General features: G+C 71.1%; 78 protein-coding genes, 1 tRNA gene and 1 pseudogene. 25 read left to right on the top strand and 55 right to left on the bottom strand.

The genetic code is table 11. The features are described 5' to 3' along the window. The 7 genes and pseudogenes from TsocGM_RS01120 to TsocGM_RS26415 form a co-directional block, all read right to left on the bottom strand. Window positions 1-826, bottom strand: a pseudogene (locus tag TsocGM_RS01120) (hypothetical protein); the annotation flags it as partial. Window positions 827-1,098: 272 nt separating this feature from the next. Continuing rightward, window positions 1,099-1,170 (bottom strand) — tRNA-Gln (locus tag TsocGM_RS01115). A gap of 94 nt (window positions 1,171-1,264) precedes the next feature. Next, window positions 1,265-1,960, bottom strand: coding sequence for a redox-sensing transcriptional repressor Rex (locus TsocGM_RS01110; protein ID WP_126723465.1), 696 nt, complete (start codon window positions 1,958-1,960; stop codon window positions 1,265-1,267). Between the two features lie 95 nt (window positions 1,961-2,055). Then, window positions 2,056-3,201 (bottom strand): bifunctional diaminohydroxyphosphoribosylaminopyrimidine deaminase/5-amino-6-(5-phosphoribosylamino)uracil reductase RibD, encoded by a 1,146-nt coding sequence (ribD, locus tag TsocGM_RS01105; RefSeq protein WP_233578139.1) that lies wholly within the window; start codon window positions 3,199-3,201, stop codon window positions 2,056-2,058. A gap of 165 nt (window positions 3,202-3,366) precedes the next feature. Beyond that, on the bottom strand, window positions 3,367-4,479 hold the full coding sequence (locus TsocGM_RS01100; protein ID WP_126723464.1) for a DUF3106 domain-containing protein: 1,113 nt from the start codon (window positions 4,477-4,479) through the stop codon (window positions 3,367-3,369). Between the two features lie 16 nt (window positions 4,480-4,495). Continuing rightward, window positions 4,496-4,993 carry an anti-sigma factor gene (locus tag TsocGM_RS01095; protein WP_126723463.1) on the bottom strand — a complete coding sequence of 166 codons (498 nt, stop codon included), beginning with the start codon at window positions 4,991-4,993 and terminating at the stop codon, window positions 4,496-4,498. Between the two features lie 159 nt (window positions 4,994-5,152). Further along, on the bottom strand, window positions 5,153-5,740 hold the full coding sequence (locus TsocGM_RS26415) for a hypothetical protein (RefSeq protein WP_199756669.1): 588 nt from the start codon (window positions 5,738-5,740) through the stop codon (window positions 5,153-5,155). 212 nt (window positions 5,741-5,952) lie between these two features. Here TsocGM_RS26415 and TsocGM_RS01085 point away from each other — a divergent pair, with 212 nt between their 5' ends. Beyond that, window positions 5,953-6,339 (top strand): hypothetical protein, encoded by a 387-nt coding sequence (locus tag TsocGM_RS01085; protein ID WP_126723462.1) that lies wholly within the window; start codon window positions 5,953-5,955, stop codon window positions 6,337-6,339. A 53-nt stretch (window positions 6,340-6,392) separates the two neighbouring features. On the opposite strand, the gene lpxA is transcribed toward TsocGM_RS01085, so the two are convergent. The 3 genes from lpxA to TsocGM_RS01070 form a co-directional block, all read right to left on the bottom strand. After that, window positions 6,393-7,217 carry an acyl-ACP--UDP-N-acetylglucosamine O-acyltransferase gene (lpxA, locus tag TsocGM_RS01080; RefSeq protein WP_233578137.1) on the bottom strand — a complete coding sequence of 275 codons (825 nt, stop codon included), beginning with the start codon at window positions 7,215-7,217 and terminating at the stop codon, window positions 6,393-6,395. Window positions 7,218-7,361: 144 nt separating this feature from the next. Further along, window positions 7,362-8,408: a Gfo/Idh/MocA family protein gene (locus TsocGM_RS01075; RefSeq protein WP_126723461.1), complete on the bottom strand. Its 1,047-nt coding sequence runs from the start codon at window positions 8,406-8,408 to the stop codon at window positions 7,362-7,364. Window positions 8,409-8,585: 177 nt separating this feature from the next. Continuing rightward, on the bottom strand, window positions 8,586-9,413 hold the full coding sequence (locus TsocGM_RS01070; protein ID WP_126723460.1) for a hypothetical protein: 828 nt from the start codon (window positions 9,411-9,413) through the stop codon (window positions 8,586-8,588). Between the two features lie 485 nt (window positions 9,414-9,898). Between TsocGM_RS01070 and TsocGM_RS01065 the strand changes: the two genes are divergently transcribed. Both TsocGM_RS01065 and TsocGM_RS01060 read left to right on the top strand, forming a co-directional pair. Continuing rightward, window positions 9,899-10,939: a glycoside hydrolase family 5 protein gene (locus TsocGM_RS01065; RefSeq protein ID WP_199756668.1), complete on the top strand. Its 1,041-nt coding sequence runs from the start codon at window positions 9,899-9,901 to the stop codon at window positions 10,937-10,939. Window positions 10,940-11,034: 95 nt separating this feature from the next. Continuing rightward, a complete protein-coding gene (locus TsocGM_RS01060) occupies window positions 11,035-12,342 on the top strand; it encodes a Gfo/Idh/MocA family protein (protein WP_126723459.1) in 1,308 nt (435 codons plus the stop codon). Window positions 12,343-12,746: 404 nt separating this feature from the next. On the opposite strand, the gene TsocGM_RS01055 is transcribed toward TsocGM_RS01060, so the two are convergent. Continuing rightward, window positions 12,747-15,884, bottom strand: a complete 3,138-nt coding sequence (locus TsocGM_RS01055) for a hypothetical protein (RefSeq protein WP_158633322.1) — start codon at window positions 15,882-15,884, stop codon at window positions 12,747-12,749. 602 nt (window positions 15,885-16,486) lie between these two features. On the opposite strand from TsocGM_RS01055, the gene TsocGM_RS01050 reads away from it, so the two are divergent. Next, a complete protein-coding gene (locus TsocGM_RS01050) occupies window positions 16,487-16,807 on the top strand; it encodes a hypothetical protein (RefSeq protein WP_126723457.1) in 321 nt (106 codons plus the stop codon). 68 nt (window positions 16,808-16,875) lie between these two features. Here TsocGM_RS01050 and TsocGM_RS01045 read toward each other — a convergent pair whose 3' ends face one another. Next, window positions 16,876-19,353: a peptidylprolyl isomerase gene (locus TsocGM_RS01045; RefSeq protein ID WP_126723456.1), complete on the bottom strand. Its 2,478-nt coding sequence runs from the start codon at window positions 19,351-19,353 to the stop codon at window positions 16,876-16,878. A gap of 341 nt (window positions 19,354-19,694) precedes the next feature. Here TsocGM_RS01045 and TsocGM_RS01040 point away from each other — a divergent pair, with 341 nt between their 5' ends. The 3 genes from TsocGM_RS01040 to TsocGM_RS01030 all read left to right on the top strand — a co-directional run bounded on the left by TsocGM_RS01040 (window position 19,695) and on the right by TsocGM_RS01030 (window position 22,743). Beyond that, complete coding sequence (locus TsocGM_RS01040) at window positions 19,695-20,948, top strand: FG-GAP repeat domain-containing protein (protein ID WP_233578134.1); 1,254 nt, start codon at window positions 19,695-19,697, stop codon at window positions 20,946-20,948. 244 nt (window positions 20,949-21,192) lie between these two features. Further along, a complete protein-coding gene (locus TsocGM_RS01035) occupies window positions 21,193-21,492 on the top strand; it encodes an SWIM zinc finger family protein (RefSeq protein WP_126723455.1) in 300 nt (99 codons plus the stop codon). A gap of 9 nt (window positions 21,493-21,501) precedes the next feature. Continuing rightward, window positions 21,502-22,743, top strand: a complete 1,242-nt coding sequence (locus TsocGM_RS01030) for a bifunctional transcriptional activator/DNA repair enzyme AdaA (RefSeq protein ID WP_126723454.1) — start codon at window positions 21,502-21,504, stop codon at window positions 22,741-22,743. On the opposite strand, the gene leuD is transcribed toward TsocGM_RS01030, so the two are convergent. The 19 genes from leuD to TsocGM_RS00935 form a co-directional block, all read right to left on the bottom strand. Further along, a complete protein-coding gene (gene leuD / locus TsocGM_RS01025; RefSeq protein WP_126723453.1) occupies window positions 22,698-23,369 on the bottom strand; it encodes a 3-isopropylmalate dehydratase small subunit in 672 nt (223 codons plus the stop codon). The genes TsocGM_RS01030 and leuD overlap by 46 nt on opposite strands. A gap of 5 nt (window positions 23,370-23,374) precedes the next feature. After that, window positions 23,375-24,787, bottom strand: a complete 1,413-nt coding sequence (gene leuC / locus TsocGM_RS01020; protein WP_126723452.1) for a 3-isopropylmalate dehydratase large subunit — start codon at window positions 24,785-24,787, stop codon at window positions 23,375-23,377. A 280-nt stretch (window positions 24,788-25,067) separates the two neighbouring features. Continuing rightward, window positions 25,068-26,057: a lipoyl synthase gene (gene lipA / locus TsocGM_RS01015; RefSeq protein WP_126723451.1), complete on the bottom strand. Its 990-nt coding sequence runs from the start codon at window positions 26,055-26,057 to the stop codon at window positions 25,068-25,070. Next, window positions 26,032-26,766, bottom strand: coding sequence for a lipoyl(octanoyl) transferase LipB (lipB, locus tag TsocGM_RS01010; RefSeq protein ID WP_126723450.1), 735 nt, complete (start codon window positions 26,764-26,766; stop codon window positions 26,032-26,034). The genes lipA and lipB overlap by 26 nt, the downstream gene beginning before the upstream one ends. A 586-nt stretch (window positions 26,767-27,352) precedes the next feature. After that, the gene (locus TsocGM_RS01005; protein ID WP_126723449.1) at window positions 27,353-28,207 is read right to left on the bottom strand and encodes a serine/threonine protein kinase; all 855 of its coding nucleotides are present in this window, start codon (window positions 28,205-28,207) and stop codon (window positions 27,353-27,355) included. A gap of 200 nt (window positions 28,208-28,407) precedes the next feature. Next, window positions 28,408-29,250 carry a sugar phosphate isomerase/epimerase family protein gene (locus tag TsocGM_RS01000; RefSeq protein ID WP_126723448.1) on the bottom strand — a complete coding sequence of 281 codons (843 nt, stop codon included), beginning with the start codon at window positions 29,248-29,250 and terminating at the stop codon, window positions 28,408-28,410. Continuing rightward, a complete protein-coding gene (locus tag TsocGM_RS00995; RefSeq protein WP_126723447.1) occupies window positions 29,247-30,485 on the bottom strand; it encodes a ribonuclease D in 1,239 nt (412 codons plus the stop codon). The genes TsocGM_RS01000 and TsocGM_RS00995 overlap by 4 nt, the downstream gene beginning before the upstream one ends. Window positions 30,486-30,759: 274 nt before the next feature. After that, on the bottom strand, window positions 30,760-31,794 hold the full coding sequence (locus TsocGM_RS00990) for an alpha/beta hydrolase (protein ID WP_126723446.1): 1,035 nt from the start codon (window positions 31,792-31,794) through the stop codon (window positions 30,760-30,762). A gap of 236 nt (window positions 31,795-32,030) precedes the next feature. Further along, a complete protein-coding gene (locus TsocGM_RS27495) occupies window positions 32,031-35,777 on the bottom strand; it encodes a CHAT domain-containing protein (RefSeq protein ID WP_126723445.1) in 3,747 nt (1,248 codons plus the stop codon). Next, window positions 35,774-36,547: an alpha/beta fold hydrolase gene (locus TsocGM_RS00980; RefSeq protein ID WP_126723444.1), complete on the bottom strand. Its 774-nt coding sequence runs from the start codon at window positions 36,545-36,547 to the stop codon at window positions 35,774-35,776. Before TsocGM_RS00980 ends, TsocGM_RS27495 begins: the two co-directional genes overlap by 4 nt. A gap of 100 nt (window positions 36,548-36,647) precedes the next feature. Beyond that, entirely contained in the window at window positions 36,648-38,681 is a 2,034-nt protein-coding gene (locus TsocGM_RS00975; RefSeq protein WP_126723443.1) for a sodium:solute symporter family transporter, read from the bottom strand. Window positions 38,682-38,689: 8 nt separating this feature from the next. Beyond that, a complete protein-coding gene (locus TsocGM_RS00970) occupies window positions 38,690-39,064 on the bottom strand; it encodes a hypothetical protein (protein WP_126723442.1) in 375 nt (124 codons plus the stop codon). Window positions 39,065-39,218: 154 nt separating this feature from the next. Beyond that, entirely contained in the window at window positions 39,219-41,453 is a 2,235-nt protein-coding gene (locus tag TsocGM_RS00965; RefSeq protein WP_233578129.1) for a S9 family peptidase, read from the bottom strand. A gap of 53 nt (window positions 41,454-41,506) precedes the next feature. Continuing rightward, window positions 41,507-42,508 carry an aldose 1-epimerase gene (locus tag TsocGM_RS00960; RefSeq protein ID WP_126723441.1) on the bottom strand — a complete coding sequence of 334 codons (1,002 nt, stop codon included), beginning with the start codon at window positions 42,506-42,508 and terminating at the stop codon, window positions 41,507-41,509. Between the two features lie 149 nt (window positions 42,509-42,657). Next, complete coding sequence (locus tag TsocGM_RS00955; protein WP_126723440.1) at window positions 42,658-43,140, bottom strand: hypothetical protein; 483 nt, start codon at window positions 43,138-43,140, stop codon at window positions 42,658-42,660. A gap of 44 nt (window positions 43,141-43,184) precedes the next feature. Beyond that, window positions 43,185-44,384, bottom strand: a complete 1,200-nt coding sequence (locus tag TsocGM_RS00950) for a glycosyltransferase family 4 protein (RefSeq protein ID WP_126723439.1) — start codon at window positions 44,382-44,384, stop codon at window positions 43,185-43,187. Between the two features lie 227 nt (window positions 44,385-44,611). Next, a complete protein-coding gene (locus TsocGM_RS00945) occupies window positions 44,612-45,802 on the bottom strand; it encodes a UDP-sulfoquinovose synthase (protein ID WP_126723438.1) in 1,191 nt (396 codons plus the stop codon). A gap of 534 nt (window positions 45,803-46,336) precedes the next feature. Further along, a complete protein-coding gene (locus tag TsocGM_RS00940; RefSeq protein ID WP_158633321.1) occupies window positions 46,337-47,434 on the bottom strand; it encodes a TlpA disulfide reductase family protein in 1,098 nt (365 codons plus the stop codon). Between the two features lie 212 nt (window positions 47,435-47,646). Then, window positions 47,647-48,039, bottom strand: coding sequence for a response regulator (locus TsocGM_RS00935; protein ID WP_126723436.1), 393 nt, complete (start codon window positions 48,037-48,039; stop codon window positions 47,647-47,649). Between the two features lie 255 nt (window positions 48,040-48,294). On the opposite strand from TsocGM_RS00935, the gene TsocGM_RS00930 reads away from it, so the two are divergent. Together TsocGM_RS00930 and TsocGM_RS00925 are read left to right on the top strand one after the other, a co-directional pair. Beyond that, window positions 48,295-51,684, top strand: a complete 3,390-nt coding sequence (locus tag TsocGM_RS00930; protein WP_126723435.1) for a PVC-type heme-binding CxxCH protein — start codon at window positions 48,295-48,297, stop codon at window positions 51,682-51,684. 372 nt (window positions 51,685-52,056) lie between these two features. Continuing rightward, window positions 52,057-54,900: an FG-GAP-like repeat-containing protein gene (locus TsocGM_RS00925; protein WP_126723434.1), complete on the top strand. Its 2,844-nt coding sequence runs from the start codon at window positions 52,057-52,059 to the stop codon at window positions 54,898-54,900. Window positions 54,901-55,161: 261 nt separating this feature from the next. Here TsocGM_RS00925 and TsocGM_RS00920 read toward each other — a convergent pair whose 3' ends face one another. From TsocGM_RS00920 to TsocGM_RS00910, 3 genes are all read right to left on the bottom strand, one after another. Continuing rightward, on the bottom strand, window positions 55,162-56,646 hold the full coding sequence (locus TsocGM_RS00920; protein ID WP_126723433.1) for an NADP-dependent isocitrate dehydrogenase: 1,485 nt from the start codon (window positions 56,644-56,646) through the stop codon (window positions 55,162-55,164). A 192-nt stretch (window positions 56,647-56,838) separates the two neighbouring features. Further along, the gene (locus tag TsocGM_RS00915; RefSeq protein ID WP_126723432.1) at window positions 56,839-58,206 is read right to left on the bottom strand and encodes a tetratricopeptide repeat protein; all 1,368 of its coding nucleotides are present in this window, start codon (window positions 58,204-58,206) and stop codon (window positions 56,839-56,841) included. A gap of 134 nt (window positions 58,207-58,340) precedes the next feature. After that, window positions 58,341-59,486 (bottom strand): DUF4331 family protein, encoded by a 1,146-nt coding sequence (locus TsocGM_RS00910; protein WP_158633320.1) that lies wholly within the window; start codon window positions 59,484-59,486, stop codon window positions 58,341-58,343. A 334-nt stretch (window positions 59,487-59,820) separates the two neighbouring features. Here TsocGM_RS00910 and dacB point away from each other — a divergent pair, with 334 nt between their 5' ends. Both dacB and TsocGM_RS00900 read left to right on the top strand, forming a co-directional pair. Then, a complete protein-coding gene (gene dacB, locus TsocGM_RS00905) occupies window positions 59,821-61,512 on the top strand; it encodes a D-alanyl-D-alanine carboxypeptidase/D-alanyl-D-alanine endopeptidase (RefSeq protein WP_126723430.1) in 1,692 nt (563 codons plus the stop codon). A gap of 207 nt (window positions 61,513-61,719) precedes the next feature. Beyond that, a complete protein-coding gene (locus tag TsocGM_RS00900) occupies window positions 61,720-63,105 on the top strand; it encodes a cobyrinic acid a,c-diamide synthase (RefSeq protein ID WP_126723429.1) in 1,386 nt (461 codons plus the stop codon). A 92-nt stretch (window positions 63,106-63,197) separates the two neighbouring features. Here TsocGM_RS00900 and TsocGM_RS00895 read toward each other — a convergent pair whose 3' ends face one another. The 3 genes from TsocGM_RS00895 to TsocGM_RS00885 all read right to left on the bottom strand — a co-directional run bounded on the left by TsocGM_RS00895 (window position 63,198) and on the right by TsocGM_RS00885 (window position 67,594). Continuing rightward, window positions 63,198-64,553: a hypothetical protein gene (locus tag TsocGM_RS00895; RefSeq protein ID WP_126723428.1), complete on the bottom strand. Its 1,356-nt coding sequence runs from the start codon at window positions 64,551-64,553 to the stop codon at window positions 63,198-63,200. Window positions 64,554-64,626: 73 nt separating this feature from the next. After that, window positions 64,627-65,352: an O-methyltransferase gene (locus TsocGM_RS00890; protein ID WP_126723427.1), complete on the bottom strand. Its 726-nt coding sequence runs from the start codon at window positions 65,350-65,352 to the stop codon at window positions 64,627-64,629. A 157-nt stretch (window positions 65,353-65,509) separates the two neighbouring features. Continuing rightward, a complete protein-coding gene (locus TsocGM_RS00885; protein WP_126723426.1) occupies window positions 65,510-67,594 on the bottom strand; it encodes a hypothetical protein in 2,085 nt (694 codons plus the stop codon). 274 nt (window positions 67,595-67,868) lie between these two features. Between TsocGM_RS00885 and rbsD the strand changes: the two genes are divergently transcribed. After that, on the top strand, window positions 67,869-68,267 hold the full coding sequence (gene rbsD / locus TsocGM_RS00880; protein ID WP_126723425.1) for a D-ribose pyranase: 399 nt from the start codon (window positions 67,869-67,871) through the stop codon (window positions 68,265-68,267). A gap of 54 nt (window positions 68,268-68,321) precedes the next feature. Here the strand turns inward: rbsD and TsocGM_RS00875 are convergent, their stop codons facing one another. The 8 genes from TsocGM_RS00875 to TsocGM_RS00840 form a co-directional block, all read right to left on the bottom strand. Beyond that, window positions 68,322-69,566: a Gfo/Idh/MocA family protein gene (locus TsocGM_RS00875; protein ID WP_126723424.1), complete on the bottom strand. Its 1,245-nt coding sequence runs from the start codon at window positions 69,564-69,566 to the stop codon at window positions 68,322-68,324. Between the two features lie 181 nt (window positions 69,567-69,747). Next, a complete protein-coding gene (locus tag TsocGM_RS00870; protein ID WP_126723423.1) occupies window positions 69,748-70,596 on the bottom strand; it encodes an LbetaH domain-containing protein in 849 nt (282 codons plus the stop codon). Between the two features lie 32 nt (window positions 70,597-70,628). Next, the gene (gene lpxC / locus TsocGM_RS00865; protein WP_126723422.1) at window positions 70,629-71,981 is read right to left on the bottom strand and encodes a UDP-3-O-acyl-N-acetylglucosamine deacetylase; all 1,353 of its coding nucleotides are present in this window, start codon (window positions 71,979-71,981) and stop codon (window positions 70,629-70,631) included. A gap of 168 nt (window positions 71,982-72,149) precedes the next feature. Then, window positions 72,150-72,881 (bottom strand): OmpH family outer membrane protein, encoded by a 732-nt coding sequence (locus TsocGM_RS00860; protein ID WP_126723421.1) that lies wholly within the window; start codon window positions 72,879-72,881, stop codon window positions 72,150-72,152. A 265-nt stretch (window positions 72,882-73,146) separates the two neighbouring features. Further along, window positions 73,147-73,545 carry an ArsR/SmtB family transcription factor gene (locus TsocGM_RS00855; protein WP_126723420.1) on the bottom strand — a complete coding sequence of 133 codons (399 nt, stop codon included), beginning with the start codon at window positions 73,543-73,545 and terminating at the stop codon, window positions 73,147-73,149. A 373-nt stretch (window positions 73,546-73,918) separates the two neighbouring features. Continuing rightward, the gene (dapA, locus tag TsocGM_RS00850; protein ID WP_233578125.1) at window positions 73,919-74,815 is read right to left on the bottom strand and encodes a 4-hydroxy-tetrahydrodipicolinate synthase; all 897 of its coding nucleotides are present in this window, start codon (window positions 74,813-74,815) and stop codon (window positions 73,919-73,921) included. A gap of 79 nt (window positions 74,816-74,894) precedes the next feature. Continuing rightward, window positions 74,895-75,659: a pyridoxine 5'-phosphate synthase gene (locus tag TsocGM_RS00845; protein WP_126723419.1), complete on the bottom strand. Its 765-nt coding sequence runs from the start codon at window positions 75,657-75,659 to the stop codon at window positions 74,895-74,897. A 151-nt stretch (window positions 75,660-75,810) separates the two neighbouring features. Then, entirely contained in the window at window positions 75,811-78,078 is a 2,268-nt protein-coding gene (locus TsocGM_RS00840) for an ATP-dependent helicase (protein WP_126723418.1), read from the bottom strand. 285 nt (window positions 78,079-78,363) lie between these two features. On the opposite strand from TsocGM_RS00840, the gene acpS reads away from it, so the two are divergent. Continuing rightward, the gene (acpS, locus tag TsocGM_RS00835) at window positions 78,364-78,777 is read left to right on the top strand and encodes a holo-ACP synthase (RefSeq protein WP_126723417.1); all 414 of its coding nucleotides are present in this window, start codon (window positions 78,364-78,366) and stop codon (window positions 78,775-78,777) included. Between the two features lie 335 nt (window positions 78,778-79,112). Here the strand turns inward: acpS and topA are convergent, their stop codons facing one another. Beyond that, window positions 79,113-81,659, bottom strand: coding sequence for a type I DNA topoisomerase (topA, locus tag TsocGM_RS00830; RefSeq protein WP_126723416.1), 2,547 nt, complete (start codon window positions 81,657-81,659; stop codon window positions 79,113-79,115). Window positions 81,660-82,186: 527 nt separating this feature from the next. Between topA and TsocGM_RS00825 the strand changes: the two genes are divergently transcribed. Further along, the gene (locus TsocGM_RS00825; protein WP_126723415.1) at window positions 82,187-84,385 is read left to right on the top strand and encodes a hypothetical protein; all 2,199 of its coding nucleotides are present in this window, start codon (window positions 82,187-82,189) and stop codon (window positions 84,383-84,385) included. A 124-nt stretch (window positions 84,386-84,509) separates the two neighbouring features. On the opposite strand, the gene TsocGM_RS00820 is transcribed toward TsocGM_RS00825, so the two are convergent. Continuing rightward, window positions 84,510-87,287, bottom strand: a complete 2,778-nt coding sequence (locus tag TsocGM_RS00820) for a glycoside hydrolase family 15 protein (RefSeq protein WP_126723414.1) — start codon at window positions 87,285-87,287, stop codon at window positions 84,510-84,512. A gap of 240 nt (window positions 87,288-87,527) precedes the next feature. Here TsocGM_RS00820 and TsocGM_RS00815 point away from each other — a divergent pair, with 240 nt between their 5' ends. Beyond that, window positions 87,528-88,454, top strand: coding sequence for a sugar phosphate isomerase/epimerase family protein (locus TsocGM_RS00815; protein ID WP_126723413.1), 927 nt, complete (start codon window positions 87,528-87,530; stop codon window positions 88,452-88,454). A gap of 24 nt (window positions 88,455-88,478) precedes the next feature. Here TsocGM_RS00815 and csrA read toward each other — a convergent pair whose 3' ends face one another. The 3 genes from csrA to TsocGM_RS00800 all read right to left on the bottom strand — a co-directional run bounded on the left by csrA (window position 88,479) and on the right by TsocGM_RS00800 (window position 90,636). Next, on the bottom strand, window positions 88,479-88,667 hold the full coding sequence (csrA, locus tag TsocGM_RS00810; protein ID WP_126723412.1) for a carbon storage regulator CsrA: 189 nt from the start codon (window positions 88,665-88,667) through the stop codon (window positions 88,479-88,481). Window positions 88,668-88,929: 262 nt separating this feature from the next. Further along, a complete protein-coding gene (aroE, locus tag TsocGM_RS00805; RefSeq protein WP_126723411.1) occupies window positions 88,930-89,796 on the bottom strand; it encodes a shikimate dehydrogenase in 867 nt (288 codons plus the stop codon). A 138-nt stretch (window positions 89,797-89,934) separates the two neighbouring features. Further along, complete coding sequence (locus tag TsocGM_RS00800) at window positions 89,935-90,636, bottom strand: metallophosphoesterase (RefSeq protein ID WP_126723410.1); 702 nt, start codon at window positions 90,634-90,636, stop codon at window positions 89,935-89,937. Window positions 90,637-90,750: 114 nt separating this feature from the next. Between TsocGM_RS00800 and TsocGM_RS00795 the strand changes: the two genes are divergently transcribed. Continuing rightward, on the top strand, window positions 90,751-91,545 hold the full coding sequence (locus TsocGM_RS00795; protein ID WP_233578124.1) for a YqjF family protein: 795 nt from the start codon (window positions 90,751-90,753) through the stop codon (window positions 91,543-91,545). On the opposite strand, the gene TsocGM_RS00790 is transcribed toward TsocGM_RS00795, so the two are convergent. Beyond that, window positions 91,506-92,201: an MBL fold metallo-hydrolase gene (locus TsocGM_RS00790; protein WP_126723409.1), complete on the bottom strand. Its 696-nt coding sequence runs from the start codon at window positions 92,199-92,201 to the stop codon at window positions 91,506-91,508. The two genes, TsocGM_RS00795 and TsocGM_RS00790, sit on opposite strands and share 40 nt — an antisense overlap. A gap of 430 nt (window positions 92,202-92,631) precedes the next feature. Here TsocGM_RS00790 and TsocGM_RS00785 point away from each other — a divergent pair, with 430 nt between their 5' ends. The 5 genes from TsocGM_RS00785 to TsocGM_RS00765 all read left to right on the top strand — a co-directional run bounded on the left by TsocGM_RS00785 (window position 92,632) and on the right by TsocGM_RS00765 (window position 98,588). Continuing rightward, complete coding sequence (locus tag TsocGM_RS00785) at window positions 92,632-93,768, top strand: DUF1571 domain-containing protein (protein ID WP_233578123.1); 1,137 nt, start codon at window positions 92,632-92,634, stop codon at window positions 93,766-93,768. 320 nt (window positions 93,769-94,088) lie between these two features. Next, on the top strand, window positions 94,089-94,628 hold the full coding sequence (gene rimI / locus TsocGM_RS00780) for a ribosomal protein S18-alanine N-acetyltransferase (protein WP_126723407.1): 540 nt from the start codon (window positions 94,089-94,091) through the stop codon (window positions 94,626-94,628). Window positions 94,629-94,962: 334 nt separating this feature from the next. Further along, window positions 94,963-97,092: a family 16 glycoside hydrolase gene (locus TsocGM_RS00775; protein WP_126723406.1), complete on the top strand. Its 2,130-nt coding sequence runs from the start codon at window positions 94,963-94,965 to the stop codon at window positions 97,090-97,092. A gap of 44 nt (window positions 97,093-97,136) precedes the next feature. After that, window positions 97,137-97,697, top strand: a complete 561-nt coding sequence (locus TsocGM_RS00770; RefSeq protein WP_126723405.1) for a GlcG/HbpS family heme-binding protein — start codon at window positions 97,137-97,139, stop codon at window positions 97,695-97,697. Between the two features lie 3 nt (window positions 97,698-97,700). Continuing rightward, complete coding sequence (locus tag TsocGM_RS00765; RefSeq protein WP_199756667.1) at window positions 97,701-98,588, top strand: glutaminyl-peptide cyclotransferase; 888 nt, start codon at window positions 97,701-97,703, stop codon at window positions 98,586-98,588. Window positions 98,589-98,643: 55 nt separating this feature from the next. Here the strand turns inward: TsocGM_RS00765 and TsocGM_RS00760 are convergent, their stop codons facing one another. Further along, window positions 98,644-100,896, bottom strand: a complete 2,253-nt coding sequence (locus TsocGM_RS00760) for an acetylxylan esterase (RefSeq protein WP_126723404.1) — start codon at window positions 100,894-100,896, stop codon at window positions 98,644-98,646. 244 nt (window positions 100,897-101,140) lie between these two features. Between TsocGM_RS00760 and TsocGM_RS00755 the strand changes: the two genes are divergently transcribed. Next, window positions 101,141-101,785: a 3-keto-disaccharide hydrolase gene (locus TsocGM_RS00755; protein WP_126723403.1), complete on the top strand. Its 645-nt coding sequence runs from the start codon at window positions 101,141-101,143 to the stop codon at window positions 101,783-101,785. Window positions 101,786-101,878: 93 nt separating this feature from the next. Here the strand turns inward: TsocGM_RS00755 and TsocGM_RS00750 are convergent, their stop codons facing one another. Continuing rightward, on the bottom strand, window positions 101,879-105,142 hold the full coding sequence (locus TsocGM_RS00750) for a family 16 glycoside hydrolase (protein WP_126723402.1): 3,264 nt from the start codon (window positions 105,140-105,142) through the stop codon (window positions 101,879-101,881). A 1,052-nt stretch (window positions 105,143-106,194) separates the two neighbouring features. Here TsocGM_RS00750 and TsocGM_RS00745 point away from each other — a divergent pair. The 3 genes from TsocGM_RS00745 (at window position 106,195) to deoC (ending at window position 111,659) form a co-directional block, all read left to right on the top strand. Then, window positions 106,195-109,422 (top strand): serine/threonine-protein kinase, encoded by a 3,228-nt coding sequence (locus tag TsocGM_RS00745; RefSeq protein WP_126723401.1) that lies wholly within the window; start codon window positions 106,195-106,197, stop codon window positions 109,420-109,422. A gap of 113 nt (window positions 109,423-109,535) precedes the next feature. Then, the gene (locus TsocGM_RS00740; protein ID WP_126723400.1) at window positions 109,536-110,867 is read left to right on the top strand and encodes a hypothetical protein; all 1,332 of its coding nucleotides are present in this window, start codon (window positions 109,536-109,538) and stop codon (window positions 110,865-110,867) included. 63 nt (window positions 110,868-110,930) lie between these two features. Continuing rightward, complete coding sequence (gene deoC, locus TsocGM_RS00735; protein ID WP_126723399.1) at window positions 110,931-111,659, top strand: deoxyribose-phosphate aldolase; 729 nt, start codon at window positions 110,931-110,933, stop codon at window positions 111,657-111,659. 28 nt (window positions 111,660-111,687) lie between these two features. Here the strand turns inward: deoC and TsocGM_RS00730 are convergent, their stop codons facing one another. Further along, entirely contained in the window at window positions 111,688-111,963 is a 276-nt protein-coding gene (locus tag TsocGM_RS00730; RefSeq protein WP_126723398.1) for a hypothetical protein, read from the bottom strand. A gap of 347 nt (window positions 111,964-112,310) precedes the next feature. Then, window positions 112,311-113,165 carry a DUF72 domain-containing protein gene (locus tag TsocGM_RS00725; protein WP_126723397.1) on the bottom strand — a complete coding sequence of 285 codons (855 nt, stop codon included), beginning with the start codon at window positions 113,163-113,165 and terminating at the stop codon, window positions 112,311-112,313. Window positions 113,166-113,220: the final 55 nt, after the last annotated feature.

The raw sequence follows: 113,220 nt of genomic DNA, 5'->3' as shown, positions 1-113,220 counted from the left end.
CCTGCGACGTATCCGCCGCCGCGGCGCGGCGGGCGACCGCCTCCCGCTCCGGCCCCTCGACCTCGCGCCACGAGGCGTCTCGGAGCGCCCGCAAGCGCTCGATCTGCCGCGCAATGATCGCGCGCAAGGCCGCTCGGGCCGCGTCCGGATCGACGGGGGGAGCGAATGCGTCGGCGGTCGGGTCCGGCCGCAACGCGGAGGGACCATACGCGCCCGATTGAGCGTGACCGACCGAGACAGCCAGCGTCCAGAGCATGCGGGCGTCCTCCCCCGCCTCGGGGTCGGGAGGCCCCCCGGGCAGCCCGAGCATCGCCATCGCCCACGCCCGATCGCGCCCGTCCCAGCGCGAGCCCAGGCGAATCTGGCTATCCAACCTTCGCCAGTGTCGGATCAACCACTCGCACCCAAACGCCGTCGCCTCCAGCTCCTCGATCACGTTCACCGGATCGAGCAGCAACCGCTGCCCCAGCTTTCTCGCCGACGCCTGCTTCCGCCGATGCCAGCGCCCGACCGCTTCCCGAGCCGCCGCCTCCCTCGCCTCCTGGTTGGCCCGCTCGATCCGATCCAGCCGCACCGATAGGACGGCGGCCCGTTGAATCAAATGCTCCTCGACCACGTTGTCCGGCCCCGCCTCGCGCCGCCAGCGCTCGAGGATCTGCTCATACGCGGCGCGATCCTCCTCCGGCACGAGAACCTCTGCCGCCATCCCGTGCCTCAAGCCGTTGGCCCGGCTGCGTGCTTTTCCTTCGTCCGTCCTCGGCCCGGTCGATTGTTGCGCGTTCCGCCGGTTCGCCTCGATCCGCTTCGGTGAGATGCCGTCGCTCATGATGCTCCCCCCAAGATGTGCCTCAACGGACTCCAGGGAATGAGACGGAGAAGGTGCCGATCGCTCTGGCCCGTCCGCCGCGCCGCGCCGCACCGCGATCGCTCGGCGCGCACGGGCCCCTCAGCGACACCATCGGGGGATGGGGGGTGGTCCAGTCGCAAAATCCGCCGGCGGCGGTTCGCTCGAGCGGGCGTGCAGCTTTGGGGGAAGCCCAAGGGAGTGGGCCGACGCGGGAGGTCGGCCGGGGAGGAGAGCGGGGGTCAAGGGGGGAGCTACCCGGCCAGGACTCGAACCTGGAAAAACAGGACCAAAACCTGTTGTGATACCAATTTCACCACCGGGTAATGGGGGCGGGGGACCCGCCGGAGATGTTGACCAGTATATCCGGCACGGGGGGCGGAGGGAAGGTTCGCGTGCTGGCGAGGAGAGGGGAGCGATCTAGCCGGCGGCGGAGATGTCGTCGGCGGGGGAGGAGTCGCCCAGGAGGTTGTGGACGGAGTAGGCCAACTGTTCGAGCTGGACGCTGAGGTCGACGGCGACGATGCTGACGTCGGGGGGGACGAACAGGGAGGTGGGGGCGAAGTTGAGGATGCCTCGGATGCCGGAGGAGACGACGTGGTCGGCCACGCGCTGGGCGGCCTCGGCGGGGACGCAGAGCATGGCCAGTCGGAGGCCCTGGGAAGAGACGGCCTCGGGCAGCTCGTCGGTGTGGCGGATGGTCAGGCCGTCGAAGGACTTGCCGAGCTTGCGGGGGTCGTTGTCGAAGAGGGCGACGATCCGGAAGCGGCGGAGGCGGAACCCCTTGTAGCCGAGCAGGGCCTGGCCGAGGTTCCCCAGGCCGATCAGGGCGGTGGGCCAGTCGCGGTCGACGCCGAGGATGCGTCGGATGGCGACGGTGAGGTCCTCGATCGGGTAGCCCAGGCCGGGCTGGCCGAACTGGCCGAAGTAGGCGAGATCCTTGCGGACCTGGGCGTCGTTGAGGCCGAGGGCCTGGCCGAGCTGGCTGCTGGAGACGGTCTCTCGGCCCTGTCGGGCGAAGGTTTCGAGCTGGCGGAGGTAGAGACTAAGCCGACCGACGACGGCCTTGGGGGCCGGCTTGCTGGACGGCGAGGCGTCGCGATGGGGCTCCCGCACCGGACCGGACCCTCCTGGTTGGTTGGGGACGGACGGGGGATCGATGTCCTATCGGAAAACCCGATCTTGACTGTATCGGGTTCCGGGCGGCGGGGTCAAGCGCGGAAGCCGGGCTGCAGCCAGGGGCGGGGGAGGTGTCCCCGGAGGGCCACGTCGCCGTCGACGGTGAGGGAATCGACCCGGGCCAGCCGGAGGGCGTCGGCCATGCGATCGGCGCCCAGGCCCCGGACGGGGGAGTGGGAGTGGTCGCCCCCTTCGAGGATGGGGGCGACGAAGACCTGAACGGCGTCGACCTCGCCGGCGTCGAGGAAGGCGCCGAGGACCCGGCCGCCGCCCTCGACCAGAAGGTTTGTCAGCCCTCGGCGGCCCAGCTCGTCGAGCAGCGCGGCGATGGGGATGGGGCCGTCGCCGGGGAAGGGGAGGACCTCGACGCCGAGTCGGGTGAGGGCGTCGAGCCGGTCGGCGGGGGCTCGGCCGGAGGAGACGGCGAGCCAGACGGGGACCTCCCGGGCGGTCCTGGCCAGCTTCGAGGAGGTGGGCAGGCGGGCGGAGGGGTCGAGCACGATCCGGGCCGGGGTCCGGGGGCCGGGGGGGCGGGCGGTCAGCTCGGGGTCGTCGAGCAGGGCGGTGCCGATGCCGACGAGGATGCCGTCCATCCGCCCTCGGAGCTCGTGGACGAGGGCCCGGGACCGGGGGCCGGAGATCCATCGGCTGTCTCCCGAGGCGCAGGCGGTTTTGCCGTCGAGGGTCATCGCCCACTTGGCGGTCACGAACGGTCGGCCGACGGCCAGGCGCTTCAGGTACGGGGCGTTGAGGAGCCGGGCCTCGGCCTCCTCCAGCCCGACTTCGACGGCGACCCCGGCGTCCGCCAGTCGGGAGAAGCCGCCTCCCGCGACTCGAGGAAACGGGTCGCGCATGGCCGAGACGACCCGGGAGATGCCGGCGTCGAGCACGGCCTCGGTGCACGGGGGCGTCTTGCCGACGTGGCAGCAGGGTTCGAGCGTCACGTAGAGCGAGGCCCCCCGGGCGAGTTCTCCGGCGGCCCGGAGGGCGACGACCTCGGCGTGGGGGCCGCCGAACCGGGGGTGGTGCCCGAGGGAGACAAGAGAGCCGTCTCGGACGACGACGGCGCCGACCATCGGGTTGGGCTCGACCCGGCCTCGGCCCCGGGCAGCCTCGGCCAGGGCGAGGAGCATCCAGCGGCGGTCATCGTCGGTGAACGGGTTGGGGGCGTCGGGCATCGCAGTGGCAAGCGAGGGGCCGAGGTCGATCGAGCCAGAAGATCGGGGCGGGGGGGCCTGGGAGTTCTCCGCCTCGGAGGGTCGGGAAGGCCCGGGCTCCGGGACCGACGAACACCGGCGCCGGGGCCCTGGAAGGGTCGGATCGGCGATCCGATCGGGAAGGGATCAGAAGGCCACGCCGCGGGGGGGACGGGCCTCCCCGGTCGGAGCCGAGGGGGGCGGGGGAGCCGATCGGAGGGCCTCGAGGGAGGGGTCGCCGGCGGTCAGCTCGCGGAGGGCCCGAATGCGGAGGCGGGCGACCTCGGGAGGCAAGGGGTCGAGGGTGGTGCGGTACCAGTCGGGGAGGTTGGCCTCGAAGGCGGCAAGCTCGGGGCCGGTGGCCGAAGAGGGGCGTTGCTGGAGGTCCCGGAGGTATTCGATCTCGGCCATCCGGACGGCGAGGCGGTTGGTGGCCAACCGGGCGACGGCGGTGCGGAAGGGCTCGGGCAGCTCCGTCGCGAAGAACGGCCGACGGGGACCAGCGGCCCCCCGGGGATCGACGGGCCGGAACGGGTCGAGCAGCAGGTCGACGAGGTCGTCCAGGGGAGGGGAGGGCCGGAGGTTCCGCTGGCCGGGACGGGAGAGCTCGTCCAACTGCTCCCGGAACCGGCGCTGGCCGAGCTTGACCCGGTCGAGGAGGATCTCCCGGAAGGCGTCCCGGACGGGATCGGCCGGCTTCAGGCCGAGGTCTCGACCGAGGCGGCGGAGGGTGTCGAGCCGATCGTCGGGGGAGCGGGCCGATTCCACCCGGCGGCGCTCCCGATCGTCCAGCGAGGCCCAGACACGGAGCAACGCGGCGGCGTCGTAGAGCGGCACGGGGTTCAACGCGGAGGAGCCGACCCAGATGGCCGGGCTGACTCGGGGGGAGCCGGGGACGTCCTCGGCCGCCAAGCGCTCCCGGATCAGGGAGATGCGGCGGTCGGGAGGGGTGGAATCGATCTCCCGCCGGGCCTCGGGGTCGAGCGACCGATACCAGGAGGCGTAGCGGTCCATCAGGTCGAGGTATCGGCGACGTTCCTCGGGCGGAAGGCGGGAGAGGGCGTCGTCGAGGGCCCGGATCGACCGGCGATCGGCCTCAGGGAGCTGGTCGAACCGCTCCAGCCGATCGGAGAGGGCCTGGCGGGTCTTCGGGGGCATCGAGGCCAGGCGGTCGAACCCCACCGGCACGGCGGCCAGGAGGATCGGGACCGCCGAGGCGGAGGCGAAGAGCGGGCCGAGGACTCTCATCCCCAGGAGCATGGCGGGGTTGCGCCGGTCAGTCCGACGCCTCCTTGAAGAGGGTCGTCTCGTCGAGCCGACGGAGGAACTCGAGGTCGCCGACGGCGCGATAGGCGTCGAGCCGCTCGGCGATGGTTAGGTCCCGGGCGAGCCGGGAGGTGCGGTCGGGGATGAGCCAGCGGGCGACCGAGTAGCCGACGGCGCCCCCCAGCCCGATCGAGGCGGCGACGGCCAGCAGGGCGAGCAGCCGGGCCATCGTGCGCCGGGCGGCCCCGACCAGGCGATCGTCGGCGGCTGGGGCCTCGGCGACCAGGGTGAGCGTGCGATCGGTGAAGTCCGAGCCGGCCCGGGGGCGAGGGAGCAGGTCAAGCAAGTTCCAGGACGTTTCGAGGGCCTCGATCTCTCGGCGGCCGGAGACGCTTCGGGTGAGCTTCTCGGCCAGCGCCGAGGCGCGATCGGCGGGCAGCTCGCCATCAAGGTAGGCGACCAGGTCGGCCCGCTCCTCGGCGGTCAATCGCAGTTGCTCGGCCGCCATCGCCACTCCGCCTGGTTGCCCGATCCGGCCGGACCAGCGGCCGGGCCTGCCATCGCGAACCCTCCAGGACGATCGGGTCGTCTGGCTCGTCGAGGGCCCCCGCCGACCCGTCCCGGGGAATCTCCTGGAGCCGATCCCCGGGATCTCCCCGCCGCGCTCTTAGCGGAACCCGCCGCCGAAGCCGCCGAAGCCGCCGAAGCCGCCCATGCCGCCGAAGCCACCCATGCCACCGAAACCTCCCATTCCTCCCATTCTTCCCATTCGCCGAGAGCCCCCGGTGAGCGCTCCGGTGCGGCGAGCAGCCGCCGCCCGTCGGGAGGCATCGCTGAGGGTCCCGGCCTGGTAGCCGTAGAACTGGGGGACGCTCCGGCCGAAGTGGGAGGCGGGGGCGGGAGTGGCGCGCTGGCCGGGAATTAGGACCGTGGGCCGTCGGGTGAAGGGGCGTTCTTCGAGGGGGACGAGCTCGTAGGGGTTGTCCAGCTCGTAGAGCGAGCCCCGAGACGGGCGGGCGGTGAGGGCCTCGGCGCGCCGGGCCTGGGCGTTGAGGTTGATTGTCTCGTTGGCGCCGCCGGCGAGCTGGGAGGCGACGACCTGGTTCCTCGGGATGTAGTAGCCGTAATAGGCGGCGAACGGGTCGAAGGTGTTGTTCTGGAAGCCGGGAGGCAGACCGGCGGTCTGGGCCTGGGTCGTCGGCACGACCGCCAGCAGCCCGAGGGCGACGACGATGCCGGAGCAGAGTCGAGTCATGGCGATCGGCCTCGAAGGGGGAGAATGTGATCGGCGAGGCTCGGGGACCGTCCCCGGGGCCGGGGCTCGCCGCACCCCGAGGGGCGCGGTATTTTCAGTATATCGATCGGATCCCCCCGGGCCAACCACCCCCAATCGGCCCGAGGACGCCCCGATCGCTCCCGAAACAACGGTCGCAACGGGGGGAAGTCGGGATCGGAGCCTGCGGAGCAATGCCCGAGCTGGACTCGAAGACCCAGGAACTGCTCTCGGCGATCTTTCTGATGGCCGGCCTGCTGGTGCTGGTCGCGCTGGGAATCCAGGTCGTCTCGATCTACCGGAAGCGCCTCATCCGGAGGGCCGACACCCCGGCCGACCTGTCGGACTCGTTCCGGGAGGCGTTCGAGGCCGGCGAGCTGAGCGAGGAGGAGTACCGCCGGATCCAGGACGCGATGGGACGGGGGCCGAGGGGGGCTTCCCCCCGGTCGGTGCCGGCGTCGGGCTCTGCGCTCCCTTCCGAAGCCCCCCCATCGGCCGTCGAGGGAGAGAAGCCCCTTGGAATTGGGCCGGACCCGGTCGGCCAGGGCGCTCCTCCCGCCGAGGAGCCGCCGAGGTCGTGATCCGGGGGCTCCGCTCCGGGGATCGAGGGGAGGAGCTTGGTGAACTTCGGCCCTTAGAAGGTGCGGTGCAGGCGGTCGGCGTCTCGGGCGGGGTTGATGCCGAGGACGCTCTGGCGGATGAAGGCGACGAACTCGGCGACCTCGGGGACGTGGCCGAGGTCGGCCTCGATGCGGTCGAGGGCGGAGGACCGGGTGCGGCCCTCCTTGTACAGGATGCGGTAGGCGTCTCGCAGGGCGTTGATCGCCCCGACGGAGAACCCGGCGCGGCGGAGCCCGACGAGGTTCAGGCCGGAGACGGCGTTATACCCCTGGAGCAGGACGAACGGGGGGACGTCCTTGGTCGTCGAGCCGAGGCCGCCGATCATGGCCAGGCGGCCGATCCGGGCTCGCTGCTGGACGGCGGCGTGGGCGGAGAGGATGCAGCCGTCCTGCAGCTCGACCAGGCCGCCGATCATGGCGCCGTTGACGATCGTGCAGCCGTCGCCGACGATCGCGTCGTGGCCGACGTGGGCGCCGATCATCAGGTAGTTGCGGTGGCCGATGCGCGTCTCGCCGCGGTCGGAGGTGCCGCGGTGGATGGTGACGTACTCCCGGATGACGTTGCCGTCGCCGACGACCAGCGAGGTTCCGTCGCCGGGATCCCGGCGGTGCTGGGGGGCCTTGCCGAGCACGGCGCCGTGGCCGATGAAGTTGTCCCGGCCCAGCTCCATGGGGCCGGTCAGGCAGGCGTGCCCCTCGATGACGCAGCCCGGCCCGACCCGGACCGGCCCCTCGACGATCGCGAACGGCCCGACCTGGACGTCGGGGGCCAGCTCGGCCTCGGCGCTGATGACGGCCGTGGGGTGGATCAGCTGGGAATCCGAGAGGGTCAGCGGCATCGCCTGTGCCTCCTGCTGCGGCGTCGGGCGACCTCCTGTCGCCCCGCGGGATCGATCCGGATCATCGGCGGTCCGGCCGCCGCGATCCCTGGCCGCGCCCGCCGGCCGGCCCCTCGACGGGGGCCGGGGAGGCGCGGTCCCGGGTCATGAGAGCGAGACGGTCCGGCCGGTCCGCGCGCTCTCGACCTCCGCGTGGCAGAGGACTAGAGCCTGCCGGGCCAGCGCTCCGGAGAGCTCCGGCGCCGGCGAGCCGGAGGCGACGGAGGCCACGGCGGCCGAGATCTCCCGGGAGAAGGCGTCGATCGGGTCGCCGCTGCCCAGCTCGGGCCGCTCGACGGCGCCATCGGCCGTGATGACGGAGACGGGCATGGCCAGGTGGAACTGGTCGCCGAGGGTGGCGGCCTCGAAGGCGAGGGTCGCCCGCTCCAGATAGATCTCGAAGCCGTGGGTGAACGGCCGGCCCGACTGGCTCAACGCCCCCGAGAGGGCCGAGACGGCGAGGTTCGGGTCGTCGTACAGATACTGGGTGTCGAGGTGGAGCATCGCCCCTGCCTCGGCCACTCCCCGGCTCCGCACGGCCTTCGGCAGGCCGCAGACCAGGCCGATGAAGTGGGTGTCGTGGATGTGCAGGTCGATGGCCGGGCCGCCGTTGGCGGCGAAGTCGGCCACGCCGCTGGACCAGTCGGGCCGGGAGATCACCCGCTTGAAGTGAGCCGCCTGGAGCGTCCCGAACCGCCCGGAGGCAACGGCCTCCCGGACGAAGGCGAACTCGGGGAAGTACGGCAGCACATGGGCGACCATCAGCAGGCGCCCGGCCTTGGCGGCGGCGGCGACCATGCGATCGGCGTCGGCGGTCGAGAGGGCGATCGGCTTCTCAACCAGCACGTGCTTGCCCGCCTCCAGCGCCTTGATCGCCAGGCTGGCGTGCTGCTGGTTCGGGACGCAGAGGTCGACGAGCTGGACGGAATCGTCGGCCAGCAGGGCGTCGAACTCGGCGTAGGGGGTGACGCCGGTCAGGTCCGTCGGCCCCCCCTTCGGCCCGAAGTTCCCCTGGATGCCGGTCCAGTCCCCCGCGAGCTTCTTCGGATCCCGGCTGCAAATGGCCGCGACCCGGGCCCCCTCCACCTTGCGGCTGGCGAGGTAGTGGATCATGCCCATGAAGCCGATGCCGACGATGCCGATGCCGACCATGACGCCCGCCGAGGTCCGGTGACGAAGGGGACGAGCCCCCCGATTGGCCGGGCCGCTGGCGAGCGGGGCCGGACGGCCGGGGGGGCGACGACTCCGGATTCTGATCGCATCCCCGGAATCAGGCAAGGGGAAGGTCCGCGAATTCCGCCTTGCTCGGGCCGGGAAGAGAGGGGTGGATCAGCCGGGGAGGGCCGACTCGCCGCTTCCTGAACCGACGCGGATCGGGCAGGAGAGCGGCTCGAAGGAGGCCGGGGAGACGGCGGTCAGGGTGTTGGCCATCCCGGCCGGGCCGCCGCACATGGTTTCGGGGAGGATGGTGTCGAGGAAGCGGCGGACGGCGAAGCCGTACAGGTCGAGGTCGGCCTGGTTGGCCGAAACGACGAGATCGATGTCGCGCTGGGAGAGCTCTCGGAGCCGATAGCTCCCCTTGTTAACCACCGGGAAGGAGTCGAGCGACAGACCGATCGTCCGGCGGAGGACCTCCAGCGAGAGGGGGAGGAACTCGGAGATGCCGAAGATTGGGAAGTGGTCGCGGAGCAGCGTCTTGGCCCAGCCGGCGAGCAGATCGTCGGGGGGCACTCGGCCGTCTCCCAGGCCGGTGATCATCCGGCACATCAGGTTGCTGGCGGCCCAGTAGCCGGACCGCTCGACGAAGTCGCCCACCGAGTCGAAGCCGCGGGCGAGGTCGCCGTAGGGGCCCGGATCGGCGGTCTTGAGGTGGTAAAAGTGGCTGATCGTCCGGTCGACCGGGTTGCGGAGGAAGCAGCAGTAGCGGGGCGGGACGTCCAGCGTCTGGTGGAGGCCGTAGACGAAATGGCCGTAGATCAGGCGAGCGGGGCCGGCCTCGGCGATCTCGTCGGCCGCTCGGGAGGGATCGTCGTGATAGAAGAGGTAGAGGTCGGGCGGCTGGAAGCTGGACTCGACGACGGCCAGGATCGAGCCGCCGGCCGTCTTGGGCAGGTGCATGAACAGCAGCGGGTGGGACGGGGAGAGGAGGTCCTGCATTGGTCGCGTCACTCCCTTGGTCGGACCGGCCCGGATCGGGGCCGAGGGGAGGCGATCATCCGGGATCGCCCGAGGGCGAGTGGCCTCCAGGCGGGGGCGTCCGTCGCCCTCGCCGACGAGGAGGATTGGGGGCCGAGGCGATCCCCTGCCCCGCTCGCGCCGATCCCGCCCGGCCGGTCCTCGATCGAGCGAACGAGGGCGGGCAATCGGGACCGGGCCGGGGCCCGGGGAGGGGAGCCGACGTCCTCCTCGGCGTCGGCGTCGGCGTCGGCGACGGCTCCCGACCGGGAAGACCGTCTGCGTTCCCGAGACCGGTAGCGCCGTTTGTCATTGGGAGGGCCCGCCATTTCGGTGGATTCCGGAGTCGGGGCGACCTCTTCCGGGGAGATCCGTCGTCGGGCCGGGGATCCCATCGTTATGATCGACACAATCGGACGCCTTGCATCAGGAAGTCCGCCAGAAGATTCCTCGAGGAGCCGACATCCATGAACCGCACCGCTCCTGCCCTCGCCCTGGCCGTCGCGATGGCCGGGCTGGCGATCACGGCCTCCGGCCTCGCCGCGGAGGACCGGGCCGCCGACGTCAATGCCCGGCTCGGCCGGGGGATCAACCTGGGGAACGCCCTGGAGGCGCCGGAGATCGGGGCCTGGGGCATGGAGCTGGAGGAGTCGTACTTCGACGAGATCGCGCAGGCGGGCTTCGATTCGGTGCGGATCCCGATCCGATGGTCGGCGCACGCGGCGAGGTCGGCCCCGTATGCGATCGACCCGGGGTTCTTCAAGCACGTGGACTGGGCGATCGACCAGGCGCTCTCCCGGGGGCTGCTCGCGGTGGTCAACTTCCACCACATCGAGGAGCTCTACGCCGATCCCGAGGGCGAGCGGGGGCGCTTCCTGGCCCTCTGGAGGCAGGTGGCCGAGCGCTACCAGGACCGTCCCGATGGCCTGGTCTTCGAGATCCTGAACGAGCCGCACGGCAACCTGGGGGTGGAGCCCTGGAACGACCTGATCCCCGAGGCGCTGGCGGTCATCCGGGAGTCGAACCCGGATCGGGTGGTGATCGTCGGCCCGGCCCCCTGGAACGGGTTCCGGGGGCTGGCGGACCTGAAGCTGCCGGAGGGGGACCGCAACCTGATCGCCACCTTCCACTACTACGAGCCGTTCCCGTTCACCCACCAGGGAGCGAGCTGGGTGGAGGGATCCGGCGATTGGCTCGGGACCACCTGGGAGGCGACCGAGGAGCAGCGGAGCGCGGTGGCCGAGGCGTTCGACCAGGTGGCCTCCTGGGCCGATCGGCACGGGCGTCCGGTCTACCTGGGGGAGTTCGGCGCGTACAGCCGGGCGGACGAGGCGTCTCGGCAGCGCTGGACGGCGTTCGTGGCGAGGGAGGCGGAGCGCCGGGGCTTCTCGTGGGCGTACTGGGAGTTCGGCTCGGGCTTCGGGGCATTTGACCGGCAATCCGGCCGGTGGCGGGAGGGCCTGCTCAGGGCGCTGGTGCCGGACTCTGCTCGGCTGCGGTCGCGCTGATCGGGAGGGGGGAGTGATCGGGCCGGTCTTGGGTTCCCTCGGGGGAGGAGGCGCGGGATAGTGAGGCATCCGCGTCCAACCCTGGGAGGATCGCCATGACCGACCCGATCTCGCGCCGCAATTTCCTCGCGTCCTCGGCCCTGGCGGCCGGGGCGATGGCCGCCGGCACCGGCACCGGCCCCGCCGTTGGGGCCTCCCCGAGGCGGCGACGCCCCGGGCCGAACGAACAGGTGGTGCTCGGCTTCATCGGCACCGGAGGCATGGGCCGGGGGCTGATCAACCGCTTCAAAGACTTCGACGACGTGCGGATCGCCGCGGTCTGCGACGTGTACGAGCCGCACGCGCTGGAGGCGGTGTCCGTCTCCGGGGCCAGCCCCGAGGTGTACTCGGACTTCCGTCGCGTCCTCGACCGGGAGGACATCGACGCGGTGGTCGTCGCCACGCCCGACCACTGGCACGCGATCCCGACGATCCTGGCCTGCCAGGCGGGCAAGGACGTGTACTGCGAGAAGCCGCTGGCGTGGTCGATCGGCGAGGGGGCCCGGGTGGCCGACGCCTCGGAGAAGTACCGGCGCGTCACGCAAATGGGGAACCTGATCCACGCGACCGACAATTACCACCGGATCGCCGAGATCGTGCAGTCGGGCTGCCTGGGGAAGATCTCCAAGGCCCGCGTGTGGATGGTCCGCAGCGCCGACGACGACCTGGGGAACCCTCCCGACGGCACGCCTCCGGCCGGCGCCGATTACACCATGTGGCTCGGCCCGGCCCCCGAGCGGCCGTTCAACCCGAACCGCTTCACCTTCCGATGGCGGTACTTCTGGGACTACGGCGGCGGCTACCTGTCGGACTTCGTCTGCCACCTGGTCGACCCGGTCCTCTGGGGGATGAAGACCACGGCTCCGGAAACGATCGTCGCCTCCGGCGGCCGCTTCGTGCTGGAAGACAACGGCGAGACGCCGGACACGATGGAGGTCGTCTGGGGCTTCCCCGGCTGGCAGCTCGTCTGGAGCCAGCAGACCGACGCCCCGCACGGGTTCCGGGGTCGATCGGCGGGAATCGAGTTCGTGGGGACCAAGGGGACACTCCACGGGCACTACAACGACTACGTCATCCTCCCCAACCCGGGCGAGGAGGTGATCGAGCCGGAGCCGTTCCTGCCGAGGTCGCAGGGGCATCACCGCGAGTTCATCGACAAGATCAAGAGCCGGGAGCTGTGCTCATGCAACTTCCGGTACGGTCATGAACTGAGCGCACTGGGGCACATGGGGAACATCGCGCTGAAGACCGGCAGCGCCCTGAAGTGGGACGCGAAGGCCGGGCGGTTCTCCAACTCGGACGAGGCCAACACCCACCTGTTCCGCCCCGAGTACCGGGCCCCCTGGACCCTGCCCGAGGTCTGATGACCCGCCCCCCGAAGGCCTCGGCCGGTCCGACCCGGATGGGCCGGGGCCTCCTCGACCCCGAGGAACCAAATTATACGTTAAGCCCCGAGGCTCGGCGGGGTGGCTGGGGTCGTCTCGACCCCAGACCCGGCCGCCTCCCGACGCTGGGGTCGACACAACCCCAGCCACCCCTCGTGGTCATGGGGGGAACTTCCGTGGGGCAGGCGATTCGTCCTGAACCGTGTGCGAACACAGGAGTTCTCCCTTCAATTGGTTCCGATGGGTTGCCTCGACCCCGGCCTTCCCGGACCACGGCCCGGCCGTCTTCGGGCATTCCCTGAGCGCGATCCCCCCCTTCCCTGCACTCCGGTGATTCCGGACCGGGTCGAGCCGAAGGACGGGGGTGATCTCGGGGAGATGGTCTACGGTCCGGCGAGCGACCGGAGATGCGGGCCTCGGCGGGGCTGGGTCAGGGAGGAGGGATCAAGCAGGGCGAGGTCGAACAGGCCGGCCCAGCGAGCGTCGGGGGGAGAAGGAGCCCGAGACGAGGAGCCGTCGGGAAGGCTCCCGAGGACCCCGATCGAGGACGCCTTGCGGAAGGTGGTGCCGAGGTCCGGGGAGGTGGGACCATCGGGGCCGGCGCCGTTCTGGATCCGGAAGAGGCCGGGGAAGGGAGGCAACCCGATGGACCCGATCGTGCCGAACGGCTCGGTGCGGGTCGGGGAGCCTCCCGAGAGGAGGATGCCGAAGCGGGAGAAGCCATTGAGCGAACTGTAGCCGTAGACGGCCACGTCCGTCGTCCCGTCCCCGTCGTAGTCCCCTCCGACAGGGAGGTCGTCGGCGCCGCCGAAGGGGAGGGTGAGGGTCGGCCGGCCGCTGCTGTAGACAACCCCGAAGCGGGAGAAGCCGTTCCGGGGGCTGTAGCCATAGACGGCCACGTCGGTGATCCCGTCGCCGTCGTAGTCGCCGGCCACGGGGCGATCGTCGGTGCCGCCGAAGGGAAGGGTGAGGGTGGGCCGGCCGCTGCTGTAGACGACCCCGAAGCGGGAGAAGCCGTTCCGGGGGCTGTAGCCAGAGACGGCCACGTCGGTGATCCCATCGCCGTCGTAGTCGCCGGCCACGGGGAAGTCCTGGAGGCCGCCGAAGGGGAACGTCAGCGAGGGGGCGCCGGAGCTGTACACGATGGCATAGCGGCTGGAGCCGTTGAGGGGGCTGTAGCCGAAGACGGCCAGGTCGGTGATCCCGTCGCCGTCGTAGTCGCCGCCGATGGGGAAGTCGAACGGCCCGCCGAAGGGGATCGAGCGGAGGGTCCCGTCGCTGGAGCGCTGGATGAGGAAGCGGGAGGAGCCGAGGGAGGGGTCGAAGCCGAAGACGGCCGGGTCGATGATCCCGTCGCCGTCGTAGTCGCCATCGACGGGGACGTCTCCCGGACCTCCCAGGGGCACGACCCGATCCGAGCCATCCCGGGAGTTTCGGATGGTGAATCGGCCGACGCCGTCGCTCTCGGTGTAGGTGGCCAGGTCGCTGGTGCCGTCGCCGTCGTAGTCGGCGGGGACGGCCCGGAGCAGGACCGTGAACGGGGAGGAGGCACTGCCGGTTCCCGGGTTGCCGGCCAGGTCGCGCAGGACGGTCGCATCAACCGAGATCCGGTAGGAGCCTCGCACCGAGGTGGCCCCGGAGAGGCCGACGAGGCGATAGGAGGTCGCCGAGCCCGGCACCGGCTCGAGCGTCACCCCCTCCCCCAACGGGACGGCGACGCCGTCCCTCGACAGCGAGAACGCTCCCAGCACGTCCGCATTCAGATCGATCGGCTCGCTGAATTCCACGTCCGCTTCGAGGAGCGGGATGCCTCTCGGGTCGGGGCCGATCGGCGAGAGCCGCAGGATCGTCGGCCCCGTCCGGTCGATCCGGAACGAGACCGAGGCCGAGCCGGTCCCCGGGTTGCCGGCCGGGTCTCGGAGGCCGGAGGCGTCGACGAGGAACTGGTAGTGCCCCTCGGGGGAGGTTGCCTCCCCGATCCCCGAGACGCGGTAGGTGGCCCAGGAGCCAGGCACGAGGCCGACGGTCATCGCCCCGGGGGCGGGGAGAGGGCTCCCGTCCCGGGACAGCGTCAGGGAGGAGGCCAGGACGGCCGGGTCGATCGGCTCGCTCAGGACCACGTCGATGGAGTCGACCGGCTCGGTCCTCAGTTCGGGCTCGACCGGGACGATCCGGACCACGAAGGGCGGGGAGGAATCGGTGAAGAGGCGGGCGGCCCCGATCGCGAAGGTTCCCGGGGCCACCTCGACCCGGCCGCCGATGACGAGCCGGCCGGTCGAGTCGAGGGCCGCCCCCGAGGCCCGGTCCTCGAAGGTCCCGCCGAGGTCGAAGGGAAGGACCACCCCGCCTCCGGCGCCGAAGCCGGGGTCGGCAGCGCCGGTCGGGTCGATCTGAAGGGCGCCGAAGTCGGAGTCGCCGCCGGCGTCCTGCACGTTGCCGGCCGCGACGATCCGGCCGTCGGGGTGGACCGCGACGGCCGAGGCACCCGATCGGAGGCCGGCGCCGACGTGGACGTTGACCCGGCCGTCGCCGTCGAAGGAGGCGTCGGGGGAACCGTCGGGCAGGAGCCGGAGCAGGGCGAAGTCGCTGCGAGAGCCGGGGGCCTCGGCCGAGCCGGCGACGACGATTCTCCCGTCGGGTTGCAGCGCCAGGGCGGTGGGCAGGTCGATCCGGCGGGCGGCCTGATCCCCCAGGTTGAAGCCGACGACGACCCTTCCCCCGGAACCGAAGCCGGGGTCGAGGCCGCCGTCGGCCAGCAGCCGGACCAGGCCGAAGTCTCGGTCGCCGCCAGGGAGGTCGACGGCCGCGGCGATCACGACCCGGCCGTCGGGCTGGAGGAGGACCGCGGCCGGGTCGTCGTCCCGGTCGGCGTCGGTCTGGCCGAGATCGAACCCGATCACGGCCCGGCCGCCGGAGCCGAAGGAGGGGTCGAGGCTGCCGTTCGCCAGGAGGCGGAGGACGCCAACATCGTTCTCGTCGTTCACGTCATCGACCGAGCCGACGACGAGGATCCGGCCGTCGGGCTGGACGGCCGCCGCTCGGGGGATGTCGTCGAGCTGGGCCAGGCTTCCCCCGCGGTCGAAGCCGAAGACGACCCGGCCGAGGAGGCCGAAGGAGGTGTCGGGGGAGCCGTCGGCCATCAGGCGGGCGACGCCGAAGTCGAGCTGGCCTCCGGAACGCTCGACCGGGCCGACGACGAGGATCCGGCCGTCGGGCTGAACGGCCAGGGCTCGGGCGGCATCGTCCACATCGTCGCCGAAGCCAAGGTCGAAGGCGATCGTCGCGACGCCGGAGGCACCGAAGCCGGGGTCGGGGGTGCCGTCGGGGAGGAACCGGGCGACGGCGAAATCGTCGTTGCCGTGGCGGCGAACCGTGCCGGCGACCAGCACCGCGCCGTCGTCCTGGACCGCGACGCCGGAAACCTCGGCCAGCCCGTCGAGGTCGAGCGTGGCCCTCCCCGGCAGGTCGGCCCTCCCGAAGGACGGGTCGGGGGAGCCGTTCAGAAGCGTCCTCGGCTCCAATGGCTCCAGGAGCGGTCCTCGCCGTCGTCGACGGCGTCGCGAGGGGGGAGCGGATCGAGTTCGAGAGGCTTCGGAACCGGGGCCGATCGCGGGAGTCGAGGAAGTCATCGGGACGTTCCCGAGCGGGAGGCCGGGGCGGAGGCGACGGGGAGATCGGAGGGGATCGGGCCGGCGTTCCCGTCCCGATCGCGACCGGAACGGGGGGCGGGAGCCGGACGATCGAGACCGCCCGGGCCGATCGTGCACGAGTCCTGTTCTCTTGATCGTCCTGGTTTGCCGGGATGTTGATGAAGACTTCGGATCGTCGGGGGAAGACGATCGCCCGATCGGGGGATCGGTTCGGTTCGCGTCTCCCCTTCCTCGGCCATCGGCCGCAGAGTCTACCCTACCGCCACAGTCCCCCCGTTGTCATGGGAATCCCGGGAGGACAGCCCCCGGGCCCCGTCGGGAGGCGATCCGGGGCCGATCGATTCGGGCGATGAGGCTGGGGAGATAGAATAGGGGCGTCCCCAACCCTCCCGAGGCGCTCGGAACCGGGCGCTCTCTCCCCCGGCCTCTCCGGGGGAGCCCCCCGGGCGTCCCCTTCCCCCGAGGCGATTTCCGTGATCGAACGCCTGCTCATCCCCTCTTGGAACACGCCCGTTCGGTCGGTTGACGACTGGAACGCCGAGCTGGCCCGGCTCGGCCATCCCCCCGAGGTCGCCCGGGAGGGATCGGACGAGCTCTGGCTGGTCCTCGAACGGGTGGGAGCCCGGCTGCTCGCGGTGGTCGAGGGCCCGACGCTCACCGCCTGGCACGCGGAGATCGACGCCGAGGATCCGGCCCCGGCCCTGGCCGTCATCGATCAGGCCGCCGCCGCGCTGGGCTGGGAGGTCCACGACGAGGACTTGGACGAGGACGAGGACGACGAGAACGACCGCTGACCCGACGGCCCAGGGACCGTCGAGTCTCGGCCGGTCGGGCCAGGCCGACCGGCCGGGAGATCCGCCGATCAATTAAGGAGCCGGGACCGGAGGGCGTCCCGGATCGACCCGCTGGGCAGGTCGGAGCCGGCCCGACGGGCGGCCGAGGCGACGTTCGCCGAGCCGACGGAGGGATCGGCCAGCCCCGCCGCCAGCCGGAACCGGGCCAGGGCCGTCTCGGGGGAGAACAGCGGGGCGATCTCGCCGCGATGGAAGGCCTGGCCCCCGGTGCGGACGACCAGGCGGAGCGGGCCCCCGGGGCCGTTGCCCACCGACTCCCGGAGGACCTCCGCCCGGTCGAGGTAGACCCCCCGGCCGAATCGGGCGACGAACGCCCCTCCCGCCGAGCCGTCTCCGTCGCCGTCCAGCGCCTCCCCGGTCGTGTCGAGCAGGCCGCGATCCCCCCCGGAGCGGACGACCAGGCGGGCCAGGGCGAGATACGGCACCCGGTAGCGCGGCTCCAGCGTGACGGTCCCGGCCTCCTCGTCGTAAGTTGCCCGGACGATCGGCACGAGCATGTCGTCCCGGCTACCCATCGCGTTGTCCCGGCCAGGGAGCACGAGGACGTAATTCGACGGGTCCTCGGCCCGGTCGGGGTCGAGAAGGCCGTCGAAGCTCAGGACGATGCGTGTCGGGTCGATCCCCACGCCGAACCGCTCGAGGTCGGTCACTCGGACCGGGCCCGAGGGGTCGACGGGGGAAGGCGTCGAGGTCTCGGCGATGACGGTCGACACGGCGCCGGCCGAGGCGTCGTTGAAGCCCGTCCCGGTCACCCGAGCCGTGCTGGAGATCGTCCCCGGGGCCGACGGCCGGACGACGATCGAGACGGTCCGGGTGGCTCCCGGAGCAAGGTTCCCCAGCGGGATCGTCACCGCTTCCGAGGTCTGGGACGAGGGGGGAATCGTCGAGGAGACAAACGAGGAGCCGGCGGGAATCGCCTGGGAGAGCACCAGGCCGGCGGCCGAGGCCGTCCCGGTGTTCCGGACGGTGACGGAGAAGGTCAGCTCCGCTCCGACGGCGACCGGCTCCGGGGAGGAGGAGACCGTCACCCAGACCGCCGCCTGCTGGGCGGCGGCGATCACGGCGCTGCTCTCCGCCTGGGCGCCGCTGCCGCCGGGACCGGCGATCGAAACGGAGAGCGGGACGGTGCCGACCGTCGCGAAGGTGTGCGTCCCCAGCACCTGGAACCCTCCGCCGGGGGCCGAAACCACCGAGCCGGCGGTCGAGGTGCCGTCTCCCCAGTCGATGGCCGCCTGGAAGGCCGACGGCTCGTAGTCGCCATCGGCGGTGAAGAAGGCGACGGGCACATTCGACAGCGCCGAGCCGGCCGTGCCGGAGATGGGCACCCCCTGGGCCGAGAGGGTCGGTGCGGACACCGAGATGGTGATCCGCTGGGTGTCGAACGGGTTGGCGGTCGAGCCCCGGGCGGTCGCCCCTTGCTGCCGGACGCCGACCAGCAGGGAGAGATCGCCGGTGAAGTCGGCGGCCGGGGTGACGGTCACCCGGTTGCCGGAGACCGTGACGGTCGCCCGGTCGGCATTGCCCTGGAGCGCCGCTTGGTACTCGACGGGGTCCCCTTCCAGGTCGGTCGAGGAGAGGTCGAAGCTCAGCGGCAGGCCCGATCGGGCGTTCTGGTCGCCGATCGGGCCGAGGATCGGCGGATCGTCCACGGTGTCGGTCCCGACATCGACGGAGACGGTGGTGGTCGTCGTCTCGCCGTTGGCGTCGGTGGCGGTGATGGTCAGCGTCGCCGGGCCGAGGGAGGCGCCGGGAGCGGCGGTCAGGGAGAGCACGGTGTCGGTCGTGTTCGGGACGATCTGGGCGTCGGTGATGACGACCGGGGTGGTCGGCCGGTCCAGCGAGTCCCTCGGAACGGCGGCGATCGCCTGGGCGACGTCGGCTCCCCGGACGAGCTGGCCGAAGATCGTGTGGTTGAAGTCGAGCGCCCGCTGAGGGCCGAAGGTGACGAAGAACTGCGAGCCGTTGGTGTCCTTGCCCGAGTTGGCCATCGCCAACTGGCCGGAGCCGGTGAAGAGAGCGGCGGGGTGGAACTCGTCGTCGAAGGAGAAGCCGGGGCCGCCGGTGCCGTCTCCGTTGGGGTCGCCTCCCTGGATGACGAAGCCGGGAACGACGCGGTGGAAGGTCAGGTTGTCGTAGAAGTCCTGGCCCACCAACTCGGTGATGCGGCTGACGGTGTCCGGGGCGAGGTCGTCGAAGAGCTGGAACTCCAGATCGCCGAACCCCGAGATGGACAGCCTCAGGAACGGATGGCCGGAGCGGACCTCCGCCTGGACCGCCTCGGAGCTGCTGGTGACGGTGTACGAGATCGCGTCGCCGTCGGCATCGCTGCCCAGCACGGGGACGAACACCGAGGTCCCAGCAAGCAGGTCGACCGGCACGATCGGCTCGATCGCCGGGGCCGTCAGCAACCGCTTCCCCTCCAGCGGCTCCACCCTCGGCCGACTCGGAACCCGGTCCCGCACCCGCTTCCCCAGCCGACTCGCCATGGTCGCATCCTCCCCGGTGGCTCCTCCGCCCCCGCCCGCTCCGCCCCCCGAGGCGGCTCCCGATCGGGAGCGATCACCCGCACTGCATGCACACAATCATATCCAGGAAGCGGTCCGGTTCAAGGGGTCCGGCGGGTTGGAGGGGGGCATCGTGGTGCGGGAGTCGGGCCGGGGCGGTATGATCGGCCTCGGGGAGCCCTTGACGGGGGCTCGGCCGGGAGTCGCGGCCCTCTCGTCCGGCTCCTCCGAGGCGGGGGGGCGACCGACCGGGGCCCGGCGAAGGGTCCCGGGAGGGCGGGGCCGCGGCGGCTGCGGAACTCGAAGGATTCGGAGGCGACATCATGAGAATGCCGAGGTATCGCGTCCTCGCGACGCTGGGAGCCCTGGCCGTGATTCTCCCGGCCGGCCCCTCGACTGGTGAGGACGGGGCCGGGTCGCGCTGGGTCGCGCACGCGATCAACGACCGGAGCCCGTTCGAGGCCGCCGGCCCGCTCGACGCCGACGGGGACGGGGTGCTCGATGTCGTCTGCGGATCGTCCTGGTACAAGGGGCCCGACTTCTCCCAGTCGTTCCCCACCCGGGAGGTGGCCCAGCAGGGGACCTACTTCAACTGCTTCGCCACGCTGCCGGTTGATGTGAACGCCGACGGCCGGATGGACTACGTGACCTGCTCCTACTTCGGCCGGGATGTCGGCTGGGTGGAGAACCCCGGCACGCCGGGAGCGCCGTGGACCTACCACGAGATCGACACCCCCGGCCCCAGCGAGGCCGCCTGGCTCGTCGACCTGACCGGCGACGGCGTGCCGGAGGTCCTGCCGAACACGGTCAACGTGGTGGTCTTCTACGAGCTGGAGAATCCCGGACCGGAAGCCTCCTGGAAGAAGTACGAGCTGGGGACGCAGGAGGCCGGCCACGGCGTGGGAACCGGCGACGTGAACGGCGACGGCCGGATCGACCTGCTCACCCCCAAGGGCTGGTTCGAGGCTCCGGAGGAGCCCTCGATCGCCTCGTGGACCTTCCACGCCGACTGGGAGACCGTCGGCGGTGAGGGGAGCTCGGACGCGAGGGCCGGGATCCAGATCCTCGCCCACGACGTGGACGGGGACGGCCTCTCCGACGTCATCTTCGGCATGGGGCACAACTACGGCCTCTACTGGATTCAGCAGGGCCAGGCCGCCGACGGCCGCCGGACGTGGTCGGAGCCGAAGTTCATCGACGACGGGATCCACCAGGCGCACACCCTGCTCTGGGCCGACCTCGACGGCGACGGCGAGCAGGACGAGCTGGTCACCGGCACCCGGATCTACGGGCACGAGGTCGAGCCTGGGGATACCGACGCGCCGATCATCGCCTCCTATGCCTTCGACCGCGACGCCGGCCGATGGACCCGCACCCTGATTTTCCAGGGAGAGCCGGCCTCGCAGGCCCCTCCCCGCGAGCGGGCCGGTGATCGGAACGCCCTGAACGACTTCCCCCGGGGGACGGTCGGCACCGGGCTCCAGATGTCGGCCGTCGACCTCGACGGCGACGGCGACCAGGACCTGCTCTGCCCGGGCAAGAGCGGCCTGTACTGGCTGGAGAACCCCAGGGAGTGAGCCGGAATCGAATCGCCCCCCGGCACCGGGAAGGCCAGGTCCTCAGCCGGGGGGCGTCGGTCGGAGAGGCCCGGCCTGGCTCGGATCAGTTCGGATCGGATCAGATCGGATCGGAACCAGGTGAACCAGGGGACAGCCGAGAGCGATGAGCGCGAACCCGAGGCGGTCGAAGGACGGTCCCCTCGGTCAGGCCCGGCCTCGCCGGAAGGCGCCGAGTCTGAGCCGGACCAGACCGCCGTCGGGGATGTCGCTGGAGCAGTGGCAGATCGAGCGGCGTCGGCAGTTCGGGAGGGCGCAGGACTTCCGGATGACGAACGCCGGCGACGAGCCGGTCTTCTCTGAGTTCCTCGTGACCAACCCGAGCAGCCGGAGGACCTATCTCGTCCGGATCCGAGGGACGGAGCCCGGGGCGAACGTCTGCTCGTGCCCGGACTTCGCCTCGAACGAGCTGGGCACCTGCAAGCACGTCGAGTTCGTGATCGGCCGACTCGCTCGAGGCCGGAAGACGGCGAAGCTTCTGCGGGAGGGGTTCGAGCCGCCGTAGAGCGAGGCCGTGCTCCAGTACGGCCCCCGCCGCACCTCCCGATTCCGCCCGGGGGCCGAGTGCCCGGAAAAGCTGCGTCGGATCGCGGGGGATTACTTCGACGAGGATCAGCTCCTCCGGCCGGTGGACCGGGCGATCGCGCGGAGGGAGGCGAGCTCTGTCAGCATCTTCATGGTCGCCGTCCGCACCACGGGAGTCTTCTGCCGGCCGGGCTGCCCGGCTCGGACGCCCCGGTTCGAGAACGTCACCTTCTTCGCCTCTGCCGAGGAGGCGGCCCGGGCGGGCTTTCGGCCGTGCAAGCGATGCCGGCCGTCGGAGCCTCCTGGCGGGGAGCCCGACCATGTCCAGCAAACGCAAGCCGAACGGTGCAAGCGATGCCGGCCGTCGGAGCCTCCTGGCGGGGTCCCCTCCTGGCAGGCCCCGCTGCTGGAGGACCTGGAACGCGACCCGGCCCGGCGCCGGACGGATGCCGACCTGCGACGGCTCGGGCTCGATCCCTCCCGGGTCCGCCGCTGGTTCCGGGCTCGGCACGGGACGACCTTCCACGCCGACCAGCGGGCCCGTCGGCTCGGCCTGGCGATCGAAGAGGTCCGGGAGGGGGCGTCCCTGGACCGGGCGGCGCTGGACCACGGCTTCGAATCGCTCAGCGGCTTCCGGGACGCCTGGGCCCGGCTGGTGGGAGACGCTCCTCGCCGGAGCGAGGGGACCCCGGTGCTGACCCTCCGCCGGCTCGACACGCCGCTCGGCCCGATGGTCGCCGGAGCGACCGAAGCGGGAGTCGCCCTGCTCGAATTCGCCGATCCAGGGCGGCTGGAGCCGCAGGCGGAGGCGGTCCGGCGGGCCCTCGGTTGCCTGGCCGCCCCGGGTCGGCACGAGTGGCTCGATCGCCTGGCGTCGGAGCTGGCCGAGTACTTCGACGGTCGGCTCTCGGCCTTCTCGGTCCCGCTGATCCTCTCCGGGACGCCGTTTCAGGCCCTGGCCTGGGAGTACCTGAGGACGATCCCCTACGGCGAGACGCGCTCCTACTCCGAGCAGGCCCGGGCCATCGGCCGGCCGTCGGCCGTGAGGGCGGTGGGGAGGGCGAACGGACAGAATCGCCTGGCGATCCTCGTTCCGTGCCACCGGGTGGTGGCCGCCGACGGCCGGCTCCGCGGCTACGGCGGCGGCCTCTGGCGCAAGCAATTCCTGATCGATCTGGAGCGCCGTCAGGCCCCCGGAGCAGCCGCCCAGGCCGGAGCCCCCGCCTCGTAGGAGGAGATCCGGGCGTCGTGCTGGAGCGTCTCGCCGATCGCGTCGAGGCCATTGAGCAGGCGGTGGCGGTCGGCTTCGGAGACCTGGAAGGGGAACTCGGGGCCGGCGGCTCCTGCCGAGGGATGCAGGGTGATCGTGCCGGCCTTCAGGTCGATCGTCGCCTCCAGGCCGGAATCGGTTCGGGCGACCTCGGCGATGGCCTGCCAATCCGCCTCAGGAAGCTCGATGGGGAGCAGGCCGTTGTTGTAGGCGTTCCCCTCGAAGATGTCGGCGAAGCCCTCTCCCTTGCCGGGGGCGATCAGCGCCCGGTAGCCGGCCTGCTGGACGGCCCAAACGGCGTGTTCCCGGCTGGAGCCGCAGCCGAAGTTGCGGCCGACGACGAGGATGGTGGCTCCCTGGGCCTCGGGGCGGTTCAGGGGGAAATCCTTGGCGAGGGGGCCGTGCCGCTCGGGGTCGTCGGGCGCCGGGGCTCCGCCGGGGGCGTAGCGCTTGTCGGCGAAGAGCAAGGGGCCGTACCCGGTCCGCTCGACGCGCTTGAGGTAGCGGGCGGGGATGATCAGGTCGGTGTTCACGTCGCACCAGTCGAGGAGAGCGACCTTGCCGCGGTGGATGGTGAAGGCGTCCATGGTGGTCAGTTCCCCCCGTTCAGAAGCGTGCGGACGTCGGTGAATCGGCCCGTCACCGCGGCGGCGGCGGCCATGGCGGGGCTGACGAGGTGGGTGCGACCGCCGGGCCCCTGGCGGCCCTCGAAGTTGCGGTTGGAGGTGCTGGCGGAGCGTTGGCCGGGGGTGAGCCGGTCGGGGTTCATGGCCAGGCACATCGAGCAGCCGGACCTGCGCCACTCGGCGCCGGCCTCCTGGAAGATGCGGCCGAGGCCCTCGGCCTCGGCCTGGGCTCGGACGGCCTCGGAGCCGGGCACCACCATGGCTCGGACGCCGTCGGCCACCTTGCGGCCCTTGAAGACGGCGGCGGCGGAGCGGAGGTCCTCGATCCGGCCGTTGGTGCAGGAGCCGATAAAGACGACTTCGACGGGGATCGCGCTGATCGGCGTGCCGGGCGTCAGGCCCATGTAGGAGAGGGCCCGCTCGGCGTCCTCGCGGGAGGCGAAGGGGACGTCGCTGGGGTCGGGCACGACGCCGGTGACGTCGACGGTCATGCCGGGGTTCGTGCCCCAGGTGACCTGCGGGGCGAGGGAGGAGGCGTCGATGGTCAGGTGCTTGTCAAAGGCGGAGGGGTCGTCGGTGCGGAGGGAGCGCCAGTCCTGGATGGCGGCGTCGAGGGCGGCCCCCTTGGGGGCGAAGGGGCGGTCTCCCCGGGAGATGAACTCGAAGGTGGTGTCGTCGGGGCCGATCATGCCGGCCCGGGCGCCGGCCTCGATGGACATGTTGCAGATCGTCATGCGGCCCTCCATCGAGAGGGCCTCGATCGCCGGGCCGTAATACTCGAAGACGGTGCCGGTGCCGCCGCCGGTGCCGATGGCCCGGATGATCGCCAGGATGATGTCCTTGGGCTCCAGCCCCGGGGAGAGGCGGCCAGTCACCTCGATGCCGAAGGACTTCGGCCGGGGGCCTTGCCAGAGGGTCTGGGTGGCGAGGACGTGCTCGACCTCGCTGGTCCCGATGCCGAAGGCCAGGGCGCCGAAGGCGCCGTGGGTGCTGGTGTGGCTGTCTCCGCAGACGATCGTGGTGCCGGGGAGGGTGATGCCCAGCTCGGGGCCGACGACGTGGACGATCCCCTGGTGGCCGCTGCCGACGTCGTAGAGGCGGATGCCGAATTCCTTGCAGTTGGCGCGGAGGGCCTCGACCTGGCGCCGGGAGAGGGCGTCCTTGATGTCGAGCTGATCGTCGGTGGGGATGTTGTGGTCGGGGGTGGCGAAGGTCAGCTCGGGGCGGCGGACCGTGCGGCCGGCGAGGCGGAGGCCCTCGAAGGCCTGGGGGCTGGTGACCTCGTGGACCAGGTGGCGGTCAATGTAGAGCAGCGTCGCGTCCTCGGTGGCGAGCACGACGTGGCGGTCCCAGACCTTCTCGAACAGGGTCGCGGGCATCGGGGGGATCTCGATCAGGAGGACGCTCGGAGGGTGGCGGACACCCCGGCCGAGTTGACCGAATCGAAGGAACCGGGCGTGACGGCGGGGCCCGACCGGGGGTATCTCATCTTAACCATTCGAACCGTCGGAGGACACCGGCCGGGGCCTCGATGTTCGCCCTGGGCTCTCGTCGTGAGCCGGGAGCAGAGGGCGAGGAGCCGGAGAGACGGCCGGAGAGGCCGCCGCCGGGGCCTTCGGGAATGGGGAGGAGCCCCCTGCCCCGTCGTCGAGGGGAAACTCAGGGCCGGTGCGGGGAGCTCACGCCAGGATGGGCCATCCGATCGGCGTGGTAGCTGGAGCGGACGAACGGGCCGCTGGCGACGTCGGCGAAGCCGAGCGACCGGGCGATCCGGCCCAGCTCGTCGAATTCCTCGGGGGGAAGGTAGCGCTCGACGGGGAGGTGCTTCGGCGAGGGGCGGAGGTACTGGCCAATGGTGAGCAGGTCGCAGCCGGCATCGCGGAGGTCGGACATCGTCTCGATGACCTCCTCGGTCGTCTCGCCGAGGCCGAGCATCAGGCCGCTCTTGGTGAGCAGGTCGGGGCGGGCCCGCTTGGCGTAGGCGAGAACCCGCAGGCTGACGGCGTACTGGCTCTTGCGGCGGACGTACCGCTGAAGGCGGGCGACGGTCTCCAGGTTGTGGTTGAAGACCTCGGGAGAGGCGGAGAGGACGATGTCGAGGGCGGCGGTGTCGCCGTCGAAGTCGGGGGTGAGGACCTCGACCACGGCGCCGGTGCGCTCTCGGACGGCGAGGATGCAGCGGCGGAAGTGATCGGCGCCGCCGTCGGGCAGGTCGTCCCGGGTGACGGAGGTGATGACGACGTGCTTCAGGCCGAGGCGGGCGCAGGCCTCGGCCAGCCGATCGGGCTCGTCCTGGGCGGGGGCGTCGGGCTTGCCTCGGGGGACGGAGCAGAAGCCGCAGGGACGGGTGCAGACCTCCCCGAGGATCATGAACGAGGCGGTCTTCCTCGTCCAGCACTCGGAGCGGTTGGGGCACTTGCCGGACTCGCAGATCGTCTCCAGGCCGAGCTCCTCGATGAGCCGGGCGGTGGGGCCGATGCCGCCGGACTCGGGCAAGGGGCGCTTGAGCCAGGAGGGGAGCCGGCGGTGGGGGACGGCCTGGACGTCCCGACCGTCGGGGCCGACGATCGGCAGCGCGGGCAGGGCGACGGCGGAGGCGGCCGGGGGGCGAGCGGCGGCGGCGTTATCCGAGGCTCTGGGCGTAGGCATGCAGGCGGGCCTTGCGGCGGATCATCGGGTGGGCGGTATAGACGTGGTGCCGGGTCAGCCCGAACGTGCCCTCCAGGTGCCGCACGAGGGACTCGCGGACCTTGGGCATCGGCGCGGGGCGCTGGCGCTGGGCCTCCATCGAGGTGCGGCGCAGGCGGGATCCGTCCGGGCCGGCCTCGTCCAGCAGCGTGAAGGGCTCCAGGAACGGGCCGACGTTCAGCGCGATCCCATGATAGGCGATCCAGCGCCGGACGGCCACGCCGATCGAGGCCACCCGGGCGTTGCCGACGAAGACCCCGGGGGAGTTCGGGTGGGTCGAGCCCCTCAGGTCGAAGTCGGCCAGGGTGGCGATGGTGGAGCGGCGGAGGCCGTCGAGGTAGCCCTTCAGGTCGAGGCCGGCGCGGTTCAGGTCGAGGGCGAGATAGGCGTTGAGCTGGCCCGGCAGGTGCAGCTCCGTGCCGCCTCCTCGGTTGACCCAGCGGACGTCGACGCCGTGACGCCGCAGCTCGTCGTCGTCGGCAGCGATGTGAGCCCGGCTGCCGGAGCGGCCGATGCTGATCGTCGGGGGGTGTTCGCAGAGGACCAACGCGCCGGCGCAGGGAGACTCGCCCAGATCGTAGACCAGGCGACGCTGGAGCATCTGGGCCTCGTCGAAGTCGACGAGCCCGAGGAGGAACACTTCGAGCGACGGGGGCAGATCGGTCGACATGTCCGGTCCTGTCCCCCTTGAGTCCGACTCGAACGCGCGGCGAGGGCATCGGGGCGGAGGGCCCCGGGCCGGTGGGCGATGCGGGCGATGGACGACGCCTCCGACAGGGTCACTGTACTCCTCGCCCTCGGGGCGGGGCAAGGGCGATCGAGCCGGACCGGACCCGGCCGGACCGGGGATGGCCGCGGGCAATCGGTTCGGTCGTTGACCGACGCGACGGCGTGCGGGACCCTCGGACCCGAGTCGGGGGTCGTGCGAGGGGACGGCCCGCTCCGCCTCGACTCGATCGCCTCCCGGCGCCCGACCGCCTTTCGGGCGATCCGCGGAGAAGGACGAACCCGAGGGCTCCCGCCGGGGGGCGAAGACCCGGGCCCGGGCCCATTCCCTTCCTGGATCGCGAGGTCCCCTCCAGAGAGCCAGGCGGCCTGTCCTCTGCGTCGAGGACGCTCGGGATGTGACGAGAGGCCGGAGATCCCCGATCGCCGATCACTCCCGGCATCGGATCGCTCGAACCGGGAAGCGACGGGGGGGACGTCGGGAACCGAAAGAGACGCGGGGGCGACCTCCCGGCTCGATGGCCCAGAGGTCAGGAGGAGGCGTTTCCGCCGGCCTGGCCTCGGAGGGAGGAGGCGATCTCGTCGAGGCGGGCCTTGACCTCGGCCATGCCGGAGGGGCGGCGGTCGGGGTTGCGGGCGACGCACTCCATGATCAGGTCGCTGAGGGGAACGGGGATGGCGTCGTTGAGCGCAGCGGGCGTCTGCATGCGGGCTCGGTTGACGCGGCCGTTGTCCAGGCCGGGGATGCCAAGGTTGACGTACTCGCCTGTAAACATACGATACATCGTGGCGCCAAAATTATACAGGTCGGTCTTCTCGTCGATCACGCGGCGCTCGGACTGCTCGGGGGCCATGTAGTAGGGCGTGCCCTGAACCCGGGCCTTGTCCTCCCCCTGGATCCAGGCGGTGCCGAAGTCGATGACCTTGACCTCGCCGGCCTGGGAGAGCATCAGATTGCCGGGCTTGAGGTCCCCGTGGTAGACGCCCCGGCGGTGCATGTGGACCATCGCGTCGGCCACGCGGCGGAAGATGGCGAGGAGCTTGGGGACGGAGAGGGTGCCGACGTCGTCGAGGACCAGGCCGTCGACGTATTCCATCAGCAGCTCGACGCCGGTGGTGCGGAACCAGGACTTCTTGACGCGGCAGTCCAGCACCTTGAGGATGCCCGGATGGTTGAGCATCCGAGCGGCCTTCCACTCGACGAGGGCCTGGTTGACGTAGATGTCGTCCTCGGGGCCCTGGCGGCGGACAACCTTCAGGGCGTACTTGCGGCCGGTCGCCTTGTCCCGGATCAGCAGGATCGTGCTGCCCGCCCCGGCGCCGAGGGGCTTCACCACCTCGTAGTCCATCTTCGCCAGCTTCGGCTCGGCGGTCGTGCTCGACATACGGTCGTCGGGCCTCCGGGGCTCGGGCGGGACGGCCCGCGGTTCGATCGGCGGGACGTCGCCGGACGGCGGCGATCGGTGCTCGGGGTGACATGCCCCCACATGGTCGCCCCATCATACCAGGGTCGGCCGGGGGATCGACAGGCCGGGCTTCGAGGGGGACGGCGGCCTCCCCGAGCGGGGGCCGCTCGGGGGGAGGTTCAATCGAAATAGCCGCAGGAGCGCAGGTGGTCGACGCTGCGCTTGACGCGGTCGTGACGGCCTTCGAGGCCGGGCTCGGGCTCGCCGGCGATCCCCTCGATCTCGATGGTGTAGGGGCCGGTGAAGCCGATCGCGTCGAGTTGGGTCCGGATCCGGGCGAAGTCGATGGCGCCGCCGTCTCCCAGGGCGGGGAAGTACCAGTCCTCGGCCTGGCCTCGGGAGTCCTTGAGGTGGACGTTGCGGACGAACTCCTTGACGCGGTCGAGCTGTTCGTAGAGGTCGGCGCCGGGGTTGTAGTAGAGGATGTTGCCGGTGTCGAAGTTCAGGCGGACGGCGGGGTGATGGACCTCGAACATCAGGGTGAGCATCTCGTCGGCGTTCTGGGTCGGCCCCTTGTGCGTCTCCAGGGCGATGACGACGCCGAGTTCCTGGGCGACGTTGCCGACCTTGCGGAGGTTCTCGACGACGGCTCGGCGTTCGAGCGGGGTCGTGGGCTGGCTCGCCCCGGAGACGACGACGTCGACGCCGAACCACCGTTTCGCGAAGCGGATGCGCCGCTCGGTGAGCGCGGTCCCCTCGTCGGTGCGCATGTCGCCGCCGCCGACGTTGCAGCCGCTGACCCGGACGCCGAGGGCCTGGAGCTTGTCTCGGAAGGCCGCGGCGGTGGCGTCGTCGGCCTTCTCGGTGACGACGGCCTCCTCGGGGATGACGAGGCCGCCGAAGTTGTGGCCGCGGAGAGCCAGCTCCAGGGCGTCGATGCCGGCGTCCCGAATCCTCTCGGCGGCGGCGTGGACGCCGGAGGGGCCGTAGCAGTTGGTGAAGCAGCTGATGATCCGGGTCATGGCGATCCGTCGGGAGAGTCGGTTGCGGCGGGCGGATGAGGGGGGACCGGCTCCAGGGCCACGGGGACCTCGGACCCGAGGTCATCGATCCGGAGGGCCAGGCGCCCGGAGAGCACGTCGAGCAGCGCCCGGCCGCAGACGTCCGCCCGCCAGCCGCGGAGTAGGTCCGGAGCGAGTTGGTCCGGCCTGCCGTCGAGGTGCCAGCGGACGAGGGCCTTCAGGTCGTTGGACGAGCCGACCAGGCCGGTGGAGATCTGATACCGGGCGGCGCAGTGGGCCAGGGTGGCGTTGAGCAGAGAGGTGAGCATCGGCATCCCCGGCAGATCGTCGGGGCGCTCGGAGGGCTCGGGGAGGCGGTCCTCGGGGACGAGCAGGGCCTCGGCGACGACGTCGAGGATCTCTCGGGAGCGGGCGACCAGGTGCGGGCGGTTGAAGTCGCGGAGGGCTTCCAGGTCGCGTTTCGTCCTCGGCTGGCGGCGGGCGATGCCGACCAGCAGGTCGTCGCGCATCACCTGGCGGATCGGCCGGTTGGAGGCGCGGGCCTCCTCGATGCGCCAGTCGTACAGGCGACGGGCGACTTCCAGCGACCTTCGGCTGAGGGTGCCGGCCCCGGGAAGGCGTCGCCAGCGATCCTCCTCGACCCGGCGACGGACGGACGCGACGAAGGCGGCGAATTCGTCCTCGGCCCAGGCGGATCGGCCCCAGGAATCGAGGCGGCCCCGGAGGAAGTCGGCCAGGTCGAGCAAGTGGGCGACGTCGTCGAGGGCGTAGGAAACCTGGGCCTCGCTCAGGGGGCGGCGGCGCCAGTCGGTGCGCGTCTCGCTGCCGGAGAGGGGAATGCCGAGGGCCTGGCCAACGAGGTTGACCAGCGACATCGGGTAGCCGAAGCCGGCCAGGCCGGCGGCGACCTGGGTATCGAAGACCCGAGAGGGGAGCCGGCCGGTCTGGAGGCGGCAGATGCGCAGGTCCTCCCCGGCGGCGTGCATGACGACCTCGAGCTTGGGGTCGAGCACCGCGTCCCAGAGCGGCTCCAGGTCGAGGCCGCGGGCCAGCGGGTCGATGGCGACCATCCGCTCCCGGGTAGCCACCTGGGCCAGGCAGAGGACCGGCTCGAAGGTGTCCTCGGAGACGAATTCCGTGTCAAAGGCGAAGCGGCCCTGGTCGCGGAGGTGGGCGACCAGCTCGCGCAGTTCGTACTCAGTGGCGATCAGAGGGGCGACGTGGCGTCCCGGCATCGTTCGGGTCGGGTCCGAGTCCTGGGAAGGGCGAGGGGCGGCGAAGGTCAGGCCCCGGGAGCGACCCTTATCGCATGGCGGATCGCGCGATGCAAGAGCCGACCCCAGGGAGAGATGCGGCGGGCCAACGTTCCAAGGGGGCGGAGGCCGCTTCCGGGGGGCCGGCCGAGGTCGACCGAGCCCTGAGGTCGTCCCGAACTCAGGATGGGATCGGGCCCCCGGAGCCCTCGGAGTCCGGCATCCGCCAGCGGTGGTGACGGTCCCCCGATCACGCTCACAGGAACGTGGCCAGAAACTGGAGGACCTGCTCCGAGATCCCCGTCCCCGGCTGGAAGGGCCCGAAGCCGTGGCCGGCGCGGGGGAGGATGACAAGCTGGGTCGGCACGCCCTCCCGTCGGAGGGCGTCGGCCAGGAGCTGGGACTGGCGGGGGTTGACGACCGGATCGGCCGAGCCGTGGACGATCAAGGTCGGGGCGTCATCGGCCGAGGCGAGGAAGACGGGGGAGGCCTCCTCGTAGCGGGACGGGATCGCCTCGGGGAGGCCGCCGAGCATCTGGACTGCCGCCGGCCCTCCCCGAGAGTCGGAGACGAGCGCGGCCAGGTCGGCGGGCCCGAAGAAGTCGATCACGGCGTCGACCCTGCTGGAGAGGCCGTCGGGCCCCGGGTCGTCGGGGGAGGTGCCGAGCAGGGCCGCGAGGTGGCCTCCAGCCGACTCTCCGATGGCGGCGATGCGGCCGGCATCGAAGCCGAATTGCGACGCGTTGCGGCGCACCCAGCGGACGGCCTCCTTCACATCGTCGAGGTTCTCGGGCCAGCTCGGACGGCCCGGGGCGGACAGGGTGTAGTTTGGGGCAACGACCGCGTAACCGAACGCCCGCAGCGGTTCGACCTTCGGGCCGTACCGCTCCCTGCTGAACCGCCGCCAGCCGCCGCCGTGGATCGCCAGCACGACCGGCCAGCCGCCGGCCGGGGGAGACCCGGCAGGGAGATAGACGTCGAGCCGTTCGGGGCGGTCGCCGTCGGTTCGGTAGACGAGATCCCTCAGGACCGGGCCATCGGCCGTCCCGGGGCGGCCGAGGCGGGGGCTCGGGCGAGGGGTCGGCCGAGGCCCCGCAATCAGGTGAGCGTACCGGGGAAGCCGATCGGCCAGCACGATCGCGGCCCCGGGGGAGTGGGGCGAGGACAGCCCCGAGCAGAGCGACCGGCCTTCCAGCGGCTCGCAGGCCGGCCGAGATCGCGGCTGGCGGCGCCGGGAGGAGGAGGAGGAGCGTCGGGACCCGATCGGCAGGAGATCGCGGGGATCGCTCATGAGAGCCGGTCCTCAGAGGGTCGGTCGGGACGTCGAAGTCCGATCCGGCTCCCTCCGGGCGGCGGGCCATCGCGGGTTCATGGTCCCCGGCGCGATTCGTGGCCCCCGAGATGCGCACCGTCCCCATACTATTCCCCGACATCGTCGGATTGGCAAACGCGAGGATGGGATGCTCAGGGGCCTTCTCGCCGGAGCGCCCCCGGTGGGGAGGAGATCGACCTCCCGGGCGAGGCGGGTCAGCGGCCGGGGGGGCCCGGATCGTAGAGGACGATCCCCGCCCAGTGGACCGGGTCGGCGGTCTCAGGGCGGGAGGCGAGGGCGCGCCGGGCGATCGCCAGCGCCTGGTCGGGGGGAAGTCCCCGGGAGAGCCCCCGGTGCAGCTCGGCGACGAAGGCGGGGGAGGAGTCGGCGGGCAGGTCCCACAGGGAGATGAGCACCGCCCCCGCCCCGGCGGCAAGCCAGCAGGAGGACAGGTCGCGCCAGGCCGTCGGCGGGCAAGAGGCCGGAAGCGGCCGGTGGGAGAGGTCGAGCACGACGACGGCGCCCCGGAGGTCGAGCCCGAGCACGTCGGAGCAGGTCAGCCGGGGAGCGGAGGGATCGGCCTCGGGGGAGGAGTCGTCGTCGAGGATCAGGTCCGCCGAGCCGGAGGAGGTCGCGGCGGGGTCGAGCGCGGCGGGGCCCCGGATGTGAAGCACGGCGGGCGCCCCCCCGGCGCCGATCAGCCGGGAGGGCAGGCCCTCGGGCTCGGCGACGACCTCGACGCGGCGGCCGTCGGCCCCGTAGGCCGACCGGACGGCCAGGGCCGAGACCAGATCGCCCGCCGGGGAGACGACCACGCTCGATCCCGGCTCCGGGTCGGATCGGCCGAGGGTCCGGGAACGCCTCAGGACGGCGAGCGACGGCGCGAGGCGGATGGCAGGCAGATTCGGGGCATCGGCGCCCGTCGCCAGCGCGTCGATCGGGACGGCGGCGAGGGCGTCGTCGGGGATCACCGTGAGCTGGCCGACGCCGCCGAGGTCGCCGAGGAACGGGCCGAGGGCCGAGTCGAGCAGGACGCGGCCGGGAGCGCGGTCGTCGTCTGGGGGGGGGGCCGGCTCGGGGAGATCCGGCTCCGGGGCGATCGAGAGCAGGACGGCCGGAGAGGGGGAGGGCTCCAGTTCGGTCGGCCGGCCGGAGTCTCCCAGGGCGGCCCGCCAGAGCCGGGCGGCTCGGCGGAGGTCGCTCCGGCGGGCGGGCAGGATCCGGGAGACGGTCGGCCGGCCAGGGCGGAGGAGGAACCCGACGATCGACTCCGGCCCGGCCGAGGCAAGAACGAGGACCGCCTCGTCCGGCCCGAGGTCGATCGAGGAGCGATCGATCGGGCGGGTGGGGTCGGCGAGCGCCAGCTCTCGGTGCTCGGCGGAGAGGCGGAGCTCGAGCCGTCGGACGGCGGCGGCGGCGTCGGTATCGGCTCCAGCGAGGCCGGGGGGCACGAAGGCGGCTCGACGGGCCTCCGCCCGGAGGGAAGCGGTGGCCCCCTCCCGGCCGGTTGCCAGTACAGAGGACCGGACGAGGGCCTCACCCTGGCGGTCGAACCAGAAGATCAGCCCCGCTTCCTCCAGGGCGCCGAGGGCATGGTCGGGCCTCCCCCGGGCGAGCTGGCAGCGGGCCAGGCCGCGGCGGGCCCGGCCGGTGGCGAAGGCGATCGGGCGGGAGGCCCCCCGGGACCGGGACCGATGGGGGTCGGGGCCCAGGGTCCGGGCGACCCGGGCGAAGAGGTCGATCGCCTCGTCGATTCGGCCGAGCCGCTCCAGGGCCTCGGCCCGCTCGAGGTCGGCCTCGGTCGCCAGGTCGGGGCGGCCGGCCCGTCGGTGGGCCTGGGAGGCCCTCGCGAGCAGCTCGACGCCGGCCGGGCGGGTGTCGTCGCGGGAGACGGCGAGTCGGCCGCGGAGGTGGGCGATCGCGGCGGTGCCCGGGGAATCGGTCGGGCCGTCGGGGGGGGAGGGGTCGACCGGAGCCGAGTCGATCCCCGCGAGGCGGCGGACGGTGCCGCGCCGAAGGGTCCATTCGGGGTCGTCGGGGCGATCGGGTTCGAGCACCCGGGAGGCCTCGGCCCATCGGCCGAGCGCGGCGAGGACGCCGACGCGCTCCAGGGCCGCCTCTCGGGCCATCGGCTCTCGGTCGGTGCCCGGCGGGGAGAGGCGGCGGAGGAGGCGGTCGCTGGCGAGGTCGGCCGCCTCCCAGTCGAGGCGGGAGACGGCCAGGGCGGAGGCGATGCGGTCGAGCTCCGGGGCCTGGCGGAGGACCGGGTCGGCGGCCACCCAGCGCTCGACGGGGGCGAACGCTCGTTGGGCCTCCGCTCGGCGGCCCAGGGCGAGCAGCCCCCAGGAGGCCATCGCCTCGGCCACCTTCGCCTGACGCTCCAGGCCGGGCCCGGAGGCGCGGTAGCCTTCGGCCGCGCGCCGGCACTCGGCGAGGGCCTCCTCCAGGAGGAGGGGGTCGCCGGGATCGTCCCGGCCATCGAAGGGGGGGAGCAAGACGCTGCCGGACCAGAGCGACAGGTCGGCCTCTCGGTCGCGCCAGCCCCGGAGGGCGAAGGTCTCTCGGGCCGAGGCGAGGGGAAGGCGGATGGCGGAGTCGGCCCAGCTGAACCGCTGGCCGACGGCGGCGGAGAGGGTGGCGACCTCGGCGGCGGCGTCGCGGTCGAGGGCGGGGTCGTCCTCCAGGGATCGGACGGCGGCGAGCAGGCCGTCGGGATCGCCGCGGTCGAGCCGCCGGCGGACCTCGGCGATGCGGGAGGCCAGGCGATCGGAGGCGAGCCCATCGGACCCCCGGCCGGGGCGGGGATGGTAGGCTCGGCGATCGAGACGGAAGGCCAGGTCGGCCGCGTTGTCCGGGTGGATCGGCGCGGCCGATCGCGCCAGGTCCTCGGCGTCGTAGACCAGGAGACGGCCGGCGGCGTCGGCCAGGGCCACGCGGCGGCCGTCGGGATCGGCGGGGTCGGCGGCGACCCGGCTGCTCCCCTCGGCCGGGAGCCCCCGGACCTCGGACGGGAGCGGGGAGCCGTCGAGGGGCATCCGGAGCAGCAGCACTCGGCCGTTGCAGGCGACCACCAACCCGTCGCCGCCGAGCACGGCGGCCAGGCCGACCCCGTCGGCCGGCAAGGGGAACCGCCATCGGGGGGAGCCATCCGGGCCGATCGCCTCCAGGGCGGGGCCGTCGTCTCTGGGACCGAGCACCCGGACGATTCCGCCCCGGGCCTCGGCGGCGGCCTCGGCGGGGCCGATCGGCTCCGACGGGAGGTCGAGCGACCGGGATCGGCGTTCCACCCGGCCATCGGTCCGGAAGACCAGGAGCGACCGGCCGCCGTCGACGAACTCCAACGCCCGGATCCCCGGGGCCCGGCCGCTGGACCGGAGCTCATCCCGAGGGGAGCCGAGGGCGTCTCGGTCGGGACGGAGCCGGAGCAATCGGCCGTCTTCGAGGCCGGCGAGCAGGTCGCCCGGCCCGATCGGCTCGATGGCCAAGGCGCCGACGGGGCCGCAATCGAGCCGGTCGATGGGGCGGGCGATCGGCTCGGAGGTGTCCCAGAGGACCAGGCCGAGGGCGTCTCCCGAGACGGCTCGGTCGGCGGCCGAGAGAGCCAGCCCGGTGAACTGGCGGCCCCGATCCGGGGCGACCAGCCCGACGGAGGCGGGGGACGGCCCGGCCTGAGGGCGATAGACGGCGAACCGGCCGTCGGCGAAGAGGGCGCCGAGGCGTCGGTCGGCGGGAGGTCCCCCCCAGCAGAGGGCCTCGACCCCGGCCGCCCGGCCGGCGGGAGGGGCGAGGGCCCGGGAGTCGTCGGCGACCGGGGCCCCGGCAAGCCCTCGGGTCGCGGCGTCCCCCGGGGCGCAGGAGACTCCCACCGGCAGCAGCAGCAGCAGCCAGAGGAGGCGCGCCGGGGGCGGCATCCGGGCCGCCGAGGAGGGCCGGCCGTCCTGGCCGGGCCGGGGTCGCGTCATGGGAGTCGGGCCAGGAAGGACTGGACGGCGGCGGCGGTCTCCCCGGGGGCCTCCATCGGGGAGAGGTGGCCGGCCCCGGGAATGACGATCAGCTCGCCGTCGGCGGCGGCGTCGGCCATTGCCCGGGATTCGGCCTCGGGGACGATGGCGTCCTCGGCGCCGGCGATCACCAGCACCGGGACGCGGAGGCTCCGGATCACCCCCAGGCGGTCGGGCCGCATCGCCATCCCCCGCAAGGCGCCGGCGGCGCCCTCGGGGGGGGTGCGGCGGATCACCTCGGCCACCTGGTCGACCAGATCGGGGCGGCTCCGCCGGTGGGCGGGGGCGAAGAGTTTGTCGACCATGCCGGAGAGCGGGGAGGTGGATCCCTCCCGCTCGATGGCCTGGGCCGTCGCCTCTCGGTTCCGGGCGACCTCGGGAGAGTCGGCGCCGGCCCGGGTGTTCAGGAGCATGAGGCCGAGGAGGCGGTCGGGGAAGCGATCGGCCAGCGCGAGGGCGACGTAGCCCCCCATCGACAGCCCTCCGACGACATAGGGCGGCTCGACCCCGAGGGCGTCGAGCGTCTCGACCACGTCGGCGGCCAGGTCCTCCATCGGGTACGGGCCGGGAGGGGAGGGAGACTGGCCGTGGCCGCGGAGGTCGGGGGCGACGACGCGGTGTCGGTCCGAGAGGGCCCCGAGCTGGTTGGCCCACATCGTCCGGTCGAGCGGGAAGCCGTGCAGGAGCACGACCGCCGGCCCGCTCCCCTGCTGCTCGATGGCAAGCCTCATGGGCGGGGTCCCTCCCCGGGGCTGTCGTCGCGGTGCGAGTGGTCCTGGGCGGGAGGCGTTCCGATCGGGGGCCGATTGTAGATCGAACCGGCCAGGGCGGTCAAACCCGGGTTGGCTCGGGCTCGGAGCCGGGGAACCCGGCGGCCTCGGGCCGGGCGAAGTAGCGTCGGATCAGGTCCTTCGGCGGCCGGGGGCCGACCAGGCTGCAGACCACCCCCAGGCCGAACGACGCGATCAGCCCCCAGAGCAACGGATGGAAGCCGAGCAGGTTGATCTCCTCGGTGCGCCAGGAGATCCCCATCGCCGCCAGAGGACGGCCGAGCATCACCGGGGAGAAGAGCACGACGGTCGTGACGAAGCCGCCGAGCATCGCCATCCAGGCGCCGAACCGGGACATCCGTTTCCAGTAGATGCCCAGGGCGATCGGGGCGAGGAAGGTGGCAGCAAACCCGGCGCCGGTCATCACGATGAAGTCCTGCAAGAACCGAGGCGGGTTCAGGGCCATCAGCGTGACGAGCCCGCCGCTGAGGGCGGTGGTCGAGTAGCTGAGGATCTTCACCGAGCGTTCGGAAAGCTCGGGGTTGATGCTCCGCTGGTAGATGTCTCGAACGACGGCGGAGCTGATCAGCAGCAGGAACGAGTCGACCGTCGACATGACGGCCGCGAACGGAGCGGCGATCAGGATCCCGGCCAGCCACCAGGGGGCGACCCGGCTGGCAAGCTCGGGCATGATCTGGTCGGAGCCCGCGGTCAGCTCGCTGGGGTGGATCACCTGGTGGGCGGCCGTGAACAGGAAGATGATCGGCAGGTAGATGCAGCCGAAGTAGATGGTGACGGTGAACAGGGCGTAGCGGAGGGTCTTGCTGTCGCGGAAGGCCATCAGGCGGACCATCGTCCCCGGCTGGCCGGCGCCGGAGATCGCCCACATGAAGAAGAAGGAGATGGCCATGCCGATGGGGTGGAACGGGTCTCCCGCCCCCTTGCCCTGCTGCTTCAGCCCGGGGCCGAAGACCAGGTCGGTGCCGGGGCGGAGGTGATTGGGGTGCTCGGTCGTGGGGGCCGGTCCGTCTCCGACGAGGAACGGGTAGCGTTCGAGGGACGGGATCGCGGCCGAGACCCACCGGGAGGCCTCGGGAGAGGCATTGACGGCGTCGACGACCTGCCGGCTGGAGACGCCGACGTCTCCGCGCTCATTGAGGGGCAGGCCGACGGTGATCCGGACGCGGCCCTCCTCGTCCTCGCCGGCCTCGACGACGGGGTCGGAACCGACCGAGGCGGCGTCGGGGAGCGCGACGTGTTCGACCAGGACATCCGCCCGGGTCGTGCCCAGGTACTCGATCGCGTTATCCCGAGACGCCAGCCCGACCACCAACCGGGGGGGCCGCTCGGCCAGGGTCTTCGTGGCGTGGCCCAGCCCGCCAACGGCATGCATGGTGAAGGGGATCAGCAACAGGACGCCGATCCCCATGACGATCCCCTGCATCACGTCGGTCCAGACCACCGCCCGGAAGCCGCCGTAGGAGGTGTAGACGACCACCGTGAAGGCGAACAGCAGCAGGCCGATGACGTATCCCGTGTCGGCCCCGGCCACCGTCAGCATCGGCCCGAGCACCCCGGTGCGCTCGACCCAGGGGACGATCGACTCCCGGTACCCGGGGGTGCCCTCGAGCAGGACGTTGAGGATGATCCCGCCCGCCTTGAACTGGGCGATCAGGTTCGTGAGCGTGAAGAAGACGATCACGCCGGAGGCGAACAGCCCCAGGCCGGGGGAGGCGAACCGCTCCCGGATGACGTCGGGAATGGTGATCGCCCCGGCCCTCCGGGCGACCTGGTTGAGCCGCTTGCCCAACAGGCCCATCGTCACCGGAGGGACGATCATGTAGCTGGAGATCCAGACCGCCACAATCCATCCATAGGTGTAAACAAGGGACGGATACCCGGTGAAGCTCCCTCCGCTGGCGCTGGTGGCGGCGAAGGTGAAGGCGAGGGCCCAGACCCCCAGCCCCCGGCTGCCGAGAAAATACTCGGCCAGGAACGACTTCTTCTGGAGCAGGCGATTGGAGAGGATCGCTAGGCCGAAGACGCCGACCATGTAGACGAGGAAAACCAGTCCGGTCGCGAGTTCGTGCGTCATGAGAGGTGTCACTGCTCCCGGGCAGGGTCGACCACGTGTTCGTCCTCTCCCTGGTCGGCCGCCTCAGGGTCGTCCTTCATGAAGGCGAAGCAGAACCAGGCGCTGAAGCCGATGCAGAGCACCCAGGGGACGACCACCCCCCAGAGGGCCCAGTCGGGGATGCCCAGGCCGAGGGGCATCGTCAGGGAGTCGGGGGCGCGGTCGAAGCGGTCCAGCGGCGGCAGCAGGGCCGAGACCTCGCCGGGCACCCGATCGTGCCGGGAGTAGCCGTGGAGGTAGCAGAAACCGACCGTCCAGACGAGGCAGGCGAACCAGGCGAGCAGGATCACCAGGGCCTCGCGCCGGGAGTCGAGATAGACGGGATCGTCGTCGGGGTCGGCCATCGGCGGAAGTCGCTCGGCAGGGGGGGGTCGGGAAGGACGGTCGGTCGCAGGGCCGGCGGATCATCGGCGGCGAGAGGGACCGGCCGGGGGAGCGGCCGGCGATCGGTCCCTCCTTTTCCCACAGCGAGGCGGTCGATGCAATGCCCCTCCGCCCTCAGCCTCCCCGGAGGTGCTCCTCGAAGAAGCGGGCGGTGCGGTCGAGGATCGCTCGGCGGTTCTCCCGCTTCCGGGTCGAGTGCCGCTCGTCGGGGATCGGCAGCACCTCGAACGGCTTGCCGGCCCGGATCAGCGCCGAGACAAGGCGGGCGGTGTGGCGGAAGTGGACGTTCTCGTCGAGCAACCCGTGGATGAGCAGCAGGTCCCCCTTAAGGCGGTCCGCCTTGTCCAGCACCGAGGAGGAGGCGTATCCCTCGGGGTTGTCTGCAGGCGTGCCCATGTAGCGCTCGGTGTAGCCGGTGTCGTAGCCGTCCCAGTCGGTGACGGGGGCGATGGCGACTCCGGCGTCGAAGACCTCGGGGGCCAGCAGCAAGGACCGGATCGTCATGTAGCCCCCGTAGCTGCCACCGGTGATGCCCACCCGGTCGGGGTCGGCGCTCGGAACGGTCGAGCAGACGAAGCGGACGCCGTCGACCTGATCGAGCACCTCGACCGTCCCCAGGTTCCGGTCCAGGGCCGACTCGAACGCCAGGCCCCGGCGGGACGATCCTCGGTTATCGCACTTCCAGACGGCGAAGCCGAGGGCCGACAGGTACTGGGCCGTCATGTCGGCCGTCAGGGCCCAGGAGTCGGTCACGCGCTGGACGTGAGGGCCGCCGTAGACGAGCACCACGAGCGGGGCCTTCACGCCGAGGTCGACCGATCGGGGCTCGTAGTAAGCGCCGAAGAGGGTCTCGCCGTCGCGGTTGGTGAACTTCAACAGGCGGGGGCGGATGAGGTCCAGCGCCGAGAGCCGAGGGTCGGTCCCCGAGTCGGCCAGGGTGGCGAGCACCCGGCCGGAGCGGTCTCGGAGCGTGGAAACCGGTGGGCGATTGGTGGAGGAAACCGTGGCGACGAACTGGTCGGCGTCGGGGGAGACAACGGCATCGGAGCAGTACCCCTCGCCGGCGGTGACGAGCTCGACCGGGCCGCCGTCGAGCGAGACGCGGTAGAGGTCTCGGCGGAGCGGGGACTCCCGGCCGGCGAGGAACCAGACCTCCCGGCGGTCGGGATCCAGGTGGACAAGAGCGTCGACCGGCCACTCTCCGGAGGTGAGCGCTCGGATCGGCTTGCCCTCGCGGTCGAGGAGCATCAGGTGCCGGAACCCGGAGCGTTCCGTCGACCAGACGATCTCGCCGGTCCCGGGCACGAGGGCCAGATCGTCATGGAGGTTGACCCAGGAGCGGGAGGTCTCCTCGACGAGCGTGGAGCGTTCATTCGTTTCTACGTCGATCCGAACCAGGCGGAGGGACTTCTGGTCCCGGGGGAGGACCTGGACGAGCAGGTGGCCGGGCCCGTCCCAGCAGACCCGGGCGAGGTAGGCCTCCTCCCCGTCCTCGGCGACGTCGAGCCACTGGGGCTCGCCGCCGGTCGAAGCAACGACGCCAAGCCGGACGCGGGCGTTCTCGGCGCCGGCGAAGGGGTAGCGGTGCGACTCGGTCGAAGGGGTGTCGTCCCCCTGGTGAACGATGACGAATTCGGGGATGTGCCGCTCGTCGGTCTGCTGGAAGGCGATCCGGGAGCCGTCGGGCGACCACCAGAAGCCGGTCGATCGGCCCAGCTCCTCCTGGGCGATGAACTCGGCGAGGCCGTTGGAGACGCCCTCGGCGGCATCTCCGGTCAGGCGAGTCTCGGCGCCGGTCTCCACGTCGAGGACGTACAGCTCTCCCGCTCTGACGAAGCCGACCCGGGAGCCGTCGGGGGAGAACTTCGGGTCGATCTCCGGGGCTTCGGTTTCGGTCAGCCGTCGCAGCGGGCCGTCTCCCCGGAGGAGATAGAGGTCGCCGTTGAGGGGGAGGAGGCTCGCGTCCTCGGTCGGGGAGCGGACGATCTGGCTGATGCCGGTGTCCCTGAGGCGCATCCGCTCTCGGCGGAGGGCCTCCTCGGGGGAGACGTTCTCGTCGGTGTTCCCCTCGCCGGGGGGGCGGGCGACGACCTCGGGGCGGGCCCCCTCCGCCGCCGGGAGCCGCCAGAGGACGCGACCAGGCCCCTCTCCCTCGGGGTAAAGGAAGGTGACGGCGGCGCCGTCGGGGGAGAAGGCGATGGCGGTCGGGGTTGTTGTGCCGGGGGCAGGGTGGCGAGCGGCGTCGTCGAGCCCGACGGGGAGGCCCTGGGAAGAGGGAGCGGCCAGGGCGATCGAGGCGGTCAGCAGCAAGACGGCCAGCGCGATCGGGGTGAGGGTGGGCAGCATCATGGGTTTCGTCTCGGGGCGATCGGGAAGGACGGGGGCGATCGCGCCGGGGGCGGTCAGAAGTCCGCGGTCTCCATCGCGATCCGGAGGCTCTCCTGCTGGCCCGGCCGCAGGACGCGCAGGCCGGCGTCGACGCCGCGTTGCTGGAGGTTGATGGCGTCGGTGGTCTGGGTGTAGGGCTCGACGGCGATCACGTCCGGCGCGTTCGGCGGGGTGAAGACGACGACCTCTCGGAAGGGGACCGCGTCGAAGCCGATCCGGAACTCGCAGCGGGCCTGCTCGTCGACCAGGCGGCAGACGACGAACCCCTCGGCGTTGTGCTCCAGCCCGGTGAGCACGGCGTCGACCTGGAGCCCTCGCATCGGCTTACCGCGGCGGAAGTCGAGGGCGTCGTCGACGGGGAGGGTCGCTCCGGTGGGGATCGAGTCGTCCAGGACCCAGAAGCGGGAGGCGGGGATGACCACCTTCGTGCGGTCCAGGTCGCCGCCGCCGCCGAAGGGGAGGCGGAAGTAGGGGTGGAAGCCGAGGCCGTAGGGCAGATCCCCCTCCGACTCGTTGGCGATGGTCGCGTCCAGGGTCAGCGACCTCCCGTGCAGGGCGTACCGGATGTCGAGGTAGCCGTCGCTCGGCCAGCAGGGAGCGCCGTTGGGGAAGGTCCGGGGGAGGCGATAGCGTCCCGTGAGGAAGGCGCCGTCGGGGCCCTCGCCGTGGTCGATCACCTCCCACTCGGCATCGAGGGCGAAGCCGTGGATCGCATGAGGCGGCTTGGTGAGCGGGAGGGAGTAGGAGGTGCCCCCCCAGGAGAATCGGCCGTTCTTGATGCGGTTGGGGAACGGGAAGAGGACGGGGAAGCCGTGCCGGGCGGGCTTCTCGGGGTTCTTCTCCCATCCGGGGGCCGTCACGACCAGCGACCGAGGCGCACCGGCGGCCGGCAGGTGCAGGTCGAACAGGTTGAAGCCATACGACGGGAGGATCGACGCGGAGGCTCCCGAGTCGGTGTCGCTGAGCACGAAGATCGGGCGGTTGCCGCGCGTCTCGGTGCGGACGTGGCAGGCCATCGGGCGGTCCTCCGTTGCGAATCGGGCTCGGATGAGATCGGCCGACGGTCCGATCCGCCTTCGATTCCAACCGCCCCGGGGCCTCGACACAAGACGATCGCCTCCCGGACTCCCCTCCCGGGCCGCTCCCGAGGAATCGACCGGGGAAATCAGGGCGTCGGGGAACCGAACCGCATCCTCCAGGAGTTGAGCAGGTCGACCAGCTCGGCGGCGTCGAGGCCGTAGGTGTCGGCCAGGACCACCTGCCGGCGGCGGGAAGCCCGGAGCCAGCCGGGAATGCGGGGGGAGTCTGGGACGATCGGGCGGTAGACGACCCAGCAGGTGCGCCGAGGGAGCGGAAGCAGGGCGAACTCGGCCACCTCGGACCATCGGATCCGACGGCATCGCAGCGGGGATCGCTCGACGAAGCCCTCGGGGCCAAGCTCGATGTGGCAGCGCGAGCGGTCCAGCGACTGGAGGCCGTTGATCACCCCGAGCAGGGAGAGCCCGGCGCCGATCGCCGCCCAGGGGCCGGCGCCGACGACCACCAGCCTGAGCAGGCAGGACAGCCCGACCGCCGCGCATCCCAAGGCGACGACGAGGAACTTCCCCCGGGAGGGGACGTAGCGGACCACGTCGGGGGGACGATCCATGAGGACGATCCTTCGGATGGGGAAGGCCCCGCCGGCCTCCGGCGTCAGGAGCCCAGCCCCGCGGGGCGGGGAAACGAGTCGGGATCGGGAGAGACCGGGCCGGGATGGCCGGCGGAGGTCGGAGCGACGGGCCCCCCGTCGAGCACGGCGCGGTAGTAGGAGCGAAGGGCGTCGGTGGCGGCGGCCCAGCTCCAGCGCTCGGCCTCGATCCGGGCGTTGCGGTGCAGCGACTCGCGGAGGGAGGCCGAGTCGAGCAGCCGACGGGTGGCGACGGTCAGACCGGCAGGATCGGCGGGGTCGAAGAGGCAACCGTTGACGCCATCGGTGACGATGTCGGTGATCCCGCCGGCGCGGGCGGCGATCACGGGGCAGCCGGCGGCCATCGCCTCCAGCAGCACCAGGCCCAGCGTCTCCGTGCGGGAGGGGAACACCAGAGCGTCGGCCGAGGCGAAGGCGGAGGCGAGGCGCTCTCCCCTCATGTAGCCGACGAACCGGGCCCGGGTCCCCTCGAAGTGCCTCTCCAGCTTCTCGCGGGCCGGGCCGTCGCCGACCAGGGCGAGGGTGGCCTCCGGGATCGCCCGGAGGACCGTCCGGATGCGGTCGATCTCCTTCTCCGCCGCCAGCCGGCCGACGTACAGCAGCAGCGGCGCCCCGGGGCGACCGCCGGAAAGCTCCTCCCGCATGGCCTCCGACTTCAACCCGGGCCGGAACAGCTCGGTATCGACGGCCCGAGGCCAGAGGGCGAGGTTGTGGAAGCCCCGGGCGTTCAGCTCGTCGATCATCGCCGTCGAGGTGCACAGATTCAGCCGGGCCTTGTTGTGCATCGACCGGATGATCTTCCAGCAAAGCCCCTCGAGCGCACCGAGCTTGTAGTGCTTCAAATATTTCGGCACGTGCGTATGGTACGACGCCACCAGCGGCCGGTCGCGCTTGACCGCGTGCGCCACGCCGCAGGCGCCGAGCACGGCCGGGTTGACGACGTGGACGATCTCCGGGTCGAACTTCAGCAGGCGACGGCCGATCTTCTTGCCCGTGATCGCCAGCTTCAGCTCCGGATACAGCGCGAACGGCACCGCCGGCACGCCGATGACCCGGGCCCCCTCGAAGCGCCTCGGCGCGCCGGCCGGGGCGACGACCAGGACCTCGTCTCCCGCCCTCCTCAGGTGGGTGATCGTGTGCGTCAGTCGGGTGACGATGCCGTCGATCTTGGGCAGGAACGTCTCGGTGAACAGGGCGATGCGCATGGGAGTCGTCGGCGAGAGGCGGGGGGGAGAGGCTCGGCCGTCACGATGAGGCCACCGCGCCGCCGGGGGGGGAGTGCGATCGGAACCAGGAGATCCCGGTTCGGCCCCGCCGTCGAGGCGTCTCGGCTCCCCGAGATGTGTCCGTCGAGGAATCGGGGGAGGGCCGCTTCGACGGCGGCGGTCGGCCGGGGCCGATCCGATCGGCTCCCGGCCTTGGTGTCGGGGAGTCACTTCACGGCGACGGGCGCGCCGGCCTCCTCGATGGCCCCCTTCTTCCAGCTGACCTTCGGCAGGATCTCCTTCATGTCCACCCGGTCGCGGTATCGGACGGCGAAGTTCAGCAGCGAGTCCAGCAGCGAGTCGGAGAGATAGTGGGGCTGGAGGCCGAGGTCGAGGAGCTTGGTGTTCTTGGCGTTGTAGTAGTGCTCCTCGCGCTCGACGCGGGGGTTGTCGACGTGTTCAATCGCCACGTCGAGGCCCATCTTGGCGCCGGCCTCCTTGACCTTCTCGGCGAGCTGGCCGACGGAGAATTGCTCGGTGAACTGGTTGAAGACGCGGAACTCGCCGGGGTCGGCGGGGTTGTTGCAGGCGATCTCGATGCAGCGGACGGTGTCCCGGATGTCGAGGAAGCCTCGGGTCTGGCCCCCCTTGCCGTAGACGGTCAGCGGGTGGCCGACGGCGGCCTGGATGCAAAAGCGATTCAAGGCGGTGCCGAAGACGCCGTCGTAGTCGAGCCGGTTGATGAGCAGCTCGTCCATCTCCGTCTCTTCGGTGATCACGCCGTAGACGACGCCCTGATTGAGGTCGGTGGCCCGCAGGCCCCAGATCCGGCAGGCGAAGTGGATGTTGTGGGTGTCGTGGACCTTGCTCAGGTGGTAGAACGAGCCCGGCTGCTTGGGATAGGGGAGCGTGTCCTTGCGGCCGTTGTGCTCGATGGTGATGTACCCCTCCTCGATGTCGATGTTCGGCGTGCCGTACTCGCCCATCGTGCCGAGCTTGACGAGGTGGCAGTCGGGCACGATGTCTCGCATGGCGAAGAGGATGTTCAGGTTGCCAACGACGTTGTTGACCTGGGTCTCGACGGCGCGCTCTCGGCTGATCATCGAGAAGGGGGCGGAGCGCTGCTCGCCGAAGTGGACGATCGCCTCGGGCTGGAAGCGTCGGATCGACTCGGAGAGGAACGGATAGTCGCAGCAGTCGCCGACCATCAGCTCGATGGGTTTGCCGGTGAGCTGCTCCCAGCGCTCCAGGCGGCGCTGGATGGGGGCGATGGGCGTCAGGGTCTCGATGCGGAGCTGGTTGTCCCAGTGACGGCGGATGAGGTTGTCGAGGATGGCCACCTCGTGCCCGCGATTGGCCAGGTGCAGGGCGGTGGCCCAGCCGCAGTAGCCATCTCCGCCGATGACGATGACGCGCATGGGGAATGCTCGCTCTCAGGTCGAAGGGACGGTCCCTGGCTCGCCGGCCGGCTTCGAAACGGATCAGTCGCGACGAGGGGGGGGAGGGCCGTCGGGTCGGAATCGGGTCGCGGACGAGTGCTCGCGGTGCGGTGCGAGCGGCGCGGGTCGGTCGGCCATCGTGATCGCCGGCGGCGAGGGAACGAACGACGAGCCCGGCCGCGTCGGACATGACGGCGGGCCGACCGCTCCGGGCCGACCGCCACATGGTCTGGTATGGTATGGGGCTCGGGCAACTCTTTGCAAGAGCCCCCGAGCGCGGGGCGACCCCGATGGGCCGATCGGAGGGGTTGGGTCGAGGCAATCGCCGGGCGGACCCGAAGGTCGAGGGGGGAGGAGGGTCGGGGGAACCGAGACTCGGCGATCCCGATGGACGGCGCGTCCCTCCCGATGCGATCGGGAGGGTGGCGGGACGAGACGCGATCCGACGCGGGAGGACGCCGGATCGCCTGCCGGCTGGCCTTCGCCAGTCTGGGGGGACCGGGGAGGGAATCCTTACTCCTCGCCGGCCGGAGCCGCCTTGGCGAGCAGCTCGGGGATCATCGTCTCGAGCTGGCCTCGGGCCTGGGTCGAGTAGAGGGTGCCCTTCTGGTCGATGACGAACACCGACGGGATGGCGTTGATCCCCCAGGAGGAGGAGAACTCGCTCTCCCAGCCGTTGCCCTGGTAGTACTGCGGCCAGGGGATCTCGTTCTCCTCGACGAACGCCTTCAGCGCGTCGAGGCCGCCCTCATCCTCGGGCGAGTCGAGGCTGACGCCGATGAACTCGACGCCCTTGTCCTTGTACTCGGCGTAGAGCGACTTCATGGTCGGCATCTCGGCGACGCAAGGGCCGCACCAGGTCGCCCAGAAGTCGATGACGACGACCTTCCCCTTCAGGTCGTCCTGGACGGAGATCGTCCGGCCGGTGATTGCCTCGTTGAAGGTCAGCTCGAACGGCTCGCCGACGGCCTCGGTCTTCTTCCGCTCGGCGAGGGCCATGCGGGCGACCCGGGAGTCGGGGTACTGCTCGACGACGCGATCGAGGATCGCCGACTTCCGCTCGGGAGTCTGGTCGCGCAGGAAGTACGAAACCGCCTGGTAGAGGAGGTTGCCGCCGCGTTCGTCCTTCGGGGCGATCGCGATGAAGGCCTCGATGGGGTCGAGGATCCCCTGATCGCCTCCCTCGCCCCGGCGCATCGCCAGGACGGCCCGGTAGTAGGCGGCCTCGGTGCGGAGCGGGCTCGACTCGTCGGCGATGATCGCCTCGATCTCGTTGCCCACCTCCGCCACGGTGGCGGGGCTCGACATCAGGGCCATCCATCGGGTGGGCATCAGGCCAGGGAGCCGGGGATGGTCCGGGGCGATCCGGTACAGCTCTCCAATCAGCGAGGCGCGGCGGCTGGCGGCCTCGTCTCGGAGCTGGATGTACTCCTGGATGTAGGCGAGATCCTCGCGACGGCTGGAGTCGAGCTTGGGATCCTCGACCGCCTCGATCGCGGCCAGAATCTCCTCGGGGGAGCGGTCGTCGGCCGGGAAGGCCGGGGCCGGGGGCGGGGCGAGCAGTCCGACGAGGACCAGTCCGGCGAGGCGACGGGTCACGATCCCGCTCATGGTGGCGTCCCTCCCGCTTCGGGGTCGATGGCGCGACCCGGGGCCGGGCGATCGGGCCGACCGCGCAGGCGGCCCCGGGCCGACGGCCATTCTATCGGCGGCGAGCGCAGGCCCGCCAGGAGAAGGGCGGGCGGATTCGGGGCCGGCCGGCTCCGGGTCCCGAGGCGATCGGCCCTCGGCCGATTCGGCGAGAGGGGGGGAGGAGGCGGGGATCAGGCCTTCTTCGATTCGCCCTGAAGGATGGTGTCGACGGAGCGGAGGAGCTTCTCCATGGCGAAGGGCTTGCGGATGTAGTCCTTGACGCCGAGGAACTCGGCGTAGGCGCGGTGCCGGCTCCCCTCGTTGCCGGTGATCATGATGGTGGGGATGAGCCCCTCGGGGCGGGTGCGGAGCTTCTCCAGGACAAGGAACCCGCTCTTGCGCGGCATCATCATGTCGAGGATGATCAGATCCGGCTCCTCGCGCTCGGCGGCGGCAAGCCCGGCGTTCCCGTCCCGGGCGACGAGCACCCGGTAGCCCTTGCCCTCGAGGACGGTCCGCATCGAGTCGATGATCTCGGGGTCGTCGTCCACCAGGAGGACGGTCTTGTGGGCGGTGGCGGGCATCGTCGGTTGGGCTCCGTCGGGAAGGCGGTCGGCACGCCCCCCGAAGGGGAGGGGAGGCGAGCGAGCCGATGTCCCCATGATAGTCGTTGGCGGCGCCGGCGAGCAAGGTCGGCGGGGGGTGGGAGAGCGTGCGGGGCTCCGCTACAATCACCCCATCCAACCGCATTTCCCTGCTGATCTCGACGGCGGTGCCCGGCCCGCGACCCGGTTACGGCGCCCGGCCGCCTCTCCCTACTCAGCGAGGCGACTCGTCCCATGGATCGACCCGCGAATCCCCGGGGCTCGGCGATAGGACTTGTCCTGGTGGCGATCCTCGGCCTCTCGGAGCTGTCCGAGGCGGCCGACTCGGACGGCTTCGAGCCGGAGATCGCGCCGGCCTCCGATGAGGCCGAGCGGGCGATCGCCGGCTTCCGGGTGCCGGAGGGGTTCTCCGTCTCGACCTGGGCCGCCGAGCCGATGCTGGCCAATCCGGTCGCCTTCGCCATCGACGACCGGGGCCGCGTCTACGTCGCCGAGACGTTCCGGCACGGGCAGGGAGTGACCGACAACCGGGACCACATGAACTGGCTGGACGACGACCTGGCCGCGACCTCGGTCGAGGACCGCGTCGCCATGTACCGGGAGTATCTCGACGAGGAGACCTTCGCGAATTACGGCGTCGCCCCCGACCGCCTCCGGCTGGTTGTCGACGCCGATGGCGACGGGAAGGCCGACGAGGCGACGGTCTTCGCCTCCGGCTTCGACGATGTGGCCGCGGGCATCGGCGCCGGGGTGCTCGCCCGAGGGGGAGACGTCTGGTACGCCTGCATCCCCGATCTCTGGCTGCTCCGAGACACCGACGGCGACCGCCAGGCCGACGTCCGCCGGGTCTTGCACTCGGGATACGGCGTCCACGTGGGCTTCCTCGGCCACGACCTGCACGGGCTCATCTTCGGGCCGGACGGGAAGCTCTACTTCTCGATCGGCGACCGGGGATTCAACGTGGAGACGCTCGAAGGGACTCGCCTGGCCGTGCCGCACACCGGAGCGGTCCTGCGCTGCGACCCGGACGGCTCGAACCTGGAAGTCTTCGCCAGCGGCCTGCGGAACCCGCAGGAGCTGGCCTTCGACCAGTACGGCAACCTCTTCACCGTGGACAACAACAGCGACGGCGGCGACCGCGCCCGGCTGGTCGACGTGGTCGAGGGGGGGGACTCCGGCTGGCACATGGGCTGGCAGTACATCAACGAGCCGAACTCCCGAGGGCCCTGGAACGCCGAGAACCTCTGGAAGCCGATCGAGGAGGGGAACGACGCCGCCTACCTGCTTCCCCCGCTGGCGAACCTGAGCGACGGCCCGTCGGGATTCGCCTACAACCCGGGAGGCGCCGGCCTCCCCGATCGGTACGCCGACCACTTCTTCCTTGCCGACTTCCGGGGCACCGCCGGCAGCAGCGGCATCCGGTCGTTCGCCGTCGAGCCGAAGGGGGCCAGTTTCCGGCCGGTGGATGAGCACCCGTTCTTCTGGTCGATCCTCGCCACCGACGTTGACTTCCCCCCCTCCGGCGGCCTGTTCGTGAGTGACTGGGTCGAGGGCTGGGAGAAGCCGACCAAGGGGAGGATCTACCACCTGACGCCGGACGGCTCGGCCGACGCGATCGTGGCCGAGGTCGCCCGGCTGCTGGCCGAGGGGTTCGAGCAGCGGACGACGGACGAGCTGATCGCCCTGCTCGGGCATGCGGACCAGCGCGTCCGGCAGCGGGCGCAGTTCGCCCTGGCCGGTCTCGGGGCCGAGGCGATCGACCCCCTCTCGGCCGCGGCTCAGGACGACAACGAGATGACCCGGCTGCATGCGGTCTGGGCGCTCGGGCAGATCGGCCGATCGGAGCTCTCGGCGCTGGCCGCCGTGCGCGGAGCCCTGGAGGACAACTCGCCTCAGATCCGGGGACAGGCGGCGAAGGTGCTCGGCGACCGGCTGGAGAACCCGCCGGATGCCCTCAGGGGGACTCGGTTCCGTCAATCCGCAAGGCTCAGCCTCATCGATCGTCTCTCCGACGAGCACCCCCGGGTCCGGATGTTCTCGGCGATCGCCCTCGGCAAGCTCGGGAGGTTCGACGAGAGCGTCGACGCCCTGGTGAACATGATTCGGGAGAACGCCGACCGCGACCCCTACCTCCGCCACTCGGGCGTCATGGGGCTGCTCGGAGCGGCCGACACGGAGGACCTCCATCGGCTGGCGGGGGACGAGTCGGCCTCGGTTCGGCTGGCGACCCTGCTCGTCTACCGCCGCCAGCAGGATCCCGAACTGGCCCGGTTCCTGGACGACCCGGAGCCGAGGATCGTTCTGGAGGCCGCCAGGGCGATCAACGACGCTCCGATCGAGGGGGCCCTGGCGAAACTCGCCGCGCTGGAGGTGAGCGCGGAGATGCCTCCCCCCCTGCTCCGCCGCGTGTTGAACGCGAACCTGAGGGTCGGCGGGCCGGAGGCGGCCGAGGCGGTTTCCCGGATCGCCTCGGACGAGAAAATGCCGGAGGAGATCCGGGTCGAGGCGCTGGAGATCCTCGCCGATTGGGCCGAGCCGGCCGGGAGAGACCGCATTGTCGGCCTCTGGCGTCCGATCGCGAGCCGGCCGGCGGACTCGGCCGTCGAGGAGCTTCGGCCGAGGGTTGCCGGGCTGCTGGAGTCGGCTCCCGATCGCGTCCGGATGGCGGCGGCGAGGGCGGTCGCGGCGTTGCGGCTCTCCGATGCCGGCCCGGCCCTGTTCGAGTTGTTCGCCGACGACTCGATCGGTCCGGAGGCGCGCCTGGAGGCGATCCGAGCGCTGGAGGCGCTGGGGGACCCCCGGCTGGCGGAGGTCGCCCGGCGGTCGACCACCGACTCGAACGAGCTGGTCCGCACCGAGGGGCTCCGCCTGCTCTCGGGCCTGGAGCCGGCCGAGGCGTTGCCGATCCTTGAGGCGGTGCTTCAGAACGGCTCGACGGCCGAGCGCCAGGGCGCGCTGGCGACTCTGGGCGGCATGGAGTCGGAGGAGGCGGACCGAATCCTGTCGACCTGGCTCGACCGGCTCCTGGCCGGGGACGTGCCGGGAGCGCTCCAATTGGATCTGATCGAGGCGGCGGCGCAGCGGTCCGACTCCGACCTGCGGGAGAAGCTCGCCCGGTACGAGGCCGCTCGGCCCGAGGGGGATCCGCTCGGGCCGTATCTGGAGGCCCTCGAGGGGGGAGACGCCCGCCGGGGGTTCCGCATCTTCTACTTCCGGACCGAGGCGCAGTGCCAGCGCTGCCATCAGATCGACGGCCGGGGAGGAGAGGTCGGCCCGGCGCTCTCCGACATCGGGGCGAAGCGGGACCGGGCCTACCTGCTGCGGTCGATCGTCGCCCCGGACGTCGAGATCGCCGAGGGGTTCGAAACGCTCGTGGTGGCCACCGCCGACGGCCAGGTCCTCTCGGGGATCGTCAAGGACGACTCCGGGGAGACCCTCACCCTGATGGACGCCGAAGGCAAGCTGATCACCGTCCCCAAGGACCAGATCGAGGAGAGCCGGCGGGGGGTCTCGGCGATGCCGGCGGACCTGATCAAGCAGCTCTCGAAGCGCGACCTGCGTGACCTGGTAGAGTTCCTCTCCAGTCGCAAGGCGGAAGCGCAGCGCTTCGGCCGAGGCCACTGACTTCGACCTCGACCGTCAATGCGTCGACGCTCGACCCGGACGCCAGTCGGCCTCGTCGTGGTCGAGCCGGCACGCACTCCCCGGATCCCGACCGTCCCGAGCCCGAGGGAGCCGACTCGGGGCGAGCCGCCGGGAGCGACGAGGCCCGAGGACGGCCCCAGCCGGGGCCGGTCGGATTGTTGCCCTTCCGGACGGGAGCTACTGTTCTCTTCAGACAAATGGAACCCCGGGGGCCGGCGTCGGCCTTGGAGCCGGCCCCCGGGGCCCCACCGAGCTCTTCCGGGGGGCGTTCCAGTCCCCCTGACCTCCCATCGGGGCCGATCGGCTCGAGGAACTCGTCGTCGATCCGTCCCTCGTCGTCGAGGGTGCAACATGCTGCCGAAGTCGAGGCGACCCCTCCCGGGCGTCGAGTCGCTGGAGCCCCGACTGGTGCTCAGCTCCCCTCAGCCGTATCCGGGCTCCCCGCTGGAGCTTCCCCAGGGGGCCTGGCGCTCGACCCCCTTCGTGGGCTCCCCGGTGTTGGCGGACCTGGACGGCGACGGCCGGGACGAGATCCTGACCCCGGCCTCCGGCGGGAGGTTGGTCGCGTATACGACCGGATCGGACGGCCGGCTCCGCGAATTCCAGCGGTATGAAACCGGGGCGGAGGCGAACGTCAAGGCCACGCCGATCGTGCTCGATCGGCCCGATGGCTCGAAGATGATCGTCGCCGGGCTGGGACGGGACGAGGCTTCCTCCCCCAACAAATTGGAGGACGGCCGCGTCTTCGCTTGGGACGCCGCCACCGGTCGACTGCTCCCCGGCTGGCCCCAGAGCAGCGGCGACAACGGGTCGGCCGGCGTCGTCGGCCCACTGGCCTCCGGGGACCTGGACGGCGACGGCGTGCCGGAGATCGTCGTCACCTCGTTCAGCCACCATGTCAGTGCCTTCCGGCAAGACGGGTCGCTGCTCTGGCGATTCCAGAACGACGACACGATCGAGTCCGGCGCCGTCGTCGGCGACATCGACCGGGACGGCCGCAACGAGGTCGTCTTCGGCAGCGACACCAGCGACAACCCGTACTTCCGGGCCGGCGGACTGATCAACGTCCTGAACGCCAACGGATCGGCGAAGTTCCGCATTCCGGTCGGCGAGGTGATCTGGTCGTCTCCGGTGCTGGCCGATCTGACGGGGGACGGGTGCCTGGAGATCGTCGTCGGCACGGGGATCAACTTCTCCCTGCTGGATCCCAGCCTCTCCCCCGATCGCCGGGAGCAGGCCCGGGTGGCGGCCAACGCGATCCACGCCTACGACCACCAGGGCAACATCGTCCCCGGCTGGCCTTACCGGACCACGACCGACTCCTCGCAGGACCGCCAGGTGTACAGCTCTCCGGCCGTGGCCGACCTGGACGGCGATGGCCGGCTGGAGGTCGTGGCGGTCGACTTCGCCGGCCACGTCCACGCGGTCCGGGGCAACGGCCAACCGCTGCCCGGCTTCGAGGGAGGGATCCGGCTGGTGGACGTCCCCCCTCGGTTGAACGACACCTACACCTCTCCGATCATCGCCGACGCAGACGGCGATGGCGACCCGGACATTATCGCCTCGAGCCTGCAGGACATGGTGGCCCTGGACCGCAGCGGCGCCGAGCTGTGGCGGATCACGGCGCCGGTCGGCCCCGGAGGCCTGGCCGACGGCCTCGTCAACGCCGCGGCGGTCGGCCAGCTCGACGGGGTCGGCGGCCTGGAGCTGGTCGCCTCGTCGAACCTGTTCGCCCAGGTCAACCCTCCCCGGTCGCTGGGGGTCTACCAGCTCCCCGAGAGTTCGCTGACGCCCCCCTGGCCGATGCACCGGAAGACAGCCGACGCGAAGGCGGTCGCGCAGAGCCCGAACTTCGTCGAGCGATCCATCCGGGCGACGTTCCGGGCGATCCTCGGCCGGGAGGCGAGCGGCTCGGACCTGGCGTTCTTCTCGGGCCTGATCCTGAGCAACACCTGGACGCCGAAGACGCTGGCCGACATCGTCGCCCTGACCCCCGAGGCCAGGACGGTCGTCCTCCGCAAGCTGTATGACAGCTACCTGCAACGCGAACCGACCCCCCAGGAGATCGCCGACGGCCAGCAGCGGCTCGCCTTGGGAACGGCGGAGCAGATCGCCCGGGATCTGCTGCTCTCCCCCGAGTCGATCGCCAAGACGGACGGCTCCCTCGCCGGCATCCTCGGCCGGATGTACCAGACGATCTTCCGCAGGCCAATCCGCCCGGATGAGGTGGCGGCGCTGGTGCCGGTGGTGGAGGGCGGCTACTTGCCGATCGAGGAGATCGCCCGCCTGCTGCTGCTCTCCGAGGAGTTCGTTCTGCTGGAGATCGCGGCGCCGGCGGTGATCGCGTATCGAACCGAGTTCCCCGACGCTCCGTTCGACGACGCGGCGATCGCCGCGCTGCTGATGGACCGGATCGGAGGTCAACCAGAAGAGCGGATCCTGGCCAAACTGATCGCCAGTGGAGGGCGGTACGAGCGGACCTCCCTGGCCGCGGGGCTCGTGCGATCAGCCCTGATCGATGTGAACCAGAACGCTCCGACCCCGCACGAGGTGGGCGACTGGCTGAAGGCGTTCACCCGGGGGGCAATCACCCCCGGTGCCTTCTTCCGGGCGATCATCGACGCCCCCGAGGCCAGGGCCCAGTACGTCCGGGAGCAAGTCCAACAACTTTTGGGACGAGAAGCCGATTCGGCGACGATCGCCGCGCTGTCGGGCTTTTCGAGCCGAGAGGAACTCCGGATCCTGATCGTCAGCTCTCCGGAATACCTCGCCAGGAACGGAGGCACCAACGAGGGGTTCATCCGGGCCGCCTTCCGCGACCTCTACGGCGTCGACCCGCTGCCCCAGAACGTCCTGTCCGAGCGGCTCAACGCGCTGAACCGGGGCCGGGAGACCAGGCAGAGCATGGCCCGGGCCCTGGTCTTCAGCACGCCGGCCTACGAGCGGGACGTGGTCAACCTGCTGTTCCGCTACCTCCCGGATGAGAGCAACGGGGTGCTCCGTGTGCCCATCGGGGCTCCGGCCGGATCGCCGCCGACGAATCCCGACCCGGCCCTCATCGCGACCCTGGTGTCGGCGCGGCAGGCCGGGGCCAGCGACGCGGAGATCCTGGCTCGCATTCTCGAATCGTCGGCGTATCTGTCCAAAACCTCCTGGATCCGGGGTCGATACCGAAGCCCCGGCCTGCGCTGGTGACCGGTCTCGGATCGAGGAACGTTCTGATCTGAATCGCGCGGAAGGCTTGGGATCGTGCCCAAGAGGACCGTTCCCCGGATCCGAGTCCACGGAAGGTGGGGCAGAGGGGCAAGCCCCTTGATCCGGCGCGTCCGAACGAGGGCGGGTTCGCTGCCGAGGAGACGACCAAGACCAGGACGGGTCCGGCACGCCCAACTCTCAAGCGACGCGGAGCGCCGATCGCTCAAGAGGCTGGGGCGCCGGTTGGCTCCTGGAGCGGGATCATTGCCCCTGACCAAGGGAATATCCCGGCTCGCCGTCGAAGGTACAGAGATGCTCGGTCTTGATGAAGTCGAGGCCGGCGGTTTCGATCCGACCAAGCAGGTCGATGACCTGACGGTGCGAGATTGGGGCCCCGTCCTTGGCGTTCATGAAGCGACAGCGCCAGTGATCGGTGCAAAAGGTTTCCGGAAGGCCGTTCGGCCAGACTTTCAGCCCGCGGTTGCTGATCATCTTCAGCTCAAGCTCGGGGCCGGCCAACGGAGCGAGCGTCGAGCCAAGGTCGTCCGGAGAACCGGCGGTCCAATCCAGAAAGACATCCACCCCGACCAATTCCTTCCGCGCTCGGGAAGTCGCGTTGCGTGACCGCTCGGCCGGGGAGGAGCGATCCTGACTGGGCGCAGCCCCCGCCGAAGCGTAGGAGACGGCCTTCAGATGCTCAGGCTTCTGACCGAGTCGCTCGATGACGGCCTGGGCGAACTCCTTGGTGCCAACCTTTCGCTTGCTCACCTTCTCGTCGAAGATGTCGTACGTGTGGATGCCGTCTTCCAGGGTCTTCAGCCAGGCGTTGTGCGCCCGCTCGGCGGCCTCGGTCTGGCCGATGTGGACGAGCATCATCACGCCGCCAAGGAACAAGCCGGAAGGGTTGGCCAGGTTCTGCCCCGCTCGCCGAGGGGCCGAGCCGTGGATCGCCTCAAACATCGCGCACTGATCACCGATGTTGGCCGATCCGGCGAGCCCGACCGAGCCGGCGATCTGGGCGGCGACATCGGAGAGAACGTCGCCATAGAGGTTCGGCATGACGATCACGTCGAAGGCGCCGGGGGTGTCGGCCATCTTCGCGGCGCCGATGTCGATGATCCAGTGCTCGTTCTCGATCTCGGGGTAGTCTTTGGCGATCTCGTCGAAGACTTTATGGAACAACCCGTCGGTCAGCTTCATGATATTGTCTTTGGTGAAGCAGGTGACCTTCTTGCGGTTGTTCTTCCGGGCGTACTCGAAGGCGTACCGCACGATCTTTTCGCACCCGGGACGGCTGATGAGCTTCAAGCACTGCATCACCTGGTCGGTCTGGCGATGCTCGATGCCCGCGTAGAGGTCCTCTTCGTTCTCTCGAACGATCACCACATCCATGCCCGGGTGTTTCGTGCGAACATAAGGGGCGTAGGCCACACAGGGGCGCACATTGGCATACAGGCCGAGCGTCTTGCGGACGGTGACATTGAGGCTCTTGAAGCCTCCTCCCTGGGGCGTGGTGATCGGAGCCTTGAGGAACACCTTCGTCCGGCGGAGCGACTCCCACGCCTCAGGAGTGATGCCGGCCGAGTGTCCGGCCTTGTACACGGCCTCGCCGATCTGGATTGTTTCCAGCTTGAGCCGGGCGCCAGCCTCCTGCAAGATCGCCAGCGTTGCCTCCATGATCTCCGGGCCGATCCCGTCGCCGTGGGCCACGGTGATCGGGACCGCCCCGCCGCCATTGCTCGCCATCGTCGCCTTCTCCCCGTCATCCGATCAGGCTGCGTCGCCCCCGGCCGCCTCCCGAACCATCGGGGAGAGCCGCTTGAGGACATCGATTCCGCCCCCACTTGTAGCGGACCCATCGCGCGCCGGTCAAGCCACCGGCCGGTGGGCCCTGAGGTGTCGAGGGCCCCGGCCACCCGAGGGCGGGGCGAGTCGGGCTCACTTCGGGGCCTCGTCGGCGCCGAGTCGGCGGCGGGCGTCGTCGGCGAGCGAGGGGGAGAAGCGGGGGTTGATCGCCAGGGCTTCTCGGAGAAGGGCCCGGGAGCGATCGAGGTCGCCGGCGGCCTCGAAGATCAGGCCGGCGCGATAGTGCATCAGGGCGTCTCGGGTCCCCACCCCGAGGGCGCGGTCGATCGCCTCGGCCGCCTCGGCGTGGCGGCCGTTCTTGTGCAGCGCCCAGGCGAGCGTGGCGAAGGCGTCGACGTCCTGCCGGTCCTCCAGGTCCCGTCGGGCCAGGGCGAGGGCCTCCGGGAGCCGATCCCCCTCGTCGCAGTAGAGCAAGGCCAGGTGCCGGCGCTCGTCGGGGCGGGACCGCAGCTCGTCCTCGAGCGCTCGCAGCAACGAGCCGGCCTCGGCCTCTCGGCCGACGAGGCGGTACAGCTCGGCCAGGCCGACCACCATCATCGGGTCGGGGCCGAGGGCGACGGCCCGCTCATAGAGTTGGATCGCGGACTCGGTCTCTCCCCGGCAGGCCTTGACCCGGGCGAGGCCGGCGGTGGCGTCGTGGTAGGCGTCGATCCCCTCGGGGATGGCGGCGTAGACGGCCTCCGCCTCGTCGAGCCGTCCGGCGCTGGTGAGCAGGTCGGCGAGCTGGACGCGATACCAGGCGTCGGCATGCGGGAAGACGCTCGAGGCCGAGGCGGCCTCGGCGGCCCGGGTCATCCGTCCGATCGCCTCGTCGACCCGTCCCCGCCGCTCGGCCAGCCGGGAACACCGGGCCTCGACCTCCGGCACGGGGGCCAGTTCGTAGAGCCGACGGACCTCGGCCTCGGCCTCGTCGTAGCGCCCGAGTTCCAGGAGCGAATCGGAGAGGACGGCCCGGGCGTTGAGATCCTCCGGGTCGGCCTCGACGGCCGACCTGGCGTGCTCCAGACCCTCGGCGAAGCGGTGCTGCCCGTTGAGGGCCGCGGCGAGCAGCCCCTCGGCGGCCGAGAGCTTCGGGTTCAGCTCCAGGGCCCGGCGAAGGGCCGCCTCGGCCTCGGTGTAGCACTCGGGGCCTCCTCCCTCTCGGGCGAGCAGCAACCGAAACTGGCCGAGGCGGGCGAGGCTCTGGAAGTCGTTGGGATTGGCGGCGACCCGGCGCTCGAACAGGGCAACCGCCTGCTCGGTGGAGTACATGAAGGCGATCGGGCCGCCGTCCTCGGGGGGAGGCTCGTCGGTCGGCGGCTCGGGCTTGGCGGGCCGAGGCTCCTGAACGCCCTCGGGGGAACGCCCTGGCTGCCAGGCCGGAGCCGGGACGGCGACGAACAAGACGGCGCCCAGGCAAGCGATCACGGTCCGGGTGGAGAGCGGGCGGCTCGGGCTCATTGCCGGGACTCCTCAGCGACGGGGCCTGCTGCCGCGGTCTCGAACGGAAGACCGGCGCGGTTGGGATCGATCCGATCGTTTGGTCGGCCCGGGAGAGTTGGCGAGGGAGGCCGCCTCCCCCGGGGGAACGAGTGTCAGCGCCCGACGGGCCTCGGCGGGAGCGGCCGGCCGAGGTAGGGGAAGGTGGTCCGGAAGACCGAGTCGTTCACCACGAAGTCGCCGGTCACGGCTCCTGCGGTCAGCGCGTTGAAGGCGGCGTCGACCACATCGTCGGTCAGCCGACGGCCGTTGAGGGTCAGCGTCAGGCCGTCATTGAACCCCTGCGAGCTGGTCACGTCGAAGGGCATCCGGTCGGGCAGAACGGTGCTGGCCAGGGCCATGGCCGTCTGCGAGTCGAGCCCGTAGAGCTGGACCAGGAAGGCGGCGGCCCCGGTTCGCAACGCGGGGTCGTCGGCGGGGGTCAGCTGGTTGAACTGTCCTTGCAGGGCGGTCGGGACGGCGACCGTGTTGATCGCCGGCAAGGCCGTCCGGTCGACCTGCGTGAGGCCGTCGGGCGTGACCGTCCGGATCCACACGCCGAGCTTCGGGTTGCTCCTCGAGGAGACGAGGCGGATGCTGGGGATCTCCAGCACGATCGCCAGCGTGTTGAAGTTGGCGAACGAGTTGATCGGGGCCGCCGGAGGCAACAGCATGCTCAGGGGGTTCAACCCCGGCGGGAGGGGCTGCTCACCGAGGGCCGTCGAGCGAAAGAACGCGTACCCCGGCGCGTTGAAGAAGAACGGGTCGTCGAAGAGGCCGGCCTGAGCGGCCCCTCCCCCCCGGAGGAAGGTCGTCCGGCCCGTGATCCCGGTGGCCAGCACCTGGCTTCGGCCGGTGGCGAGCTCAAAGCGACGGACCTGGTAGCGCTGGCGGAGGAAGCGATCGGGGTCGGAGAAGACGACTTGGATCAGCAGGTCGTCGACGTTGTCCCCCGTGTTGTCGATCCGGAACTCGTAGAAGGCCCCCGGGAAGAAGACCGGGGGGGCGAGCACGCCGGCCGCCGGCCCCGCGGTCAGGATCATCACGGTGTTCCGAGGGTTCCGGCCCTGGAACAGGTACAAATCGTTGAGGTCCAGGTTCCCGATCGACAGCGTGTTGCGGCCCGACAGCAGCGGACCGTCGCGATGATCGGCCCCGTCGGCGAGGCGGCCGGGGACGATCGCCGCCAGGAACAGGCCGACCGCGATCAGGACCCGACCCGGCCGGCGCGATCGACTCGAACTTCGACATGAGCATCTCATGGCACGTTCCTCTGAGGTGAAAAGCCGCCACCACGCGGGCAAGAGCCTGCGATGCCCCGAATTCAGATCAAGCAAGGGAGATGTTAATTCGGGGAAGGAGTCGAATCCAGGAGGAAAAGAGAAAAAAGGCCGGAAGAAGAGCGGATAACGTCTGCGGCGACCAGCGGATCCTCTCGCTCCTGTCGGGTTGGCTGGGCTCGGGGAAATCGGCCCCGGATCGGGCTCCCCGATCGCGGGCGGGGGGATAAGATGGGGTCGGCCACGGGGAGCGGACGGAGCCCAATGGGCGTCGGGACCAGGGCGGCCCGGTTGGGGGTTGGCGAGAGGAGGCGACATGGCACGCACGCTGGGAGCGATCGGGGCGGGGATCGGTTGGATGCTGACGCTGGCCCCGGGAGCCGTGTCGGCCCAGCGGGAGGGGCTGGCCGATCGGGTCGCGGAGATCCTCGCCACCCCCGGGTTCGAGATGGGGCACTGGGGCCTCCTGGTCGTCGACCGAGGGACCGGCGAGGTGGTCTTCGAGCACGAGGCCGACCGGCTGTTCATCCCCGGGGAGGTCGCCCAGCTCTTCCCGGCGGCGGCGGCCCTGGAGGCGCTGGGGGCGGAGCACCGGTTCCAGACCCCGGTGCTGCGCCGGGGGGAGGTTGGCCCCGACGGTTCACTGCACGGGGACTTGATCCTGATGGCGGTGGGCGACCCGAGCCTTGGAGGCCGCACCAGTCCGAAGGACGGCTCGCTGCTCTACCGGGACGTGGATCACACCCGGGCGGGGCTGTCCCGGGGAGCGGCCCTGGTCGAGGCCGATCCGCTGGCGGGTCTGGACCACCTGGCCCGAGAGGTCAAGGCGGCCGGCATCTCGGCCGTCACCGGGGAGGTGATCGTTGACGACCGCCTCTTCGAGGGAACGCCGACGGGAGGCGCCGTGCCGTCCCGAGTGGTCCCGATCTCGGTGAACGACAACCTCATCGACGTGGTGGTCACCCCCGCCGCCGAGCCCGGCAAGCCGGCCGAGGTGCGAACCATCCCCTCCTCGTCCTACTACTCGGCCGAGGCCCTGGTGGAGACCGTGGCCGAGGGCCAGCCCCCCCGGCTGGAGGTGCGCCGGGAGGGGCCAAGGCGCTTCTCGATCCGGGGCCAGCTGCCGGTCGGTCAGCCTCCCGTGGTCCTGGCCTCGGAGGTGGAGCAGCCGGCCGACTTCGCCCGAGCCCTGCTGATCGAACAGCTCCGGGCCCGGGGGGTGCGGGTCGACGCGTCCCCGCTGGCGGGCAATCCGGCCTCGCTCCTGCCGGCACCGGCCGAGGTCGCCGCGTTGCCGAAGGTGGCCCAGTACACCTCTCCTCCCCTCCGGGAGTATGTCCGGGTGTTGCTGAAGGTGGGCCACCACCAGCACGCCGCCGCGCTTCCCCTGCTGCTGGCCGCCTCGAAGGGTCGGCGAACGCAGGCCGAGGGGCTTCGGATCCTGGGAGAGGTCCTGGCGGGGCTCGGCCTGCCCACCCAGGGGATCTGCCTGGCCGACGGCGCCGGGATCGACCGAGCCGACCTGGTCTCCCCCCGGGCGGTCGTCGCGCTGCTGCGAGCGATGGACGGCCGCCCCGGCGCCCCGGCCTTCGAGGCGGCCCTGCCGGTGATCGGCCGGGAAGGGACGGCGCTCGATGTGGTGGCGGCCGACAGTCCAGCCCGCGGGCACGCCCGATCGGCCTCTGGCTCCGCCTTCACGACCGACGCCACCACCGGCCGGTCGCTCCTGCTGACGAAGTCGCTGGCCGGCTACCTCGAGACCGCCTCGGGGCGCGACCTCGCCTTCGCCTTCTTCGTCAACCACGTGCCGGCCTCGCCCTCGACCACCGACCGGGCCGTCACCGACCTCTACGCCGCCCGCCTGCTCGGGAAACTCTGCGAGCTGTTCTATTCCGATCAGCCCTCCCCCGAGGGCTCCCCCTCCTCCTCGCCGCCTTCCTCCTTGGAGGAACAGGGTGTCCGGCTGGGTGAGTCCCTCGATCGCGAGCACCACCTGGGATCGGATTGATCGGCCGAGCGCATTGAAGATGGGGTGGTCGCAACCGACTTGACCGCTTCGAGGTCGACCCTATCATTTTGAGGATGACCGGGACTCGCGGCCTGGGCCCGACCCGGCCGCGGCCCGACCCATGGCGATTGACACTCTGGCCCGAGTCCGAGTCCCGGGAGCGTCGCAACGCCGGCGTCCCCTGGGTCGGCGCTCCTGGTGTGCACGATGAGTCCACCCAAGGCGCGGCTGGCATTGGCGATTCCCGGAGCGGGCCCCGACCCGGCCCCGGTGGGAATCGCGATGCTGGCGGCGCTGGTCGACCACGGGCTTCGCGTGCAGCATTTCCGTTCCTGGGCCTGCCCGGTGGGGACCCGGGCGGTGGGGGCGTTGACGGGCCTGCCCGGCCGTCATCTGGACGCCTGGCTGATGCCCCCGGCAGCCTGCCGGTCGGTCTTCGCCCGGGGAGCGGAGTCGGCCGACCTGGCGATCGTTGAGGGGACGATCGAGGAGGTGCCGGCCTCCGTGGGCGGGTCGTCATACGAGGACTCCTGCCTGTCGACCTGCCGCCGGCCGGGGGCCCTGTTGCCGCTCGCCGAGGCGCTGGACGCGCCGATTATCGCCGCCGTGCCGTGCGACCGGCTCGACCAGTTCCACCTCCCCCACCTGGTCCGGGGGGTGGACGCGGTAATCCTCGACGGCCTGCGGTGCCGTTCCGAGTTCTCCGCGATGCGGAGGATGGTCGAACTGGTGCTCGACCGCCCCGTGCTGGGGGCGCTGGAGGCCCTGCCGTCGGCCCGGCTCGCCCTGCGGGAATCCCGGAGGGACCGGCCGCTCGACGACGGCCTGGCGGCCGAGCTGGGCCGGAGCCTGGCCCGCTGCTCCGACCTCGACGCGATGCTCACGCTGGCCGCTTCCCGGCCGATGCCGCCGACGGATCCCTCCGCCCTGCCCCCGAGCGGTCGCCGATTCAAGCTCGCCTACGCCCACGACGACGCCTTCGGCGACTACTTCCCGGACACCCTGGAGACGCTCGAGGCGCTGGGGGCCCAGCTCGTCGAGTTCTCTCCGCTGTGCGATGGCGACCTGCCCCCGGGGGTCGATCTGGTGATGATCGGCTGCGGCTTCCCCGACCGCTTCGCCGAGGAACTGGCCGGGAACGCCTGCCTGATCTCGGCGCTGCGCTCGTGGGTCTGCCGGGGCCGGCCGCTCTACGCTGAGGGGGGGGGATGCGCCTACCTCGGCCGGTTGATGAGGCTGGGGGACCGCGTCGTCCCGGGAGTTGGCCTCTTCCCGTTCGATGCCGAACTGCTTCCTGAACCCGAGCCCCCCTCCCCTGTCTCCCGGACCTTGACCCGATCGGGCCTGCTCGGCCAGGCGGGGTCGATCCTCCGGGGATACCACTCGAATCGATGGCGGCTGCTGCCGGCCCCCGAGCCGGGAGACTGCCCCGCCTCATCCGGGTTCCTGACCGCCGAGCGGGATCTGGCCTTCCGCCGCAATGCCGTCGGCAGCCTGATCCACCTGCACCTGGCCTCGTTGCCCCAGGTGGTGTCCTCGATCGCCGGGCTGGGCCGATGCGGCGTCGCCGAGCCGACCGTCGGCGGCCGCTGAGCGACGCCTGGACGACCGGATCGGACGGATCGAGCGGGACCGGCTGGTTCTTCCGCCTGGCTGCGGTTTCGTCGGCGCGCCCGGCGTTTGGGTCAGGCGCGGGTTTCGCCGAGACGGTTGACCACCCAGAGGAAGACCAGCGGCGGCAGGATCATGTGGCCGTAGAGGTAATAGAACCAAACGGCCGGGTCGTCGTTGACGGTCATCAGCCAGGCGTTGAAGTACGTCGATGCCCACCAGGCCTGGGCCCAGGGGGCGTCGGCGTGGTAGCGGAAGTAGTCGTATCCGGTGCGGATCACGACGGCGACGACGACCATGACGAGCACGGTGGCGGTCGCCCCGCCGTTGAGCTGAGCCGCGCCGAGGATGCCAATGGCCGGTCCGGTGAAGTCATCCTTGCGCTTGAATTCCGATCCAGCGACCCAGGCCGACACCCAGCGGTCCCGGCCGTAGATCGGCTTCTCGGGCCAGACCACCCGGGGGATGTAAGTCGAGACCAGCCGCAGATAATTCAGGCCGTAATCGTGCGGTGATTTGTTCGGGACGGTGTCCAGCATCAGGAGGTAGCCGCCGTACTCGGTCGTCTCCCGGGAAAGCTGGGCCCGGCTGCGGGCGAGGTCTCGGCCGGGCTCGTCCTCGATGCTCAGGCTGACGAGGATCGCCGAGGGGTCGAACTCGGCGGCGAAGGCGACGAAGGAGTCGACGCTGGCGTCGTTCCCCCGGTTGCGGTGCAGCCTCCAGGAGATCGCCAGGGCCACCACCAGGCAGCCGAGGAAGGCGGCGGCGGCCAGGGTTCCCAGCGAGGGGCGCTTGAACCGGGGCAGGTACCAGGCACACAGCAGCGTCAGCACCCCGAAGAGCGAGTGCGATCGTTTCCCAAGGTACATCCAGACGAGCGTATACATCAGCGTCAACGCCAGCCCCGCGAGCGTCAGCGCCGGCCTCGGCCGATGGGGCTGCCGGCCGGTGACGATTAGCAGGGTGCCGGCGATGAGCTGCATCGTCGGGAACTGGAGGGCGACGGCAGTCCAGCCGCCGATGGCGGTGTCGAGCTGCCCGGCGGTCTTGCGCACGACCACCGCGGTGCAGATCAGGCCCCAGGCCGCCATCAGCGGCACCATCATCGCCAGCGGGCCGGTGGCCCACCGCCTCGGAGGCCTCGGGAGCTGGCGGGCCAGCAGCCGACCGATGCCGCTGTAGTAGACGGCCAGGAACAGCAGTAACGCCCAGAGGGCCCGGGCGTTGGCGGTCGTCACCACGTCGATCGGCCGGGTCGCCAGCGCCCAGTCCCGGAACGAGTATGCCTGGAGGACGTAGACGTGCGCGTAACCGGTCAGGAACAGCCAGATCGGCGCGAACGGGTCGAAGTCCCTGCGGCAGACCCGGTAGCCGACGAGCGAGAGGATCACCGCGGCGGTCAGGAGCACGAAGACCCGATCCATCTCCATCGGTGCGCATCCCTGCGAGGTCCGGAGGCCGGCCGCCCCGGGGAGGCCCCCCGGAGCGACCTGGGGATCGGCGTCAGCACTCGTGGGCGATCGTCGGGATCGGCGCCGCCGGGGTGAAGACGAAGGCCCGCTCCCGGAAGTAGACCGACGTGCAGTGCGGCAGCACGACCCCGGCGCTGTAGCCGAAGAAGTCGACCCGGCCGAAGCCCCGGTCGCTGAATCCCTCGGCGAAGCCGTACCCCTCGGCGTTGTCGCAGATGATGATCCCGTCGTCGGCCACCGCCTCGCAGGCGACGTCGATCAGGCCGAAGCGGTCGAGGCCGTCGATCACCACCACGTCGAACCCGGCGATCTCCTGCCCCCGGAGCCGATCTCGGACCTCCCGGGCGCAGTCGCCGGTGCCCGGCGCCAGTTCGGGAAGCAAGTGAAGGTCGACATTCCAGGGAAGCCGGTCGAGCAGCCGGTCGTGCCAGGAGCGGTTGTCCTCGAAGGAGACGACCCGCTCGCACCGCTCGGCCCACCAGAGCGTCGAGTGCCCGGCGCCGAATTCGAGCACGGTCCGATTGCGGAAGTCCCTGGTCTTGAGGAAGTCGACACAGGGGTAGGTGTACCAGGGAATCGGCGTGCCCCGCCGGGAGAGGGCGGCGTTGGCGAAGCTGCTCCGCCAGTGGCCGGACTCCAGGCTGAAGCGGATCGGCGCCAGCAGCGCCGTCATCGAGGACCGGATCGGTCGCCAGACCCACGTCGGGGCGTACCGCTTCACCGGTGCGAACGTTCTCTGGATGCGCGTCTGGACCATGGGTTCGATCCGTCGTTCCCGCCCCGGACGCCCTCCGTGCGTGGCATCCCGTCCCACGAGCTGCAACGTCCCTGTTGGGGCTCCTGCTTATACCGCCGGGGGGATCGGGCGCCTACCCGAACTCCGCGAGCGGCGACCGGCCCCGGGGGGTGCCCGGTCAACCGGCGTCGCCGCCGAGCTTCGCCAGCTCCTCGTCGAGGATCTTCACCAGCGCCGGCTGGTCCGAGAGGCCCCTCCTCGCGGCGAGAAGGCGGCGGTTCCAGTCCTGGAGGCGGTCCTGGCGGCCCTCGGCGGCGGGGCGGACGCGGTCGATCATCGCCTTGAGCAGCGGCCCGGGGGGCGTCGAGGAGGCAAGCTCGGACCAGGTGCCCGCGGCTCGGTCCCAGTCTCCGGAGGCCAGGGCCCGGTGGATCGAGGAAACCTGGGCCGATTCCAGCCATCGCCGGGCCGACGGGGAGAGCTCGCCTGTCGGGCGATCGGCGAGGACGGCGCGGAGGTCGTCGGGCCGGTCGAGCCGGGAGAGGGAGTCGGCCAGCAGCAGGTCCCGGAACTCGCGAAGCGTCCCGTCGAGCGTGTCGGGGTCGATCTTCTGGAGGAGGGAGACCAGCTCCTCCGGGGGGTCGACTCCCGACCGGGCGGCGTCGATGGTGGCGCGGACCGCCCAGCTGATCGCGGCGAAGGGGTCGCCGGGGGGAGGCGGGGCCCCGGGGGCGTCGTAGGCTTTCCAGCCGTCGAGAACCGCCCAGCGTTCGAGCCGTCGCCGAGGAGGCTCGGGGTCGAGGCGGAAGAGGGGGTCGCCCAGGTAGGCCAGGCGCCAGCAGTTGCCGAAGGCGGGGATCTCTTCGGGAAGCATTCGGACGGCCGCGCCGAGGGGGAGGCCCCGGGCCAGCAGGTCGGCGAGCAACGTTGGCGTGCGGAACGATTGCACGTAGGGCTCGTGCACCGAGCCGAAGTACGCGAACGCGCCGCCGGCCAGCCATCGGCCGGCGATCGTGTTCGGGTCCCTCGGGTTGGCGGCGGAGAAGCTGTGGTACATGACCACCGCGACGGGCTCGGACGGGGGGACGTCCCAGGTCGTCCCCCGGAGCGGGCCGGAGAGATCAAAATAATCCGGTCCTCCCGACGAGCTGATGAGCAGCAGGTTGGAGCGGTTGACCGGGTCGAAGGCGTCATGCCAGGCGTCGAGGTCCTCCCTCCGGCCGGGGCGCCGGGCCACCTCGACGAGGCCGGCCAGGCGGTCGATGGCTGGGCCCTGGTGATACGGGACGAAGGCGTCTCGCCGCTCGGCGTAGCCGTCGAAAAAGGCCGCCCGGCTGGGGCGGAGGAAGAGGCTGCACATCGCGGCGTAGGTCGATCGGATCTCGTCCCCCAGCAGCCGGCCGGTGAAGGCCCATCGGATCCGGACCGTGTCGGGCTGGGGAACCACCAGATGCCGGCCGATCAGGTCGTCCAGCGCCGCCGGGCCGGGTTTCCAAGTGAGTCCCCCCTGCGCGACGGAAGGATCCTGGTAGCGATAGGGCAGTTCCAGCGCCAGGGTCAGGAAGTCGCAGTCGTCGCCGAGCCGCTCGTGGTCGGGGATCCCCCGGGAGACGATCGCTTGCAGCTCCCGGGCGAGGCGCTGGGCCTCCTCCTGGGAGGGCATCTCGTCGAACCCGAGGCCAGGCTCCCAGCGGACGAGCGGCTGGAACCGACCGGCGGCCAGGGCGACGGCCCCGGGAAGGGCCGAGGCGGCGGGGTTGGAGACGACCACTCCCGGAGGCGGGCGTCGGATCGTCGGCGGGGGAGGACGGTCGCCAGGGGGGGCGGTGGGATCGGCTCCGGTCCAGGCCCGGCCGACGGCGGCGGCCGCCTTCTCCCAGAGGGCATCCCCCTGCTCGGGCCGTCCCCGGCTCGGGAAGCGGAGGACCCGGGCCGGGCGGAAGGCGCGGAGGAACTTGGGCGTGTATTCAACGTCCTCAATCAGGATCGGGAACCAGTGCGACTCGTCCCAGGTGGCGATCGCCTCGAGGAAGGAGGCCGCGTCGGGCACCAGGCAGACGACGTCAACGACCTCCCTTCTGGGCCCGGAGCGTAGCTCCCAGGAGGAGGACGCCTCTCGGAGACGCCGGAGCCTCGCGTCCTGCAGCGTCGAGGGAGGTCCCGAGGCCTCCTGGCCGGGCCCGGAGCCCGGAGAGGCCAGCCCGGCGAGGATGATCGCCGCGATCGCCGCCCATCGCAACTGGTCGATCCGAGCACCGGCCATCGCGCGCCTCCGGAGGGATCGAATCGCCTCGAGGGGGCCCATCGGCCCCCCTCGGTCGCTCCCGGGAGGGGGGAGGCCAGCCCCGTCCCATCATGATCGATCGCGGCCTCGGGTGCGACCCTCCTCCGCCGCTCCCGCCGCTCCCGGGCCGGATGTAAGGCATAGTGGCCGGGCCCCGGAACCGCTACAATGGATCGGTTCGACGGCCGGATCCGTCCCCGCTCGATTCCTCCGGGCGGACTTGCGTCGTGCGATTGGCGAGGTCTCGAGATCGATGAAGAAGCGCGGCATCCTCAATCCGGCGATCTGCTCGCTCCTGGCCGAGCTGGGCCACCTGGACGAGCTGCTCATCGTCGACGCCGGATACCCGCTGCCGCCGGACGGTCACGTCATCGACTTGACCCTGACGCCCGGCATCCCCCGGTTCCTCGACGTGCTGAAGGCCATCGCCGACGAGCTGGTCATCGAGGCGGTCACCGTGCCGTCGGAGATCCACGACTACAGCCCGGAAATGTACCAGGCGATCCTCGACCTGATCGGCCGGGATATCGACGTCGACGAGGAGCCCCTCCACGAATTCAAGGAGAAGGGCCTCGACGCCAAGGGGATCATCCGAACCGGGGAGTTCACCCCGTACGCGAGCCTCCGGGTCCTCTGCGGCAGCCCGTTCTGACTTCGGATCCCCGAATCACCGAGGATCCGAAGGCCGGGCCGGGCCGCTCCCCCCTCAGGCTCGGGGAGATCGTGACGGCGGGCCGCCGGGGGGACGGAGCTTCCAGAGCTTCGGCCCGGCCAGCGAGGGCCTCGGCTCGGTCGCCGGGGCGCCCGAGGTCCGGACGTGGGGGGCGCCGGGAACCTCGGTGCCGGCGTCCAGGCGGTAGGAGCGCAAGCCGGCGAGGATCTGCTCGGCCACCCGGAGGGCGTCCAGCGCCTCGGAGCCGGGGACCCGGGGAGCGGTGCCCGTCCGGATCGCTCGGACGAAGTCGGTCAACTCGGCGGTGAGCTGGTCGGCGGGGGCCTCCGGCGCGAGGGTTTCCACCCGGAGGACCGTCCCGAAGAGGTGGTCGCGCACGGCATCGGGGCGGGAGAGGTCGACCCCCCGGAGGTCCATCTCTCCCCGGCGGAGGGATTCCGAGGGGCGGACGATTGTGGCCTGCCGGCTGGCGAAGTCGATCGAGGCGTACCCCTCGGCCCCCCAGAGCCGCATCCGACGAGAGGGCTGGTAGCTCGCCCGGCTCGCGGCGATGTCGGCCACGCAGCCGTCCTCGAATTCCAGCCGGGCCTGCGCAAGGTCCTCGTGGCCGCCGAAGACCGGCGTGCCCAGGGCCGAGACCGACACGACCGGGCTGCCGACAAGCGAGAGGATCAGGTCAATGTCGTGGATCATCAGGTCCAGGACGGCCCCGATGTCGGTCGACCGGAAGGTGTAGACGCCCAGCCGTTCGGCGTCGATGTACCGGGGGCGAGGGCAGCGGTCTCGGGAGAGTTCCCAGATCGGGTTGAAGCGCTCGACGTGCCCGACCGCCAGGACGACGCCGGCCCGGTCGGCCAGCTCGACCAGCTCTCGGCCCTCGAGGACCGACGCGGCCAGCGGCTTCTCGACCATCGCGTGGATGCCCCGGGAGAGGAAGGCGCCGGCCACCTCGCGATGGGAGGTCGTCGGCACGGCGACTGAAACCGCGTCGACCCTCCCGAGCAGCTCCCGGTAGTCGGCGAAGGCGGCGGCCCCCAGCGGCTCGGCCACCGTCCGGGCCTGATCGGCCCGGAGATCGGCCACGCCGACCAGCTCGACCCCCTCGAGCCCGGAGAGGATCCGGGCGTGGTGCCGACCGAGATGACCGACGCCGACCACTCCCACCCGCAACCGATCCCTGGTCGTCACCGTCCGCTCCTCCCGATCGTCGCCTCGCGGCGATCGACCCTCCCGAGTCCCTCGCCTCCGCCTCCCCGACCCCGTCCTCCCGGACGGCATCGGCCCAATCTCCCGATCCGGCAGGCGACCCCCTCGAGCCGGAACCGGGGACCTTGCTCCCGAGGCCGGCCACGGTGGGTGGATCTCCGACCGTCGGGAAGGGGACGATCGGGTTGGGTCGCCCCCGGGTCGCGGGGGCCTCCCGCCTCCAGGGGCGGCCCAACCCCATCCTCCCCGAGGTTCACTCGTCCGCCTTCCGAGGCATTCGGAACGAGTTCCCCACACCCCCCGGTCCCGGATCCCGACGCCCGGCGTCTCGGGCCCGGCCATGCCGGCCCCCCTGCCGGGCGAGGTGGGATTCAAGAAGCCGGGCCACCTCGGGCGTCATCTCCCCGCGGTCGACCAGCCGGCGGCCGGCATCGGTGGGGTCGAGGCCGGCGCGGTCGAGCAGCCGGCTCGCCTCCCGGAGCGCCCGGATCGCCGACCGCGAGAAGCCTCGGCTCAACAGGCCGATCAGGTTCACCCCGCGGACGAGGGCCGAGGGGCCGTCGATCCTCATGTACCGGGGCACGTCTCGGGCGATCCGGACCGGGCCGGTCACGTCGGAGTGCTCCCCCACCGTGACGGCCGGATGCAGGACCGCCCCCGCGCCAACGACCGCGAACGCCTCGACCGCCGCCCTCGAGCCAATCCGGGCCCCGGCGCCGAGGGCGACCCCGTCGCCGATCCAGGCGTCCCGGGCGATCGAGACGTGGGGATCGATCCGGGTCCTCGAGCCGATCCGGGTTTCCCCATCAGGGCCGGAGCCGGCCTCGATCGAGCAGCCTTCGCGGATGACGTTGTCGTCGCCGACCTCGACGCGACCGGCCGCCTCGGCGTCGGACGCCGGGGCGCCGATCACACAGAAGGGGGAGACGACGTTCCCGGAGCCGAGCCGGACAGGCCCGAGCAGGCAGACATGGGCGATCAGCCGGGTCCCCGGGCCGAGCCGGGCCCCCGGCCCGATCACGCAGTAGGGTCCGACCTCGACCCCGTCGGCCAGTTCGGCCCTCGGGTCGACCGTCGCGGTGTCGGCGATCCGCATCGCCATGAGCGTCTCCCCCCGCAATCGGTCCCGGATGGTCAGGCGGCCAGCGCCCCGATCGGCACGACCGCGAACCGCAGGCGGGCCTCGGCGGCCACCTGGTCGCCGACCCGGGCCAGGCCGTGGGCCTCGGCCATCCTCGAGCGGCACCGGAACTTGTCGATCTCCAGCAGCAGTTGATCCCCCGGCACCACCTGGCGCCGGAGCTTCACGTCGTCGATCGACGCGATCATGGCCATGTGCTCATCCGGGTCGAACCGGTGGCTGATGAGGATCCCGGCCGCCTGGGCCATCGCCTCCAGGATCATCACGCCGGGCATCACCGGGCGGCCAGGCCAGTGGCCAAGGAAGAACGGCTCGTTGCAGGTCACGTTCTTCAAGGCCCGCAGCGACCTTCCCGGCTCGATCGCCAGCACTCGGTCGAGCAGCAGGAAGGGGTAGCGATGGGGCATCAGGCGCATGATCGCGTTGATGTCCATCGCGGGGGGCTCGGGCTCGGGAGCGGAGGAGGAGGCGGGCTCCTCCGCCGGGTCGCGGGAGGACTCCTGCGCCAGCAGCGCCCGGGCGAGCTCGGCGTTCAGGGTGTGCCCCGAGCGGTGAGCGACGACGTGCCCGACGAGGTCCTTGCCGACGAGGGCGAGGTCGCCCACCAGGTCCAGCAGCTTGTGGCGGGCGCACTCGTCGGGGAAGCGGAGGGTGTTGCCGATCGGCCCGTCGGGGCCGAAGATCAGTAGGTCGGCCTCGCTCGTGCGGGAGCCGATCCCGGCGGCCCGGAGCGCCTCGGCCTCGGCGGCGAGCAGGAAGGTGCGGGCCGGGGCGATCAGCTCGAGGAACCGCTCGGGGGAGGGCTCGGCGAAGTAGGCCTGGGCGGGGATCGGGGAGCTCTCGCCGTAGTCGAGCTGGTAGGAGAGCACCAGCCGGTCCGGGTCGCCGGGATAGGCGGCGACGGTGGCCTTGCCGTCTCGGACGCTCACCGGCTGACCGATGACCAGCGTCTCCCTCGGCCGGTCCTGCTCGATCGCCCCCGCCGAGGCGATCGCGCGGGCGAAGGCGAGGGAGGAGCCGTCCATGCCGGGGGTCTCAGGGGCGTCCAGCTCGACGAGGCAGTTGTCGATCCGGAGCCCGGCGAGTGCGGCCATGACGTGCTCAACCATCTCGACGACCGCCTCTCCACGCCGCAACGCCGTGCGGCGCTCCCTCGGCTCCACGAACCGGACATGGGCCGGCACCGAGGGGCGCCCCGGAAGGTCGGCCCGGACGAAGGTCACGCCCGAGTCGGCCTCGGCGGGCCGGAACCGGACGGTCACATCGGAGCCGAGCAGGTAGCCGATGCCCCGGACCTCGGCCTCGCGGGCCAGCGTCCGCTGCGGTCGCGATCCTCGAGTGGTCATGCGGGAGAGATCTTCCTTGATCGGTTGGTTGGGCCGATCTCCGGATCGGCGTCGACTCGGGGGGGGTCCGACCGGCTCGGCTCGGCTCGGCACGGTTTGGTCCAGGGGGGACCGGGTCGGGACGGCGGGCCGGGACGGCGTCGTCCCGGCCTTCGGCCGGCGGTTCGATCAGTTGCCGCCGCCTGCGGGGGGCTGGGCCGGGGCGGCCGCGGGGGCCGGGGCCGGGGCGGCGCCCTGCTGGGCCTTGCGTCGGCTGTGGAAGGCGTTGAGGGTGGCGATGACCTGGTCGGTGATGTCGGCCGACGGGTCGTGGTAGACGACGTTGCGGGCGACGGCGGCCATCACGTCGTTGGGGTTCTCTCCGCTGACCTTCTCGTTGTTGCCGATCTGGATGACGAAGCTGATCCCCTTCTGCTTGGCCATGTAGTCGACGACGTAGCGGATGTCGTTGTAGATTTCGGCCACCGCGTTCGATTCGCGGATGGTGAAGTCGGCGGCGACCTTCTGCTTCTGGGCCTCGAACTTGGCCTGGGCGTCGGCGAGCAGGTCGCTGTACTTCTGGTAGTCGGGCGTGCCGACGCCGAACTGGTCGCGCTGCTCGGCCAGGCGCTTGGCCTCGGCGAGCATCACCTCCAGTTCCTTCTGCTTCTGCAGCGCCTCGGCCTTGAACTTTTCGCTCGACTCCTTGTAGCGGTCGTACTCGTTGATGATCCGCTCCATGTCGACCCCGGCGATGACGGCCGGGGCGAGGGTGGCGGCGGTGGCGCGGGCGGGCTGGCCGGCGTCGGTGCGCTGGACCTTGGAGTCGGCCTGCTGGCCGAGCATCGGGCGGGCGGCCAGGCCCAGCATCCCCACCAGGCCGAGGCCCACGAGAGCGGCCGCTCGGGACGGGATCGGCATCGGTTCGGCTCCTTCCTTGTACGCCGGGGGCGGCCCGGCCGACGCCGATCCGGCGCGGCGTCAGGGCTTGTCCGTCCCCCCTGGTCCGATCGTCTGGCCCCCGCGCGTCCGAACGCGGGGCGGTCGCCCCCACCCCGGCCCGAGGGGGCGGGCCGTCGGGAGGTCCCATCGGGATGCGATTCTGACCGGGGTGCCCCGGTCGGTCAAGCCGAACCGCCGCGCCGAAGGCCGGCCGGCGGTCGGAGGCTCCGGCGCCCGGGCGGGCTCAATCGACGGTGAGCTGGAAGCGGTGGAACTTGATCTTCCGGGGGATGCGGCCCGCGTTGGAGAAGAGCTGGGTGAGCAGCTCACCGAACTGGTCGGCCCGGACGCTGTAGTAGTTGTGCTTCCCCTCGCGACGGGACTCGATCAGCCCCGAGACGCGGAGCAGGGCCAGGTGGTGGCTGACCGCCGGCTGGCTCTGGTCGAGCCGGTGGCAGAGGTCGGTCACGTGCAACTCGCCGTTGCGGGCCAGGTAGAGGAGGATCCGCAAGCGGGTCTCGTCGCTCATCAGCTTGAAGACCTGGGCCAGTTCGCGAACCGAGTGGTCGGAGACTGGGGGCAAGGCCTCGGTGGCCTGATGCCCATTGGTGCCTTCAGCGGTCTTGGTACTCTTGCGTGCCATCAGTGAGAGGATCCGTAGGGGTGGGAGGACAGAACTCCCTCCGGTCGTCGACCCGGAGGGCCCGGCTCGGCCCGGTTTCCGGGTCCGGGCCCCGGTGCCGGGGATCGCCCGCCCGACCGACGCATCGGAGTGGGGGCGAGAAGGGCAACTCTCGCGCCGATGATCTCGCGCCGATGAGCCGGACGGTGTGGGTGAGCCCGGCGTGCCGCCGGGCCGGGAGAGGGGGCCGCGGATCCCTCCGGCAGGGGACGCGGTCCGATGAGGATTCCGCACACATCCTACACGGCTCATGCGATCGGGACAAGTGCCGTTAAGATCGAATGATGCATCACCCCCACGCACGGAAGGGGTTGGCACCCGGAGGGCCGGCGCTTTAGTCCCGAAGCAATCCCTGGCGGCGCAGGGTGGCGCGGAGCCGGTCGACCTCGCCGATGCCGGGGGGGCAGAGTGGCAACCGCATGCGGCCGTCGATCCGGCCGAGGAGCCCCATCGCGGTCTTCACCGGGATCGGGTTGGCGGCGATCGCCAGGAGGTCTCGGCACAGGGGGAAGAGGGCCAGGTGCCGGCGCCGGGCGTCGGCCAGGTCGCCGCGCTCGAAGGCGTCGATCAGGGCGATCACCTCGGCCGGGACGAGATTGGCCGCGACCGAGACGACCCCCTCGGCGCCGACGGCGAGCATGGGGAGCGTCAGGCTATCGTCGCCGGACAGAATCGTCAGATCGGTGCGCAGGCGAATCTCGCTCACCTGGTCGAGCGAGCCGCTGGCCTCCTTGACGGCCACGATCCGGGCGACCCGGCAGAGGCGCTCGACCGTCTCCGGCTCGACGTTGCGGGCGGTGCGGCCGGGGACGTTGTAGAGGACCAGCGGCAGGTCGGTGGCCTCGGCGATGCGGGCATAGTGAGCGTAGAGCCCCTCCTGGCTGGGGCGGTTGTAGTAGGGGGCGACCAGCAGGGCCCCGTCGGCGCCGGCCTTCTCGGCGAATCGGGTCAGGCGGATCGCCTCGCTCGTGGCGTTGGAGCCGGTGCCGGCCATCACCCGGGCCCGGCCGGCCGCCCGCTCGACGACGGTGGCGATCACCCGCTCATGTTCCTCGTGCGAAAGCGTGGGAGACTCCCCGGTCGTGCCCACCGGGCTGATCGTCGGGGTCCCCTGCTCGACGTGCCAGTCGACCAGCCTCCCGAGGGCGTCCAGGTCGACCTCCTCGTCGTCCCGGAACGGGGTCACGAGTGCGACGGTGCACCCCTTGAACAGTTCACCCTTGGTCGGCATCGTCACTCCTCGATCGCGGGCACGGACACTGGGGCCCCGGGGGGAAAGCCCGGTCCCGGGGCTCCTTAACTTTACCGAATCAGCCCGCCTCGGGCCAAGGGCTCCCCGGCGTCGGGGCCGGCCCAGACGCCTCCCGGATTACCCTCCTCATCTCGGCGACGGCCCGCTCCATCCCGAGGTAGACCGCCCGGGACACGATGCTGTGGCCGATGTTCAGCTCGCGCATGCCGGGGATCCGAGCGACGTCGATCACGTTCTCCAGGTTGAGCCCGTGGCCGGCATGGAGCTGGAGCCCGGCCTCCCGGACCAGCCGGGCCGCCTCGAGCAGCGCCTCGAGCTCTCGACGTCGGGGTTCTCCCTCGGGGGCGTCGGCGAAGCGGCCGGTGTGCAGCTCGACGGCCGAGGTGCCGACCGAGGAGGCGGCTTCCACCTGCCTCGGGTCGGGGTCGAGGAAGAGGCTGACCTCGATTCCGGCGTCGGAGCACCGGGAGACCGCCTCGGCGACGCGGTCGCGCTGGGAGAGCAGGTCGAGGCCCCCCTCGGTGGTCACTTCCTGGCGCCGCTCGGGCACGAAGGTGACCTGGTGGGGCCGGACCTCCAGGGCGATTGCCACAATCTCAGGGGCGACCGCCGCCTCCAGGTTCAACCGGGTGCGGACCGTCTCCCGGAGGAGGCGGAGGTCGCGGTCCTGGATGTGCCGGCGGTCCTCGCGCAGGTGGACGGTGATCCCGTCGGCCCCGCCCAGCTCGGCGAGGACGGCGGCCCAGACCGGGTCGGGCTCCCGGCCCCCTCGGGCCTGTCGGAGTGTGGCGACGTGATCGATGTTGACGCCGAGTCGGATCATGGCGGTGCGGCTCCGGGGCGGTCGCGGGTCGGCGGTCTCTCGGCCCGGCGATTGGTCGAGGGGCCGGAGGCCGCTCCCGTCACGACCCTCGCGGTGCCCCCTCGGTTCGCCCGGCGCCGATGCGCCCCGAGCACATTGTACCCGACCGGCGTCAGGCCCCCTTCACCAGCCGGAGGGGAGCCTTGGCGAGCACGAACGTCCGCTCCCCTCCCACGGCGAAGGCGATTCGCCCTTTGCGGTTCGGCCCGGCGCCGTCGATGCTGGTGATCTTGCCCAGGCCGTACTGCGGATGCAGCACCAGCAGGCCGGGGCGGAAGGCGTCGAGGTCCGAGGCGGGGCCCTCGGGAGAGGCGGAAGCCCCCCCCTGCCCCAGGGCCGCCGCCGTGGTGACCCGGAACCGCCCCGAGGAGATGCCTCCCGGCCTCGGCTCGGGCCGTTCCGGGGGGCGGGGAGCTGACCTCCGGATCGAGAGCGAGCCCTCGCCGTCCATGCCGGACTGGTCGCGATAGCGGATCGGCCCTTCGGGAAGCTCGGAGAGGAACTGCGAGGGGATCGCCACCGAGCGCTGGCCCCGGAACTCGCGAACCCGGCAGTGGCTCAGCCGCAACTCCTTCTGGGCCCGGGTGATGCCGACGAAGAAGAGCCGGCGTTCCTCCTCCAGCTCGGCGTCGTTGTCCGAGGCCCGGGAGTGCGGCAGGAGCCCCTGCTCGAGCCCGACGATGAAGACGACCGGGAATTCCAGGCCCTTGGCGGCGTGCAGGGTCATCAGCGTGACGGCCCCCCCCTCGTCCTTCCAGCGGTCGACGGCGGAGCTGAGCGTCACGTCGGCCAGGAAGTCGAGGATCGTCGCCTCGGGGTGCTCCAGATCGAACTGGCGGGCGGCCGAAACCAGCTCGTCCAGGTTGGCGACGCGGTCCTCGCCGTCCCCCTTGGGCTGCTTGGCCCAGTACTCCCGATAGCCGCTCAGGTGCAACAGGCGGCGGATAACCTCCTCGGCCGAGTGGTCGCTCAGCGCGGCGAGCTCGTCCATCAGCAGGGCGAAGTCGCGCAGGCCGGAGCGGGCCTTGGGCGTCAGGCCGGCGACCGAGGCGGCGTCCCGGGCCGAGGCGAGCATCGGGAGGCCCCGGTCCCTCGCGAACGACTGGAGCCGATCGAGGCTCACCTTGCCGATCCCCCGGGGAGGAGCGTTGACCGCCCGGAGGAAGGCGACGTCGTCCTTGGGATTGTTCAGCAGGCTTAAATAAGCCAGAGCATCCTTGACCTCGACCCGCTCGTAGAAGGAGACGCCCCCGACGACCTGATACGGGATGGCGAGGGAGCGGAAGGCGGACTCGAAGCCCCGGGTCAGGGCGGTGACCCGGACGAAGACGGCGATCTCGCCGAAGCTGTAGCCGCCATCCCGGACGAGGTCGGCGATGGTCGAGGCGACGGCCTGGGCCTCGTCGGCCTCGGAGGCGAAGGTGGCCAGCTCGACGGGCTCCCCCTCCGGGTTCTCGGTCGTCAGGGCCTTGGGCTTCCGGCGGCGGTTGTGGCGGATGACGTGGTCGGCGACCCGGAGGATGTTCTTGGTGCTGCGGTAGTTGCGCTCCAGGCGCACGACCTTGCAGCCGGGGTAATCGTGCTCGAACTCGAGGATGTTATTGAGATTGGCCCCGCGCCAGCCGTAGATCGACTGGTCGGGGTCGCCGGTGACGCACAGGTTCGGCGCGTCGACCGAGAGGGCCCGGACGATGGCGTACTGGGCGAGGTTGGTGTCCTGGTATTCGTCGACGAGGATGTAGCGGTAGCGGTCGTCGAGCCGCGCGCGCAGCTCGCGATCCTCCTTCAGCAGGGAGACGACGTGGACAAGCAGGTCGTCGAAGTCGACGGCGGCCGACTCGAGCAGGCGGAGTTGGTACGCCTTGTACACGCGCCCGACGACGGCCGAGACGTGGTCGCCGCCGTCTCCCCGGCGGGAGAGGAACGTCTCCGGGTCGAGCATGTCGTTCTTGGCGCGGCTGATGGCGGACTCGACCTTCTCGGGGGCGACCCCGGCGTCGGAGAGGTCAAGCTGGTCCAGGACGGATTTGATGACGCGGAGCCGGTCGGACTGGTCGTAGATGGTGAAGCCGCGGTCGAGGCCGATCCTGGGGCCGAACTCGCGGAGCAGCCGGGCGCAGAGGGCGTGGAAGGTGCCGACCCAGACGCCGTGATCGGGGACGAGCGAAGCGATGCGCTCCCTCATCTCGCCGGCGGCCTTGTTGGTGAAGGTCAGGGCGAGGATCCGGCGGCCGGGGATCCCCGATCGGATGAGGTGGGCGACCCGTCGGGTGATCACCCGGGTCTTGCCGGAACCAGCCCCGGCGAGCACGAGCATCGGGCCGTCGACGTGGGAGACGGCCTCGCGCTGGGCCGGCGTCAGGTCGCGAAAGAGGTCCATGGGCGATCCGTCCCTGGCGGGCGTCGTCTCGGAGCGTGCGGTACGTCCGTATCGCATCGCCCGCAGTATAGCACCGGGGGGATTGTCCCGCGATCCGGAACCGAACCGGGTCGAGGGGGGAGAGGGGGGATGCGGAGCGGATGCCGGATCTCATGCGGGGCCATTGGGATCCGATTGGCCTCGGGGGAACTCGTCGGGTAGAATCGAACGGTCGGGCGGGTTGATCCGACGGCCCTCCGGACGACGGGTCGACGACGCACCTCCTCGGCCTCGGGGCGATCGAACATGAATATCCTGGGGATCGGCACCGACATCATCGAGGTGCCCCGCATCGGCAAGATGATCGAGTCGCACGGCGAGCTGTTCCTCCGCCGCGTGTACACCGAGCGGGAGATCCGCTACTGCCAGGGAAGAAAGCATGCCCTGGAGCACTTCGCCGGCCGGTGGGCGGCCAAGGAGGCGATCCTCAAGGCGATCGGCACCGGATGGGCGCGGGGGATCTGCTGGACCGACATGGAGATCCGCCGGGATGCCATGAGCGGCCCGAGGGTGCTGGTCCGCGGCGGCGCCCGAGACGCCGCCATCCAGCGCGGAATCGGAGACATCCTGATCTCCATCTCTCACTGTCGGACCTACGCCACGGCAACGGCCGTCGCGCTGGCGCTCGACGCCGCGACGAAGCCGGCCGAGGAGCAGTGACCTCCGTCGGGTTCGGGCCCGGGTGCGAGCGTGCCTGGCGGGATGGGCGTCCAAGGCGATGGAAGCCGATGCTCCGGGAGTCCCCCCCATGTCCTGGCTCTTCCCGACGGGATGGCATGCGCACCATCGGCGGGTGAGGTGCCCCTCGTGCTCCCGGGAGGTCGTCGTGCCCAGGGAACCGGAGTCGGTCGAGGTCCGTTGCCCGGCCTGCGGCCGACCGTTCCGGCTCTCGATCTCGGGGGAGGATCGGATCTCCCCGTTGGGCCGCCGTCGTCGCGGCGATCAAAACCAGGGGTAAGCTCCGGTTCGATCCGAGCCGAGCCGGTCCAGTCCGATCAGGACTTCGACTTCCCCTTGGTCACGGACCGTCGGCGGCCGCCGCCGGAGGACTTGCGCTCGGCGGCCTCCTGGAGCAGCGCGATCGCCTCGTCGAGGGTGAGCTCCTCGGGGTTGCGGTCCTTGGGGATGGTCGCGTTGACCTTGCCGTGCTTGACGTAGGGGCCGTATCGGCCCTCGAAGACGGCGATCTCCTTCTCGTCCTCGGGGTGGTTGCCCAGGACCTTGATCGGCTCGGCCCCGCGCTTCTTGGGGGCCTCGGCGATGAGCTTGACGGCGCGGTCGAGGTCGATCGTCAGGACGTCGTCCTCGGGGCGGAGGGTGGTGTACTTGCCCGCGTGGAGGACATACGGCCCATACAGGCCGCTGCCGGCCTTGACGACCTTGCTCGTCTCGGGGTGCTTGCCCAGGTTGCGGGGGAGGGCGAGCAGCGCCCGGGCTCGGGCGAGGTCGATCGACTCGGGGTCCATTCCCTTGGGGACGGAAACGCGCTTCGGCTTCTTCCCCTCGCCGAGCTGGACGTAGAAGCCGTAGGGCCCCTTCCGGAGGGAGACGGCCTGGCCCTGCTCATCCTCGCCGAGCAGCTTGGGCTCGACCGGGGCCGAGGCCTCACCCTCGGAGGAGCCGTCGCCCTGGGCCTTGTCCTTGGTCAGCTCCCGGGTGAAGCGGCAGTCGGGATAGTTCGAGCAGCCGACGAACGCGCCGTACTTGCCGACCTTCAGCGAGAGCTGCCCGGTGCCGCAGGAGGGGCACTTGCGGCGCTCCTCCAGGTCCCCTTCGCCGGGGAACAGCAGGGTGGCCAGGGCCTCGTTCAGTTCGGAGATTACGTGGGTGATCTCCAGGCCCTTGGCCTTCTCGACGTTGGCGGCGAAATGCTCCCAGAAGGAGCGGAGGACCTGCTTCCAGTCGACCTGGCCGTCGGAGACGCGGTCGAGCTCGTCCTCGAGGTTGGCGGTGAAGTCGTATTCGACGTAGCGGCGAAAGAAGTGGGTGAGGAAGGCGGTGACGACCCGGCCTCGGGGCTCAGGGATGAAGCGCTTGCCGTCGAGCTTGACGTACTCCCGATCCTGGAGGATCGAGATGATGCTGGCATAGGTCGACGGGCGGCCGATCCCCAGCTCCTCCATCCGCTTGACGAGGCTGGCCTCGGTGTACCGGGGGGGAGGCTCGGTGAAGTGCTGGGCGGGGATGACCTCGGCGAGGTCGACGGTTTCTCCCTCGTTGAGCGGGGGAAGGGCTCCGCCCTCCTCATCCTCGTCGGAGGAGTCGTCCTTGCCCTCGATGTACAGCTTCAGGAAGCCGTCGAACTTCATAGTCGTGCCGACGGCGCGGAGGGTGGCGGAGCGGTCCTCGGCGTCGATCTCGGCGACGACCTGGTCGAACACTGCAGTGGCCATCTGGCTGGCCATCGTGCGCTTCCAGATCAGCTCGTAGAGGCGGGCCTCGTCGGAGTCGACCTCCCGGGAAACCGCCTCGGGGAGCAGGGTCAGCTCGGTGGGCCGGATCGCCTCGTGGGCCTCCTGGGCGTTGGCGGCCTTGGACTTGTAGACGCGAGCGGCCTCGGGGAGGTACTGCGTGCCGAACTGTCCCTGGATCTGCTCCCGGATGGCCTTGAGGGCCTCGGGGGCGATCTCGACGCCGTCGGTTCGCATGTAGGTGATGCGGCCGGATTCGTAGAGCCGCTGGGCGACCTGCATCGTCCGTTTGGCGCCGAAGCCGAGCTTGCGGGAGGCCTCCTGCTGGAGCGTGGAGGTGGTGAACGGCGGGTTGGGGTTGCGGCGAACCTGCTTGCGCTCGACGGATCGGACGCGGTAGGACTTGCCCTTCAGACCGGCGACAATGCGGTCGGCCTCGGCCTGGTTGGGGATGTCGAACTTGTCGAGCTTCTTGCCCTCGACATGGGTCAGGCGGGCGAGGAAGCGGGAGCGGGTCTGGTCCTGCTTGAGGAAGGCGCCTCGGACATCCCAGTACTCCTGGCTGACGAAGCGCTCGATCTCGTCCTCTCGGTCGCAGATCAGCCGGAGGGCGACCGACTGGACGCGGCCGGCGGACTTGCTGCCGGGGAGCTTTCGCCAGAGGACCGGGGAGAGGGAGAAGCCGACGAGGTAGTCCAGCGCCCGGCGGGCCTGCTGGGCGTTGACCAGGTGCATGTCGATGTCGCGGGGATGCGCCATCGCCTCGAGGATGGCGTCCTTGGTGATCGAGTTGAACACCACGCGGCGGACGGGAAGATCCTTGCGCAGGGCCTTCTTCTGGCGGAGCGCCTCCAGCACGTGCCAGGAGATGGCCTCCCCCTCGCGGTCGGGGTCGGTGGCGAGGATCAGCGCGTCGGCTTGCTTGACGGCGTCGACGATCGCCTTGACCGCCTTGGCGGATCCGGGCTGGATCTCGTAGTCCATCGAGAAGTCCTCATCCGGCCGGACCGACCCGTCCTTGGGAGGCAGGTCGCGGATGTGGCCGAACGAGGCGAGGACCTCGTAATCCTTGCCCAGGTACTTGTTGATCGTGCGGCACTTGGCGGGCGATTCGACGATGACGAGGTTCATAACGCGACGATCAATCCCAGGGCCCCTCGCGTCGGGCGCGAGGTCGACTCCGATTCGGTAGGAACAACGCGACGGCGGACGGCGTGGCGCGGGCGGACGGACGGTCAGATCCGACCGAGACGCCGGGGGGCGTCCCGGTGCGATCGGGCCGGGCCTCGGGATGGCCCCGGCGGCCAGGACCCCGGGAAGCCGGCCCAATTGGGGTCCGGCGGCGGAGGGGCTGGGCGGGCCGGGGAAACGCTCCTCGACGGGGACTGCCGGCCAGCCGGCCGTCCGGCCGTCGGAGCGAGGTTCCGTCTCGGCGGTCGTCCTTGGTACACTACGCTCTTTCGGGCCCGAATGATCGTCCCGCTGTGCCTCTCTGACTTAGCTAGCGTATCCCGGGCTGTCAAGGGGAGATGGACAGGGGGCCAGGGCGTCGAGCCGTCCGCCGACCCTCCCTGACGATCCCCCCGACGGTTCGGGACGCCGGTCAAGAGCAGGCGGGCCGGGGAGCGAGCCCGTCGATCGTCTTCGAGGGAAACGTCATGCCGTTCCAGGTTTTCCGTCGCCACCAGAGGAAGCTGCTCGCCCTGCTGGCGATCATGGCGATGTTCGCGTTCGTGGTGGCCGACTCGCTGCCGCGGCTCTTCAGCAATTACGCCGCCCCTCCCATCGCCGACCGAGTGGTCGTCTCCCTGGCCGGCCGGGACGTCCGGCGGAGCGATCTGGAGCGACTGCGGCTGCAGCGCGGACGGGCCAACTACGTCCTCTCTCAACTGGCGATGCGGGTCGGCGGGCAGGCGTTCTACCCCTACTTCGACGAGCAACCCTTCGGGCCGACCGACGACCGGGCCATGGTCGACGCGCTGATCCTCCAGCGCAAGGCTGATGAACTGGGGCTGCCCCGCTCTCCCGAGCTGGCCCGGACCTGGATCTTCGAGCAGGCCCGAACCCGGCACGAGCTGTTCCGAAACCTCCAGCCGACCCTCCCCGCGTTCGACCCCAGGGATCTGGCTGTCCAGCTCCAGTTCGTCTTCAACCAGGCCTTCGGCAACGAGCTGACCGAAACCGCCTTCCTGACCGACGTGGCCGACCAGGTCCGGATCCTCCAGGCCCTGGAACTGCTCTCCCAGCCGGTGGTTACGCCGCTCGACGCCTTCCAGGTCTACAGCGACCAGCAGGTCGAGGTCGTGGCCCGGTACGTCGGCCTCCCCGTGGCCGACTCCCTCGACGAGGTCCCCGAGCCGACCGAGTCGGAACTCCGAACCTTCTTCGACGCCCACGACGAGACCGTCCCCGACCCCAGCTCGGGCACCGTCGGCTTCCGGGCGCCGGAGCGGGCCAAGATCGAGTACATCGCCCTGGGGCTCAACGCCATCGACCTGATCCGGGAACAGGTCCGATCCGAGCCGATCGCCGAGGAAATCCGGGCCGCCGAGGGGTTCGAGGAAGAGGTGCTCGCGGCCTTCGCCGAGGAACTCGCCGGCCGGGAACAGTCGATCTCGACGCTGCCCCTGCCGGTCAACCCCTTCACCGACCCCGGCGACGGCGAGGGCGTGGCCCTCTCCTACCCGATCGAATTCGAGCGCCGCTACGTCGCCGAGCAGGTCGAGTTGCTCGTCGAGGAGCGGACCCGGGACCGGATCGAGGAGCTGTTCGATCCGGTTCGCCGCGCGATGAACGACTTCAGCTACGGGATCGAGGAGGACTTCGACGCGATCCGAACCGGCCTGGAGCCGGGGGTCGACCGCGAGGCGTTGCCCGACCTGGAAGAGGAGTTCTTGTCGAGCGAGCCGGGCGCCGAGCTGATCCGGGCCCTCGGTGTCGCGGCCGGGTCCGACGAGGGGATCGCCTTCGTCCGGATCGGCCTGACACCCACGCTCGCCACTCCCGACACCTTCCAGGAGCTCCTGGCTCCCGACGGCATCCCCCCGGAGTGGCGGGATTACCTGACGCTGGCCCGCCTGGACTGGGCCGATGCGCCGTACGAGCTGCTGCGGAAGGTCCAGCGGCTGACCGAGGCCAGCGAGGGGATCGACCGCCCGGCGGTGATCAACCCGACCGACACCGAGGGATTCGCCGAGATCATGTTCGCCGACGACTCCCCGCTGTTCGACCCGAGGGAGTTCACCGACGCCCTCGGCCGCCGTTTCCTCGTCTGGAAGACGATGGCCCTGCCGGAACGCTCCCGATCCTTCGAGGAGACGCCGGAGGGGGTGGTCGCCTCGGTCTGGCGGCGAGAACAGGCCCGGGAGCTGGCCAGGAAGGCCGCCGAGGCGCTGGCCGAGCGGGTCCGAAACGAGATGGGGCCGGAGACCTCCGCCTCGGTCGCGCTGGATCAGATCGCCATCGAGAACGGGCTGACGGTCGGGACGACGGGAGCCCGACGCCGGGCCGACACCCTGGCCGCCTACGCCCCAATCAAGGCCGGTGAGGAGTTCCGGGACGCCATGTTCCGGCTCGCTCCGGACGGGGAGGACGCGGCGGTCGTCGCCCCCGATCGGCCCCGGCAGACCTACTACGTCCTGGCCCTCTCCCGGAGAACCGACGGCAGCCTCGGCGGCTCCCTCGCCGACCAGGGGACCGGCCTCGACTACGGCAACGCCCTGACCACCCTCCAGTTCTACCGCTCCGAGGCCGATCGCGAGGCGATGCAGGCCCGGGCCGAGTCGGTGATGGAGTACCTCCGCGCCCAGGCCGGCCTGCCGGAGGACTGGACCCCCCCCGAGCCCGACCGCGGCTGAGCCCGGCCTCCTCGGATCTCGGATTTCGGATCAAGGCAGGCCCGGGGGACCGCCGACGCCGGGGTCGAGACGACCCCGGCCTCCCCCGAGGCCCGACGGATCCGAGTTCCGGTGGAACCCGTCCTCAGACGGCCGAGATCCACTCGCCGCTCTCCTCGCCCCAGGACCAGCAGGCGTCGAGGTCGCCAGGTGGCAGGGCGATCGACCAGGAGAGCCTTCCGGTGGCCAGGTCGGGCCTCGGGGCGGGGATCGAGGGGCGGGACGACCAGGGTCCGAGCGCCCCGAGCCCGGGGCACGTCAGCTCGACGACGAGCTGGACGGGATGCTCGATCCGACCCGAGAGGGTCAGGCGGTGCGACCGGCCGCCGACGGGGCGCTCGAACCGGAAGCCGACCCGGCCGCAGGGGAAGGTCCGGGAGAGGCCGATCCGGGGCCAGCTCGGGGGGAGGATCGGGCGGAGCGTGAGGCGGCGGTCCAGGGCGTCGTACCGGAACTCGGCCAGGTCGAGGATCGTGTCGATCAGCATCGTGTGCAGACCCCAGACCCCCTGGAAGCATCGGGTGAAGCTGCTCGGCGAGCTGACCATCCGGGGACCGGGTCGAAGGTTCAGCCCGAGCGGACCGAGCCGGGCGATCATGCGATCGAGGAACTCCACGGCCTGGGCCCAGTGGCGGGCCTCTCCCGTCTCCCTCCCAAGCCGGATCAGGTAGCGAGCCATCCAGAGGGTCGCCAGGCTCGACGGCGAGTCGCGGTGCGACTCGCTGGGGGCGAGCGAGGCGTCGTCGATCCGAGCCGGATCGGGGGCCCATCGGGTCAGCCCGCCGGGGTCGGCCCGGTTGACGTTGTGCACGAGCATCGCGCCGGCGGTCCTGCGCAGCCGGGGGTCGGACGCCGGGAGCAGATCCAGTGGCACGGCGAGCCCCAGGACACCGATATCCAACGCCGCCGAGCGCTCGACCCAGGCCCCCGGCTGCTGGGGCCAGAACCCCAGTCGGGTGGAGATACGCCGCCCTTCCAGGAACCGACCGCTCCGGGGATCGACCAGCCCCGGCTCTCCCCGGTCGGCCCCCTCGCCGAAGATGCCGGATTGCCAGATGCGGTCGGCCCGGTCCTCGCAGGCGGCCGCCGTCCGGGCCGCGTCGGGAGGGTCGATCAGCCGGGCCAGCCGGGCGGCGGCGCGAAGCCCGGCCACCACGCACGCGTTGCTCGACAGGTAGGCGCCGAATCGAGTCTCCCACAGCCCGGCCGAGCTGAAGAGGTCCAGCTCGTCCGACCAGAAGAGGCCAGGGTGCCCGTCCCCCTCGAAGCAGACCTCGATCATCCGCTCGACCAGCGGCCAGTGGCGGCGGGCCAGGTCCAGGTCTCCGGTCGATCGGACGTGACGCTCCAGCGCCCAGGGGACCAGCGCCGTCTGGTCGATCGCCGGCGTCTCCCACTCAGGGACACCGTCGATGGTGTATTTCATGAACCAGCAGCGGTTGGTCCGCGACCGGCCCCGCACCCGGGCGAGCCAGTCGAACACCGCGGCGCCGATGTCGAGATGGCCGAGGCGATCCAGGGCCGAGGCGGCCCACAGGGCATCCCTCGGCCAGCAGTAGGCGTTCAGCCCGCGGTCGAAACCGGCGGCGACCGAGCCGTGCTCGGCGTCGCAGTGGAGCACCGCGGCCAGGGCCGACCGGCGGAGCACCTCGCCGTGTCCGGGACGGGGAGACTCCACCGAGGGGATCGCCCGGACGAACCGGACCCAGTGGGTCGTGGTCGCCTGCTCGACGGCGTCGAGGTCGACCGACCGGAACCAGTCCAGCGCGGGGTGGAGCCAGTGCTCGAACGTCCCCTGGTCCCCCCGCCATCCGGTGAAGGCGCCGCTGATGAGGACATCGACCCGGGCCTCGCCGCCGGCCCGCAACTCGATGGGGCGGAGGACGATGGCCTCGCTCGCGCCGGTGGGCTCGCAGTCGACCGGACCTCGGTCGTCCAGGGCGATGGCGAACTCAACGGTCGCGTCCCGGGCGAGCTTGCGGTTGGCGTGGGAGTGGCCTCGGTTGGCCGCGAGCAGGCAGCGGCCGGAGTCCTGCCAGCTGAGGCTGGGCTCGCCGATGCCGCCGTTGACCTCGGAGTGGACATACAGGCCGAAGAGGACCAGATGCCGCTCGGTCCCCTCGTTGACGATCCGGAACCGCTTGAGGTACTGGCCGCGCGACTCCAGGCCGCCGCCGGTCCTTGGCAGGTCGGGGCCGGTGGCGGCGAAGTCGACGGCGAGCACCCGGACAGGCCCGCGACGCCAGCGAAGCTCGGTTTCCAGCAGGTTCGTCTCGGGCCGGTAGCGCTGGGAGCAGTCCCAGCTCATGCGCTCGTTGAACCAGTCGAGCCGGGCGCCGATGGCCAGGCCGCCGACGATGGTGCGGAAGTGGGATCGGCTGTTGGGCAGATCCCCCTCGGCGGGGCGGACGTCGGAATGGAGGCCGACGGTCGGGAAGAAGACGTCGAAGGTCGCGCCCCGGTCGTCGACCCGGGCGGTCATGTGGCGGTTGCCGACGACGCCGATGGTCTGGGACTCGGTCGGATCGGTCCGGTCCGGAAGGTTGGGCCGAACCAGGACCTCGCGCCAGGGGCCCTCGGCATCGGGCTCCCCCTCGCGCTGGGCGATCGGCCGGTAGCGGAGGCGAGAGCCGATCCGCTGGGGAGGGACCGGAGCATGCCAGAGGCTGTTGACCCCCCGGTCCTCCAGCCAGTAGGCCGGCAGCAGGCCGACCGGCTCGTCGTCGACGATCAACTCGAGGCCGCAGCGGGTCTCGTCGCGGTCAGCCGGGTGCGAGCCGAGGACGACGGACCCCCACATCCCGGCTCGGATCGGCCCGCCATGCCTGCCGCTCGCCGCCGCCTCGATCCAGGATGTCAGCATTCCCGCCCTCGCCGCTGCCCGACCCCGGCCCGGTCGGATTCCCGGTCGAGACGGCCGGGGCCCAATCCCCCCGCCACCGCCCTCCCGCAAGACGATCGATTCTCTTAGCTGAGGCCCGGTGCGCCAAGGGACGCCCCGGCCCGCCCGCACCGCCTCCGGCCGCTTCCGCCCTGGACCGGATCGCCCCCCGTCCGCTAAGCTCCCCGGGCTCCTCTCCACCGAGGACGGAAGGACCGACCGATGCTGCGATGCCTCAGCCCTCGAATGCTCGGCCTGCGCCTCGACGCCCGGGAGACGATCGAGCAGGCCGCTCACTCCGGGTTCGACGGGGTCGAGCTCCTGGTCCGGGACCTGGCCGAACGGGGGGAGGACCCGAGCGAGTTGGCCGCTCGAATGGCTGACCTCGGCCTGTCCCCGATCTCCTGGCCGCTGCCGGTCGACTGGCGAGGGGACCAGGAGCGGTTCCGGAGCGACCTGGCGGCGCTTCCCCGGTACGCCCGCATCGCCTCTCGGCTCGGCCTGGACCGTTCAGGGACCTGGGTCCTCCCAGCGATCCTCGATCCGGGGCGACTGCACGGTCCGGATCCCGCGGGAGCGGCGCTCTGCTGGCACGTCGAGCGGCTGGACCCGATCGCGGCGATCCTGGCCGATCACGGCCAACGCCTCGGCCTCGAGGCGATCGGGGTGCCGTCCCTCCGGACGGGGGGCGGCCTGCCGTTCATCGATCGGCTCGGGGCGCTCGGTCCCCTGCGGGAGGCGCTTCGGGAGCGAGGCCGGGCGGTCGGACTGATCGTCGACGCGTTCCACCTCTTCGCCGCGGGAGAGCCGGTTGAGGAGGCCCTCGCCGCCGGAGTGCGGGAGATCGTCTCGGTGCACGTGAGCGAGGTGCCCGAGAAGCTCGACCCTGCCAGGGAGGCCCTCAGAGACGATCGGCGCACCTTGCCCCGACCCGGGGGGGTGGTCCCCTGTTCCCGGTTGCTTCAACTCCTCGCCGAGGAGGGCTACGCGGGACCCGTCTTCGCCGAACCGGTGGCCGGGGGCGCCGGGACGAGGTCCGAGGCGACCGATCCCGGAGCGATCATCCAGGAGGCCGGTGAGGCACTCCGGTCGATCTGGCCGGCGGGAGGCAGTGCAGGCAGGAGATCGGGCCAATCGGCCCGGGAGTGAATGCTGGCGACCGATCGATCGAGATCAGCGAAGCACGGTCTCCCGGATCCGGGTGGTCGGCTGAGCCGGGGCGATCTCCTCCCGGTAGACCGGGACGTCCTGCGGCGCCTCGATACCAATACGGATCTGGTTGCGGTCGATCTTGACCACAGTCACCACGATATTCTCGCCGATGACGATCTTCTCACCGAGCTTCCTGCTGAGCACGAGCATGGCACCCTCTCCGTCGCTCCGCTTCGGTTTGCGTCCTCTCGACGTCCGGATTCATCCGGCACGCCTGAGAAGATGCAAGAAGAATGCCTTCACGCCATCCGGATCGCAGAATCGAACGGAACCCTTTGGAATCAGAGAGGTAACGGATTCGCTTTTTTCCGGAATGGGCAGGAATAACTGACGATGACCTGGCACTTCTCCACCCGTTTCCCATTCTCTTCACAAACAACGGGAAGCGCAGTTCTCAGTCGGGAGGAGATGCTCACCGATCATCGGGCTGGAAGACGTCGAGGAGTGCCTCGCGCATCACCTCGGGGCGGGGGTCGAGGCCGGTCCAGAGTTGGATCCCGATGACCCCCTGGTTGACCAGCATCCCGAGCCCGTCGAGCGTGCGGCAGCCTCGGGCCTCGGCCTCCCGGAGGAGCGGGGTGCGGGGGGGATTGGGGATCACGTCGCAGACGAGAAGGCCGGGGCGAAGGGCATCGAGGTCGACCGCGGGGAGGGCGTCGACGTCGGAGAACAGGCCGATCGAGGTCGCGTTGATCAGGACGTCGACCTCGGGGCCGACGCGGTACCTCCCCTCCCAGGGGACGAACTGACAGGGAACGCCCGATCGCTCCCGGATCCGGGAGGCGAGGTCGGCCCCCCGCTGCGCCGTCCGGTTGACGATCGTCAGGTCCGAGGCGCCCGAGAGGGCCAGCTCCATGCCGATCGCCCGGGCCGCCCCGCCGGCCCCGAGGATGACCACTCGGCTGCCTGCGACGGGACGAACCGAGGAGAGCGACTGGAGGAACCCCTTGCCGTCGGTGTTCTCCCCGATGGCCTGGCCGTCCCGGAGCACGACGCAGTTGACGGCCCCGATGGCCTCGGCGGCCGGGGAAAGGGCGTCGAGCATCGGGATCACGGCTACCTTGTGCGGGATGGTGCAGTTGAAGCCCCGCCACCCCATCGCCCGGGCCCCCCGGACCGCGTCGGGGAGCCGATCGGGGGGGACCTCGACGGTCAGGTAGCGCCAGTCGAGGCCGAGGTCGGCGAAGGCGGGCTCGATCATCGCCTGCGTCGGGTTTTCGGCCACGGGGAAGCCGAAGACGCCGACGAGTCCCTGGAGGAAGGATCGCTGCGCGGGCACGGGATCGGGTTCCGTCGGATCGAGGGGGATCGGCACCGTCAAGGGCGCGTTGCCGATGGCGGTCGTCGTCTCGGCGTTGATCTTCGCGCACCAACCGCCCGGCGGCAAGGGCCGCGCCCGGGGAGGGGATCCTGCTCCTCAGATCCCGATCCGGAGCGGCCGGAACCCGACCGCGTCGGCGGCGACGCAGTGGTATCGGACGCCGCCGACCACCCCCTGGACGGCCAGTGACCATTGCAACTCGGCGTGCAGGTGGCCGTAGACGCAGGCGGTCACGCCCGCCCGCTCGAAAAGGGGAACCCAGGGGCCGGGACGGCCGTGCTGGTCGAACGGGGGATGGTGCCAGAGGACCAACAACGGCATCCCCGGGGACCTCAGCGCCGAGGCGGCCGAGAGCATGGCCTCCGCGGTTTCCAGCGCTCGGGAAGTCGCCAGCCGATCGGAGTCGGTCGCCTCCTCCTCGGAGACGACCGGGGTACCCCGGGCCCCGCAAAGCACGGCGCCGGCCTCGACGATCGCATCCCCATCGACCGCCCGCTGGGAGCGTCGGAGCATCGGCCGGATGGCCTCCACCCTCCCCCACCAGGAGTCGTGGTTGCCCGGGGCCAGGACCTTCAGGCCGGGCAGGCGGCCGAGCCAGTCGAGGTCGGCCTGGAGTTCCCGATGGTTCCTGGCCGACGAGATGTCGCCGGGGATGAGCACGAGATCCCCTCGGCCGACGATCGCTCGCCAGTGCCCCTCGATAGCCTGCGCATGGTCCCGCCACCTCGAGGCGTATCGCTCCCGGCGATCCGGCCGGGCGAAGGACAGGTGCAGGTCGCTGATCGCCCAGACGGCCACGGTCGGAAGGCCCTCGGGAGGTTGCGGAGGACGCGTGATCGGCTCACAATCTCGGAGGGTTCCGGACCGGTCGTCACGGGGTCGGGCCCCCCTTGGTGGAGCTGCCAGGGACGAATGAGCCTACCATCCCCGTCCGAGCACATCGATCGCATCTCCCCGACTCGGCGCCCGGATCGCCCGGCGGTCATGCGGCAGTCGTGGTCGTCGCTCCTGTTCCTGCACTGGGCGCTGCCCGCCGAGGCGATCGCCCCCCTGCTGCCGGACGGGCTGGAGGTCGACACGTTCGACGGGCGTTCCTATGTCGGGCTCGTGCCGTTCGCCATGGCGGGGGTCCGGCCCGAGGGGTGCCCGGCCGTGCCCTGGCTCTCGAACTTCCTCGAGGTGAATGTCCGTACGTATGTCCATCATCGGGGAAGCGGCCCGGGCGTCTGGTTCTTCAGCCTCGACGCGGCCAACCCGGTCGCGGTCGCCCTCGCCCGATCACTCTGGCACCTGCCCTATCACCGGGCGACGATGCGGCTCGACCGAGACGGGGAGAGCGGAGCGATCTCCTACGAATCGCGACGGCTCGGCCGGCCGAAGGGGGTTGGCTGCTCGGTGGGCTACCGGCCGATCGGGTCCCCTCGGGAGGCCGAGCCGGGCTCGCTGGAGCACTTCCTCGTCGAGCGGTATCTGATGTACGTGTCCGCCGGTGGGCAGCTCCGGGTCGGGCAGGTCCACCACCGACCGTACCCGGTCCAGGGGGCCGAGCTGATCCACCTCCAGGAGGATCTGGTCGCCGCTTCGGGGATCTCCCTCCCGGACGCGGCGCCGCTGGCCCACTTCGCATCCGGGGTGACGGTCGAGATCTTCCCGCTGGAGCCGGTCGGTCAGTCGAGCCGGCCCAGCGTGCTCCCTTCGCCGACATAGGGATTCCGGCGCCGTTCCTGGCCGATGGTCGTGGGCGGGCCGTGACCGGGGAAGACGCGAGTCTCATCGGGAAGGTCGAGGAGCTTCGAGCGGATCCCCGAGAGGAGCAATCCGCCGTCTCCTCCAGGGAAGTCGACCCGGCCGACCGACCCAGCGAAGAGGACGTCGCCCCCGAGGACGAACGGGGGCCGCTCTCCGGTCGCCACGAAGACGACCGACCCCGGGCTGTGCCCGGGGATCTCTCGGACCTCCAGACTGACGCCGGCCAGATCCAGCCGATCGCCGTCGTCAACCAGGAGGTCGGCGGGAGGGCTGGAGACGGGGGGGCCGAACAGCGCACTGAGGTTCGCGCTCGGATCCTCCAGCATCCGGGCCTCGTTCCGGCCGATCACCAGCGGGGCCTCGGGGAACGCCTCCTTGAGGGCTCGATTCCCGGCGATGTGATCGCAATGGCCGTGGGTGTTCAGAATCGCCGCCGGACGAAGGCGGAGGGACCGAAGGTGGTCGAGCAGGTGGTCGGCCTCGAAGCCCGGGTCGACCACCAGCACGTCTTCCCGGCCCGGCCGGCGCACGACGTAGGCCCACTGGTCGAAGGGAGCCGAGAGGAAGGGTTCGATCAGGGGTGCGGGCTCGGCGGGGGTGCTCCCTGTGCCCATGAATGCGATCTCCGTCGGGGAGGTGTGCGTGGGGGACGATCGGCCGGGAGCCACCATTGTAACGCCGGGGGGATCCCGGTTGAAAAAGTCGACCGGGGGCGATGAACTCGTCCCCGATCGTCCCGGGATCGGCAGCGCCTCGGGGCCTCAGGATTCGCACGGCCGATCCGACCGGATCCGAAAGACGCGGAACACGGTGAAGCGATCGGGTCTGGCCTTTCTCGGCGCCGGGTTTGCGTGGTATGGTCCTTCTATCTGCGACCACAGCCGATGCCACACCTCTCTCGCGACCTCCCAGGCGAGTTCCCCGTCCGGGTTCGCGATTCGACTGGCCACGAGGTCGCCCGAACCCGATCCGAGGCGTCCCGCACCCCTATCGAGACCGGTTGAGAGGGCTCCGATTGTGGCACGCTCCGTGTTGGTCCCGGAAATGTACCGAGTCCTCCTGCGTGGTCGGATCGCGACCGCCCTAGTGATCGTGCTCGCCGCTCCCGGAATCGGGGGCAAGGCCCAGACCGTCCGGTCCGCTCCCGAGGCTCCCGTGACCTTTTACTCGACCGCGGCGCCTCCGATCGACTATCCGGGGCCGATCCCGGTCTCCTCAGTCGGCGCGGACCCCGATCCGTTCTCGGGCACCGCGCCGGCTCCGGTCGAGGAGGCAACGGCCACCGCCGAGCCTTCGGCCGACCCGGACGAGTCACCGTCCTCGAAGCCAGACGAAGGGCCGTCGCCAGCTCCGGCCCCCGCGCCCGAGGCCCCGGCCGATCACGACGCCGAGCCCGATCCGGGCAGGCTCGCCTCGAACTCCCCGGCCGATCGCCTGGTCCGGCCCCTAGAGTCCCCCCCCGCGCCGGAAGCGGGCTCCCTGGAGGCCGATCCGATCGCACGGGCCAAGGGGATGATCGCCGAGAGCAAGCGGCGCTATGAGACGATCCGGGATTACACCTGCACCTTCATCAAACGAGAGCGGATCGACGGCCGGCTCTCGGGGTATGCGGTGATGACGATGAAGGCCCGGACGACCCCCTTGAGCGTGTACTTCAAGTTCCGGCAGCCGAACGCGGGGCGAGAGGCAATCTACGTCCACGGCCGGGACGGCGGGAAGGCCATCGTGCACGACGTCGGGTTCGGCAAGCTGTTCGCCGGGACGGTACGGCTCGACCCGAGAAGCCGCCGGGCGATGGACGGCAACCGGCACCCGATCACCGAGGCGGGCATCGGCTTCCTGATCGACACGCTGATCGAGGGCTGGCACCGGGAGATGAACCCCCTGGACAGCGAGGTCACGATCCGGGACGGCGTGCTCGTGAATAAGCGTCCCACGACGATGATCATCTGCACCCACCCGAGGCGCGAGAAGCGGTTCGTCTTCCACGAGGTTCGGGTCTACATCGACCGGGAACTCGGACTCCCGATCCGCTTCGAGGCCTACGACTGGCCCCGTCGGCCGGGGGAGGCCCCGCCGCTGCTGGAGGAATACACCTACGCCGACCTCCGGCTCAACGTCGGCCTGTCGGAGCACGACTTCGACCCGTCTAACAAAGCCTATTCCTTTGGCCGATTCTGAGGCCCGTTGCCTCAGGATCGGCACCGGTCCGGCCGATAAGACAGTGGGTCCCGGGCAGGTCCAGTCGTCGGCTGGGCGCCGGGGCGGGGCCGGAGGAAGCGGGGTTGGCACGGCCGGGGGGCTCCGATAGAATCCGCCCCGCCTTGGCGGTGGTGTCCGGACCCGAGCCGAAGATCGGGGGCATCGGGCCCGGCCAGGTGTCACCTCCGACCCGCCCGACGCGGCCCGGTTCGCGGGTCCGAAACAACCGTCTCCACGCCGGGCCCCGGCAGGATGCCGAGGGTGCCGCCGTCTTTAAATAGTCCACGGAGGGAGGCTCGATGAGCACGGTCCCGACCGCCAAGGCCCAGGTCCGCGTGCACATCCGCTGGATGATCCGCCGCGATATGCCCGAGGTCCTGGCCATCGAGCACGCCAGCTACGAGTTCCCCTGGTGCGAGGAGGAGTTCCTGCGGGTGCTCCGCCAGCGGAATTGCATCGGGATGGTCGCCGAGTGCGGCGAGCGCGTCGTCGGCTTCATGATCTACGAGCTGCACAAGACCCGGCTCCAGGTGCTCAACCTGGCTGTCTCCCCAGAGTTCCGCCGGATGGGCGTCGGCCGCCAGATGGTCGCCAAGCTCGTCGGCAAGCTCTCCAGCCATCGGCGGACGCGCATCTCGATGACGATCCGGGAGACCAACCTCTCGGGCCAGCTCTACTTCCGGGCCCTCGACTTCCGCGCCACCGAGGTGCTCCGCGAGTACTACGAGGACACCGGCGAAGACGCCTACGTCCTCCAGTACGTCCTGCCCACGCTCTCCTCCGCCGAGTCGGCCGACGGCACCCCGGTCAACCGCATCGCCCGCCAGTTGGAAGGCTGATCCCAGCCAAGCCCGATCGCCGACCAGGACGGCTCGACGATCGCCGCGCCGGAGCCCCCGCCTCTGGGTTCTCCAGCGCGGCGATCGTCGTTCCCAGGACAAGCCTCTCCCCGGCCGCTGCGATCGACCGCGAGCGGCCCCCTCGAACTCGGAACCGATCGCGAGGACGCGATGGCGCCCTGGCGCCGGCCGCTTGCCGAGACGAGGCGGGGGTGGCAGACTGAGGGCTCGGTCGATCGCCGGGCCGGGGCGAGGGACGCTCCCCGCCCGGGCCGGGATCGCGGGGCAAGCCGACCAGACGAGCCCCCGAACTGCCGAGCCCGAGGACCTACCCATGAGGCGAGCGGTCGTCGTCGCGTTCGCGATTCTCCTTTCCTTCCCGATCACCGCGGGGGCGCGATCCCTCGACGCCTCCCAGCGCCGGGAGACGGCCCAGTTCGCGGCCGATCGGCAAAACCCGGACGGGGGCTTCGCCGCGGAGCCGGGGGGCTCGTCCGCGCTCGGCGCGACGACCGCTTCGATTCGGGTGCTGCTCGACACCGGCGGGTCGATCCCCGACGCGCTGCGCTGCATCGACTTCGTCCGTTCCTGCTTCGACCCGGAGACGGGAGGCTTCTCCCAGGTCCCCGGCGGCGAGCCGGACGTCGGCACGACGGCCTCCGGCCTGATGGCGATGGGGGAGCTCCGGATCGCCGACCCGGAGGTGGTCGCCCGGGCGATCGGCTACCTCTCCGAGAACGCGAGCAGCTTCCCCGAGATCCGGATCGCCGTGGCCGGGATGGAAGCGGTCGGGGCGACCTCTCCGAAGTTCAGCGAATGGTCGTCGACGATCCTCGGCGAGCGCAACCCCGACGGCACCTGGGGCTCCGGCCCGAGCGTCGCCTTTGACACCGGGGGCACCGCCGCCGCCCTGCTCCGCATGGGGGTGGAGTTCGACCGCAAGGACGCCGTGGCCGAGGCGATCGTCTCCGGCCAGCGAGAAGACGGCGGCTGGGCCTCGGGCGAGGGAGACAGCGACCTCTCGGCCAGCTACCGGACCATGCGGGCCGCCTACATGCTGCGAGTCATCCCGGATCTCGACGCCCTCCGCGGCTTCGTCTCCCGGTGCCGTCGCGACGGCGGCGGCTACGCCCCCTCCCCCAACGCCCAGGACCCGACCATCGGCGCGACCTACATGGCCACCATCCTGCTCCGCTGGGCCGCCCTGCTCGAAGGGCTCCCCCCCGTGGTGGAGTCGGCCGGCTTCACACCGGTCTTCAACGGCGAGGACCTCTCGGGATGGGAGGGGGATCGCTCGCTCTGGTCGGCCCGCGACGGCATGCTCGTCGGCTCCTCTCCGGGGCTCGATCACAACGAGTTCCTGGCGACCGAGGGGAGGTTCTCGGACTTCATCTTCAAATGTTCCTTCCTCCTGCTCAACGGCGAAGGGAACAGCGGGATCCAGTTCCGCAGTGAGCGACTGCCGGGGACCGAGATGATCGGCTACCAGGCGGACATCGGTGAGAATTACTGGGGAGCCCTGTACGACGAGTCTCGGAGGAACCGAGTCCTCGAGCCGGCCTCCGACCGGGCCCGGGAGGCCGTCCGGCCGGATCGGTGGAACCAGTACGTCATTCGAGCGATCGGGGACGACATCCGATTGACCCTCAATGGCGTCCCCTCGGTCGCCTACACCGAAACCGAGCCGGGGATCGCCGAGACGGGCAGGCTGGCCGTCCAGTTGCACGCCGGCCCGGCGATGGAGATCCGCTTCAAGGACCTGCTGGTCCAGACGCTGCCCCGTCCCGTCTCCGACGCCGACCCCACCACCCCTGGCTTCCACCTCCGCACCCTGCGAGGGGCCGAACCGGAGGACCGCTACTCGGTCTTCGTCCCCGAGGGATACGACGGCCAGACCCGGTTCCCGGTCGTGCTCTTCCTCCACGGCTCCGGAGAGCGGGGGGATGACGGAATCCTGCCGAGCCAGGTCGGGCTCGGGCCGATCATCGCCGCCGACCCCTCGGCGCACCCGTATCTCGCGGTCTTCCCCCAGGCCCGAGAGACCTGGTCGGCCGACTCCCAGGACGCCCGCCGCGCCCTGGCCGCCCTGGACGAGGTGATGGCCGATTACGCGGTCGACCCGACCCGGGTCGTGCTGACCGGCCTGTCGATGGGAGGCATGGGAACCTGGTCGATCGGCTCGGCGCATCCGGAGCGATTCTCGGCGCTGGTGCCGATCTGCGGCCCGGGGGACCCGGACCGAGCGGAGGCGATCCGAACCCTCCCCGTCTGGGGGTTCGTGGGCGATGGGGACAGCGCCCGGATCCTGTCGGGGATGCGGGCGATGGTCCGGGCGCTGAGGGAGGTAGGGGCACCCGTTCGTTACATCGAATACCGAGGAGTCGGCCACAATAGCTGGGACCGGGCCTATTCCGAGCCCGGTCTGGTCGACTGGATGCTCTCGCACCACCGCGTCGTCGAGTGATCCGCCGAGGCGGACGACCGCTCGACCAGGGAGACTGGACTCCGATGCTCGCCCGACTCGCGACGATCTCGGCCGCGCTGACGGTATCCCTCTCGACCGCAGGGCCCGCGACCGGCCAGGAGCCCCCTCCTCTGATCGAGCGGGGGGCGATCCGGCTCACGCTCGGCGGCGCCCAGGCGATCGTTGAAGGGGCCCAGGAGAAGGCCCGGGAGATGGGCCTGAAGGTCAACATCACCGTGGTGGACGAGGGGGGCCACCCCATCGCCTTCGTCCGCATGGACGGCGCCCGGTCCGCCAGTTCCTACACGTCGATGACCAAGGCCGTCGCCGCCGCGACCCTCCGACAGCCGACCGGGCCCGTGCCGGCCGGCGTCGAGGCTCCCGACGCGCTGCTGAACCTCAGCCTCCAGCTCACCGCCTCGGCCTCGGGAGGGAAGGTGACGACCCTCTCCGGCGGCGTGCCGGTGGTCGTGGACGGCCAGATCATCGGCGGCGTCGGCGTTGGCGGAGCGACGGGAGAGCAGGACGCCGAGATCGCCAGGGCCGGCATCGCCCGGCTGCTCTCCTCGATCGACTCCCAGGACTCCGACACGAACGGACGCTGATCCATGAGCATCGCCATCCCGGCCCCGGAGCCCGCCTCCCCGATGGACGACGCGACCCGACCCGAACCGACTCCCCTCGGGGCAGGGACGGCCCGCTCCCGTCGGATCGTCCGATCGCTCTCGGGGATGCTCGTCGGGCTGATCGTTGCCGGGGGGGGATGGGCCGCCTGGACGGCCTCCCAGACGCGACGGGTGCCGGTCTACCGGGCCGAGATCGTCAAGGCGTACCCACACGACATCGATGCCTTCACCCAGGGGCTGGAGTTCGCCGGGGGGGAGCTGTTCGAGGGGACCGGCCAGTACGGCAAATCCCGGCTGAGGAAGGTCCAGCTCGAGACCGGCGCCGTGCTCCAGGAGGTCGACCTGCCCCGGGACGTCTTCGGCGAGGGGATCACTGTCTGGAAGGACCGGATCATCCAGCTCACCTGGCAGGAGCGGCTCGGCCTGATCTTCGACAAGGCCACCTTCGAGACAACCGGCCGCTTCCGGTACCAGGGGGAGGGCTGGGGCCTGACCCACGACGAATCGAACCTGATTATGAGTGACGGGACGGCGACCATCCGGTTCCTCGACCCGGAAACCTTCAAGGTGGTCCGATCGATCCGGGTGTCGACCCCCGAAGGCCAGCCCGTCGATCAATTGAATGAGCTGGAATACATCAACGGCGAGATCCTGGCCAACATCTGGAACACGAGCACGATCGCCCGGATCTCGGCGAAGGACGGGAGGATCCTCGGCTGGATTGACCTGAGCACCATCCGGCCCCGGCGGGCGATCGGCAGCAACGCCGTGCTCAACGGCATCGCCTACGAGCCGACCAGCAAGCGCCTGTTCGTCACGGGCAAGAACTGGTCGGAGCTGTTCGAGATCCGGGTCGTGCCGGTTCGCTGATCGGCCCGGCGGAGGGAGTCCTCCGCCGGGTTGAGATGACTGCTCCCCCGGGGGATCACCCCAGGCCGAGCAGCCAGGTGACCGCCGCGTCCGCCTCCAGGTCGGGCTCTCCTCGGAAGCAGGAGGGGGTCGGGGCCCCGGAGGCGTCGTAGGAGGCCCGGACGATCTCCGGGGGCTCCGGGCCTTCCCCGGCGATCCAGAGCGGAGTCGGTGCGCAGAGGGCGAGCAAGGTCGGAAGGTCGCCGTACTTCACGGCCCCCGGCCAGAGATCGGGGTCCCGGATCTCGGTGATCGCTCCGAAGCGGAAGCCGCCGGTCCCCAGCGCCATCGCGTCGATCGCCCGGCCCGCGACGGCGCCGGCCGCGGCCGCCCATCGCCCGGCGCCGGCGGGGGCGATCAGATCCACGCGAGCCGGGCTGAAGTCGTGGTGCCGGATGAACCCCAGAACCGAGAGGATGTCGTGCACCCGCTGGGCGAAGAGCGGGTGGTTGTAGCCGACGGTGTACCCGAGGAATTCCCGGGGGTTCTCGACCGACCGGCTCTCGGCCAGGGGGATTCCGTCCTCGAGCGATTCCCCCTGGTACAGCAGGTCGAAGCCGACGACGGCGACCCCCCGGTTCATCAGCCGCCGCACGGGAGCGATCGGCTCTCCGTCCGCGTCGAAGAGCGCCGACTTGCCCCTCGGGTCGACCCAGAGGACGACCCGACCGCCGTAGTTCTTCGGGTAGAGGAAGACGGTCGGCACGGCCTCGCCGGCGGGCTCGAAGCGGAGCAAGGCGGTCGTGACGAGGGAGTCTCCCGCATCGACCTCGGCGTTCTTGTCGTAGGAGACGTCGCCGGGCTCGGGAAGGGGACGGCCGACCATGGTCTCGATCACGCCGCCGACCACACGGCGGAACTCGGCGAGGGATTGGGCGTCGACGGGCCGAAGGGCGTCAAGCTTCGCCTGGGAGTCGGCGTCGAGCGCGGCCAGGAGCCGGACCTCGGCGTCCTCGTCGCTCGGCGGCTTCGGGTGGCCGGAGTCCCAGACGGTGGCCTCGGCGACCGAGAGCGGCTCGTAGTCCTGTTCCTCGAGCGGGGCGTCAGGGCCGAGGTCGAGGGTTCGGGCCATGAAGGCATACATCATCGCCCGGCTCGGGGCGTTGTAGTTGTGGCCGAAGTCGAAGTAGCGGGCGGTGACGTCGTCCGGGGCGCCGAGCCGCTCGTAGAGGGTCTTCAGCTCGGGCAGACCCTTGGTCTCGATCTCCCGGGTCCAGTCGTTCGCGCCGGTCATGCCGAGGGGCTTGGGCGCGAAGAGGGCGGCGAACTCGACGTTCCCCGTATCGATCCGGAGGTAGCTCGCGTTCTCGCAGGTGCAGCCGCCCTGCATCGCGGTCGAGACCATCACGGCGGGGAAGGCGGCGATCGGCCTCGGGTCGACGGCCGCGAGCAGGAACGTCTGGGTTCCTCCTCCGCTCGATCCGGTGACGGCGATCCGATCGGGGTCGACGTCGGGCAGGCCGGAGAGGAAGTCGAGCGCCCGGATCGAATTGAGCAGTTGCAGCCCCAGCACGTTCTGCAACCGAAGCTCGGCCTGGGCGCTGAAGAGGCCCCAGCGGTCGGGTCGGTCCAGCCCGGGCCGCTGCGTCGCGAAGCGGTGGGCGACGTCGTCGGTGATCGGCACGCTGTCGGCGTAGCCAATCATGTCGTACAGGAAGACGGCGCACCCCATCCGGGCGAGGTGGACGCAGCGGGCCTGGACCGGGTGCCGGCCGCCGATCTCGAAGCGCTCGGCCCCCGTTTCCAGTTCCCGACGGATCGCCTCCTCGCCGTGGTCGTGGAAGCGCCCGTCCGGCCAGTGGCCGTGGGGGCAGAGCACACCGGGCAGGAGGCCGTCCCTCCCCTCGGGGCGGTAGAGGTTCCCCGTAACGAAGAGGCCGGGGAAGCTCTCAAAGTAGACCTTCTCGACCGAGTAGCCCTCGCGATCAACCTTGCCATGGACGACGGGGACAAGCTCGGGGAGGGTCGGCATCGGCCAGAGGCCCGCCGAGACGAGGATCCGGCGCCGGACCCGCTCGGCCCGTTCGGCCCATTCCTCCGCCGATCCGGGGGGAGAGAACGGGAAGTAGCCGTTGAGATCCCGGAGGGGCCCGAGGCGGCGATCGTCCGGAAGCTCCCCGACGGGGAGCACGCGGGGGATCGGCCGAGGGGGGTCGTCGGCCCGGGCCGGGGCCGCCGTCAGCCCCCGGCTCGGGAGCCCACCGACAACGAGGGCGGTGGAGAGGGTCCGAAGGGCGGATCGCCGGCTCAGAAGGTCGGTCGGATTCATCGGTCTTCGCTCCCCGATCGGGCCGGGGGGCTGGCGTGATCCGGGTGCCGTCGCCCCCCCCGGATCGGCCGAGTCTAGCACCGGAGGGAGGCGATCGCCACGGCCCGGGGCCCTCGGGCGTCGGTGGGCGCGGCGGCCCGGCCGCTCTGCTATGATCGATGGCATCCGGGGCCCCGCCCCCCTCCGCTCGGGGCGGCGGGCCTCCGCGGCCCCCGGACCTCAATCATCCAAAGGGAGACGATCGATGATCCGACGATCCGTGTTCGCCGCCCTGGTCGCCTGCTCCACCGCCTCCGCGACGGCGCAGGAGCCGATCCGGCTCTTCAACGGCGAGGACCTCAGCGGCTGGACGGCGGTTCTCGCGGACGAGAACGCCAAGGCCGAGGACGTCTGGACCGTCAAGGACGGTGTGCTCTACTGCTCAGGACGGCCGAACGGCTACATCCGCACCGACCGCGACTACAAGGATTACAAGCTGACACTCCAGTGGCGCTTCCCTGAGGGAAGCTCCGGCGGCAACAGCGGGGTGCTGGTCCACACCAGCGAGCCGGGCGCCATCGGCATCTGGCCGAAGTCGATCGAGGTGCAGCTCTTCTCCGGGGATGCCGGCGACTTCTGGGTGATCGGCACCGATCTGGACGTGCCCAACGAGGAGGCTCGCAAGAAGGGGCGCCGCCACCTGAACCTGACCGACGGCTCCGAGAAGCCGATTGGTGAGTGGAACCAGATGGAGATCGTCTGCAAGGGGGACACGATCACCGTGACGGTCAATGGCGACCTCGTCAACGAGGCGACCAATTGCACCGTGACCGAGGGGGCCATCAGCCTCCAGTCCGAGGGCGTGCCCATCGAGTTCCGGGAGATCGTGCTCACGCCGCTGGCCGAGTGATCGGCGATCGGAGGAGGAGCCAAGCAAAACGGGGCCGGTCGTCCGGGACGACCGGCCCCTCGCCGTGTGGGAGCGGAGCGATGGCCCGGAGGATCACTCGAACATCGCGGCCTCGCGGTCTCCTCGGGAGAGCAGGTAGGCGAGGAGGTCGAGGATCTCGTCCTCGTCCATCGTGTTGAGCAGCCCCTCGGGCATCATGGAGACGGGGGACGGCGCCAACTCCTCGATCTTCGACCGCTCGACACGCTCCAGGCCGTTCGGGTCGAGCATGTTGGTCATGATCATCAGGTTGTCGCCGTTGAGATTGACGATCCGGCCGGTGACGATCCGGCCGTCGGTGGTGGCGATGGTGATCGCCTGGTACTGATCGCTGATCTCCTTGCTCGGGTGGACGATCGACTCGAGCAGGTCCCTCGGGCTGAAGCGGCCGGCCACGCCGGTCAGGTCGGGGCCAACGGCGCCGCCCTCACCGGCAAAGCGGTGGCAGGCGAAGCAGGTCGTCTCGGCGAAGAGGCGACGGCCTCGGTCGTAGTCCCGGCCCCGGGCGAGGCCCTCTTCGAGGCGAGGGATCAGCTCATCGAGCGTCCATTCCTTAACGAAGGGGCGCTGGACGGTCGGAATGGTGCTGCTCGGATCGGGCTGGGCCTCCAGGATCGGCTGGAGGGCGGCCCGCTCGGCGTCGGTCAGCGTGGCGACCGCGTCATTCTTGATATTCCGGACGAAGTTTCCGAAGCTGCTTCCCCCTCGGTAGCTGGCGGCCTTGGTGAACCAGCGGAAGTATCGCTCGCGAAGCTCGGGGGTCCAGCCGGCCTTCAGGACGCGGAGCATCTGGGCGAGGTTGATCTGCTCCTCCTGGGTCGGCGCCTGCTCCAGCAGGGCGACCGCCTGCGAGGCGACCTCCGGGGCCTGGAGGTAGACCAGCAGCCGGGTCAGCTCGGCGTTCAGCTCGACCGATCGGGCGGGATAGGAGGCGTCGAACCGGGAGATCAGCTCGGCCCGGGCCTCGTCGTCGGGCGGACCCATCCGGTTGAAGAGGACGGCATACACGCGCAGGAGGTCAAGCTTCTGGGAGTTCGTCATCGCCTCCCAGGCCGCCGAGACGCGGTCGAGGGCGTCGAGAATCCGCTCCTTCAGCTCCAGGTCGACCGGCGGGTCGTTCGGCCGGCGGTGCTCCGGGTCGGGGCTGGAGACGCGGATCAGGGCGAGCAGGGCGTTCATCGCGGCCTGAGGGTCGGGCTCCACCACGGCGCGATCATGCCAGAACTCGCCGTTCTGGAACTCCAGGGCGACCCGGGCGGCGTATCGAATGAAGCGGTCCTCGTGGCCGAGGTACGACCAGATGGCGTCGATGGCGGCCGAGTCCCGCCGGCCGTGATAGGCCTCCAGGCGGCGGCGGATCTCCCGAAGCTCGGCCCCGGCGTCGGAGTCCGCCTCGGGGCGGATCGGCTCGTCGCCGGTGTAGGTCACCCGGTAGAGCCCGGAGGTGGTCCGACGGCCGCCGACGGTCACGTACATCGCCCCGTCGGCGGGGTTGATGACCAGGTCGGTCAACGGCAGCGGCGTGCCGGTGAGGAACTCCTCGGCGGTGCCGGTGTAAGAGGCGCCGTCGGGCTCGAGGTGGACGGCGTAGAGCTTGCCGTAGCTCCAGTCGCAAATGAACAACGCGTTCTGATACCTCGCCGGGAACCTCGCGCCGTAGCCGAAGGTGATGCCGGTGGGAGAACCGGGGCCGATGTCGACGCTCGCCGGGAGGCTGTCGAGGTAGTAGGTCGGCCACTTGCCGGCGCCGTTCCGCCAGCCGTAGTCGGAGCCGCTGACGACGTGGTTGATCCGGGTGGGACGATACCAGGGCGTGTTGATATCCCACTCCATATCGGCGTCGTAGGTGAACAGCTCGCCGTCTCGGTTGAAGGCGAGGTCGTAGGGGTTGCGGTAGCCGATCGAAACCAGCTCCCAGGTTTCCCCGTCGGGGCTCACCTGGTACACGCAGCCGCCGGGGGCGAGCACGTTGGCCATGAAGCCGTTGCCGTCGGGCATGCGGGGCAGCAGTTGGTCCTCTCCCCAGACCGGGGGCACCCGGGTCGCGTCGTACTCGGTGAGCCTGGTTCCGTTGCCACAGACGACAAAGAGGGAGTCGCCGTCGGGGCTGGGGACGATGGCATGCGGACCGTGTTCGCCGCCGCCCTCGAGAGCGCGAAGCTGCTCGACCGAGTCGAGCATGTCGTCACCGTCGGTGTCCCGGACGCGATACAAGCCGCTCTCGTACTTCCCGCCCCGGTTGACCATCACGTAGAGGCTGTCGAAGGCCCAGAGGAGCCCCTGGGCCTCGCCGAGTTCCACGTCGATCGGCTCAACCACAACCCCGCCTGGCTCGCCGATCGGAGGCGGGGTGACTCGGTAAAGCTTGCCATACTGATCCGAGACGATCAGCCGGCCCTGCGGGTCCACCGCCATCGAGACCCAGGAGCCTTGCTCCTGCCCGGGGACCGAGTAGAGCAGCTCGACCTCGAACCCCTCGGCGACCTTCAGCGCCTCCGGGTCGGTCGCCCTCGGGCCTTCGGCCGAGGCCGGGACGACCTTGCTCGGGTCGGCCTGGCGAGCCCGTCCATCCTCGCCCCGGCCGCGACCCGGGCCGTCCGGGAGGCGTCGGAGCTCGATGTCCTTGAACTGGACCGTCATCGGAGGGCCGGCGTGAACCTGGAGCGCGATCAGCCCTTCCAGCTCGCGCTCGGATTCCTGGCGGTCGATCACCTCGACCACGGTCTGGCCGTTGATTCGGTGGACCAGCCTGGGGCCCCGGGCGACGATGCTCAACTCGTTCCACTCGCCGAGGTCGACCGCCGGACGTTCCCCCTCGACCCGGCCCTCGACCCGCTTCTCCCCCTCCGGGGTGACGACAACCCGCTGGCCAGACTGGGCGATGATGCCTCGGCCGCGCTCGTCGTAGAGCATTCCGAGATAATCGGGGTTTGGGTGGATGTCAGCCTGGTAGCCGGCGACGGAGTACTCGCCGACGTCAGGCCGCTCCGTGCTGCGGTACTGGATCCCCGAGTTGTTCTCGCCGATAAGGCGGAACTTGGCGCGGAGCTCGAAGTTGCGGACCGGCTCGCCGCGGTAGATCAGGAACTTGTTGTAGGAGAGCGGCGCATCGGCGGAGGTCCGGCCGGTGATCGCCCCGTCCTCGACAGACCAGAGCGCCGGATCCCCGTCCCAGCCGGTCAGGTCCCGCCCGTTGAAAATGGGCTCGAAGGCCCCCTCCTCCTGGGGAGGGGGGGAGGCGCCGGTCAGGGAATGCAAGAGGGCCACGGCGGCCGCCGTCCCAAACAGGGCGGCCAGCCTGGAGAACCTTGTTGGCATGGTACGTACCTCGCCCGGGCGATCGATAGGGGACTCTGCCGAGACGGTCGGCCGGGACTCTCCCCGACGATCGGCCGGGGGCGGGATCGGCGTCGGGGGTGGGTCGGCCAGGGGGATGGTCAGCGTCTCAGGCAACCTCGGCCGTTCGCGACGCACGCCCGGGTCGCGACGACCTCCGCCCCATCGTGCCCGGCACTCTGCCGAGGCACAAGGCGTCAGCGCCCCGAAGTCTCCCGCCTGCATGGTCCGGGTCCCGGCCGGGTTCCCGGATGAGGGGATCGCCGAGTCAACCGATCCGATCCCAGCGCCGTCGCTCAGGCGGCCGGAACCCCCTGCCCGATCGATCCGGAGGACTTGCTCGCGGTCGATTTGGTCCGGGTCGTCCCCCGAAGTCGGGGCACCAGACCGCCAGGGCCCTCCCGGAACGTGAACTAGCCTTGGAGTGACCCGGCCTGAACGACGACGGAGGATTGGCCCGCCGGCCCGGCCTCCGGCCGACGGGTGGTCAGCCGGGATGGCCCCATCGCGGGCACTGCCGACGACGCGAACGCCGGAGTCCGAGCGTGGCCGAGCGGACGAACCCATCGGGAGCGGACGTGAGGGAGTGTCTCGGGGCCTCGACGAGGGTGTCGATCCCCGAGGGAGCTCGGGAGCGGTCCTCCTCCCCGGTCGTCGGGCCGGCCCCCGAACTGGTCTCCTCGGCCACCATCGACTCGGCCTCCCCCCCCGATGGCTGGACGACCCTGCGAACCGAAGTCGGGGCCGTCGCGTCCCTCGGGCCGGTCAGCGCCCGATCGGAGGAAACGATCCTCCCTGAGGGAGACGTCGAAACGATCGCGTTTCGAGTCGAGACGCCGGGAGAACGATCGCCGGCACGATCGGGGAGGACCGCACCGAGGCCCCTCGAAGAGATCGAGCCGGGAGTCGAGCCGGTCTCGACGATCGCGCCGGAGTCGGCCGCCGGCCCCCCGAGCGATCACGAGACGGTCACCCATCTCTCCGAGAGGGGCTCGAGTGCCGGTCCGGGGACGGAGGCCAGAGCCCCTTCCTGGATGCGGCAGATCGGCGACCACGAGCTCCTCGGCGAGCTGGGCCGGGGAGGGATGGGGATTGTCTACAAGGCGAGGCATCGGAAGCTGAACCGACTGGTCGCACTGAAGATGCTTCCCGCGGGCCTCCAGGCCGACCGGACGACCGCCGCGATGTTCTGCAAGGAAGCCGAGGCGATGGCCTCGCTCGACCACCCGAACATCGTCAAGATCTTCGAGATTGGCGAGGTGGAGGGGGACCCGTTCATCTCGATGGAATACATCGGGGGCGGCAGCCTGGCCCGGGAGTTGTCGGGCAATCCGCAGCCCCCCGACCGGTCGGCCCGGATGGTCCTGACCCTGGCCCGGGCGGTCCAGGCGGCCCACGAGGCGGGGATCGTCCACCGCGACCTGAAGCCGGCCAACGTGCTGCTGGTCGACCCGGACACGCCCCGGATCACCGACTTCGGCCTGGCCAAGCTCACCCGAGACGCGTCTCGCCTGAGCCTCAGCGGCGAGATCAAGGGAACGCCCTGCTACATGGCGCCGGAGCAGGCCCGGGGCCTCTCCCGGGAGATCGGCCCCCGGGCCGACGTCTACGCGCTCGGGGCGATCCTCTACGAGATGCTTACCGGCCGGCCGCCCTTCAAGGGCTCCACCATCGGCGAGACGCTCCGCCAGGTCATCGAGCAGGAGCCCGTGCCCCCAGCCCGGCTGCGGCCCAGGCTGCCCCGAGACCTGGAGACGATCTGCCTGAAGTGCCTGAGCAAGGACCAGAACCGGCGGTACTCCCGGGCCGAGGACCTGGCCGAGGACCTGCGCCGCTTCCTCGACCGCGAGCCGATCCTGGCCCGTCGGGTCGGCCCTGGTGTCCGGGCCCTGAAGTGGATGCGACGCCGGCCGGCCTACGCCGCGCTGGCCGTCGCCAGCACCGTTGCTCTATTCAGCCTGCTGATGGTGTACGCCTCACACGTCCGCTACCAGCATCAGCAGTTGCGGCGCAAGGCCGAGATCCAGGAGGCCGTCCTGAAGGGGGAAGCCGCCTGGTCGGATCGTCGCTGGGAGGAGGCGAAGTCCTGGTACTCGGCGGCCTTGGCGATGATGGGGCCCTCCCCCGAGTCGAGGCCGCTCGGCGAGGAAGTCACCGCTCGGCTCATCCGGGTTGAGCGGCTCCTGGCCGAGAAGGCCGAGCAGTCCGAGCAGGACCGCCGGTCCCGGGAGGCCCTCCGTCAGCTCGAGGAGTTCTCCGAACTCCACGATGAGGCCCTCTACCGCACCTTCGCGTTCACCGAGGGTCGAGACGCCCCGGACGGCTCGCTGGAGGAGCTGATCGCTCGGGCGCTGGGGCTCTACGGCCTTACCGTCGAGTCGGGGGGCCTGGCGGCCTCGGAGCTGGATGCGCTGGGGCCGGAGGAGCGCGGCCGCGTCCGGACACAATGCTACGAGCTGCTCTTGATCCTGGCCGACCGCAGGTTCCGGGTCGGCCATCCTCCTCGAGGAGGGCCGCCCGATTCCCCTCAGGCCGAGGAGGCCCTGCGAACGCTCGACGCCGCCCAGTCCCTCGGTCTGTCGACCCGATCCTTCCACCGCCGCCGGGCCGAGTACCTGGAGGCGATCGGCGACCTCGACGAGGCCCGAGACGAGCGCTCGAGGGCCGAGTCGCTGGAGCCCACCGCCGCGATCGACTACTTCCTGCTGGGCATCGAGGGGGAGGTCTGGGAACGGGACCCCGAGGGGGCCATCGCGCTGCTCGGCCAGGCGATCCGCCTGGATCCCGAGCACTTCTGGGCCCACTACGGCCTGGCGGCCAGCTTCATCAAGCTTCGGCGCTGGGACGCCGCCGAGGCCCACCTGAACTTCTGCCTGTCCCAGCGGCCGGGCTTCGCCTGGCTGTACCTGCTCCGCAGCGTCTCCCATTACGGCCGCGGCGACCTCCCGGCGGCCGAGGCCGACCTGGGAGAGGCCGCGACCCTCATCGCCGACGGCCCTCCCCAGGGGGGAAAGCCCGACGAGCTGACCAGGTACAACTTGCTGCTCACCCGGGGCACGCTCCGGATCGATCAGGGGAGGTACGAGGAAGCGAAGTCCGATCTCCAGGAGGCGATCCGCCTGCGGCCGGAGGGCTACCCGGCCTTCGTCAATCTGTGCTCACTCCTGGAGAAACTGGGCGACCTCGACGGCGCCCTCCGCCAGATCGACCGGGCCATCGCGCTTGAGCCGGGGCAGCCCATCCTCTACCGGCGTCGCTCCCACCTGCGCCGGAGCGGAGGCGACCTCGACGGCGCCCTGGCCGACCTCGAACGGACCCTCCGTCTCCTGCCTCCCGACGCCTCGTCGGTCGAGGTCGCCGACGACTGGCTGACCGTCGGCCGCATCCAGCAGGAGCGGGGGGACCTCTCGGCGGCGCTCGAGGCCATCGACCGTGCGCTGTCCCTGGCGCCGGATCGGGCCGAGGCCCATCGCCTCCGAGCCGTCTTGCTGGTGAAGCTCGTCGGCTCGGAGGCCGAGGATTCCTCCGGGCGCTACCGGGAGGCGATCGAATCGCTCGACGAGGTCGTCCGGGGCGGTGCGGCGGACGCGGAGATCTTCAAGGTCCGGGGCCTGCTCCGGTCCAAGCTCGGGGACGCCGAGGGGGCGATCGCCGACTACACCATCGCCCTGGAGATGGCCCCCGACGCCAGGACCCTCGTCGCCCGGGGCTGGCTGTTCGTGGAGACGAAGGCCGTCCGGCTGGCCGTCGGCGATTTCGACCGGGCGGCCGGGCTCGATCCCGACGAGCCCGAGGCCCTCGTCGGCCGGGGCTTCGCCACCCTGCTCTCGGCGCTGGAGGCGACCAGTCCGCCGGACGAAGAGAAGGTCCCCGACTCCCGTCGGCTCGTCGAGCTCGCCGTCCGGGACGCGGTCGCCGATGCCGAGAAGGCGCTGGCGCTCGGGCCGGCCGGCCCCCGGCTCGACTACAACGCCGTGCGGATCCTGGCCCTGGCCGTGCAGGCCCTCGGGGAGCAGTACCGGGCCGAGGGAAACCCGAGCCTGGCCCGGATGAGGCAGTTCGTGGCCGCCCGAGACGCCTACACGAAACGGGCGGCCCTCTACCTGGATCGGGCGATCCGGTCCATGCCCTCGGATCGCCGCGCCTCCTTCCGGGAGATGATCGAGGCCGACCCCCTCCTGGAGCCGATCCTCGGCCTGCCAGGATCGATCCGTCGTCCGCCGGCCCCGTCGAACCCGCCGCCGGCGCCCCCCCGGACGTGAGAGCCGTCCGATCACCGCCGGTCGGCCGTCGCCCCCCCGAAGCGCCCGGGACCCGGCCGGTCGCCAGCGACCGGGAGACGACACCCCGAAATCGGATCGAGGGAGGACCTGCCATGTTCGTTCGACGCGAACCGACTCCTGCCGACTCCGCTCGCTCGACGGGGGCCGTCGCGAGGGGCCTCCTGGTCGATCGGCTCCGAGGGAAGGGAAGGCGGCCGAACCGCCGTCGGCTCCGGTGGCTCCCCACGGTCGACCGACTCGGCCCGAGGGCGATTCCCGCGGTCGACTCGCTCTCCGCGGCTTCGTCGGATCCGCCGGGCGCCTCCGAAACGGCCCCCCTCGACGAGCGCGAGGCCTCCGAGGATGCTCCCGAGCGCTCCGACTTCGTCTCCCGGGCCTTGCTCCCCCTGGCGGCACTCGGAGGAAGCGATCTCGATCGCTCGACGATCCGAGCCGACCAGATCGACCGAACCAAGGGGCAGTCCCTCCTCCCGACCGGAACCGCCCTCCTCCCCCCGGGTCAAACCGGCACGATCGCCACCGCGAGCCTTGGCCCGGGAGCGAACCTCGGCCCGGCGGCCGCCCGCCAGGGCAACAGTCGGGGGCAGGCGATCAGCCTCGTCCCCAACAACCAGCCTGACCGAGACGCCGCGTCCGCGGGGATCAGCTCGACCAGCATCAGCCAGGCGGAGCAAACACAGTCCCGACCCCTCTCGAAGGCCAGAAGCCTGACGATTCGGGCCGCCATCGGCGATGCGATCGATGTCGATGCGATCATCGAGATGCTCGAGCTCGAAGTCCCCCTGGAGGAGGAGGCCGAGGAGCTTCGGGAATCGAACGTCTTCACCTTGACCTCCTCGCTGGGGATCGAGCCGCTTGCCGGCCGGGCCGCCAGGGAGACGATCACAGAGGAAACCTCGGTCGTCTCCCTCTCGGGCTCGGACCGGATGGCGATGGTGACGATCCTCATCCCCCGAACGGTGCGCGACCCGGAGTCCCCGGTCCCCTGGATCGGCGCCGGGACGACGCTCGGCGAGGCCGGCGGCCCCCCGATCTCCGAGCCGGATCGGTTCTCCTACGGTCTCGATGAGCCGATCGACCCGTTGGCGATCTGGGGCGCGCCTCCCCCCCCGTGGAGGCCGGACGATCTCCCCGGATCGTCTGCCGCCGAGGAACCGCCCCCGGTCCGCCAATCCACCCTGCTCGGCCTCGCGGCGGTCGGCCTCGCGGCCCGGCTCCGAGCCTGCTGGCCTGGGCCTCCCGGGTGGGCCAGGGCCGGCCGAGCTTTTGTCGAGGGGGCATCGACGAATCGGCGTCGTCGCGAGGTTCGCCCGGGAATCGACCGTCGTGATAGAATCTCGGCCCGAGGCGCAGGTGATTCCGCCCCCAAGATCGGCGATCGGGACGAACCCAGGGGACGCCGGGACTGGGGTCGGGTCGATTAGGCCGCCGTCCACGAGGCCGCTCGAGTCCAAGACGGGCCGAGTCTTCCCGGAGAGGAACGCGCGATGGACTATTCTTACGGCGACATCGCCAAGATGATCGACCACTCGCTGCTCAACCCCACGCTCACCACCGCCGAGCTGGAGGCCGGCTGCCGGCTGGCTCGGGCGTTCGACGTGGCGAGCGTCTGCATCATGCCCTATGCGCTGGCCCGATGCGCTGAGATCCTCGCCGGGAGCACCGTGCAGCCGAGCACGACGATCGGCTTCCCCCACGGCGGACACACCACCGCCATCAAGCGCGCCGAGGCCGAACGGGCCGTCGCCGACGGCGGCCAGGAACTGGATATGGTCGTCAACATCTCGAAGGTCCTCAGCGGCGACTGGGACTACGTGCGGGACGACATCCAGGCCGTGATCGAGGTCGCCCACGCCTCCGGGCGCAAGGTGAAGGTGATCTTCGAGAACTGCTACCTCCCGGACGACCGCAAGATCCGCCTGTGCGAGCTTTGCGGCGAGCTGGGCGCCGACTGGGTGAAGACCTCGACCGGCTACGGCAGCGGAGGAGCCACGCATGACGACCTCCGCCTGATGCGGGCGCACTGCCCCTCCCACGTCCAGGTGAAGGCCGCCGGCGGGGTCCGGGACCTGGACGGGCTGCTCGCGGTCCGGGAGCTTGGCGTCACCCGGGTGGGTGCCAGCCGAACAAAGGACATTCTCGATGAATGCCGGATCCGGCTCGGACTGGAGCCGATCCGGGCCGAACACTCCCTGGGCATCCCGGCCGGGTACTGATCGGCTCGAACCGGAGCGATCGGGGCCGTCAGCCCTGCTGCCCGGCGAAGGCCTCGGGGACGGCCGAGCCGAGGACCTGCCACCAGGCGGCCTCGGGCCGCTCGGCCTGGCATCGGATCCGTTGGCCGTCCTTGCTCGCCGTGGCGATGTGCTTGCGTCCTCCGGCGACAATCGCCTGGCTGGTCGACCACCCCCGACGGTGCAGGTGGACCCGAGCCGCGAAGGCCGGCGGCAGGCCCACAAGATCCGGATCGAGCAGCCCGAAGAGCCGACGGCTCAGGTCGAGGTCGAAGTGTGGAGTCATGGGATCTCCAGGGGATGTCATCCCCCACCCTCCCCCGCGTCCCGACGGGAGGAGGGGTCGAGCGTGGACATCGGTGCCGGCGCGGCCATGCACCGGGACGTCGAGGCTCGGGCCGGACGGCCCATCGGACGCGGCAGACGTGCCCCCGACCCCCGGGAGGGTGTCGGGACGGTCGATTATGGCCCTCCGATCGATGGCGCGGGCCGGGATTCGCTCGGAATCGGTTGAACAGGACAAGACAACCGATCCAATTGTGCCCACCGCCCCGTCCTGGAGGAAAGCCCCCCGGGCGATTGGGCGATTTCAGCAAGCCCTCGGCCGTGCCGGGGTCCGCCGTCTCCCTCTCCTCAATCGAAGAGAGTCCGCCGGGGCCGATCGGGGGGAGTCGGCTCGGGAAGCCCGAGCAGACCCCGGAGCTGCCGGGCCGTCTCGGGGGAAAATCCCGCGTAGTGGTTGTTCGCAAAGACGAAGACCGGAACGCGACGGACCAGCTGCCGGATCACCCCGGCCGTCTCAGCCAGCTCGGCCGAGCGATCGATCACGATCCGGTCCCAGGTGGTCGTGATCCGCTCGATCCCCTGCCGATCCCCGAGCAGGCGGACGAAGGCGAAGGGGCCAGTGACCGGGTCGATCCGATCGGCCACCTCGCGGGGGGAGGGCATCCAAGCCTGTTCGGTCAAGGTCAGGGCCGCCCCGTGGGCCTCGAGCACCCCGGCCAGTTCGGGCCCGACCCACTGAGCGTTGCGCACCTCGACCGCCAACGGCACCCGACTCATCGGCCATCGCGAGAGGAAGCGGTCGAGCACCTCCAGAAACTCGTCTCGGGTCCCGAAGGCCGAACGGTTGAAGTACCCCATCTGCAGCAAGGCGCACGCAAGCTTCTCGCCCAGCGGCTCGAGGGAAGAGACGAAGCCATCAACCTCCTCCTCGCACCCCTTCAGCAGCTTCTCGTGCGTGATGACCCGAGGCACCTTGAGGGCGAACGTGAACTGGTCCGGCGTCCGATCGCGCCAGGACCTCACCATCCGGGCCGAGGGGGGCCGGTAGAACGTGCTGTCGACCTCGACGATCGGGAAGCGATCGGCGTAATACTCCAGGAAGTCCCCCTCGTGCAGGCCGGGCGGGTAGAACGGCCCGAGCCAGTCCGGGTAGCTCCAGCCGCTGCAACCGATCAGAAGCGGGTGCTCGATCGAGCTGTTCATCCTTCCATTGTACCGGGCGGACACACCGCCCGGTATCCCGCCCCGATCACTTCGG

This window comes from Tautonia sociabilis, from assembly GCF_003977685.1.
GTDB lineage: Bacteria > Planctomycetota > Planctomycetia > Isosphaerales > Isosphaeraceae > Tautonia > Tautonia sociabilis.
This window is presented reverse-complemented; position numbering and strand designations above follow the sequence as displayed.

Bases quoted from the DNA above. Each gene is read 5' to 3' on its own strand.
- ribD (WP_233578139.1), bottom strand. From the start codon at position 3,201: ATGCCCGACGCCCCCAACCCGTTCACCGACGATGACCGCCGCTGGATG.
- TsocGM_RS01100 (WP_126723464.1), bottom strand. From the start codon at position 4,479: ATGCTCCTGGGGATGAGAGTCCTCGGCCCGCTCTTCGCCTCCGCCTCG.
- TsocGM_RS01095 (WP_126723463.1), bottom strand. From the start codon at position 4,993: ATGGCGGCCGAGCAACTGCGATTGACCGCCGAGGAGCGGGCCGACCTG.
- TsocGM_RS26415 (WP_199756669.1), bottom strand. From the start codon at position 5,740: ATGACTCGACTCTGCTCCGGCATCGTCGTCGCCCTCGGGCTGCTGGCG.
- TsocGM_RS01085 (WP_126723462.1), top strand. From the start codon at position 5,953: ATGCCCGAGCTGGACTCGAAGACCCAGGAACTGCTCTCGGCGATCTTT.
- lpxA (WP_233578137.1), bottom strand. From the start codon at position 7,217: ATGCCGCTGACCCTCTCGGATTCCCAGCTGATCCACCCCACGGCCGTC.
- TsocGM_RS01075 (WP_126723461.1), bottom strand. From the start codon at position 8,408: ATGGTCGGCATCGGCATCGTCGGCATCGGCTTCATGGGCATGATCCAC.
- TsocGM_RS01070 (WP_126723460.1), bottom strand. From the start codon at position 9,413: ATGCAGGACCTCCTCTCCCCGTCCCACCCGCTGCTGTTCATGCACCTG.
- TsocGM_RS01065 (WP_199756668.1), top strand. From the start codon at position 9,899: ATGAACCGCACCGCTCCTGCCCTCGCCCTGGCCGTCGCGATGGCCGGG.
- TsocGM_RS01060 (WP_126723459.1), top strand. From the start codon at position 11,035: ATGACCGACCCGATCTCGCGCCGCAATTTCCTCGCGTCCTCGGCCCTG.
- TsocGM_RS01045 (WP_126723456.1), bottom strand. From the start codon at position 19,353: ATGGCGAGTCGGCTGGGGAAGCGGGTGCGGGACCGGGTTCCGAGTCGG.
- TsocGM_RS01040 (WP_233578134.1), top strand. From the start codon at position 19,695: ATGAGAATGCCGAGGTATCGCGTCCTCGCGACGCTGGGAGCCCTGGCC.
- TsocGM_RS01035 (WP_126723455.1), top strand. From the start codon at position 21,193: ATGTCGCTGGAGCAGTGGCAGATCGAGCGGCGTCGGCAGTTCGGGAGG.
- leuD (WP_126723453.1), bottom strand. From the start codon at position 23,369: ATGGACGCCTTCACCATCCACCGCGGCAAGGTCGCTCTCCTCGACTGG.
- leuC (WP_126723452.1), bottom strand. From the start codon at position 24,787: ATGCCCGCGACCCTGTTCGAGAAGGTCTGGGACCGCCACGTCGTGCTC.
- lipA (WP_126723451.1), bottom strand. From the start codon at position 26,057: ATGCCTACGCCCAGAGCCTCGGATAACGCCGCCGCCGCTCGCCCCCCG.
- lipB (WP_126723450.1), bottom strand. From the start codon at position 26,766: ATGTCGACCGATCTGCCCCCGTCGCTCGAAGTGTTCCTCCTCGGGCTC.
- TsocGM_RS01005 (WP_126723449.1), bottom strand. From the start codon at position 28,207: ATGTCGAGCACGACCGCCGAGCCGAAGCTGGCGAAGATGGACTACGAG.
- TsocGM_RS01000 (WP_126723448.1), bottom strand. From the start codon at position 29,250: ATGACCCGGATCATCAGCTGCTTCACCAACTGCTACGGCCCCTCCGGC.
- TsocGM_RS00995 (WP_126723447.1), bottom strand. From the start codon at position 30,485: ATGCCGGGACGCCACGTCGCCCCTCTGATCGCCACTGAGTACGAACTG.
- TsocGM_RS00990 (WP_126723446.1), bottom strand. From the start codon at position 31,794: ATGAGCGATCCCCGCGATCTCCTGCCGATCGGGTCCCGACGCTCCTCC.
- TsocGM_RS27495 (WP_126723445.1), bottom strand. From the start codon at position 35,777: ATGACGCGACCCCGGCCCGGCCAGGACGGCCGGCCCTCCTCGGCGGCC.
- TsocGM_RS00980 (WP_126723444.1), bottom strand. From the start codon at position 36,547: ATGAGGCTTGCCATCGAGCAGCAGGGGAGCGGGCCGGCGGTCGTGCTC.
- TsocGM_RS00975 (WP_126723443.1), bottom strand. From the start codon at position 38,681: ATGACGCACGAACTCGCGACCGGACTGGTTTTCCTCGTCTACATGGTC.
- TsocGM_RS00970 (WP_126723442.1), bottom strand. From the start codon at position 39,064: ATGGCCGACCCCGACGACGATCCCGTCTATCTCGACTCCCGGCGCGAG.
- TsocGM_RS00965 (WP_233578129.1), bottom strand. From the start codon at position 41,453: ATGATGCTGCCCACCCTCACCCCGATCGCGCTGGCCGTCTTGCTGCTG.
- TsocGM_RS00960 (WP_126723441.1), bottom strand. From the start codon at position 42,508: ATGGCCTGCCACGTCCGCACCGAGACGCGCGGCAACCGCCCGATCTTC.
- TsocGM_RS00955 (WP_126723440.1), bottom strand. From the start codon at position 43,140: ATGGATCGTCCCCCCGACGTGGTCCGCTACGTCCCCTCCCGGGGGAAG.
- TsocGM_RS00950 (WP_126723439.1), bottom strand. From the start codon at position 44,384: ATGCGCATCGCCCTGTTCACCGAGACGTTCCTGCCCAAGATCGACGGC.
- TsocGM_RS00945 (WP_126723438.1), bottom strand. From the start codon at position 45,802: ATGCGCGTCATCGTCATCGGCGGAGATGGCTACTGCGGCTGGGCCACC.
- TsocGM_RS00940 (WP_158633321.1), bottom strand. From the start codon at position 47,434: ATGAGCGGGATCGTGACCCGTCGCCTCGCCGGACTGGTCCTCGTCGGA.
- TsocGM_RS00935 (WP_126723436.1), bottom strand. From the start codon at position 48,039: ATGCCCGCCACCGCCCACAAGACCGTCCTCCTGGTGGACGACGACCCC.
- TsocGM_RS00930 (WP_126723435.1), top strand. From the start codon at position 48,295: ATGGATCGACCCGCGAATCCCCGGGGCTCGGCGATAGGACTTGTCCTG.
- TsocGM_RS00925 (WP_126723434.1), top strand. From the start codon at position 52,057: ATGCTGCCGAAGTCGAGGCGACCCCTCCCGGGCGTCGAGTCGCTGGAG.
- TsocGM_RS00920 (WP_126723433.1), bottom strand. From the start codon at position 56,646: ATGGCGAGCAATGGCGGCGGGGCGGTCCCGATCACCGTGGCCCACGGC.
- TsocGM_RS00915 (WP_126723432.1), bottom strand. From the start codon at position 58,206: ATGAGCCCGAGCCGCCCGCTCTCCACCCGGACCGTGATCGCTTGCCTG.
- TsocGM_RS00910 (WP_158633320.1), bottom strand. From the start codon at position 59,486: ATGAGATGCTCATGTCGAAGTTCGAGTCGATCGCGCCGGCCGGGTCGG.
- dacB (WP_126723430.1), top strand. From the start codon at position 59,821: ATGGCACGCACGCTGGGAGCGATCGGGGCGGGGATCGGTTGGATGCTG.
- TsocGM_RS00900 (WP_126723429.1), top strand. From the start codon at position 61,720: ATGAGTCCACCCAAGGCGCGGCTGGCATTGGCGATTCCCGGAGCGGGC.
- TsocGM_RS00895 (WP_126723428.1), bottom strand. From the start codon at position 64,553: ATGGAGATGGATCGGGTCTTCGTGCTCCTGACCGCCGCGGTGATCCTC.
- TsocGM_RS00890 (WP_126723427.1), bottom strand. From the start codon at position 65,352: ATGGTCCAGACGCGCATCCAGAGAACGTTCGCACCGGTGAAGCGGTAC.
- TsocGM_RS00885 (WP_126723426.1), bottom strand. From the start codon at position 67,594: ATGGCCGGTGCTCGGATCGACCAGTTGCGATGGGCGGCGATCGCGGCG.
- rbsD (WP_126723425.1), top strand. From the start codon at position 67,869: ATGAAGAAGCGCGGCATCCTCAATCCGGCGATCTGCTCGCTCCTGGCC.
- TsocGM_RS00875 (WP_126723424.1), bottom strand. From the start codon at position 69,566: ATGCCGTCCGGGAGGACGGGGTCGGGGAGGCGGAGGCGAGGGACTCGG.
- TsocGM_RS00870 (WP_126723423.1), bottom strand. From the start codon at position 70,596: ATGGCGATGCGGATCGCCGACACCGCGACGGTCGACCCGAGGGCCGAA.
- lpxC (WP_126723422.1), bottom strand. From the start codon at position 71,981: ATGACCACTCGAGGATCGCGACCGCAGCGGACGCTGGCCCGCGAGGCC.
- TsocGM_RS00860 (WP_126723421.1), bottom strand. From the start codon at position 72,881: ATGCCGATCCCGTCCCGAGCGGCCGCTCTCGTGGGCCTCGGCCTGGTG.
- TsocGM_RS00855 (WP_126723420.1), bottom strand. From the start codon at position 73,545: ATGGCACGCAAGAGTACCAAGACCGCTGAAGGCACCAATGGGCATCAG.
- dapA (WP_233578125.1), bottom strand. From the start codon at position 74,815: ATGCCGACCAAGGGTGAACTGTTCAAGGGGTGCACCGTCGCACTCGTG.
- TsocGM_RS00845 (WP_126723419.1), bottom strand. From the start codon at position 75,659: ATGATCCGACTCGGCGTCAACATCGATCACGTCGCCACACTCCGACAG.
- TsocGM_RS00840 (WP_126723418.1), bottom strand. From the start codon at position 78,078: ATGGACCTCTTTCGCGACCTGACGCCGGCCCAGCGCGAGGCCGTCTCC.
- acpS (WP_126723417.1), top strand. From the start codon at position 78,364: ATGAATATCCTGGGGATCGGCACCGACATCATCGAGGTGCCCCGCATC.
- topA (WP_126723416.1), bottom strand. From the start codon at position 81,659: ATGAACCTCGTCATCGTCGAATCGCCCGCCAAGTGCCGCACGATCAAC.
- TsocGM_RS00825 (WP_126723415.1), top strand. From the start codon at position 82,187: ATGCCGTTCCAGGTTTTCCGTCGCCACCAGAGGAAGCTGCTCGCCCTG.
- TsocGM_RS00820 (WP_126723414.1), bottom strand. From the start codon at position 87,287: ATGCTGACATCCTGGATCGAGGCGGCGGCGAGCGGCAGGCATGGCGGG.
- TsocGM_RS00815 (WP_126723413.1), top strand. From the start codon at position 87,528: ATGCTGCGATGCCTCAGCCCTCGAATGCTCGGCCTGCGCCTCGACGCC.
- csrA (WP_126723412.1), bottom strand. From the start codon at position 88,667: ATGCTCGTGCTCAGCAGGAAGCTCGGTGAGAAGATCGTCATCGGCGAG.
- TsocGM_RS00795 (WP_233578124.1), top strand. From the start codon at position 90,751: ATGAGCCTACCATCCCCGTCCGAGCACATCGATCGCATCTCCCCGACT.
- TsocGM_RS00790 (WP_126723409.1), bottom strand. From the start codon at position 92,201: ATGGGCACAGGGAGCACCCCCGCCGAGCCCGCACCCCTGATCGAACCC.
- TsocGM_RS00785 (WP_233578123.1), top strand. From the start codon at position 92,632: ATGTACCGAGTCCTCCTGCGTGGTCGGATCGCGACCGCCCTAGTGATC.
- rimI (WP_126723407.1), top strand. From the start codon at position 94,089: ATGAGCACGGTCCCGACCGCCAAGGCCCAGGTCCGCGTGCACATCCGC.
- TsocGM_RS00775 (WP_126723406.1), top strand. From the start codon at position 94,963: ATGAGGCGAGCGGTCGTCGTCGCGTTCGCGATTCTCCTTTCCTTCCCG.
- TsocGM_RS00770 (WP_126723405.1), top strand. From the start codon at position 97,137: ATGCTCGCCCGACTCGCGACGATCTCGGCCGCGCTGACGGTATCCCTC.
- TsocGM_RS00765 (WP_199756667.1), top strand. From the start codon at position 97,701: ATGAGCATCGCCATCCCGGCCCCGGAGCCCGCCTCCCCGATGGACGAC.
- TsocGM_RS00760 (WP_126723404.1), bottom strand. From the start codon at position 100,896: ATGAATCCGACCGACCTTCTGAGCCGGCGATCCGCCCTTCGGACCCTC.
- TsocGM_RS00755 (WP_126723403.1), top strand. From the start codon at position 101,141: ATGATCCGACGATCCGTGTTCGCCGCCCTGGTCGCCTGCTCCACCGCC.
- TsocGM_RS00750 (WP_126723402.1), bottom strand. From the start codon at position 105,142: ATGCCAACAAGGTTCTCCAGGCTGGCCGCCCTGTTTGGGACGGCGGCC.
- TsocGM_RS00745 (WP_126723401.1), top strand. From the start codon at position 106,195: ATGCGGCAGATCGGCGACCACGAGCTCCTCGGCGAGCTGGGCCGGGGA.
- TsocGM_RS00740 (WP_126723400.1), top strand. From the start codon at position 109,536: ATGTTCGTTCGACGCGAACCGACTCCTGCCGACTCCGCTCGCTCGACG.
- deoC (WP_126723399.1), top strand. From the start codon at position 110,931: ATGGACTATTCTTACGGCGACATCGCCAAGATGATCGACCACTCGCTG.
- TsocGM_RS00730 (WP_126723398.1), bottom strand. From the start codon at position 111,963: ATGACTCCACACTTCGACCTCGACCTGAGCCGTCGGCTCTTCGGGCTG.
- TsocGM_RS00725 (WP_126723397.1), bottom strand. From the start codon at position 113,165: ATGAACAGCTCGATCGAGCACCCGCTTCTGATCGGTTGCAGCGGCTGG.